This window comes from Hydrocarboniphaga sp. FW305-C-57, from assembly GCF_058783045.1.
The window spans coordinates 225,068-334,051 of sequence record NZ_JBYSYG010000001.1; the positions used below are offsets into that span (position 1 = coordinate 225,068).

Annotated in this window: 118 protein-coding genes and 4 pseudogenes (2 of these 122 only partly in view); 81 read left to right on the forward strand and 41 right to left on the reverse strand. The window is 65.8% G+C overall.

Annotation, left to right across the window (positions count from 1 at the left end; translation table 11 throughout):
* Both AC3WUM_RS01040 and AC3WUM_RS01045 read right to left on the reverse strand, forming a co-directional pair.
* On the reverse strand, positions 1 to 348 hold the start of the coding sequence (locus tag AC3WUM_RS01040) for an NAD(+) synthase (protein WP_492408233.1). 1,716 nt of this gene lie to the left of the window's left edge; the window shows 348 of its 2,064 coding nt (coding positions 1-348); its start codon is at positions 346 to 348; the stop codon falls past the left edge of the window.
* Positions 349 to 446: 98 nt separating this feature from the next.
* Positions 447 to 1,379 (reverse strand): outer membrane protein assembly factor BamD, encoded by a 933-nt coding sequence (locus AC3WUM_RS01045; RefSeq protein WP_492408234.1) that lies wholly within the window; start codon positions 1,377 to 1,379, stop codon positions 447 to 449.
* Between the two features lie 94 nt (positions 1,380 to 1,473).
* Between AC3WUM_RS01045 and rluD the strand changes: the two genes are divergently transcribed.
* Positions 1,474 to 2,499, forward strand: coding sequence for a 23S rRNA pseudouridine(1911/1915/1917) synthase RluD (gene rluD, locus AC3WUM_RS01050; RefSeq protein ID WP_492408236.1), 1,026 nt, complete (start codon positions 1,474 to 1,476; stop codon positions 2,497 to 2,499).
* Positions 2,500 to 2,508: 9 nt separating this feature from the next.
* On the opposite strand, the gene yrfG is transcribed toward rluD, so the two are convergent.
* Positions 2,509 to 3,189 (reverse strand): GMP/IMP nucleotidase, encoded by a 681-nt coding sequence (yrfG, locus tag AC3WUM_RS01055; RefSeq protein ID WP_492408238.1) that lies wholly within the window; start codon positions 3,187 to 3,189, stop codon positions 2,509 to 2,511.
* A gap of 17 nt (positions 3,190 to 3,206) precedes the next feature.
* Between yrfG and cysQ the strand changes: the two genes are divergently transcribed.
* Positions 3,207 to 4,013 carry a 3'(2'),5'-bisphosphate nucleotidase CysQ gene (gene cysQ, locus AC3WUM_RS01060; protein WP_492408239.1) on the forward strand — a complete coding sequence of 269 codons (807 nt, stop codon included), beginning with the start codon at positions 3,207 to 3,209 and terminating at the stop codon, positions 4,011 to 4,013.
* Positions 4,010 to 4,537, forward strand: a complete 528-nt coding sequence (locus AC3WUM_RS01065) for a M15 family metallopeptidase (protein ID WP_492408240.1) — start codon at positions 4,010 to 4,012, stop codon at positions 4,535 to 4,537. The genes cysQ and AC3WUM_RS01065 overlap by 4 nt, the downstream gene beginning before the upstream one ends.
* Positions 4,538 to 4,551: 14 nt before the next feature.
* Here AC3WUM_RS01065 and mtnC read toward each other — a convergent pair whose 3' ends face one another.
* The 9 genes from mtnC to radC form a co-directional block, all read right to left on the reverse strand.
* Positions 4,552 to 5,229: an acireductone synthase gene (mtnC, locus tag AC3WUM_RS01070; protein WP_492408242.1), complete on the reverse strand. Its 678-nt coding sequence runs from the start codon at positions 5,227 to 5,229 to the stop codon at positions 4,552 to 4,554.
* 139 nt (positions 5,230 to 5,368) lie between these two features.
* Positions 5,369 to 5,950: a 1,2-dihydroxy-3-keto-5-methylthiopentene dioxygenase gene (locus AC3WUM_RS01075; protein ID WP_492408244.1), complete on the reverse strand. Its 582-nt coding sequence runs from the start codon at positions 5,948 to 5,950 to the stop codon at positions 5,369 to 5,371.
* Complete coding sequence (locus AC3WUM_RS01080; protein ID WP_492408246.1) at positions 5,947 to 6,555, reverse strand: methylthioribulose 1-phosphate dehydratase; 609 nt, start codon at positions 6,553 to 6,555, stop codon at positions 5,947 to 5,949. The genes AC3WUM_RS01075 and AC3WUM_RS01080 overlap by 4 nt, the downstream gene beginning before the upstream one ends.
* A 156-nt stretch (positions 6,556 to 6,711) precedes the next feature.
* Positions 6,712 to 8,175: a magnesium transporter gene (gene mgtE, locus AC3WUM_RS01085; RefSeq protein ID WP_492408248.1), complete on the reverse strand. Its 1,464-nt coding sequence runs from the start codon at positions 8,173 to 8,175 to the stop codon at positions 6,712 to 6,714.
* A 150-nt stretch (positions 8,176 to 8,325) separates the two neighbouring features.
* Positions 8,326 to 8,496, reverse strand: coding sequence for a 50S ribosomal protein L33 (gene rpmG, locus AC3WUM_RS01090; RefSeq protein WP_007185385.1), 171 nt, complete (start codon positions 8,494 to 8,496; stop codon positions 8,326 to 8,328).
* Between the two features lie 4 nt (positions 8,497 to 8,500).
* Positions 8,501 to 8,737 (reverse strand): 50S ribosomal protein L28, encoded by a 237-nt coding sequence (rpmB, locus tag AC3WUM_RS01095; RefSeq protein ID WP_492408250.1) that lies wholly within the window; start codon positions 8,735 to 8,737, stop codon positions 8,501 to 8,503.
* Between the two features lie 124 nt (positions 8,738 to 8,861).
* Positions 8,862 to 9,560: a helix-turn-helix transcriptional regulator gene (locus AC3WUM_RS01100; protein WP_492408251.1), complete on the reverse strand. Its 699-nt coding sequence runs from the start codon at positions 9,558 to 9,560 to the stop codon at positions 8,862 to 8,864.
* A 30-nt stretch (positions 9,561 to 9,590) separates the two neighbouring features.
* Positions 9,591 to 9,956, reverse strand: coding sequence for a VOC family protein (locus AC3WUM_RS01105; protein WP_492408253.1), 366 nt, complete (start codon positions 9,954 to 9,956; stop codon positions 9,591 to 9,593).
* Positions 9,957 to 10,027: 71 nt separating this feature from the next.
* Positions 10,028 to 10,702, reverse strand: a complete 675-nt coding sequence (gene radC / locus AC3WUM_RS01110) for a RadC family protein (RefSeq protein WP_492408254.1) — start codon at positions 10,700 to 10,702, stop codon at positions 10,028 to 10,030.
* Between the two features lie 64 nt (positions 10,703 to 10,766).
* On the opposite strand from radC, the gene coaBC reads away from it, so the two are divergent.
* The 5 genes from coaBC to AC3WUM_RS01135 are packed head-to-tail and all read left to right on the forward strand — an operon-like array spanning position 10,767 to position 14,103.
* Positions 10,767 to 11,981, forward strand: a complete 1,215-nt coding sequence (gene coaBC, locus AC3WUM_RS01115; protein WP_492408255.1) for a bifunctional phosphopantothenoylcysteine decarboxylase/phosphopantothenate--cysteine ligase CoaBC — start codon at positions 10,767 to 10,769, stop codon at positions 11,979 to 11,981.
* Positions 11,982 to 12,017: 36 nt separating this feature from the next.
* Positions 12,018 to 12,476, forward strand: coding sequence for a dUTP diphosphatase (gene dut / locus AC3WUM_RS01120; protein WP_492408257.1), 459 nt, complete (start codon positions 12,018 to 12,020; stop codon positions 12,474 to 12,476).
* A 52-nt stretch (positions 12,477 to 12,528) separates the two neighbouring features.
* Positions 12,529 to 13,392 (forward strand): acetylglutamate kinase, encoded by an 864-nt coding sequence (argB, locus tag AC3WUM_RS01125; protein WP_492408258.1) that lies wholly within the window; start codon positions 12,529 to 12,531, stop codon positions 13,390 to 13,392.
* A gap of 58 nt (positions 13,393 to 13,450) precedes the next feature.
* A complete protein-coding gene (locus tag AC3WUM_RS01130) occupies positions 13,451 to 13,693 on the forward strand; it encodes a type II toxin-antitoxin system Phd/YefM family antitoxin (protein ID WP_492408260.1) in 243 nt (80 codons plus the stop codon).
* On the forward strand, positions 13,690 to 14,103 hold the full coding sequence (locus AC3WUM_RS01135) for a type II toxin-antitoxin system VapC family toxin (protein ID WP_492408261.1): 414 nt from the start codon (positions 13,690 to 13,692) through the stop codon (positions 14,101 to 14,103). The genes AC3WUM_RS01130 and AC3WUM_RS01135 overlap by 4 nt, the downstream gene beginning before the upstream one ends.
* A gap of 3 nt (positions 14,104 to 14,106) precedes the next feature.
* On the opposite strand, the gene pyrE is transcribed toward AC3WUM_RS01135, so the two are convergent.
* Entirely contained in the window at positions 14,107 to 14,751 is a 645-nt protein-coding gene (pyrE, locus tag AC3WUM_RS01140; RefSeq protein ID WP_492408262.1) for an orotate phosphoribosyltransferase, read from the reverse strand.
* 91 nt (positions 14,752 to 14,842) lie between these two features.
* On the opposite strand from pyrE, the gene AC3WUM_RS01145 reads away from it, so the two are divergent.
* Positions 14,843 to 15,622: an exodeoxyribonuclease III gene (locus AC3WUM_RS01145; protein ID WP_492408263.1), complete on the forward strand. Its 780-nt coding sequence runs from the start codon at positions 14,843 to 14,845 to the stop codon at positions 15,620 to 15,622.
* Between the two features lie 16 nt (positions 15,623 to 15,638).
* Here the strand turns inward: AC3WUM_RS01145 and AC3WUM_RS01150 are convergent, their stop codons facing one another.
* From AC3WUM_RS01150 to thiS, 7 genes are all read right to left on the reverse strand, one after another.
* Complete coding sequence (locus AC3WUM_RS01150; RefSeq protein WP_492408264.1) at positions 15,639 to 16,955, reverse strand: AmpG family muropeptide MFS transporter; 1,317 nt, start codon at positions 16,953 to 16,955, stop codon at positions 15,639 to 15,641.
* Between the two features lie 64 nt (positions 16,956 to 17,019).
* Positions 17,020 to 17,652 (reverse strand): GNAT family N-acetyltransferase, encoded by a 633-nt coding sequence (locus AC3WUM_RS01155; protein ID WP_492408265.1) that lies wholly within the window; start codon positions 17,650 to 17,652, stop codon positions 17,020 to 17,022.
* Positions 17,653 to 17,685: 33 nt separating this feature from the next.
* Positions 17,686 to 17,982 (reverse strand): DUF6763 family protein, encoded by a 297-nt coding sequence (locus AC3WUM_RS01160; protein WP_492408266.1) that lies wholly within the window; start codon positions 17,980 to 17,982, stop codon positions 17,686 to 17,688.
* Between the two features lie 69 nt (positions 17,983 to 18,051).
* Positions 18,052 to 18,966: a phosphoribulokinase gene (locus AC3WUM_RS01165; protein WP_492408267.1), complete on the reverse strand. Its 915-nt coding sequence runs from the start codon at positions 18,964 to 18,966 to the stop codon at positions 18,052 to 18,054.
* 152 nt (positions 18,967 to 19,118) lie between these two features.
* Positions 19,119 to 19,814, reverse strand: a complete 696-nt coding sequence (gene trmB / locus AC3WUM_RS01170) for a tRNA (guanosine(46)-N7)-methyltransferase TrmB (RefSeq protein ID WP_492408268.1) — start codon at positions 19,812 to 19,814, stop codon at positions 19,119 to 19,121.
* Positions 19,811 to 20,626 carry a thiazole synthase gene (locus AC3WUM_RS01175; protein WP_492408269.1) on the reverse strand — a complete coding sequence of 272 codons (816 nt, stop codon included), beginning with the start codon at positions 20,624 to 20,626 and terminating at the stop codon, positions 19,811 to 19,813. The genes trmB and AC3WUM_RS01175 overlap by 4 nt, the downstream gene beginning before the upstream one ends.
* A gap of 25 nt (positions 20,627 to 20,651) precedes the next feature.
* Positions 20,652 to 20,852, reverse strand: a complete 201-nt coding sequence (gene thiS, locus AC3WUM_RS01180; RefSeq protein WP_492408270.1) for a sulfur carrier protein ThiS — start codon at positions 20,850 to 20,852, stop codon at positions 20,652 to 20,654.
* A 781-nt stretch (positions 20,853 to 21,633) separates the two neighbouring features.
* On the opposite strand from thiS, the gene AC3WUM_RS01185 reads away from it, so the two are divergent.
* From AC3WUM_RS01185 to AC3WUM_RS01330, 30 genes and pseudogenes are all read left to right on the forward strand, one after another.
* Positions 21,634 to 22,362 (forward strand): hypothetical protein, encoded by a 729-nt coding sequence (locus AC3WUM_RS01185; protein WP_492408271.1) that lies wholly within the window; start codon positions 21,634 to 21,636, stop codon positions 22,360 to 22,362.
* A gap of 120 nt (positions 22,363 to 22,482) precedes the next feature.
* Entirely contained in the window at positions 22,483 to 22,701 is a 219-nt protein-coding gene (locus AC3WUM_RS01190; protein WP_014159689.1) for an AlpA family transcriptional regulator, read from the forward strand.
* Positions 22,702 to 22,736: 35 nt separating this feature from the next.
* Positions 22,737 to 23,600, forward strand: coding sequence for a ParA family protein (locus AC3WUM_RS01195; RefSeq protein ID WP_014159688.1), 864 nt, complete (start codon positions 22,737 to 22,739; stop codon positions 23,598 to 23,600).
* Positions 23,584 to 23,826: a type II toxin-antitoxin system HicA family toxin gene (locus AC3WUM_RS01200; RefSeq protein ID WP_377006076.1), complete on the forward strand. Its 243-nt coding sequence runs from the start codon at positions 23,584 to 23,586 to the stop codon at positions 23,824 to 23,826. Before AC3WUM_RS01195 ends, AC3WUM_RS01200 begins: the two co-directional genes overlap by 17 nt.
* Entirely contained in the window at positions 23,819 to 25,525 is a 1,707-nt protein-coding gene (locus AC3WUM_RS01205; protein ID WP_014159686.1) for a ParB family protein, read from the forward strand. Before AC3WUM_RS01200 ends, AC3WUM_RS01205 begins: the two co-directional genes overlap by 8 nt.
* Before the next feature lie 17 nt (positions 25,526 to 25,542).
* Positions 25,543 to 26,103, forward strand: coding sequence for a DUF2857 domain-containing protein (locus AC3WUM_RS01210; RefSeq protein ID WP_014159685.1), 561 nt, complete (start codon positions 25,543 to 25,545; stop codon positions 26,101 to 26,103).
* A 4-nt stretch (positions 26,104 to 26,107) separates the two neighbouring features.
* A complete protein-coding gene (locus tag AC3WUM_RS01215) occupies positions 26,108 to 27,289 on the forward strand; it encodes an STY4528 family pathogenicity island replication protein (protein ID WP_043290368.1) in 1,182 nt (393 codons plus the stop codon).
* A gap of 181 nt (positions 27,290 to 27,470) precedes the next feature.
* Positions 27,471 to 28,262 (forward strand): PFL_4669 family integrating conjugative element protein, encoded by a 792-nt coding sequence (locus AC3WUM_RS01220; protein WP_377006080.1) that lies wholly within the window; start codon positions 27,471 to 27,473, stop codon positions 28,260 to 28,262.
* Positions 28,259 to 28,807 (forward strand): DUF3158 family protein, encoded by a 549-nt coding sequence (locus AC3WUM_RS01225; protein ID WP_377006082.1) that lies wholly within the window; start codon positions 28,259 to 28,261, stop codon positions 28,805 to 28,807. The genes AC3WUM_RS01220 and AC3WUM_RS01225 overlap by 4 nt, the downstream gene beginning before the upstream one ends.
* 72 nt (positions 28,808 to 28,879) lie before the next feature.
* On the forward strand, positions 28,880 to 29,278 hold the full coding sequence (locus tag AC3WUM_RS01230; RefSeq protein ID WP_014159681.1) for a single-stranded DNA-binding protein: 399 nt from the start codon (positions 28,880 to 28,882) through the stop codon (positions 29,276 to 29,278).
* 295 nt (positions 29,279 to 29,573) lie between these two features.
* Positions 29,574 to 31,589: a DNA topoisomerase III gene (locus tag AC3WUM_RS01235; protein ID WP_377006084.1), complete on the forward strand. Its 2,016-nt coding sequence runs from the start codon at positions 29,574 to 29,576 to the stop codon at positions 31,587 to 31,589.
* 873 nt (positions 31,590 to 32,462) lie between these two features.
* Entirely contained in the window at positions 32,463 to 32,714 is a 252-nt protein-coding gene (locus tag AC3WUM_RS01240; protein ID WP_377006086.1) for a hypothetical protein, read from the forward strand.
* A 25-nt stretch (positions 32,715 to 32,739) separates the two neighbouring features.
* Complete coding sequence (locus AC3WUM_RS01245; RefSeq protein WP_014159678.1) at positions 32,740 to 33,132, forward strand: hypothetical protein; 393 nt, start codon at positions 32,740 to 32,742, stop codon at positions 33,130 to 33,132.
* A gap of 99 nt (positions 33,133 to 33,231) precedes the next feature.
* Positions 33,232 to 33,696 carry a hypothetical protein gene (locus tag AC3WUM_RS01250; protein ID WP_492408274.1) on the forward strand — a complete coding sequence of 155 codons (465 nt, stop codon included), beginning with the start codon at positions 33,232 to 33,234 and terminating at the stop codon, positions 33,694 to 33,696.
* Positions 33,697 to 33,804: 108 nt separating this feature from the next.
* Entirely contained in the window at positions 33,805 to 34,503 is a 699-nt protein-coding gene (locus AC3WUM_RS01255) for a hypothetical protein (RefSeq protein ID WP_377006091.1), read from the forward strand.
* An 83-nt stretch (positions 34,504 to 34,586) separates the two neighbouring features.
* Complete coding sequence (locus tag AC3WUM_RS01260; protein WP_043290366.1) at positions 34,587 to 35,306, forward strand: DUF5983 family protein; 720 nt, start codon at positions 34,587 to 34,589, stop codon at positions 35,304 to 35,306.
* 277 nt (positions 35,307 to 35,583) lie between these two features.
* Positions 35,584 to 36,381: a hypothetical protein gene (locus AC3WUM_RS01265; protein ID WP_014159674.1), complete on the forward strand. Its 798-nt coding sequence runs from the start codon at positions 35,584 to 35,586 to the stop codon at positions 36,379 to 36,381.
* A 65-nt stretch (positions 36,382 to 36,446) separates the two neighbouring features.
* Positions 36,447 to 36,812 carry a DUF3085 domain-containing protein gene (locus AC3WUM_RS01270; protein WP_492408276.1) on the forward strand — a complete coding sequence of 122 codons (366 nt, stop codon included), beginning with the start codon at positions 36,447 to 36,449 and terminating at the stop codon, positions 36,810 to 36,812.
* 366 nt (positions 36,813 to 37,178) lie between these two features.
* Positions 37,179 to 38,093: a DUF3577 domain-containing protein gene (locus AC3WUM_RS01275; protein WP_492408277.1), complete on the forward strand. Its 915-nt coding sequence runs from the start codon at positions 37,179 to 37,181 to the stop codon at positions 38,091 to 38,093.
* Between the two features lie 192 nt (positions 38,094 to 38,285).
* Positions 38,286 to 39,110: a DUF932 domain-containing protein gene (locus tag AC3WUM_RS01280; protein ID WP_492408279.1), complete on the forward strand. Its 825-nt coding sequence runs from the start codon at positions 38,286 to 38,288 to the stop codon at positions 39,108 to 39,110.
* Positions 39,111 to 39,503: 393 nt separating this feature from the next.
* Positions 39,504 to 40,151, forward strand: coding sequence for a DUF3275 family protein (locus AC3WUM_RS01285; RefSeq protein WP_492408281.1), 648 nt, complete (start codon positions 39,504 to 39,506; stop codon positions 40,149 to 40,151).
* 98 nt (positions 40,152 to 40,249) lie between these two features.
* Positions 40,250 to 40,573 carry a hypothetical protein gene (locus AC3WUM_RS01290; protein ID WP_014159669.1) on the forward strand — a complete coding sequence of 108 codons (324 nt, stop codon included), beginning with the start codon at positions 40,250 to 40,252 and terminating at the stop codon, positions 40,571 to 40,573.
* A gap of 16 nt (positions 40,574 to 40,589) precedes the next feature.
* Positions 40,590 to 40,850, forward strand: a complete 261-nt coding sequence (locus AC3WUM_RS01295; RefSeq protein WP_014159668.1) for a hypothetical protein — start codon at positions 40,590 to 40,592, stop codon at positions 40,848 to 40,850.
* Between the two features lie 77 nt (positions 40,851 to 40,927).
* Complete coding sequence (locus AC3WUM_RS01300) at positions 40,928 to 41,575, forward strand: hypothetical protein (protein WP_492408282.1); 648 nt, start codon at positions 40,928 to 40,930, stop codon at positions 41,573 to 41,575.
* 67 nt (positions 41,576 to 41,642) lie between these two features.
* Positions 41,643 to 42,752, forward strand: coding sequence for a DUF6094 domain-containing protein (locus AC3WUM_RS01305; protein ID WP_492408283.1), 1,110 nt, complete (start codon positions 41,643 to 41,645; stop codon positions 42,750 to 42,752).
* A 125-nt stretch (positions 42,753 to 42,877) separates the two neighbouring features.
* Positions 42,878 to 43,783, forward strand: a pseudogene (locus tag AC3WUM_RS01310) (DEAD/DEAH box helicase); the annotation flags it as partial.
* 620 nt (positions 43,784 to 44,403) lie between these two features.
* The gene (ltrA, locus tag AC3WUM_RS01315) at positions 44,404 to 46,101 is read left to right on the forward strand and encodes a group II intron reverse transcriptase/maturase (RefSeq protein ID WP_023980180.1); all 1,698 of its coding nucleotides are present in this window, start codon (positions 44,404 to 44,406) and stop codon (positions 46,099 to 46,101) included.
* A 79-nt stretch (positions 46,102 to 46,180) separates the two neighbouring features.
* A pseudogene (locus tag AC3WUM_RS01320) lies at positions 46,181 to 47,563 on the forward strand (helicase-related protein); the annotation flags it as partial.
* A gap of 88 nt (positions 47,564 to 47,651) precedes the next feature.
* On the forward strand, positions 47,652 to 48,083 hold the full coding sequence (locus AC3WUM_RS01325) for a hypothetical protein (protein WP_014159664.1): 432 nt from the start codon (positions 47,652 to 47,654) through the stop codon (positions 48,081 to 48,083).
* Between the two features lie 87 nt (positions 48,084 to 48,170).
* The gene (locus AC3WUM_RS01330) at positions 48,171 to 48,611 is read left to right on the forward strand and encodes a hypothetical protein (RefSeq protein ID WP_492408284.1); all 441 of its coding nucleotides are present in this window, start codon (positions 48,171 to 48,173) and stop codon (positions 48,609 to 48,611) included.
* Between the two features lie 274 nt (positions 48,612 to 48,885).
* Here the strand turns inward: AC3WUM_RS01330 and merR are convergent, their stop codons facing one another.
* Positions 48,886 to 49,293, reverse strand: a complete 408-nt coding sequence (merR, locus tag AC3WUM_RS01335; RefSeq protein WP_012480188.1) for a mercury resistance transcriptional regulator MerR — start codon at positions 49,291 to 49,293, stop codon at positions 48,886 to 48,888.
* A 74-nt stretch (positions 49,294 to 49,367) separates the two neighbouring features.
* On the opposite strand from merR, the gene merT reads away from it, so the two are divergent.
* The 3 genes from merT to merA are packed head-to-tail and all read left to right on the forward strand — an operon-like array spanning position 49,368 to position 51,714.
* Positions 49,368 to 49,718 carry a mercuric ion transporter MerT gene (merT, locus tag AC3WUM_RS01340; RefSeq protein ID WP_019183730.1) on the forward strand — a complete coding sequence of 117 codons (351 nt, stop codon included), beginning with the start codon at positions 49,368 to 49,370 and terminating at the stop codon, positions 49,716 to 49,718.
* 12 nt (positions 49,719 to 49,730) lie between these two features.
* Positions 49,731 to 50,009, forward strand: a complete 279-nt coding sequence (gene merP / locus AC3WUM_RS01345) for a mercury resistance system periplasmic binding protein MerP (RefSeq protein WP_012480190.1) — start codon at positions 49,731 to 49,733, stop codon at positions 50,007 to 50,009.
* 10 nt (positions 50,010 to 50,019) lie between these two features.
* The gene (merA, locus tag AC3WUM_RS01350; protein WP_012480191.1) at positions 50,020 to 51,714 is read left to right on the forward strand and encodes a mercury(II) reductase; all 1,695 of its coding nucleotides are present in this window, start codon (positions 50,020 to 50,022) and stop codon (positions 51,712 to 51,714) included.
* 82 nt (positions 51,715 to 51,796) lie between these two features.
* Here merA and AC3WUM_RS01355 read toward each other — a convergent pair whose 3' ends face one another.
* On the reverse strand, positions 51,797 to 53,137 hold the full coding sequence (locus AC3WUM_RS01355; protein WP_019183731.1) for an ISL3-like element ISStma11 family transposase: 1,341 nt from the start codon (positions 53,135 to 53,137) through the stop codon (positions 51,797 to 51,799).
* Positions 53,138 to 53,394: 257 nt separating this feature from the next.
* Here AC3WUM_RS01355 and pilL2 point away from each other — a divergent pair, with 257 nt between their 5' ends.
* The 17 genes from pilL2 (at position 53,395) to AC3WUM_RS01440 (ending at position 68,260) form a co-directional block, all read left to right on the forward strand.
* Complete coding sequence (pilL2, locus tag AC3WUM_RS01360; RefSeq protein WP_043290365.1) at positions 53,395 to 53,973, forward strand: PFGI-1 class ICE element type IV pilus protein PilL2; 579 nt, start codon at positions 53,395 to 53,397, stop codon at positions 53,971 to 53,973.
* A complete protein-coding gene (locus tag AC3WUM_RS01365; RefSeq protein WP_014159661.1) occupies positions 53,970 to 54,617 on the forward strand; it encodes a hypothetical protein in 648 nt (215 codons plus the stop codon). Before pilL2 ends, AC3WUM_RS01365 begins: the two co-directional genes overlap by 4 nt.
* Before the next feature lie 9 nt (positions 54,618 to 54,626).
* Positions 54,627 to 55,364 (forward strand): TIGR03759 family integrating conjugative element protein, encoded by a 738-nt coding sequence (locus AC3WUM_RS01370; protein WP_014159660.1) that lies wholly within the window; start codon positions 54,627 to 54,629, stop codon positions 55,362 to 55,364.
* Complete coding sequence (locus AC3WUM_RS01375; RefSeq protein ID WP_043290364.1) at positions 55,346 to 55,921, forward strand: lysozyme family protein; 576 nt, start codon at positions 55,346 to 55,348, stop codon at positions 55,919 to 55,921. The genes AC3WUM_RS01370 and AC3WUM_RS01375 overlap by 19 nt, the downstream gene beginning before the upstream one ends.
* Entirely contained in the window at positions 55,918 to 56,973 is a 1,056-nt protein-coding gene (locus tag AC3WUM_RS01380) for a phosphoadenosine phosphosulfate reductase domain-containing protein (RefSeq protein WP_014159658.1), read from the forward strand. The genes AC3WUM_RS01375 and AC3WUM_RS01380 overlap by 4 nt, the downstream gene beginning before the upstream one ends.
* The gene (locus tag AC3WUM_RS01385) at positions 56,970 to 57,515 is read left to right on the forward strand and encodes an integrating conjugative element protein (RefSeq protein ID WP_014159657.1); all 546 of its coding nucleotides are present in this window, start codon (positions 56,970 to 56,972) and stop codon (positions 57,513 to 57,515) included. Before AC3WUM_RS01380 ends, AC3WUM_RS01385 begins: the two co-directional genes overlap by 4 nt.
* Before the next feature lie 10 nt (positions 57,516 to 57,525).
* A complete protein-coding gene (gene traD, locus AC3WUM_RS01390) occupies positions 57,526 to 59,697 on the forward strand; it encodes a type IV conjugative transfer system coupling protein TraD (protein ID WP_014159656.1) in 2,172 nt (723 codons plus the stop codon).
* Positions 59,694 to 60,443, forward strand: coding sequence for a TIGR03747 family integrating conjugative element membrane protein (locus tag AC3WUM_RS01395; protein WP_014159655.1), 750 nt, complete (start codon positions 59,694 to 59,696; stop codon positions 60,441 to 60,443). The genes traD and AC3WUM_RS01395 overlap by 4 nt, the downstream gene beginning before the upstream one ends.
* Positions 60,444 to 60,563: 120 nt before the next feature.
* Positions 60,564 to 60,935, forward strand: a complete 372-nt coding sequence (locus AC3WUM_RS01400) for an integrative conjugative element protein, RAQPRD family (RefSeq protein ID WP_014159654.1) — start codon at positions 60,564 to 60,566, stop codon at positions 60,933 to 60,935.
* A complete protein-coding gene (locus AC3WUM_RS01405) occupies positions 60,932 to 61,165 on the forward strand; it encodes a TIGR03758 family integrating conjugative element protein (RefSeq protein ID WP_014159653.1) in 234 nt (77 codons plus the stop codon). The genes AC3WUM_RS01400 and AC3WUM_RS01405 overlap by 4 nt, the downstream gene beginning before the upstream one ends.
* Positions 61,166 to 61,177: 12 nt before the next feature.
* Positions 61,178 to 61,543, forward strand: coding sequence for a TIGR03745 family integrating conjugative element membrane protein (locus AC3WUM_RS01410; protein WP_014159652.1), 366 nt, complete (start codon positions 61,178 to 61,180; stop codon positions 61,541 to 61,543).
* Between the two features lie 10 nt (positions 61,544 to 61,553).
* Positions 61,554 to 61,952, forward strand: coding sequence for a TIGR03750 family conjugal transfer protein (locus AC3WUM_RS01415; protein ID WP_014159651.1), 399 nt, complete (start codon positions 61,554 to 61,556; stop codon positions 61,950 to 61,952).
* Entirely contained in the window at positions 61,949 to 62,629 is a 681-nt protein-coding gene (locus AC3WUM_RS01420; RefSeq protein ID WP_014159650.1) for a PFL_4703 family integrating conjugative element protein, read from the forward strand. Before AC3WUM_RS01415 ends, AC3WUM_RS01420 begins: the two co-directional genes overlap by 4 nt.
* Positions 62,626 to 63,522 (forward strand): TIGR03749 family integrating conjugative element protein, encoded by an 897-nt coding sequence (locus AC3WUM_RS01425; RefSeq protein ID WP_377005458.1) that lies wholly within the window; start codon positions 62,626 to 62,628, stop codon positions 63,520 to 63,522. The genes AC3WUM_RS01420 and AC3WUM_RS01425 overlap by 4 nt, the downstream gene beginning before the upstream one ends.
* Positions 63,512 to 64,954: a TIGR03752 family integrating conjugative element protein gene (locus AC3WUM_RS01430; protein WP_492408287.1), complete on the forward strand. Its 1,443-nt coding sequence runs from the start codon at positions 63,512 to 63,514 to the stop codon at positions 64,952 to 64,954. The genes AC3WUM_RS01425 and AC3WUM_RS01430 overlap by 11 nt, the downstream gene beginning before the upstream one ends.
* Positions 64,935 to 65,366, forward strand: coding sequence for a TIGR03751 family conjugal transfer lipoprotein (locus AC3WUM_RS01435; protein ID WP_014159647.1), 432 nt, complete (start codon positions 64,935 to 64,937; stop codon positions 65,364 to 65,366). Before AC3WUM_RS01430 ends, AC3WUM_RS01435 begins: the two co-directional genes overlap by 20 nt.
* Positions 65,367 to 65,368: 2 nt before the next feature.
* Entirely contained in the window at positions 65,369 to 68,260 is a 2,892-nt protein-coding gene (locus AC3WUM_RS01440) for a conjugative transfer ATPase (protein WP_492408288.1), read from the forward strand.
* Positions 68,261 to 68,282: 22 nt separating this feature from the next.
* Here AC3WUM_RS01440 and AC3WUM_RS01445 read toward each other — a convergent pair whose 3' ends face one another.
* On the reverse strand, positions 68,283 to 69,131 hold the full coding sequence (locus AC3WUM_RS01445) for a nucleotidyl transferase AbiEii/AbiGii toxin family protein (protein ID WP_492408289.1): 849 nt from the start codon (positions 69,129 to 69,131) through the stop codon (positions 68,283 to 68,285).
* Entirely contained in the window at positions 69,128 to 69,727 is a 600-nt protein-coding gene (locus AC3WUM_RS01450) for a type IV toxin-antitoxin system AbiEi family antitoxin domain-containing protein (RefSeq protein WP_014159644.1), read from the reverse strand. The genes AC3WUM_RS01445 and AC3WUM_RS01450 overlap by 4 nt, the downstream gene beginning before the upstream one ends.
* A gap of 256 nt (positions 69,728 to 69,983) precedes the next feature.
* Between AC3WUM_RS01450 and AC3WUM_RS01455 the strand changes: the two genes are divergently transcribed.
* The 6 genes from AC3WUM_RS01455 (at position 69,984) to AC3WUM_RS01480 (ending at position 75,557) form a co-directional block, all read left to right on the forward strand.
* A complete protein-coding gene (locus tag AC3WUM_RS01455) occupies positions 69,984 to 70,754 on the forward strand; it encodes a DsbA family protein (protein ID WP_014159643.1) in 771 nt (256 codons plus the stop codon).
* Between the two features lie 143 nt (positions 70,755 to 70,897).
* Positions 70,898 to 71,338 (forward strand): TIGR03757 family integrating conjugative element protein, encoded by a 441-nt coding sequence (locus AC3WUM_RS01460; protein WP_014159642.1) that lies wholly within the window; start codon positions 70,898 to 70,900, stop codon positions 71,336 to 71,338.
* A 14-nt stretch (positions 71,339 to 71,352) separates the two neighbouring features.
* Positions 71,353 to 72,270 (forward strand): TIGR03756 family integrating conjugative element protein, encoded by a 918-nt coding sequence (locus AC3WUM_RS01465; protein WP_377005459.1) that lies wholly within the window; start codon positions 71,353 to 71,355, stop codon positions 72,268 to 72,270.
* Between the two features lie 8 nt (positions 72,271 to 72,278).
* Positions 72,279 to 73,679, forward strand: coding sequence for an integrating conjugative element protein (locus AC3WUM_RS01470; RefSeq protein ID WP_014159640.1), 1,401 nt, complete (start codon positions 72,279 to 72,281; stop codon positions 73,677 to 73,679).
* Positions 73,676 to 74,017, forward strand: a complete 342-nt coding sequence (locus AC3WUM_RS01475; RefSeq protein ID WP_014159639.1) for a hypothetical protein — start codon at positions 73,676 to 73,678, stop codon at positions 74,015 to 74,017. Before AC3WUM_RS01470 ends, AC3WUM_RS01475 begins: the two co-directional genes overlap by 4 nt.
* A gap of 13 nt (positions 74,018 to 74,030) precedes the next feature.
* The gene (locus tag AC3WUM_RS01480) at positions 74,031 to 75,557 is read left to right on the forward strand and encodes a conjugal transfer protein TraG N-terminal domain-containing protein (RefSeq protein ID WP_014159638.1); all 1,527 of its coding nucleotides are present in this window, start codon (positions 74,031 to 74,033) and stop codon (positions 75,555 to 75,557) included.
* Positions 75,558 to 75,568: 11 nt separating this feature from the next.
* On the opposite strand, the gene AC3WUM_RS01485 is transcribed toward AC3WUM_RS01480, so the two are convergent.
* From AC3WUM_RS01485 to AC3WUM_RS01495, 3 genes and pseudogenes are all read right to left on the reverse strand, one after another.
* Positions 75,569 to 75,946, reverse strand: a complete 378-nt coding sequence (locus AC3WUM_RS01485; RefSeq protein ID WP_014159637.1) for a DUF3742 family protein — start codon at positions 75,944 to 75,946, stop codon at positions 75,569 to 75,571.
* 29 nt (positions 75,947 to 75,975) lie between these two features.
* Positions 75,976 to 76,435 (reverse strand): annotated as a pseudogene (locus AC3WUM_RS01490) (type II toxin-antitoxin system YhaV family toxin).
* Positions 76,435 to 76,755, reverse strand: coding sequence for a type II toxin-antitoxin system PrlF family antitoxin (locus tag AC3WUM_RS01495; protein WP_014159635.1), 321 nt, complete (start codon positions 76,753 to 76,755; stop codon positions 76,435 to 76,437). Before AC3WUM_RS01495 ends, AC3WUM_RS01490 begins: the two are co-directional and overlap by 1 nt.
* Before the next feature lie 254 nt (positions 76,756 to 77,009).
* On the opposite strand from AC3WUM_RS01495, the gene mobH reads away from it, so the two are divergent.
* From mobH to AC3WUM_RS01510, 3 genes are all read left to right on the forward strand, one after another.
* Positions 77,010 to 78,842, forward strand: a complete 1,833-nt coding sequence (gene mobH / locus AC3WUM_RS01500) for a MobH family relaxase (protein WP_492408290.1) — start codon at positions 77,010 to 77,012, stop codon at positions 78,840 to 78,842.
* 355 nt (positions 78,843 to 79,197) lie between these two features.
* Positions 79,198 to 80,223, forward strand: a complete 1,026-nt coding sequence (gene adhP, locus AC3WUM_RS01505; protein WP_377005453.1) for an alcohol dehydrogenase AdhP — start codon at positions 79,198 to 79,200, stop codon at positions 80,221 to 80,223.
* A gap of 128 nt (positions 80,224 to 80,351) precedes the next feature.
* Entirely contained in the window at positions 80,352 to 81,605 is a 1,254-nt protein-coding gene (locus AC3WUM_RS01510; protein WP_377005452.1) for an MFS transporter, read from the forward strand.
* A gap of 157 nt (positions 81,606 to 81,762) precedes the next feature.
* Here the strand turns inward: AC3WUM_RS01510 and AC3WUM_RS01515 are convergent, their stop codons facing one another.
* On the reverse strand, positions 81,763 to 83,175 hold the full coding sequence (locus tag AC3WUM_RS01515) for a Cu(+)/Ag(+) sensor histidine kinase (RefSeq protein WP_492408291.1): 1,413 nt from the start codon (positions 83,173 to 83,175) through the stop codon (positions 81,763 to 81,765).
* Positions 83,168 to 83,848, reverse strand: coding sequence for a heavy metal response regulator transcription factor (locus AC3WUM_RS01520; protein WP_014159598.1), 681 nt, complete (start codon positions 83,846 to 83,848; stop codon positions 83,168 to 83,170). The genes AC3WUM_RS01515 and AC3WUM_RS01520 overlap by 8 nt, the downstream gene beginning before the upstream one ends.
* A 220-nt stretch (positions 83,849 to 84,068) precedes the next feature.
* On the opposite strand from AC3WUM_RS01520, the gene AC3WUM_RS01525 reads away from it, so the two are divergent.
* From AC3WUM_RS01525 to AC3WUM_RS01550, 6 genes and pseudogenes are all read left to right on the forward strand, one after another.
* Entirely contained in the window at positions 84,069 to 84,314 is a 246-nt protein-coding gene (locus tag AC3WUM_RS01525) for a DUF2933 domain-containing protein (protein ID WP_492408935.1), read from the forward strand.
* Entirely contained in the window at positions 84,304 to 84,969 is a 666-nt protein-coding gene (locus tag AC3WUM_RS01530; RefSeq protein WP_492408936.1) for a methyltransferase family protein, read from the forward strand. Before AC3WUM_RS01525 ends, AC3WUM_RS01530 begins: the two co-directional genes overlap by 11 nt.
* Positions 84,966 to 87,065: a heavy metal translocating P-type ATPase gene (locus AC3WUM_RS01535; RefSeq protein ID WP_492408292.1), complete on the forward strand. Its 2,100-nt coding sequence runs from the start codon at positions 84,966 to 84,968 to the stop codon at positions 87,063 to 87,065. The genes AC3WUM_RS01530 and AC3WUM_RS01535 overlap by 4 nt, the downstream gene beginning before the upstream one ends.
* The gene (locus AC3WUM_RS01540; protein WP_492408293.1) at positions 87,062 to 88,081 is read left to right on the forward strand and encodes a ribose-phosphate pyrophosphokinase; all 1,020 of its coding nucleotides are present in this window, start codon (positions 87,062 to 87,064) and stop codon (positions 88,079 to 88,081) included. Before AC3WUM_RS01535 ends, AC3WUM_RS01540 begins: the two co-directional genes overlap by 4 nt.
* A gap of 58 nt (positions 88,082 to 88,139) precedes the next feature.
* Positions 88,140 to 89,498 (forward strand): MBL fold metallo-hydrolase RNA specificity domain-containing protein, encoded by a 1,359-nt coding sequence (locus AC3WUM_RS01545; RefSeq protein ID WP_492408937.1) that lies wholly within the window; start codon positions 88,140 to 88,142, stop codon positions 89,496 to 89,498.
* 89 nt (positions 89,499 to 89,587) lie between these two features.
* Positions 89,588 to 91,020 (forward strand): annotated as a pseudogene (locus AC3WUM_RS01550) (thymidine phosphorylase family protein).
* A gap of 492 nt (positions 91,021 to 91,512) precedes the next feature.
* Here AC3WUM_RS01550 and AC3WUM_RS01555 read toward each other — a convergent pair.
* The 4 genes from AC3WUM_RS01555 to AC3WUM_RS01570 all read right to left on the reverse strand — a co-directional run bounded on the left by AC3WUM_RS01555 (position 91,513) and on the right by AC3WUM_RS01570 (position 97,816).
* Positions 91,513 to 92,541, reverse strand: a complete 1,029-nt coding sequence (locus AC3WUM_RS01555) for a copper resistance protein B (protein ID WP_492408294.1) — start codon at positions 92,539 to 92,541, stop codon at positions 91,513 to 91,515.
* 17 nt (positions 92,542 to 92,558) lie between these two features.
* Entirely contained in the window at positions 92,559 to 94,436 is a 1,878-nt protein-coding gene (locus AC3WUM_RS01560; protein WP_492408295.1) for a copper resistance system multicopper oxidase, read from the reverse strand.
* Positions 94,437 to 94,778: 342 nt separating this feature from the next.
* Entirely contained in the window at positions 94,779 to 95,252 is a 474-nt protein-coding gene (gene cueR / locus AC3WUM_RS01565; protein WP_043290349.1) for a Cu(I)-responsive transcriptional regulator, read from the reverse strand.
* On the reverse strand, positions 95,249 to 97,816 hold the full coding sequence (locus AC3WUM_RS01570) for a heavy metal translocating P-type ATPase (protein WP_492408297.1): 2,568 nt from the start codon (positions 97,814 to 97,816) through the stop codon (positions 95,249 to 95,251). Before AC3WUM_RS01570 ends, cueR begins: the two co-directional genes overlap by 4 nt.
* Positions 97,817 to 97,968: 152 nt before the next feature.
* Between AC3WUM_RS01570 and AC3WUM_RS01575 the strand changes: the two genes are divergently transcribed.
* Positions 97,969 to 98,172, forward strand: coding sequence for a heavy-metal-associated domain-containing protein (locus AC3WUM_RS01575; RefSeq protein WP_014159574.1), 204 nt, complete (start codon positions 97,969 to 97,971; stop codon positions 98,170 to 98,172).
* A 114-nt stretch (positions 98,173 to 98,286) separates the two neighbouring features.
* Here AC3WUM_RS01575 and AC3WUM_RS01580 read toward each other — a convergent pair whose 3' ends face one another.
* Genes AC3WUM_RS01580 through AC3WUM_RS01600 form a run of 5 tightly spaced genes read right to left on the reverse strand, consistent with a single transcriptional unit; the run spans position 98,287 to position 102,883 of the window.
* Positions 98,287 to 98,670 (reverse strand): DUF1622 domain-containing protein, encoded by a 384-nt coding sequence (locus AC3WUM_RS01580; protein ID WP_043290894.1) that lies wholly within the window; start codon positions 98,668 to 98,670, stop codon positions 98,287 to 98,289.
* 12 nt (positions 98,671 to 98,682) lie between these two features.
* The gene (locus AC3WUM_RS01585) at positions 98,683 to 99,486 is read right to left on the reverse strand and encodes a multiheme c-type cytochrome (RefSeq protein WP_014159572.1); all 804 of its coding nucleotides are present in this window, start codon (positions 99,484 to 99,486) and stop codon (positions 98,683 to 98,685) included.
* Positions 99,483 to 100,172 carry a hypothetical protein gene (locus tag AC3WUM_RS01590; RefSeq protein ID WP_003292130.1) on the reverse strand — a complete coding sequence of 230 codons (690 nt, stop codon included), beginning with the start codon at positions 100,170 to 100,172 and terminating at the stop codon, positions 99,483 to 99,485. Before AC3WUM_RS01590 ends, AC3WUM_RS01585 begins: the two co-directional genes overlap by 4 nt.
* Complete coding sequence (locus AC3WUM_RS01595; protein WP_492408298.1) at positions 100,173 to 102,341, reverse strand: 2Fe-2S iron-sulfur cluster-binding protein; 2,169 nt, start codon at positions 102,339 to 102,341, stop codon at positions 100,173 to 100,175.
* A 14-nt stretch (positions 102,342 to 102,355) separates the two neighbouring features.
* Positions 102,356 to 102,883 carry a hypothetical protein gene (locus tag AC3WUM_RS01600; RefSeq protein WP_043290347.1) on the reverse strand — a complete coding sequence of 176 codons (528 nt, stop codon included), beginning with the start codon at positions 102,881 to 102,883 and terminating at the stop codon, positions 102,356 to 102,358.
* 347 nt (positions 102,884 to 103,230) lie between these two features.
* Here AC3WUM_RS01600 and AC3WUM_RS01605 point away from each other — a divergent pair, with 347 nt between their 5' ends.
* The gene (locus AC3WUM_RS01605) at positions 103,231 to 103,602 is read left to right on the forward strand and encodes a hypothetical protein (RefSeq protein WP_066922034.1); all 372 of its coding nucleotides are present in this window, start codon (positions 103,231 to 103,233) and stop codon (positions 103,600 to 103,602) included.
* 128 nt (positions 103,603 to 103,730) lie between these two features.
* Here the strand turns inward: AC3WUM_RS01605 and AC3WUM_RS01610 are convergent, their stop codons facing one another.
* Positions 103,731 to 104,222: a DUF305 domain-containing protein gene (locus tag AC3WUM_RS01610; protein WP_014159568.1), complete on the reverse strand. Its 492-nt coding sequence runs from the start codon at positions 104,220 to 104,222 to the stop codon at positions 103,731 to 103,733.
* 277 nt (positions 104,223 to 104,499) lie between these two features.
* On the opposite strand from AC3WUM_RS01610, the gene AC3WUM_RS01615 reads away from it, so the two are divergent.
* The 4 genes from AC3WUM_RS01615 to AC3WUM_RS01630 all read left to right on the forward strand — a co-directional run bounded on the left by AC3WUM_RS01615 (position 104,500) and on the right by AC3WUM_RS01630 (position 107,614).
* Positions 104,500 to 104,976: a DUF411 domain-containing protein gene (locus tag AC3WUM_RS01615; RefSeq protein ID WP_043290346.1), complete on the forward strand. Its 477-nt coding sequence runs from the start codon at positions 104,500 to 104,502 to the stop codon at positions 104,974 to 104,976.
* 173 nt (positions 104,977 to 105,149) lie between these two features.
* Positions 105,150 to 105,533: a copper homeostasis periplasmic binding protein CopC gene (gene copC / locus AC3WUM_RS01620; protein WP_014159566.1), complete on the forward strand. Its 384-nt coding sequence runs from the start codon at positions 105,150 to 105,152 to the stop codon at positions 105,531 to 105,533.
* A 21-nt stretch (positions 105,534 to 105,554) separates the two neighbouring features.
* Positions 105,555 to 106,490, forward strand: coding sequence for a copper homeostasis membrane protein CopD (copD, locus tag AC3WUM_RS01625; RefSeq protein ID WP_238527686.1), 936 nt, complete (start codon positions 105,555 to 105,557; stop codon positions 106,488 to 106,490).
* Positions 106,491 to 106,723: 233 nt separating this feature from the next.
* The gene (locus tag AC3WUM_RS01630; protein WP_014159564.1) at positions 106,724 to 107,614 is read left to right on the forward strand and encodes a LysR family transcriptional regulator; all 891 of its coding nucleotides are present in this window, start codon (positions 106,724 to 106,726) and stop codon (positions 107,612 to 107,614) included.
* Positions 107,615 to 107,633: 19 nt separating this feature from the next.
* On the opposite strand, the gene AC3WUM_RS01635 is transcribed toward AC3WUM_RS01630, so the two are convergent.
* A complete protein-coding gene (locus AC3WUM_RS01635; protein ID WP_066922036.1) occupies positions 107,634 to 107,933 on the reverse strand; it encodes a helix-turn-helix domain-containing protein in 300 nt (99 codons plus the stop codon).
* Between the two features lie 98 nt (positions 107,934 to 108,031).
* Between AC3WUM_RS01635 and AC3WUM_RS01640 the strand changes: the two genes are divergently transcribed.
* A complete protein-coding gene (locus AC3WUM_RS01640) occupies positions 108,032 to 108,628 on the forward strand; it encodes a LysR family substrate-binding domain-containing protein (RefSeq protein WP_066922038.1) in 597 nt (198 codons plus the stop codon).
* Here AC3WUM_RS01640 and AC3WUM_RS01645 read toward each other — a convergent pair.
* A protein-coding gene (locus tag AC3WUM_RS01645) for a tyrosine-type recombinase/integrase (protein WP_014159561.1) crosses the window boundary here: on the reverse strand, positions 108,603 to 108,984 show its end. It continues 1,499 nt past the right edge of the window; the window shows 382 of its 1,881 coding nt (coding positions 1,500-1,881); its start codon lies beyond the right edge, outside the window; its stop codon occupies positions 108,603 to 108,605. The genes AC3WUM_RS01640 and AC3WUM_RS01645 overlap by 26 nt on opposite strands.

Below are 108,984 nucleotides of genomic sequence, written 5' to 3' on the forward strand. Positions count from 1 at the left end.
GCGATGGATCGCGAGCGCCGCGTTGTAGAGCCGGCCGCGATGGCGTACCGGAGCGCCGACGAGCAGCAGCGGCAGCCAGTCAGCGGAATAGGCGACGAGGCGCTCGATCTGCGTTTCGACCGCGTCGAGCAGGGCGTCCTGCAGCAGCAGGTCGTCGATCGAATAGGCCGACAGCGCGAGCTCCGGAAATACCAGCAGCGCCGCGCCCTGTTCGCCGGCGTTCGCGGCGAGGCGCGCGATGGATGCGGCGTTGGCCTGCGGATCGGCCAGCGCGACTTCGAACGTGCAGGCTGCCACACGCGCGAAACCGCGCCGGTACAGGGACAGGAACTCTTCTGTGTCAGCCATGAGATCGCTCGTCGAAGCTTTGCGATTCTACGCTTTGCGTTCTACAGACTGACGCGGCGCGCTGAACCGGCGCCGAGCCGTGGCCGACCCGGCCGCGCTCAGGGCTGCGGAGCGGCGGGTTCGGTGGGGGGCGGCGCGGTTTCTTCCGTGGTCGGCGCCTCGGTCGAATCGGGCACGTCCGAATTGCTGCCGCCGCCGAGCATGCGCTTCCACCACGGCGCCTTCTCGGTGCCGCCGAGGTCGAGCACGGCGGCGCCCGGATTGGGCTGGCCGGCTAGCAGGCGGGCGGCGTCGTCGGCCTGATCGTTGAGGCCGGCGCGGCGATACGCCGTTTCCATGAGTTCGAGCGCCTCGAAAGTCGCCGGGGCACCCGGATACTGCGCGATCACCTGCTCGGCGCGCTTGGCCGCGGCGATGTAGGCCCCGCGCTTGACGTAGAAGCGCACCACGCCGACTTCGTGCAGGGCGATCTTGTTGCGCAGGTAGACCATGCGCTCGCGCGCATCGCTGCGGTAGCGGCTGTCCGGGAAGCGCTGGATCAGCATCGAGAAGTTGTCGAAGGCGCGGCGGTCGGCCGAGACGTCGCCGAGGTAGCTCTGCACGCCGAGCATGCTGCTGAACGAGGGATCGCGATAGAACTCGGTCAGGCCCTTGAGGTACAGCACGTAGTCGATGTGACCGTTGCGCGGGTGCTCGCGCATGAACTTGTCGGCCGCCGACAGCGCGCGGTCGCTATCGGAATTGCGGTACAGCGCGTAGATGCGCTCGATCTCGCCCTGGGTGGCGATCTCGGTGAACGGATAGCGCTTGGACAAGTCCTCGTAGTAGCCGATGGCGGACTGCCACTGGCTCGAGTCCAGGTCCTTGCGGGCCAGTCTGTACAATGCGGCCGCTTCGGCCTTGAGTTGAGCCTCGCTCTTCTCGCTCGTGTCGAAGGCCGGTCCCTTCTTCTTCTCGTTGCTGCAGGCCGTGACGCCCAATGCGAGAGCGACCACGAGGGCCGCCGCCAGGAAACGCGGGTAGTTCTTCATTCTCGGGATGACGAGGAAGGCAATCGTGCTGCGAGCACAGACGAGTGAGCGGCCGCTACGCGGTCTTGGAGACAGCAGTGGCGGAGTATAGCCCATGAGCACTGAGGCACCGGATGACTTGGATGACCTCGAAAACGGCGGTTCAGTTCCGCAGGACAGCGGGCGCCCGACCGCCGAGGTGACGCCCGAGCTCGACGGCCTGCGCCTCGACGCGGCCGCCGCCCGGCTGTTCGAAGGCCATTCCCGCTCGCGCATCCAGCAGTGGATGGAGGAGGGCAGCCTGCTCGTCAACGGCGCGCCCGTGAAGCGCCTGCGCGATCTCGCCCGCACCGGCGACAGGCTCGAGCTGCTGGCCGATGCGCCCGAAGCCAACTACGACGTGACGCCGCAGGATCTGCCGATCGACGTGGCCTATGCCGACGATGCGATCGCGATCATCCGCAAGCCGGCCGGGCTCACCGTGCATCCGGGCGCCGGCCAGCGCAACGGTACGCTGCAGAACGCGCTACTGCATCACTTCCCCCAGACCCTCAACGTGCCGCGCGCGGGCATCGTGCACCGGCTCGACAAGGACACCTCGGGCCTGCTCGTGGTGGCGCTGACGCCGATCGCGCATACGCGGCTCGTGGAGGCGCTGGCCGATCGCGACATCGGCCGCGAATACGATGCGCTGGTGACCGGCGCGATCGTCGCCGGCAGCACCATCGACGCCCATATCGGCCGGCATCCGCGCGATCGCCTGAAGATGGCGGTGACCACGGCGGGCCGCCGCGCGGTGACGCATTACCGCGTGCAGGAGCGATTCAAGCATCACACGCTGCTGCGCGTGAAGCTCGAAACCGGGCGCACGCACCAGATTCGCGTGCATCTGGCGCATCTGAAATGGCCGATCGTCGGCGATTCGCTCTACGGCGGACGCATCGCGCGCGGCGTCGGCATGAGCGAGAAGCTGCGTTCGGCCCTGCTCGCGTTTCCGCGTCAGGCGCTGCATGCGCGCGAATTGCATCTCGAGCATCCGATCAGCGGCGAGCTCATGCACTTTTCGGCCGAGCCGCCGGAAGATTTCCAGTCCATGCTCGAGCTGCTGCGCCGCGAAGAACGGCGCAACAACGCGGGCTAGGCCGGCGGGCTACAGCGGCAGCAGATCGCCGAGGCCGTCGCTCCAGGCGAACTCGCGGCCTTCGGCTTCGGTGAGCTGCCGCGGTGGCCGCGTCGAGTCGGGCCGCCGCATCGCGACGATCTGGCCGACGCCATAGGCCCTGGCCGCGCGCAGCACCGGCAGGCTGTCGTCGGCGAACAGCGAGCTTTGCCGCGGGAACGCGTGCCGGGCCTGCAGCGCTTCCCAGAACGCGGGGTGTTCCTTGGGCGCGCCGAACTGATGCGAGGAGGCGATCACGTCGAACATCGGGCGTAACCCCACCTGATCGAGCTTGATCTGCCAGGCGTCCGGATGCGCGTTGGTGACGAGCCAGAGCTGCCGGCCCGAGGCTTTGACCGCTTCGAGAAACGCCAGGCTGTTGCCGATGAAGGCGACGCGCTCGCGAATCTCGTGCTTGAGCTGCTTGAGGTTGAGGCCCGTGACTTCGCTCCAGTAATCGGTGCTGTACCAGGGCAGCGTGTGCTCGATCGCGCGGAACTTCGGCAGCAGTTCTTCGTGCGCCGCCTCCAGTGTGAGCCCGCGCGCCTGCGCATAGCGCTGCGGCACGAGGTCCATCCAGAAATAGTTGTCGAAGGCCAGGTCGAGAATCGTGCCGTCCATGTCGAGCAGCACGTGGTCGATGCGGCTCCAGTCGGGTTGCGCTTTCTTCATGGGCCTATGATAAGCGCATGACCCCCGCCGACCTGCTCGAGCCCGCGCTGCGCATCGCCACGCAAGCCGGCGAACGCATCATGGAGATCTGGCGCACGGGCGATTTCACCGTCACCCACAAGGGCGACGATTCGCCGCTCACGCAGGCCGATCTCGCGGCGCACCGGCACATCGCCGACGAGCTCGCCAGGCTCGCGCCGGCCATTCCGCTGCTGTCGGAAGAAGATGCGGACATTCCGTATTCCACGCGCCGCAGCTGGACGCGCTACTGGCTCGTCGATCCGCTCGACGGCACGCGCGAGTTCATCCGCCGCAATCGGGATTTCACCGTCAACATCGCGCTGATCGTCGACGGCTATCCGCAGCTCGGCGTGGTGGTCGCGCCGGCGCTCGGCATCAGCTGGATCGCGGCCGAGGGGGCGGGCTGCTGGCGCATCGAGAACGGCGAGCGGCGCCGGCTTTCGACCCGGCGCAAGCCCGAGCTGCCGGTCTTCGTCGTGAGCCAGTCGCACCGGAATCCGGCGCTCGCCCGCTTTCTCGCGAGCGCGCCGAAGCACGAGGCCGTGAGCCGCGGCTCTTCGCTCAAGTTCTGCCTGATCGCCGAAGGACTCGCCGATCTGTATCCGCGCACCGGGCCGATTTCGGAGTGGGATTCGGGCGCCGGCCAGTGCGTCGCCGAGCAGGCTGGCGCGCAGGTGCTGCGCCTGCCCGAGCGCACGCGCCTGGGCTACAACGAGAAGGCCTCGCTGATCAATCCGCTGTTCGCCGTGATCGGCGATCCGTCGGCCGACTGGGACGCGGTGCTCACGAGCATCGGCCCTTGAGTGCCAGCGTCGCCGAGCTGCTGCGCGAACTCGGCGTGACGCCGGCCGCGCTGCGTCGCCGCGGGCTCAAACGCTACGCGCAGGCGCGCACGCTGACGCCGGTCGGGCTCGGCACCGACGGTCGCGACAAGCTGCTGCGTCCGTTCGCGGCGCGCGCCTGGCATTCGATGCGCGAGGCCGCGGCGGGCGAGGGCATCGAGCTGCTGCTGATCTCCGCGTTTCGCAGCGTCGATTATCAGATGCAGTTGATCCGGGCCAAGCTCGCCCGCGGCATGACGATCGAGGACATCCTGCGCGTGAATGCGCCGCCTGGTTACAGCGAGCACCACACCGGTCTAGCGGTCGACATCGGCAGCGCGGAGGTCGGAGCGCTCGACGAGGCCTTCGAGAACACGCCCGCGTTCGCCTGGCTCACGGCCAACGCGGAGCGCTTCGGATTCGTGATGAGTTATCCGCGGAACAATGCGCAGGGCTATCTCTACGAGCCCTGGCATTGGTGCTGCCAGCCTCGGCCGCGCGGCTAGGCACAGCGGCACTTTTAGCTCAGCGACACCTGCGAAAAATCGCGTGCCTGCGGGTGCGCTTCGAACGGCTTGGCGCTGTCGTCCCGCAACAGCTGGACGGTCTGCAGGCCGGCTTCGCGGGCGGCGTCGAGCTCTTCGCCGACGTCGGACAGAAACAGCATCTCGCTGCCCGCGAGCCCGATCTGCTTGAGGATCTTTTTATACGAGGCTGCTTCGCGCTTGCCGCCGACGCGGGTATCGAAATAGCCCGAGAACAGCGGCGTCAGATCGCCGTATTCGGTGTGGCCGAAGATGAGCTTCTGCGCCTCCACCGAACCCGACGAATAGACGTATAGCGCGAGCCCCTGCGCATGCCAGCGGCGCAGGAACTCGGGCGTGTCGGCGTAGACGTGGCCTTTGAGCTCACCGGCCTCGTAGCCGGTCTTCCAGATCAGGCCCTGCAAGGTCTTCAGCGGCGTGACCTTGCGATCCTCGGCTATCCACTGTTCGAGCGTATCGGCCGCCTCGTCGATCGACAGATCCCAGCCGACCACGGCCTCGACGTCGTCGATGAGCGACTGGATCTGCGCTTCGCCCGCATGCTCGCGCAGGAAGCGCCGCAAGTGCGCCTTGGCGTACGGGAACAGCGTCTGGTGGACGAACTCGATCGAGGAGGTAGTCCCTTCGATGTCGGTCACGATGGCCTTCAGCATGGTGACTCCGAAGCCATCCAGGGCGCAGTGTTCCGGCCCGGCCATCCATGGCCGGGCGCTCGCCGGAGACAAGGTCCACCGGACCTTGTCTTTTTTCCGGCTCGCCCCTCGATATCGGTCAGGATCGCTTTGATGACCATCAAGCCGCCAGTGTCTTCGCCAGATCCGGATAGTGCGGCGCTTCGAGGCGCGGGAAGCGATCGGCGATCTTGTCGCCCGTGAAGGTCGCCACCCAGCCCTCGGGCGTGGTGAACAGGCGGATCGCCTTGAGCTGCGGCTCCGGGCCGAGGTCGAACCAGTGCGTGATGCCGGCCGGCACGTTGAGCAGGTCGCCCTGCTTGCAGCGGATCGCGTAGACCTTGCCGCCCGCGCGCAGGTTGAACAGGCCTTCGCCCTCGACGAAGAAGCGCACTTCGAAGTCGTCGTGGGTGTGCTCGTGCAGGAACTTGTCGCGCATCGCGGCGCGCTGCGGATGATCGGAATACAGGCTGATCACGTCGACGCTCTTGAAGCCGTAGGCCTTCATGAGGCGGTCGATCGGCTCGCGGTAGGCGGCAATGATCTCGTCCTGGGTCGCTTCGCGGTCGAGCTCGGCCGAGGCTTCCCAGCGCTCGAACGAAACGTCGATCTTCGCGAGCTGGTCGCGAATGTCTTCGAAGCTCTTGTGGACGGACAGCGCCTTGTTGGGATCGCCGTCGGAATAAATGCGCAGCTCGCTCATCGTTTGTTCTCCAATTCCCTCAACTCGCACTCGAACATGAACTCGAGGGCTTCCACGCGGTGGCGTGCTTGCGTCACCGTGCTGCCCCAAGCGTACAAACCATGCCCGGCGATCAGATATGCGGGCACGGCTACCTTCTTCATATGGTCATTCACGCGCGAGGCCAGCCGCTGAATGTCCTGATCGTTCTCGAAAACCGGAATTTCCACCGCAGCGTCATGAGTCGTGATGCCCGGCAGCAGCTTGAGCAGCTCGTAGCCAGCCAGGCGGATCGACTCGTAGCGCCGCGACAGCAGCGTGTTGGCGACCGAATGCGTATGCAGCACCGAACCCACGCTCTCGTCGAAGCGATAGACCTGGCAATGCAGCAGGGTCTCGTACGAGGCCTTGCGGCTGCGGTCTTCCGGAACGCCGTCGAGATCGGCGACCAGGAAGGCGCTGTCGTCGAGCTCGCCCTTGTGCCAGCCGGACGCCGTGATCAGCATGCGGTCTGACGACAGGCGGGCCGAAAAGTTTCCGCCGGTCGCCGGCACCCAGCCCCGCTGATGGAACAGCTGGCCCGCGGCGATCATGTCGCGGGCGGGGCGCGAAATCTCCAGGCTCACGGTCGGGGGCTCGAAAAAAGGGGGCGCACTGTACGGGATGGTTTGTGACAGCCGCAATCGCGTTCGGGGGCGACAGCGGCCTGGCGGGCTAGCGGCGAATTGTGCGCGGCGAACGTGAATTTGTCGCGTAAACCGCAAGAAGATCGGGTGATGTACTCAGACCAGGAACAGTGCGGCCAGGCCGAGGAAATAGAAGAAGCCCATGCTGTCGGTGGTCGCGGTCAGGATGATGCTCGAGCCCATGACCGGATCGCGGCCGAAGCGATGCAGCAGCACCGGCGCGCAGACCCCGATCAGGCTCGCGGTCAGCAGGTTCAGCACGAGCGCGACGGTGATGACCGCGGCCAGCGCGAGGTCGTGATACAGCACGATCGTCGTGATGCCGAGGATCAGGCCGCACAGCAGGCCGTTGAACGCGGCGATGCGCAGCTCCTTTTCGAGCATGCGCCAGAGCTGGTGCGAGCCGAGCTGGTTCAGCGCGAGCCCGCGGATCACCAGCGCGGCGCTCTGGTTGCCCGAGTTGCCGCCGATGCTCGCGACGATCGGCATCAGCGCGGCGAGCGCGACGAGCACTTCGATGATCGGCTCGAACGCGCCGATCACGCGCGAGGCCATGAACGCCGTGACCAGGTTGATGCCGAGCCAGGGCCAGCGCGCGCGGGCGCTCTTGAGCACCGGCGCAAACAGATCCTGCTCATCGGAGAGGCCGACCTGGCGCAGGCCTTCGCTGTTCGCGCGTTCGCGCATTTCGTCGACGACGTCGTCGACCGTAAGCCGGCCGACGACCTGATCGTGCAGGTTCACGACCGGCGCGGAGACGAGGTCGTAGCGCTCGAAGGCATCGACCGCGTCGCGCATGCGATCGTCGGTGAAGAAGAACACCACATCGCGCGTCATCTCGGCCGACACCGGCGCCTCGGGGTCGCCGAGCACGAGCCGCGACAGCGACAGCAGGCCCTGCAGGCGGTTGCTGCGATCGACGACGAAGATCTCGCTCGTGTGCGGCGGCAGCGTCTTGAGCCGGCGCAGCAGGCGCTGCACGGCTTCGAGCGAGGCGTCCTCGCGGACCGAGATGAACTCCATGTCCATCAGCGCGCCGACCGATCCTTCGGGGAAGGACAGCATCGACCGCACTTCGGCCTGGTCGGCATTGTCGAGCCTGGCGACGACCTGCTGGCCGACGTCCTCGGGCAGGCTGCTGACGAGGTCGGCGATGTCGTCGGAATCGAGCGGGGCGACGACGGCCGCGATGTCCTCGGGCGCCATGTTGGCGACCAGCGCCCGGCGCACGTTGTCCGAGGTTTCGAGCAGCACCGCACCGCGACGGTCCGCACGCACCAGCGACCAGGCCAGATCGCGCGCATCGGGCTCCAGCGACTCGAGCACGAAGGCGATGTCGGCCGGATGGAAGCTCGCGAGACGCGCTTCGAGCGCGGCCTGATGCTGGCGCTCGACGAGCTGCGAGACCACGTCCTGGCGCCGCGTGGTGTCCGTGCCCTGGCGCTGCAACAGCTCGCGCTCGACGGCCTGCCGCGACAGCAGCTCGATCACCTGCGCACGCGCCTGCTCCAGATGCCGGTAGTGCGGCCGCTGTGCGCTGGTGTCGGCTGGCTCGATCATGGGCGTGATCCTACGCAGCGAGGCGGAACAACAAATGACGAAGCCCGCGCGAGGCGGGCTTCAAGTCACCAGAAGCGAAAACGCCACCGCAAAAGGTGGCGCCTCGCATCGAACAAAACTTCGCTCCAGCTTATGGAGCGTGGGTTTCGCTCACTTGATCTTGGCTTCCTTGAAGACCACGTGCTTGCGGACGATCGGGTCGTACTTCTTGAACTCGAACTTGTCCGGCGTGTTCTTCTTGTTCTTCGTGGTGGTGTAGAAGAAGCCCGTGTCGGCGGTCGACACCAGCTTGATCTTTTCGCGTTCTTTCTTCTTTGCCATGGCCTTAGACCTTCACGCCGGACTTGCGGATTTCGGCGAGCACCACGTCGATGCCCTTCTTGTCGATGATGCGCAGGCCGTGGTTGGACACGCGCAGCGAGACGAATTGCTTTTCGGCCTCGACCCAGAAGCGGTGAGTGTGCAGATTCGGCTCGAAACGGCGACGACGCTTGTTGTTAGCGTGGGAAACCGTGTTGCCGACCATCGGCTTCTTGCCGGTGACCTGACAGACTTTGGACATGACGCAACCCCTGGGATGAATCTGGTAAAGGACGATTCCGGGCCCAAGAAGCCCGAAAGGGCGCGCAAGATACCAGCGAAGTTTGTCCTCGGCAACCACTTTCGAGCGGCTCGCGCCCGGGCTTTCAGCCGGAGTCGCTGCGCACCCAGCGCAGGAAGTCTTCGAGCCGGCGTCCGGCCTGGTCCGGGAAATCGCGGCCCAGGGCCTCGAGCGAATCGATGCGGTCGAGCCGGAACTGGCGGAACTGCTCGCGCAGCTCGCACCAGGTCGCGAGTGTCCAGGCCGCGCCCCAGAAGAACAAGCCCAGCGGCCAGATCGCGCGTTCGCTGGCCGCGCCATGTTCGTCGCGATAGCGCAGGCGCATGACCTCGCGTCGTGCGATGGCGCCGTGCAGCCGGTCGAACAGCGCTCCGCGCACCTCGCGACCGAAGCCCGGTGCGGGGAAATTGGGCGCAAACAGGCGCGTGCGTTCGAGATCGACGCGTCCGGCTTCGGGCAGGGCGGCGGCGATCTTGGCGAGCGCCGAACGGGCCGCGCCCGCGAGTTCGGGCCCTGCCCAGACTTCGACGATGCGCGCTCCGGCCGCGAGCGCCTCGATCTCGCGCCGCTCGAACATCAGCGGCGGCAAGTCGAAGCCCGGACGCAGCCGGTAGCCGACACCGGCCTCGCCCTCGATCGGCACGCCCGAGGCCGACAGGTCGCGTACGTCGCGATAGACCGTGCGCGGCGAAACCTGCAGCCAGTCCGCGAGCTGGGCCGCCGTCGTGAGCCGGCGGCCTCGCAGGTACTGGACGATGCGGAACAGGCGGTCGGCGCGGCGCATGCGCTCAGCATACGGGCCGTGGCGCCGTTTTCAGCGCACCTTGCCGAGATCGAAGGCCGGGTTCTCGATCACGCTGAGCCGGTTGCCGAACGGATCGAGCACCGAGCCCACGCGCACGCCGTCACCGACGTCGCGCACGGCGTCGAACGGCTGGGCGCCGAGCGAGAGCAGGCGTTCGTATTCGGCGTCGGCGTTCTCGACGCCCCAGTAGACCTCGCTGCCATCGACGCCGGGCTTGCGCTCGGAAATCAGCCCGAGCTCGAAGCCGCCGACTTCGAAGCCGACGTAGTAGGGCTGGTCGTAATAGGGCTGAACCCCGAGCACTTTTGCGTACCAGGCCTTGCCGGCGGCGATGTCGGGAGTCGGGTAAATGGCGGTGCGCAGGCCGATCAACATGGGGTTGCTCCTTGTTTCGATGAAGGGAGCGCCAGTCTGCGCGGGAGCTGCTGACAGCCTGTTGTCAGCAGCTAGAGCCAGCCACGTTCGGCGAACGACACCGGCCGGCCTTCGCCGACGACGAAATGATCGAGCACGCGCACGTCGACGAGCTGGAGCGCCTCGCGCAGGCGGTCGGTCAGGATGCGATCGGCGGCGGACGGCTCGGCGACGCCGCTCGGATGGTTGTGGGCGAAGATGATCGCCGCGGCACCGAGCCTCAGCGCCGCCTTGACGACTTCACGCGGGTAGATCGAAGCACCGTCGATGGTGCCGTGCGTGATCGCCTCGTAGGCGATCAGCCGGTGCTGGCTGTCGAGGAACAACGCCGCGAACACCTCGTGATCGAGCCCGCGCAGCCGGGCCTGCAGGTAGCGACGCACGGTGGGCGGGTCGCTCAGCGAATCGCGCTCGCGCAGATCTTCGTCGAGATGGCGGCGGCCCATTTCGAGCACCGCCTGCAATTGCGCGTACTTGGCCTGGCCGAGCCCGTCGGCGGCGCAGAACTCGCGCTGCGAGGCCGCGAGCAGGCCGCGCAGGCTGCCGAAGCGTGTCAGCAGTTCGCGCGCCAGATCGACCGCGCTGCGCCCGGGCAGGCCGGTGCGCAGGAAGATGGCGAGCAACTCGGCGTCGGTGAGGACGGCGGCGCCGCGCATCAGCAGCTTTTCGCGGGGTCGGTCGCTGGCGGGCCAGTCGCGAATACTCATGTCGGGGCTCTGTCGGGAACGGAGCGCTGAATTTATCGGCGCGCGTAACAGTAGAATCCGCGCCATGTCACAGAACCTCGCTCCTGCTTTGCACGGTCGCCGCATCCTGCTCGGCGTCACGGGCGGTATCGCCGCCTACAAGGCGGCCGACCTGACGCGCCGGCTCATGGAAGTCGGCGCCGAGGTGCAGGTGGTGATGACGGCCTCGGCGCAGCATTTCGTCGGCGCGACGACGTTCCAGGCGCTGTCGGGCAAGGCGGTGCGCAGCTCGCTCTGGGACGAGGCGGCCGAGGCGGCGATGGGGCACATCGAGCTCGCGCGCTGGCCCGACCTGATCCTGGTCGCGCCGGCGACCGCCAATTTCATTTCCAAGCTCGCGGTCGGTGCGGCTGACGATCTGCTGTCGACCCTGTGCCTGGCGACCGACAAGCCGATCGCGGTTGCACCGGCGATGAACCGGCTCATGTGGGCCAACCCGGCGACGCAGGACAACGTGCTGACGCTGCAGCGTCGCGGCGTCGCGATTCTCGGCCCGGGCGCGGGCTTCCAGGCCTGCGGCGAAACCGGCGAGGGCCGCATGCGCGAGCCGCTCGAGCTGCGCGCCGATGTCGCCCGCCTGCTGTCGTCCGGCCCGCTGTCCGGCGTGCGCGCCGTGGTCACCGCCGGGCCGACGCGCGAACCACTCGATCCGGTGCGCTTTTTGACCAATCGCAGCTCGGGCAAGCAGGGCTATGCGGTCGCCGCCGCTCTGCGCGACCTTGGCGCGAGCGTGACGCTGATCTCCGGGCCGACGAATCTGGCTGCGCCGGCCGGCGTGCGGCGCGTCGACATCGAAACCGCGCAGCAGATGCTCGAAGCCTCGCTCGCCGCGGCGGCGCAGGCCGAGGTGTTCGTCGCCGCCGCGGCGGTGGCTGACTACAAGGCCGCGCAGATCGCCGGGCAGAAGATCAAGAAGAACGATGCCGAGCTGAGCCTCGCGCTCGCCCGCACCGAAGACGTGCTCGCGCGCGTGCGCGCCGCGTTTCCGCAGCTGTTCCTGGTCGGCTTCGCGGCCGAGACCGAAAAGCTCGAGGAGCATGCGCGCGGCAAGCTCGCGCGCAAGGGGCTCGACCTGATCGCCGCGAACTGGGTCGGCGAGGGCAAGGCTTTCGATCAGGAAGACAACAGTCTGACGGTGTTCGGCAAGGACGGCAGCGCGCACACGATCGCTTCGGCGTCGAAGGCCGAGGTCGCGCGCGAGCTCGCGGGCCTGATCGCCGCGCGCCTGTCGCGTGCATGAGCTAATAAATTCAATAACGCTTCAAAAGAAGATCAAATGTCACAGAAGATTCAGCTCAAGCTGCTCGACGCGCGCCTGGGCCGCGATTACCCGATTCCCTCGTACGCCACCGAAGGCTCGGCCGGTCTCGATCTGCGCGCGATGCTCGACGAGCCGCTGACGCTGGCTCCGGGCGAGACCACGCTGATCAAGACCGGCATGGCGATCTACATCGGCGATCCGGGCCTGGCGGCGGTGATCCTGCCGCGCTCGGGGCTCGGCCATAAGCACGGCATCGTGCTCGGCAACCTCGTCGGGCTGATCGATTCCGACTACCAGGGCGAGCTCATGGTGAGCTGCTGGAATCGCGGCCAGACTGCATTCGAGATCGCCCCGGGCGAGCGCATCGCCCAGCTCGTGCTGGTGCCGGTGGTGCGTGCGGACTTCGAGCTCGTGAGCGATTTCATCGCCAGCGAGCGCGGGGCCGGCGGCTTCGGTCATACCGGCCGGCATTGATTTTCTGTTTTACAAAAGTAAGCAGTTCGATATTTAGTCACGAAAAAGCCGCATGCCCATCGACCTCTCCAGCGCCCAGACCACCGCCCGCGTCCTGACCGAAGCGCTGCCCTACATCCGCCGCTTCTCGGGCAAGACCTTCGTCGTGAAATACGGCGGCAACGCGATGAAGGACGACGACATGATCGCGAGCTTCGCGCGCGACATCGTGCTCATGAAGCGCGTCGGCATGCACCCGGTGGTCGTGCACGGCGGCGGCCCGCAGATCGGCTCGCACCTCGAGAAGCTCGGCAAGGAATCGAAGTTCATCGAGGGCATGCGCGTCACCGACGACGAGACCATGGACGTGGTCGAGATGATGCTCGGCGGCCTCGTCAACAAGGCCATCGTCTCGGCGATCCAGCAGCAGGGCGGCCAGGCCGTGGGCCTGACCGGCAAGGACGGCGGCCTGATCCGCGCGCGCCGGCTCACGATCAAGGGCCAGGACATCGGCCAGGTCGGCGAGGTCGAGGCGATCGATCCGCGCGTGGTCAAGCACCTCGAAGCCGGCGGCTTCATTCCGGTCATCGCGCCGGTCGGCGTCGGCGCCAAGGGTGAGGCCTTCAACATCAACGCCGACCTCGTCGCCGGCAAGATGGCCTCGGTGCTGCAGGCCGAGAAGCTCATGCTGCTGACCAATGCGCCGGGCCTGATGGACAAGGCCGGCAAGGTGCTGACCGGCCTGACCGTTCCGCAGGTCGAAGGCCTGATCGCCGACGGCACCATCTACGGCGGCATGCTGCCGAAGATCCAGTGCGCGCTCGACGCGGTCGCCAGCGGCGTGAAGACCGCGGTCATCATCGACGGCCGCCTCGACCACTCGGTGCTGCTCGAGCTGTTCACCGACGAGGGCATCGGCACGCTGATCAAGGCTTGAGCTTGATCGCCCGGCGAGCCTGGTCTAGTCTGGCCAGACCTTAACGCGGGAGGCCGTCATGGGCGACGCCATCAACATCCTCGAAGCCAAGACCTCGCTGTCGCGTCTCGTCGCGGCGATCGAGAGCGGGGAACAGTCCGAGATCGTGATCGCCCGCAACGGCAAGCCGGTCGCCCGCCTCGTGGCGATCGAAAAGCCGCAGCGCATCAAGTTCGGCACACTCGCGGGTAAATACCAGGCGCCGGACGATTTCGATGCCCTCAATGGCGAGGTCGCCAGGCTCTTCGGTGTCGAGGAGTGAGCGGCCGGCTCCTCGTCGATACCCACATCGCGGTCTGGGTGCTGACCGGTGATTCGCGGTTGAGCCCTAGGGCGAGGCAACTGCTCTCGGAGGCCGACCAGGTCTTCGTCAGCGCGGTCAGCATCTGGGAGATCGCGGTGAAGTTCGCGATCCAGCAAAAGCTCGGCCGCACCGGCGGAGCGGGCGACATCCCGTTCTCGGGCACCGAGGCCTTGCGTGCGCTGCTCGACGCGGATTTCCGCTTTCTGGACGTGCGCCCCGAACATGCGGCGGCGGTCGACCAGCTGGAGCTGCTGCATGGCGATCCGTTCGATCGCCTGCTGATCGCCCAGGCCCGCTTCGAGCCTCTGCACCTGCTCACGAGCGACGCCACGGTCGCCCGCTACGGGCATGGCGTCATCGCCGTCTGAAGTTCAGTCCTTCACGCCGTACTGCGCCTGATAAGCGCGGATCGCCTCGATCGTGCTCGCGTCGCCGCCGTTGCTCGTCAGATAGGCGAGCAAGTCGCGCACGGTGACGAGTGGCTTCACGGGCAGGCCCGATTCGGTCAGTTCCTGCACGGCCGAGCGGCCGTTGGGGCCGACTTCCTGGCGGTCGAGTGCGGTCATCGCGGCGACCGGCGTGGCGCCGGAATCCTTCAGCAGCGCGAACGACTGGCGCAGCGCGGTGCCGGCCGTGAGCACGTCGTCGACGATCACCACGCGTTTGCCCTTCACGTCGGCGCCGACCAGCACGCCGCCTTCGCCGTGATCCTTGGCTTCCTTGCGGTTGTAGGCGAACGGAACGTCGCGGCCACGTTCGGCGAGCGCGCAGGCGATCGCCGCGACCAGCGGAATGCCCTTGTAGGCCGGTCCGAACAGCAGGTCGAATTCCAGGCCCGAACCGAGCAGCGCATCGGCGTAGGCGTGCGCGAGCCGGCGCAGTCCGGCGCCGCCCGCGATTTTGCCGAGGTTGAAGAAGTACGGGCTCACGCGGCCGGACTTGAGCGTGAATGAGCCGAACTTGAGCACCTCATGTTCGAGGGCGAGTTCGAGGAAGGCGGTCTGGTGAGCGAGCATGGGCTGACTAAAGTTTCTTCGGACGAAACATTATCGCTCAGTCCTTGAGCGCCCTTCGCAGGCCCGAACGGTTTTGCGGCAAACTCGCTTGATGAAACGCATCATCTCGCTCAACTGCAACGGCATCCGCTCCGCCGCCAAGAAAGGCCTGTTCGACTGGCTCGAACAGCAGAACGCCGACGTGCTCTGCCTGCAGGAAACCAAGGCCCAGCCCGACGATCTCGCGGGCCTCGACACCTTCGCGCCCAAGGGCTGGCACGCGCATTTCAACAGCGCGCTGCGCAAGGGCTACAGCGGCACCGCGATCTATTCGCGCGAGAAGCCCAACGCCGTGCTCAATACGCTCGGCGCGCCGGAGTTCGACGACGAGGGCCGCTATCTCGAGACGCGCTTCGGCGATCTGTCGGTGGTGTCGCTATATCTGCCGTCGGGCTCGTCCGGGCCCGAGCGGCAGGCTTCGAAGGACCGCTTCCTCGAATTCTTCCTGCCGAAGATGCGCGAGTTCATGGGCGAAGGCCGCGACTACGTGATTTGCGGCGACTGGAACATCGCGCACACCAACAAGGACCTCAAGAACTGGCGCAGCAACCAGAAGAACTCGGGCTTTCTGCCGCACGAGCGCGCCTGGCTCGATGTGCTGTTCGGCCAGGTCGGCTGGGTCGATGGCTATCGCGTGCTGCATCCCGATACCGAAGGCGAGGCCTACACCTGGTGGTCGAATCGCGGCCAGGCCTGGGCCAACAACGTGGGGTGGCGCATCGATTACCAGATCGTCAGCCCGAGCCTGCGCGACAAGCTGCGGGCGGCGAGCGTCTACAAGACCACGCGTTTCTCCGATCACGCGCCGCTGATCATGGACTACGACGTCTGAGCCGACGTCGTCGGGCTCAGTCGGCGGCGGCGCTTTGCGGCGTCTGCGGGATCGACTGCGCCGCGAGTCCCGAGCGCCAGAGCCAGGCGTACAGCACGATGCCGGGCAACGCGGCCACGGTCGTCAGCAGGTAGAAGTTCACGTAGCCCATCGCCTCGATGAGCCGTCCGGCGGTCGAACCCGTGAGGAAGCGCCCGACCACCGAAGCGGCCGCCGACAGCAGCGCGAACTGCGTCGCCGTGAAGTTGAGGTTGCACAGCGCCGACAGGTAGGCCACCACCACCACGCCGCCGATGCCGCTGGCGATGTTCTCGAAACAGATCGCCCCGGCCAGCAGCGCATTGCTGTGCCCGGCCGTCGCGAGCAGCGCGAAGCTCAGGTTCGAGACCGCCATGAGCACGAGGCTCAGCATGACCGAGCGCTGCAGGCTCAGGCGCGCGTAGACGATGCCGCCGATGAAGATGCCCGCCAGATACGCGAAGAAGCCGAAACCGACGTCATACGTCGCGATCTCCTCGTTCGAAAAGCCGAGGTCGTTGAGCAGCAGGCGCAGCGTCAGGTTGGCGAGCGTGTCGCCGATCTTGTGCAGCAGCACGAACAGCAGCACCAGGAACGCGCCGCGACGGCGGAAGAATTCCACGAGCGGTCCGGCGACCGCGTCGTAGAGCTCGCCCCAGCCGCGACTCGGCGCGACCACCTGCCGCCGCACGGGCTCGCCCATCAGCAGGCCGGTGAGCGCCGCGGGCAGCGCGAAGATCGCGCAGCTCGCATAGGCCGCGCTCCAGCCCAGCCTGGCCGACACCAGCAAGGCGAGCGCGGCCGCGAGCACCGAGCCGATGCGCCAGCCGTACTGCGACATGCCCGAGCCGACGCCGAGCTGGTGCGGCTCGAGCAGCTCGATGCGATAGGCGTCGATGACGATATCGAAGGTCGCGCCTGCGACGCCCATCAGCACCGCCGCGAGCGCGACCACGCCGAGCCCGTGTTCGGGCCTGACCGAACCCAGAAAGCAGACCGCCGCGATCGCGAGCAGGCTCGCCAGCCACAGCCAGGACACGCGCTGGCCGAAGCGCGACAAGCCAGGCAGGCGCAGCCGGTCGATCGCGGGCGCCCACAGGAACTTGAAGTTGTAGACCAGGAACGCGAGCGAAAATGCGGTGACGCTGCGCTTGTCGATGCCGTCCTGCGCGAGCCGCGTGGTCAGCGTCGCCCCGATCATCGCGTACGGAAAGCCCGAGGAAACACCCAGCGCGAGCGCGGCGAGCGCGGCCGGCTCGGCATAGGGACGCACGACCGACGGCAGCCGGTCGCGCCAGGAGGCGGAAGTGGTCATGCGTGCATGGTAGGGAAGCTGTGCGCCACTTGCTTCGCATCCCTCTCCCGGCGGGAGAGGGAGTTCAGGCGGCCGGCGCGCGTCCGAGCTTGAGCAGGATCTCGGCGAAGCGCCGGCCGACGCTGGTCTGGTCCGGTACCAGGAACGGCCGGTTGTAGACCGGCAGCGACAGCCGGTCGACGTTCTCGGCGCGGCCTTCGAACTGCCCGCCGAGCGCCTTGATCTGCGCGATGAAGCGGGCGTTGTCGCTGGTCACGTCGTAATAGAAGCGGCGGATGCCGGCGCGGTGCGCGGTCAGGTGCAGGCAGGCGTGCAGCAGCATGCCGGCGCCGCGGCCCTGATAGGGCTCCAGCACGACGATCGCCGCGTCCGCGCTCCTGCGGTCGCCGTTGATGCGCTGGTAGCGCGCGAGCCCGACGCCGGGCTCCTGCGGGCGCTCGCGGTTCATGCAGCCCCAGCCGGCACGGTCCACCTGGTCGAGGTTCGTGAGCTTGTCGATCATCTCGTCGGTGAGCTGCGAGACGTCTTCGAGAAAGCGGCGCCGGCGCGCGAGCTGCGACATCTGTTCGAAGCCGGCCTTGAGCCGGGCTCCGTCTTCCGGGCGTAGCGGACGCACCTGCACGGGCGTGCCCTCGTCGAGCCGGAACTTGAACTCGCGCCGCAGCCGCGGCACGCGATACCTGTCGAACAGCGCCATCGGCGGTTTTCCTTTTCCGCCGCGTCCGGCGGGTCAAGCGTAGTGGTCGTGATCGTCGAGTCGTCGGAGCGCTTCGTCGCGAGAGGGAGGCACCGCATCGAGATCGAAGTCCTCGCGATCCAGATCGAGCGCGCCCGAATAGTCTTCCGGCGCGGCGCAAGGCTGCGCGGCCAGTTCCATCCAGGCTTCGAATTCGATCTCTTCGAGCGAGCCATCGAAATGCTGCACCAGCACGATTTCGGTCTCGGGGTCCACGCCCACGATCTCGAAGGAGCTACCGCCGGCTTCGAACCACTCGCCGACGGAAAGACCTTGTAGCCATTGCGCCATGATCGGCCTCCCGTGCGTCGCCGCGACGAGTCGGCGACACCGTACTTCTACGCCGCTTGGCGCACGGCTTCAAGCCGCTTCGGGAGGCTGCGACGGGTGCAGCGAGGCGAACGCGGCGTCGCGCCGCTGGATCAGCTTTTCGAGCGCCGGCAGCAGAATGGCTTCCATCGCGGTTTCCATCTGGTCGCCCGGCACCACGAGCGTGTTGGCGTTGGACTTGAAGGCGCCGAAGATCTGCTGCTCGTACTGGTCGAGGTCGGACGACAGCCGGCTGTGATCGTTGAAATGGATCACCACGAGGCTTTCCTCGTTGCCCGGAATTTCGCGCACGACGAAGGGATTGGACGTATCCACGAGCGGCACGCGCTGGAAGTTCACGTCGGTGCGCGAGAACTGCGGGGCGATGTGGTTCACGTAGTCCGGCATGCGGCGCAGGATGGTGCTCGTGACTTCCTCGGGCGCGCTGCCGCGCTCGTCGGTGTCGCGGCGCAGCTTCTGGATCCACTCGAGGTTGATGATCGGCACCACGCCAACGAGCAGGTCCATGTGCTGGACGATGTTGGCGTCCTCGCCCACATAACCGCCGTGCAGGCCCTCGTAGAACAGCACGTCGCTGTTCGCGGGTAGCGGCTCCCAGGGCGTGAAGGTTCCGGCCGCCTGGCCCGCTTCGGCGCCCTCGATCTCGGTGTGCAGGTAGCGCCGGCTGATGCCGGTGCCGCGTTCGCCGAAATCGCGCAGCAGCGTCTCGAGCCGGGACAGCAGATTCGCGGTCGGGCCGAGCAGCGAAAAGTGCTCGCCGCGAATGCGCGCCCGCGCAATCGCCTTGCGATTGCCGTCGCGGTCGTAGGCGTGGAAGGCGTCGCCCTCGACGATCGCGGGCTTCAGGCTCAGCCGCCGGCACATGCGTTCGAACGCCCGCAGCGCCGTGCTGGTGCCGGCACCGCTCGATCCGGTGACGCCTACGATCGGATGTCTGACGGACATGTGATGAAAAATAGAACTATTCGGCGGAGTTGGACGAATAAACTCGGAGTAGCGCTAAGGCTTTCCCTCGAGTGCCTTCCCAGAACAGTCAATTACCACGTCGAGCATGACGTGGTCGACCTCACCGCGTCTTAACCGAGCCCGCAGGCTCGTCAGCGCTTCTGCAGCAGCAGGTCGAAGACCTCGTGGCCGAGCCGTTCGCCGCGCGCCTCGAAGCGCGTCTTGGGCCGCGTTTCCGCGCGTTCGGCATACCCGCCGCCGGGCGCCAGATTGAGGAGTTCGGGCGTGGCGCGCACCGATTCGAGCATGTGCGCGGCGTACGGCGCCCAGTCGGTCGCCATGCGCAGCAGCCCGCCGGGCTTGAGCGCCTTGACGATCAGGGCGAGGAATTCGGGCTGCACGAGGCGGCGCTTGTTGTGGCGCTTCTTGTGCCAGGGATCGGGGAAATAGATGACGACCTCGGACAGCGAACCCGGAACCAGCCAGTCGCGCAGCACCTCGACGGCGTCGTGGCAGGCCACGCGCAAATTGGTCGAGCCCTGCTTCTCGGCCAGCATCATCACGCGGCCGCAGCCCGGGCGATGCACCTCGACGCCGATGAAATCGTGCTGCGGCTCACCCGCCGCCCGCGACAGCAGGTGATCGCCGTTGCCGAAGCCGATCTCGAACACCACCGGCGCCTCGCGACCGAACAGCACGGACGGCGCCAGCGGCTGCTCCGGCGCATCGAAGCCATAGGCCGGCCACAGCGATTCGAGCGCGACGCGCTGGCCGTCGGTCATGCGCCCTTCGCGGCGCACGAACGAGCGGATGCGCCGGTGCGGCGATTCGGGCGGCGTGGCGCTCAAGCGCCGCCGCCGATGACGCCGCTGATCGGCGACGAGGCGCTCGCGTAGCGGCGCATCGGCATGCGGCCCGCGCGGAAGGCTTCGCGGCCCGCGATGATGCCGTGCCGCATCGCGCTGGCCATCAAAACCGGGTCGCGCGCTTCGGCGATCGCGGTGTTCATGAGCACGCCGTCGCAGCCGAGCTCCATCGCGATCGCGGCGTCGCTCGCGGTGCCGACGCCAGCGTCGACGATGATCGGCACCTTGGCGTTCTCGACGATCGACAGGATGTTGTAGCGATTCTGGATGCCGAGGCCCGAGCCGATCGGTGCCGCCAGCGGCATCACCGCGACGCAGCCGATCTCTTCGAGCCGCTTGCAGATGATCGGGTCGTCGCTCGTGTAGACCATCACGTCGAAGCCGTCCTTGACCAGGGTCCTGGCCGCTTCGAGCGTGGCCGGAACGTCCGGGTAGAGCGTCTTGGCGTCGCCGAGCACTTCGAGCTTCACGAGCTTGTGGCCGTCGAGCAGCTCGCGCGCGAGCCGGCAGGTGCGCACCGCGTCCTCGGCCGTATAGCAGCCGGCCGTGTTCGGCAGCAGCGTGTACCTCGACGGTGGCAGCACGTCGAGCAGGTTCGGCTCGTTGGGGTTCTGGCCGATGTTGGTGCGACGCACGGCCACCGTGACGATCTGCGCACCGCTGGCCTCGCTGGCCAGGCGCGTCTGTTCGAGATCCTTGTACTTGCCGGTGCCGACGAGCAGGCGCGAGGCGTAGCTCATGCCGGCGATGATCAGCGGATCGCCCGCCGTGGTCGGAGAGACGGAATCAGCCATTGATGGACTCCTGATGCGGGGCGGCTCAGCCGCCGCCGATGGCCTGCACGATCTCGACGCGATCGCCTTCGTGCAGCCGGGTTTCGTGATGGATGGAGCGCGGCACGATGTCGCCGTTGATTTCGACGGCGTAGCGCTTGCCCGCGAGATGCAGCTGATCGGCCAGCGCCGCGACGCTGCATCCGTCTGCCGCCATGAATGACTGGCCGTTGAGCACGATGTTCATCTGGTCTCGTCGGCGCGGTTCCGAGCTGGATGCAGTGGAGCGGGTGACGGGAATCGAATTTGACCCCTAAGTGGTTGAGTTAAAACGATTCTCTTGAGTACCCGCGCTCGATATGGACTATCGACTGGACTAGTTTAAACCACCTGCCAAAAACCGGGCAACGCACTCGTCCGGCGAGAACTAGCCACGGCGACAGACAGCTATGTTCGACACAGGCTCGACGACACCTGCCGAGCGTCGCTGGCTTCATGCCGAAGCCCCTCTTAGAAGCTCTGCTACTGGCTGCAGAGTAAAGCGTTACTTGTTCCACGTCTGCCCTCAACACAATTCCCATTTGGTCTATCAGCAGACTGGGCAAGTCTGCTCATCCGAATTTGGCCCAGTTCCGAGCCTCCGCTCAAGACGAACGGGACTGTGTAACTGACCTGATAGACCGGCAAGAGAACAACGCATGCGTAACGGGTCTTGTCACGGCTCGCCGCCGACATGACCCTCGCGTACATGACAGTGGTGTGACTGGCCGCCTGTCGCTCCTGGGGCTCAGCGCCAGCATCCACCATAGCGGCCAGCCCCCGCCAGCCCTGGCAATGGCTCGGTCGTAGGCAATTCACATCCTACTGCCAGCGGGGTTGAGTGCAACCCCTTCGGCGCGGTTGATCGCGATCCGTCCGGCAGCGTGGCTCGACATCGAACCACGTCGAGTTGCGATCTTCTACGCACCGCCCGATGGCTGGGCACTGAGGAGTCTTCGATGAGGTAGCGGCGGCTGGGAGACAGCGACATGCAAAGTACTTCATTGTCGGCCGTGTACTACCGGCCCATCGACGCTGCTATCCGATGGGCCGGGCTGTTCCGGTTTAGGGACGAGATCCTGGCAACCGTACGATCACGGAGGTTGCCAGCGACTCTGGATTGCCCTCGTTGCAACGAGCTACGCCTGTGCACCGATCGCATCTACGATGCGATCATTCATGGCGAATTGCCCTACGGGCAAAACGGCATCACGATGCACGACGAGTCCTTATGGGATTCGCCCGACCTCACCATTCGCCATGTCGACCTCAAGCGCTGGATGGCTCACACCTATCCGGGCCAACGACCAGCATTTCTCTTCTCCCGTGCCGAGCGAGTTGTCCATCCGGTCATCACGGTCGAGGCCGGCCAGGCCCTCCTGGTGGAGCGCGAGGCTCTGAAGTCTCAACTGGATCTGTGCCGGCACCAAGTGCAGGCGCTGCAAGACCAACTGAAGAAGCAGGACGCGCCTACTGCCTCCTGCGCGCTTTGTCCGCTCAGCGATCGAGCCGAGGCGACCTATTTGAACATCGTCGGCGCATTGCTGGAAGTGATGCTCGGGCACACGCCGTCTGGAACTCCTTACTCCCGCTTCACCAGCCAGGAAGCGGTGATCAGCGCCCTGATCGCGCACCACGGGAATCTCATGGGCATCGCCGAGCGGACGCTGCAAGCCAAGTTTGCTCAGGCACGCCGGAAGCTGCGATCGGCCAACTGACAGCAATGCAAGCCCGTATCTGCGGTCGCGGAAACCGCATTTGCGGTGGTTATCCTCGTCTTGGTCTATTCAATTACGAGTCACCCTAACAAGCGCTCCTGAGCGCTAAGGAGTGACTCCATGTCGGAGGAAACACCCCTCCCGCTCCCCGCGGTCGAGCATCGCATCCTGCGTCGCGACGAAGTTGAAGCCAAGACTGGATTCAAGCGCGCGCACCTCTACAACCTGATGAGAGCCGGCAAGTTCCCGAAAGCCATTCGCCTCGGGATTCGTGCCGTCGGTTGGGATTCACTCGAAGTAGAGCAGTGGATCGCCGAGCGCCGAAAACAGCGCGTCTGAACTCGCCCTTCACCCATACGACGAGGAGCGAGACGATGTTAGTCATCTCCATCATTTCCACCAAGGGCGGCGTTGGCAAGACCACGACGACCGCGAATCTGGGCGGTTTCGCCGCGGACGCTGGCCTGCGCGTCCTGTTGCTCGACCTTGACGTGCAACCCACGCTATCGAGCTACTACCCGCTTATGCATCGGGCGCCCTGTGGGATCTACGAACTGCTCGCGTTCAACGAACAGAACCTGGAGCGGCTCGTCTCCCATACCTGCATCGACGGCCTCAGCTTGGTGCTCTCCAACGACGACAGGGGGCAGTTGAACACGCTGCTGCTGCACGCGCCCGATGGGCGCCTGCGCCTGCGGCATCTGCTGCCCGCATTCCAGGCGAGCTACGACCTGGTGCTGCTCGACACGCAGGGCGCGCGCAGTGCGCTGCTGGAGATGGCCGTGCTGGCCTCGGACGTGGCGCTGTCGCCAGTGACACCCGAGATTCTCGCGGCGCGCGAGCTGCGCCGGGGGACATTGCAACTGATCGAGGACATCGCCCCCTACCGGCACCTGGGCATCAAGCCGCCCCCGCTGAACCTGCTGATCAACCGCGTGCATCCGGTATCGGCCAACGCCCGCGTGATCCAGCAGGCATTGCGCCAGATATTCGAGGGACGCAGCGACGTGCGCGTGCTGGACACGGCCATTCCGGCGATCGAAGCCTATCCGCGCGCGGCGACGCAGGGCTTGCCCGTCCATCGCGTAGAGAACCGGCGCCCCACCGGACGCAGCGCGCCTTCCGCGCTGGAGACGATCCGGGCGGTTGCCTGCGAGCTGCTCCCCCAATGGCGGGAGGCTTTCAGCCAGGTCGACGGGAAAACGCCGAAGGAGACAGGCCGTGTCCAGCGCCCATGACCTGACGCGTGGGCACAAGCAGCTTCGCGGCCTGATCGACTTCGCGCTGCGCGAGGGCTGGGACGTCGTGCGGACGCCCGGCGGCCATCTGAAATTCACGAAGCCGGGCCTGCCGCCGATCTATACCGGCTCCACCGCAAGCGACCACCGCGCCGCGCGCAACGCGCGCGCCCAGCTCCGACGTGCCGATCGGCAGGCAAGCGCGCCAGGAGACGGCCATGGCTGACCTGACGCCAGCCGACATGGCCTCGAAGCTCCTGGCCGAGGGCTTCCAACGACAAAGCCCCGTCGCGCGGGCATTGAGCGATCCCATCGCGGACACGCCGATGGTCGTGACGCTCGACGAACTGCGCTCCTACGAGCTGGATCCACGCATCACCCGCAATCCGCTTTACGACGAAATCAAGGCGTCGATCCGTGAGCGCGGCCTGGACGCGCCGCCACCGATCACCCGGCGGCCCGACGCCGACCACTACATCATCCGCAATGGCGGCAACACGCGGCTGGCGATCCTGCGCGAGCTGTGGTCGGAGACGAAGGACGAGCGCTTCTTCCGCATCTCGTGCCTGTTCAGGCCCTGGCCTGAACGCGGCGAGATCATCGCGCTGACCGGCCACCTGGCCGAGAACGAACTGCATGGCGGCCTCACGTTCATCGAACGTGCCCTTGGCATCGAGAAGGCGCGCGAGCTGTACGAACAGGAAGTCGGCAAGCCGCTGTCGCAGTCCGAACTCGCCCGCCGTCTTGCCGCAGACGGCTATCCGATCCAGCAGTCGCACATCAGCCGGATGCAGGACACTGTGCGCTACCTGCTGCCCGCGATCCCCAATGTGCTCTACGGCGGACTTGGCCGGCATCAGGTCGAGCGGCTGGCGGTCCTGCGCAAGGCCGCCGAGTGGGCCTGGGAGACGCGCGTACACGGCAAGGTGCAGCCGACCGACTTCGACACGCTGTTCCACGAGGTCCTGGCGCAGTTCGACGCACAGCCCGACGATTTCACCGCACAGCGCGTTCAGGACGAATTGATCGGCCAGATGTCGGACCTGCTCGGCATCGATTACAACGCGCTGGAACTGGATATCGTCAACGTCGAAGGCCGACAGCGCGCGGTGAACAGCCCGCCGACGTTGCCGGCGGAAACACCGGCGCCACCGTCGTCATCGAATCCTGCATCTGCGTCTCAACTACCCGCGTCGGCACCACCACCCGGGACAGCGGCAGCGCCGCCAAGCCGGCAGACAGGCGAAGCCTCGAAGGAGAGCCAGCCGAGGCCAGCAGCCAAGCAGGCGCCGCCACCCGAAGCGCCGCCGATGCTTCCTCCGGCACAGGCAGCACCCGAGGACGAAGAGAACCAGCGGCTGCAAGACCACATCGTCTCGCCGGCGACCAGCACCGAACGGCTGCAGGCGATTCAACAGCTGGTCGCCGAGCACACCGGCGAAGACCGGCCGGACTTCCGCGATAACGTGCTGCGCGCCATTCCAGTCCAGGCCGGCGGTCTCTTTCCCATCACCGACGTTTGGTACATCGAGCCGGGACTGGACACGCCCGAAGGATTGCGCACGCACATCGCGCAGTTTGCCCGCGAGATCGCCGAGGAGGCGCAGCTGGCCGACTGCATCGGCGCGTCGGACGCCGGTCTCGGTTTCGTATGCCTCGCTCCCCGCACGGCCGCGCTGCCGCCGTTCGGCCGGGCGGTGCTGGCCCTGCTGCAGGCCATGGGCCATGGCGCTGAACCACCTGCCGGCGCGCGGCGCGACCCGTTCCCCCTGGAAACGGCGCTCGGCACGCTGCTGCTGGGAAGCGCGCCCGCCACCATGCCTCGCCTCAGCGATACCGGGCTGGTCAAGCTCTTTCGCCTGTTGCGGCTGGCGCGTCGCCTGTTGGACCTGGAAGCAGACGCCAGCGACGCATCCTCGGGCTGATCGGATCGGAGGCGATGATGACGGCACCCCATCCCTTGAACCAAGCTGTTGTCGCCCAGGCCCTGCACGACCTGCGCAACGGCCAACTGCGCCGCTGCCTGGCGATGGGGTTCGGAGAGCGCGAGCTGGACGTGCTCAAGCAGCCGGCGTTGGTCGCGCTGTTGGCCAACGCGCGCGTGCCCTGGTGCACGGTCAAGGTGAACCAAGACATGCTGTGGCGGCTGGTCAGCCAGATGCACGACATTGAGCACGAGATCAGCACGGTCGATCGCATGCTCAGACTCGGTGCCAGTACCGAGATGGTCAGCAAGTTCTATGGACTCACCCACCAGGAAGTCGCCTTGCGGCGCGAGATCCTGGGGCTACCGAAGCGCAAGGGTCGGCACCCGGTGCTGAACGAGGAGCAGGAGACTGCCCTGTGGCATCGCTGGAAGCCCGCCATCGCGGAGCGCGGCATCGCACTGGATGACGAAAGCGCGATGCTGACGTTGACGATGGACCTGGCCGAGTCGCTGTCCTTGCCCATGTCGGTGCTCTGGGCCGCGATACGGAGCTGGATCGATCAAGGGCTGGTGTAGGCCCATGACGACGCCACGCTCTGACGCGACTGGCCCCGTTTCGCTATCGACCATCCTCGACGGCGCCTTGCAGCGCCTGGAAGCTGCGCGCACCCGCGACAGCGGCCCCCAAGACGGCTTTCTGTTCAGTGGCAATCGCCACGAGGCGGTGCCGCGAGCCTTGTTCTTCGATCGACGGCTCACGCCATTGGAGCGCAACGCCTGGCAGGTGTGTCGCTTGATGCTCAACGACGACGGCCTGACTGCGTGGCCGACCTACGAGCAACTGCGCCCATGGCTGACCTCGATGCCCTGCGTGCCGAAAGCGTCCCACGAAACCGTCGCACGCGCCTTGACGGTGTTGCGGCTCACGCGCTGGTTCAGCCTGGTGCGCCGGCGGCGCGACGCCAGAAGCGGTCGCATCCTCGGCAACCTGTACGTGCTGCACGACGAACCGTTGAGCCCGTTCGAGGCCATGCAGCTCGACTCGGGCTACCTGGAGCTGATCAGCCAGGCCCTGACCCATGCGAGCAAGGCCGTTCAGCGCGTAGGACAGCAGGCGCTGCGCGAACTGACCGATGATCCCTTGCTCAACGGCCGCGTGCTGCCAACACGTCTCCAAGTGCTGGCACAGCGCATGGCCCGACAGCCCGCCGACGAGCAAGAGACTTATCCACAGGATCAAGCGGACCAGGAATCCGAAGAAGGCGCCGCACCCCCTCTTCGGAACCGATCGCAGCCGTCTTCCGATTCCGAAGCAGGCGGGAAACCCGGCGAATCCGCCTCTCTTCGGAATCCGAAGCAGGACCGTACTGAAGTACTGAGTAGTCGTATAAATGAAGTACGTACAGTACCGCGCGCGTTGCAGAACCTCCGCCTGCCCGAACGCTTCGGGCACCTGAAACACGAGCAGCAGGCCGGCGCGCTGGTGGCCCTGCAGCAGGTCGACGCCGACCTGCGCCAGTCCGTGCTCGACGAATGGAATGCGCGCTGCCGGGGCAGCACGGTGCGCAATCCTGCGGGCTACCTGTTCGGCATCATCCAGAAGGCGATCCGCGGGGAGTTCAAGGCGTGGGCAGGCCAATCAGACGCCGAATCCGGCGCCGCCAAGCACGCCGGCAATCCCGCACCCGCCGCCAAACCGGCGAGTCCCGAAGTCGTCCAGGCCCGCCTGTCGGAGCTGCGATCGTTGTTGAGCAAGTCGTGACGGCGTTTCGTCCGCGTGATCAGACCGCCTTGGCTCTCCCTGGAGCTATCCCCTGGGGATAGTTGGAACAGCTTGCCTTCCGCGACCGGAAACTGGCGGGGCGCTAGTGCGCTTTGTTGACTGACGGCCTTCCTGCTCGCCGGGATGCTCGCAACTCGTTCACCAACTGTGAGTCGTCTCCATGGCCAACGAACCCTTGCAACTCAATCTCGGGTCGCTGCGCAGTGCGATGTCACTGACGCTGCACACCCATCATGCCTCGCGCATCTGGCACGGCCGCGCTGCTGCAGAAGGCCGGCCCGGCATCGTCGGCCTCAACGGCTACATCGCCGTCATGAACAAAATGAAGCGCGGCGCCGAGCAGGACGATCCGTATAGCGACTGGTGGATGCTTCGGATCGAAGACAAGCTCGCGCAAACCAAAGCCAGCTTGCAGACGCTGCGCGAGCAGGTCGACCAAGCGCTCTCGGACGTGCCGCCAGCGCTGTCGCTGGGTGAGAACCTCAACGTACAGCCGGTCAAGCTGCCCTTGTTCGTCAACGCCCAGCTCGGCTTCATGGCCGTCTACCTGCTGGCGGACTACGACGACCTGGCGCGGAAGCTGATCCTGGCCCATCACACCGCGCTGATCGATCGCTCGACGCTGGAGCGCTGGCTCAATGAGGGCGCCCATGCGCTGCGCAGCCTGTTCTCGCTGGCGCAGCAGTACCGCTATTCCGGCTGCACGCGCGATGACTTCGCCGCCAAGAACGCCGCCGCGCGTGCCGCAGTCGAGAAGTATGGAGAGCTGCCACAGGACGTTCTCGAAGGCACGCGCCGTTCGCGCTACGCCCCTCCCATCGCGCGTCGCTCCCCACTGTCGTCGTCGCCATCGCGCCGCTCGGCGGCGGTGGACGAGCACGAATCGAACGAGGATGACCGCGCCGAACCGGGGGCAACGCCGTCAGAAGCCGATGGGGGTGAGCCAGCATGAAGCCCTCCCTCGACGCGAGCGCTCCCCGGCGCTTCTTCAATCTGGAACAGGCGGACTTCCAGCAACTGGAACACGCAGCCTCTCTAAAAGGCCTTTTAAGACCCTTTAAGGGTAAGAGGACCCTTCAGGACTGGGCCGGCCAGTGCCACGCGCTGCGGGACGGGCTGATCGAACTGGCGCAGCGGCGCGTGCTGGCGCAGGCCGGCACCTATCCCTTCCGCCTGCTGCCCATTCAACTGGCCCAGCAAACCACTGGCGCAGGCACCGTCTTCCTGCGCTGGCGCAGGCAGGACCGCTCCGCGATGGGCGTGGCCCTGTGGCAGGAGCTGATGGAGAGCCCCGCCACGCCGGACACCCTGATCGACGACCTGTTCGCGATGGAGGTCCAGCGCGTCGTGCTGAACATGCAGATCAGCCTGCTGCATACCCTGGGCCGGCAAGCCGTCGACTGCGCCAGCAAGCTCGACCAGGCGCATGCGGTCTACCAGCGCCGCAGCGGGACCGCTGCATCCCAGCCCGCGTCGAACGGCGCAGCGCACACCTGACCGACTTCGACCCCCAGCCACTGCGCCAACCACGGTAGCGCAGGTCATTCCCACCACCACAGGAGTCCACACATGAGCACGCATTTCGTCGGCGAAGGCAACATCGGTTCTGCGCCGGATTTCCGGGAGTTCCCCCACGGCAACGAGGAGCCGCGCAGGCTGCTGCGCCTGAACGTCTACTTCGACAACCCCGTCCCGACCAAGGACGGCTACGAGGACCGCGGCGGCTATTGGGCGCCGGTCGAACTGTGGCATCGCGATGCCGAGCATTGGCAGACCCTGTATCAGAAGGGGATGCGGGTGCTGGTCGAGGGCCGCACGGTCAAGGACGAGTGGGAAGATGCCGAGGAGAACGAGCGCACCACGTTCAAGATCGAAGCGCGCCGCGTCGGCATCCTGCCGTTCCGCGTGGAGTCCGTGAAGCTCAGCGCCAAGCCGGCCAGCACCGATCCGGACCCGGACGCCACGTGAAACCCGGTGGAGCAGCGCCGCGCTCGCGGAGAGCTGCTCCACTTCCTCGCAGCGCCCGGACGCGCCCTATCCCCAGGGGATAGTTCCACTGGCGTCCATGGAGCGCTGCGCCAGCGCCGAAGCAGACGCTTCCGGACCGTGCAGGCCCGTGCACTGCGGCCGCAGCCTGGATGACGGCGCGCTTGCGCCAGCAGAACCTGGGATCCCCCGCTGCCGTGTTGTTTGCTGCCACATTCGCGGCTGCCGGGGAATGCTGACGGTCATTCAATGACCCTCACGCACATCAGGAGGCTTCATGCGCGTGGTTCTGTGCGAGAAGCCTTCCCAGGGCAAGGACATCGCCCGCGTCCTGGGCGCCACGCAGCGAGGCAACGGCTGCTACACCGGCTCTGGCCTCGGCGTGACCTGGGGCATCGGCCATCTGATCGAGACCGCTCCCCCGGAAGCCTACGGTGAGCAGTACAAGCGATGGGCGCTGGAACCGCTGCCCATCATTCCCCAGCACTGGCAGGTCGTGGTCAAGGCCAAGACCGCCACGCAGTTCAAGGTCGTCAAGCAGCTGCTGGCACAGGCCACCGATCTGGTGATCGCGACCGACGCCGATCGCGAGGGCGAGATGATCGCCCGCGAGCTGATCGACTACTGCGGCTACCGCGGCCCGATCCAACGGCTGTGGTTGTCCGCGCTCAACGATGCGTCGATCCGCAAGGCACTCGGCGCGCTCAAGCCGTCCGGCGAGACGTTGCCGCTGTACTACTCGGCCCTGGCGCGCTCGCGCGCCGACTGGCTGATCGGCATGAACCTGAGCCGGCTATTCACTGTGCTCGGGCGCCAGGCCGGCTATTCCGGCGTGCTGTCGGTCGGTCGCGTGCAGACGCCGACGCTGAAGCTCGTCGTGGACCGCGACCGCGAGATCGCGCGCTTCGTCTCCGTGCCGTTCTGGACGATCGAGGTGTTGCTGGCTCATGCCGGCCAGTCCTTCGTGGCCAACTGGACGCCTCCGGCGGGTTGCACCGACGACGCCGGGCGCTGCCTGCAGCAGCCCGTCGCGCAGCAGGCGGACGAACGCATGCGCGCGGCCGTCAGCGCGCAAGTGGTGTCCGTCGAGACCGAGCGCATGCGCGAGGGACCGCCGCTGCCGTTCGACCTGGGAACGCTTCAGGAAGTGTGTTCCAAGCAGCTTGGGCTGGACGTGCAGGAGACGCTGGACATCGCGCAGTCCCTCTACGAGACGCACAAGGCCACGACCTATCCTCGCTCGGATTCGGGCTATCTGCCCGAGAACATGCTGGCCGAAGTGCCGACCGTACTCGACAGCCTGGTCAAGACCGATCCAAGCCTTCGCCCGCTGGTCGCCAAGCTCGATCCCCATCAGCGCTCGCGCGCATGGAACGACGCCAAGGTCACGGCGCACCACGGCATCATTCCAACGCTCGAACCGGCGAACCTATCGGCCCTGAACGACAAGGAGCTGGCCGTCTACCGACTGATCCGCGCCCACTACCTCGCACAGTTCCTGCCGCATCACGAGTTCGACCGCACCGTGGCGCAGTTCGCGTGCGCCGGCCAGTCGCTCACCGCGGTCGGCAAGCAGATTGTCGTGACCGGCTGGCGCCAGGTGCTGGCGGCGCCGGCACCGGACGAACCGGACGAGGACGCACAGCGCAGCCAGGTGCTGCCCGCGCTGCACGCCGGCTTGTCATGCCCCATCGGCGCCGTCGATCTGAAGGCATTGAAGACCCTGCCGCCCAAGCCGTACACGCAGGGCGAGCTGGTCAAGGCCATGAAGGGCGTCGCCAGGCTGGTCACCGACCCGCGGCTCAAGCAGAAGCTCAAGGACACCACCGGCATCGGCACCGAGGCCACGCGCGCCAACATCATCAACGGACTGCTGGGCCGCGGCTATCTGCTGAAGAAGGGCCGCGCGATCCGGGCTTCCGATGCGGCCTTCACCCTGATCGACGCGGTGCCGCCAGCGATCGCAGATCCGGGCACGACCGCCGTGTGGGAACAGGCGCTGGACATGATCGAAGCGCGGCAGATGACGCTGGACGCCTTCATCGCCAAGCAATCCGCCTGGGTCGCCCAGCTCGTGCAGCAATACCGCACCGCAACGCTCTCCATCCAACTGCCACCCGCGCCAGCCTGTCCGCAATGCGGCTCGCCGATGCGCCAGCGCACGGGCAAGAGCGGTGCCTTCTGGTCCTGTAGCCGCTATCCGGACTGCAAGGGCACGATGGCCATCGAATCCGCGACCGGCGGCAAGCGCAGCGCGCCGCGCAAGCGGCGCACCGCACCCAAGGCGTCCTGACGCTCCACGAACCCCGCGCCGCGCCAGCCGTTCCACCGGCGGCATGGCCCAACGCCCGCGCACCCCGCGGGACTCCCCAGCGCGCGTCACCTTCTGCAACGGTGTGCGCGTCCCGCCATGCCCCACGGCCCGCGGGACGAGAAGGCCCTTGCTCCTCGAATCGCATCTGCGCGGTTCCCATGATCGGCGTCGTTGCGTCCACCGCGAGGGGTCCCCCGAAGGCTTGCCGCTTCCAGCGTGATGCGAGTCGTCGGGAGACCCCTCGGGTCGACGGTAATCAGTGCCGGTGCCCGCCGGTGAAACAACGGGCTCCCTTTGTGCACGGATGTGTGCCGAAGAATTTCGACCCCAGCCACGACATGGGTCGGGTGCGACTGCTGATGCAGCGACAGGCTCCACCGACGGCCAAGTCCCTGCGACAGCCCACGGGTGGTTTCTTCCTCCGTCGCCGAAGGCGCAAGCCTTCGGCGCCTTTCTCCTGCCTTCCAGAAACGCGGGACCGACGAACCTGGCACGCCCCCTGTCGTCGAGCGGCCGACACCGAGTGCACCCCATCCCGACCGACCACTGGCGGGCGCGCGAACCGAATTCTTGCGAACCGGCAATCGGGAGGCAGCCAGTCCCGATTGCTGAATGACGCGCACGCGCGCACGCCCAATCCTGTGCCCATGCGTCGCTGACTCCTGTCAGCACCATGCCAGCAGCCTCGGTCTTCCAGGCTGCGATGCGGTTCCCCCGCATGACCGAACCAGTCCGCTTCGCATCGTATTGCGGACGAGCGTCCATCCCGACGCCGATGCCTTCTTGTCCACCTCCACGGAAGTTCCATGCCCGTCAGGACATGGCCTCCCGCTCCCTCAGCCAGGAGAAGCCATGCCCCTTGCCTCCACACCAGCGTCATTGAGCGCTGCACAAGCCCGTGCCGAATCCATCGGCTATCTCGCCTTGGCCTACACGGGCAAGCGCCTGCTGCTGCAGATACGTCACAGCGCCGCAGGCCACTACATCGGCACCGCCGACGACGACGGCCCCGTTTCCCGAGAGTCCGTCGAGTACTTCCGTTCCCATCAAGCGGCCAACCACGCCCTGACGACCGGGCGATGGCAACAGCGTCTCGAACCCTGAAATCCAACCACCCCGGAGCACTCTCATGAACCTGTCTCTTCCCATCGAAGTACTTGATCAGATCGCGCTGGAGGAACGGCACTTCGCCGAGGCGCCAAAGGCCTTCTTCGAGGCCTGGAAGCGCGGCGCGGAAATCGCCGGTGCCGAATGGTTCGGCGATGGCACGCGCGAAGGCCTGCAGCGGGCCAACAGCAAGTGGGATCTGCGTCCCAACATGCTGATGCTCAATGACGCCCTGGGCGTCCTCAGCAGCGGCCAGCGGATGTTCCTCTCCGCCATGGTGAGCTTCTACAACTCCCGCGAAGGCGGTGCGATGCTCAAGCGCTGCGGCTTCGAGGGTCTGTCCGATCTCGGCGGCCTCGATCTGGAGCGGCGCAAGGTCATCGCGGACCTGACGCTGCACTACACCGGCTGGTGAGCCGCCTCCGGCAATCCAGCACCTTTCCTTTTCCAACCCCACGAGGGACATGCGTCCCCGTTCGGGGCCATGTCCCTCCTTCTTTTCCCAGGAGCGATCATGTCCCGAATTCCCTCTATCGCCGTCGTCCTTGAAGGCGGCCTCGTCCAAGCCATCATCGTCCAGGATTGGTCCGGTGCGATCCCGCTTCCGCGGATCGCGATCGTCGACTACGACACCGAAGGTGCCGACGACGACGAGATCACCCGCTTCTCCATTGGCGACGACCCGGCCGAAGCGGTCTGCCGCATCGAGACACCAAGCGTGTACGAATCCCTCCGGGATGCGCTGTCACCCAGAGCCTTGCTTGCGGCGTTGGGCGAGACCGACGATGACGAGAAACCCTCATCGGCGCTGGTGCTCGCCCGAGAAGTACGCCAGAGCATCCTCGACCTGGACGGCCGGCTCGACCGCCTGGAACAGGCGCCGACCGGCGACGACTACAACGCGCTGTACCAGCTTGCCAACGGCGGCTTGATCGACCTGTTGAAGACCCTGGGCGATCCCACGGACTTCGGCGACTGATCCTCGCTGGCCTTTCACCGCTCGGAGCCTTGCGGCCTCGGGCTTTTCCCTGCGGATGCCATCGTCCGCAGGGGCGTGGCTCCGCGCTTTCATCCCAAAGGAGCCACCATGGCCAACAACTACTACGACGCCACCGGCGTCCTGATGCTTGAACGCGTCACACCCGTCATCACCGCGCTGTTCGGCGGTTTCGATCTGGACGAGTCCTACCCCGGCGACGGGCAGGCTTACATCGCTCGTCTCTCCGAATCCAGCGACCCGCAGTGGAGCGATGTGCTGGAGGCCCTGACCGATCTGGCCAGCCAGCTCGACCTGCCTGTACCGGACGACGACGACTCGGAAAATGATCCGATGGGAACGATCATCGAAGTGCTGGCCAAGCACTTCGGCACAGACCAGAACCCGGAGCTGCAGAACCTGGTGGAACACCATCAGTTCGAGGATTCGGCGGACCTGGAAGCGCTGATGCTGATCGCTTCGTGCTTCAACGACGGCTACAACCTGGCCGCCATCCAGTTCGAGGGCTGCTGGCACTGCAGCAAGCCTCGGCTATTCGAGTTCGGCGGCGAGGGCTGTTTCCTGAGCCGGGAGCTGAGCGTATTCAGCGGATCCAGACAAGCCCTGGACCTGGGACTGGACCTGCGCCAGGCGATTCTCGCCGACGACCTCGACCAGGCCGCCGCCAGGATCGCCAAGGAAACGCTGTCGCTACTTGCGGGCGTCAGCGAGGAATCGATTCGCGATCGCCTGCGTAGGCGTGTCATCGAGCAACTGCTCGGCACCGCGTCATCACCCGCGCCCGTCTGATCGGCCGCGACTTCATTCACCCGCTGGGGATTCAGTCCCCAGCAGGGGATTGACCCAGCCATACTTTTGCTGGAGCAAATCCCATGTCCAAAATCGACAACCCATTTTCCCGCGGTTATCAGAACCCGCGCGTTGTCCGAACGCTCCTCATCACGTATGAGGACGACTGCCCGCCGGTTTGGCGGCCGCTACACGCCAGCCAGGCGCATCTTCCCGACGGCCAAGTCGCGTTGTTTCCTTGCCTCATCGGCAAGGACTTCGCGCTGATCACCGAAGGGCAGGAGGTGCCCGAAGAGCTGGAGAACCAGTGCCAGACTGAAGGCATCGTACGCACCGTCGCCTATGCCATCGGGGCGGACGACTTCGACGGTCAGCCCGTGCACATAGGCGATACCTACTCAGAGGCAACCGCCCGCGAGGTGGTGCGACGCCTGAAGTTCGAGACCGGCTTCTACAGCCGGTGCTGGGAAATCAGTTCGGCGCACATCACCGAGGAGGCGGGTCGCTATCTTGCCGAGCTGGCCGATCTCGCGACGCCGAGCCGCTTCCTGTTCGTCGCCTTCCGCATTCCGTACAGCCCGGCGATCGGCGTAAAGCTGATTGCCACACCTTGGTCGGACGAGAACCTGCAGCACGTCGAAGGCATTTCCGCCGAACGACTGCGCCAGGAACATCGGAAGAAAGGCATGCCGGAATGTCTCGTCGAGGTGCTTCATCTTGCCGCATTGGCAGACGTTCGCGTGCTGGTGTTCGACGCCGATGCCCCGATACTGGAAGGCCTGAAGCTGTACGAAGAAGAGTAGACCCCTGAGCCCCCCACGCGGGGGCTCTTTCTTTTCCAGAACCCGGTGCCGGCGGAGTTCCGATTTCCCGCCGATCCCGACCACGCATTCCGTCAGGCTCCCTGCATGTTTGCTGGCGCTGCCGGCAGCATCCCAGGCAGTCGAGACCTTCAAGACTGCAACGCGGTTCGCCGCGTCGGTCGTTCCTCATCCCCGGGCGCATGTCGCGTCCATCACCCACAAGGGGCTTTCCTCCCTTGCGGGCGGGAGTCCCTTGGCTTTCCACAAGGAGTCTCCCATGGATACCCAAGCCATTCGTGCTCAGATGCCGACGCTGGTTCAGGGCCACGTGCCATCCAACGTCCGCAGCTTCAAGTTCAACATCTTCGATGGCCAGCCCAAGGTTTCGGCCCTGGGGTTCCCTTTCGATCCCAAGCCATTCGACGGCAAGGTCATCGCCAAGACCGCCGAGGCCGTCGTCGTCAAGACCGGACGCGCCGAGTTCGCGGTGCTCGACCGGACGCTCGTGACCGACGACCCCGACGAGGGAGCCAAGGTGCATGTCGAACCGTATGCCAGGCGTCGCTTCGACGGTCTGCGGGCGGACACGCCCGAAGAGCGGACCGAACGAACGGCCGAAGGCGTGCCTTACACGGTGCAGACCTACATCCTGGGCAGCGCGCCGGCCAAGCTGCCGATCCCGGAGCCGAACTGCCCCGAACTGCGTGACCTGATCGAGCAGTTGGAGAGGTTGCCGGCTCCCGACGGCTTTCGGCGTATCACTCACATGCTGGTCGATGCGGGCGCGAAGGACTTCACCTGGGTCGATCCGACGCCGGACAAGATCATCGAGACGCCCCCGGCGATCGGCTTCACCGTCGCTACTGGAAAGTTCGCGGGACAGGTCACCGTGCTGTACGACCGCGGCGCCGACGTCTACGTGATGGAGCTTCACCGCGGCGACGAGCTCGTGGATCGGATCGACGAGGTGTACTTCGACGATCTTGGCGAAACACTGGAGCGGCTGATCGACGACGGCTCCTGGCGGTTCATCCGCGTGCAATGCGTGTCAGGACGCAAAGCCGTCCGGCACTGATCACAGCCTCGCTTCCCGCCCCACGGCGGGAAGCCTCCCTCTTTTCCCATCTTCAGGAGATCACCATGTCTCTTCGATTCAAGAACGTGAATCTGCGGCCCGTGCTCGCTGAAGCCGCGGCCAACCGGTGCCACGTTGTCCTGGTGAAGGATCAGGGCGTCTACTTCCTAGCCGAGCGCGGAGAGCGGCGTCCCGACGGGCGGCAGAAGCTGGTCGCTTACGCTGTCGGCTGCAATCCAGACGTCGATCCCTTCAACGCCTGGTGGGAGCAGGCACGCGTCGAGTTGGGCGGAGATGACTTCGCCGAGTACTTCGATCCGCAGGATCGCCTGTTCGCTCGGATCCAGAGCAGCGAGGACGACCTCGAACTCTCGGCGACCCAAACGCACCTGTCACTACAGACCGTGGACCCCGCACCCGCCAATCACTGAGCGCCCGTCCCACTAGCCCCCGTCACCGGGGGCTTTTCTTTGCGCAGACTTGGCGGCTCGCTTCCCGCTGCCGAATGCGGTCGCCAGCCGGTGCCGATTCCTGCTCGTATCGGCAGCCCCCGCGCGTACGCTGCCAGATACGTTCCGCTGATGTTGTCAGCGTCAACCAGCAACTTTCGGTCTTCCAGGTTGCGCACGGCTTGCCCGTGTGACCGAACCAGTTCGCATCGCATCCTCGCGCGAACGACCACCGGCCTGCTGGTGGTGATGCACTCGATGTTCCTCAACCCACCGCGGGGTTACGCACCTCCCCGCCGTGGGACAGGTGTGTCTCCGCATTCTTGATCCCAAGTCTGGAGATTCACCATGACCACAGCATCCAACGCAAAGTCCTACTTCGACCTTCACACCTCGGGCATCGGCTACATCCAGCGCGCCCGCGAAGTGAAGACCACCGGCGGCCGCAAGGCGCAGCCGTTCCTGGCCTGCACCATCGCCGCGTTCGTGGGTTCCGCCAAGGACCCAGCCTTCCGCTACTTCGATGTGAAGGTGTCCGGCGCAGAGGCCAAGAAGCTGGTCCAGCGCTACATCGGCATCGACGATCCCAAGCGTCGTCCGCTCGTGCGCTTCCGTCTCGGCGACCTCTGGGTCGATCCGTTCATCCGTCCCAAGGGCGATCGCAAGGGCGACCCGGCGGCCAGCCTCAAGGCGCGGCTGCTCAAGGCCGAGCTGCTGGATCGTGCCGAACTGGCGACGATCGAACAGCACGAGCTGATCACCCGCGGCATCGGTTATCTCAACCGTCCCAAGATGGTGAAGCCGGCGGACAACGATCCGTTCCTGGCGTGCACTGTCGCGGCGCTGGCTGGCCTCGTCGATGACCCGGACTACCGGTACATCGACACCATAGTCGCCAACCGCGATGCCCAGCATCTCGTGCGGCGCTGCATGTCGGCCGTCGAGGCGGAGAAGAAGGTACTGATCGCTTTTCGTCTCAACGACATGAAGGCCGATCCGTACATCCGCACCAAGGGCGAGCAGGCCGGCGAAGCCGCGGCCAGCCTGGAATCGAAGCTGGTCCACATCGGCCTGATCAAGATCGATGGCCAACAGGTGTATCCACCGCGGTCCGAGACTGACGCGACCCAGGACGCTCCCGCGCCCGAAGCAAGCGGCCAGGCCGAGGACGTAGAAGGCACCGAGGTGTCCGCACAGCCCGCCCCGCGGGAAGCGGAAGTCGAAGTGCCCGAGGAGGAGCCCGCCCTCGCGGCGTCGTTCTGATCCGCAAGGCCCATCCGGGCTCTGTTCGTTCCTCCAAGCATCCATGCCGCCGGCACTTCGGTCGGCGGCATGCGGTTGCCTCGGTTCATCCCTCATCCCGCAGCCCGTCCGGGCTGTTCTTCATCCCTGCAAACCATCCTCGCCGGCCTCGGGCCTGCGCGGCGGCTTGCGCTTTTTCTCAAGGAGACTTCTATGCAACTCGCATCTCGCTTCGGATCGGGATCTCCCGTGCTGCGTTCGGATCGCCCGCTGTCGGACGATCAGATCCGCACCGTCGCCCCGTCCATCTTCGCCGAGGCCGCGCACGAGAGCCGGTCGGAGCGCTATAGCTACATCCCCACGGCCACCGTGCTGACGAAGCTGCGCGACGAAGGCTTCGAGCCGTTCTTCGTGTGCCAGACCCGCGTGCGGCAGGAGGATCGCCGCGAGTACACCAAGCACATGCTGCGGCTGCGGCACGCCAGTCAGATCAACGGCAGCGAGGCCAACGAAATCATCTTGCTCAACTCGCACGATGGCACCAGCAGCTACCAGATGCTGGCCGGCGTCCTCGTCTTTGCCTGCCACAACGGTCTGGTGTTCGGCGACATGACTGCCGACGTGCGCGTCCCCCACAAGGGAGACGTCGCGTCCCACGTCATCGAAGGCGCCTACGAAGTCCTAAGCGGCTTCGAGCGCGTCGATCAGTCCCGCGAGGCGATGCGCGCCATCTCGCTGGACAGCGGCGAGGCGGAAGTGTTCGCGCGCTCGGCGCTGGAACTGAAGTACGACGGTTCCAAGCCGGCGCCGATCACGGAGAGCCAGCTGCTGCGTCCACGGCGGTACGAAGACCGTGGTTCCGACCTGTGGTCCACGTTCAACCGCGTGCAGGAGAACCTGGTCAAGGGGGGCCTGGACGGTCGCACTGCCAACGGGCGCCGGCAACACACACGGCCGGTGCAAGGCATCGACCAGAACGTGCGCCTGAACCGCGCCCTTTGGCTGCTGGCCGAAGGCATGCAGAAACTGAAAGCGTAAGCGTCCAGCGGACCAGACCCTCGCGGGCTTGGTCCGCTTTTGCTTGCGCGACGCATCGCCGGGCCTGCAAGACGGGCCGCTGTGCCGGAAAACAGGGGGTCGGCCGGAATCGCATTGCTGCTCCCCCTGGTGCCAGAACAGGTCGCAACCTACCCCCCATGTCCGCCGGCCTCGCCGGCAACGTGCCCAGGCAGCCTCGACCTTCAAGGCTGCGGTGCATCTAACCGCACTGGTCTCGATCTTTCCGAGCGCGTTTCGCGTCCGTCTAGTCCCTCTCGCTAACCGTCCTGCGTCCCTCGCGGGCCGGCACCACGTTTCCGTTTCCCCACGAGGTCGCCCCCGTCCATCCGGCCGGTCGGGTCCCTTGCTTTCTGCCATCAAAGGAGTCGTCACATGACCGCTGCAAACCAAGCTCATCTGGAATCCATCATCGTCCCCGGCCAACTCAAGCTGCGCACCATCCGTGGCCGTCATGGGCCATTCAACGTCGGACTGCTCGCTTGCCCCCTGGGCGAGTTCGTCGTCAAAGACCCGGAGTTCGAGCAGTACAAGGAAGGCAAGTACGACGGCGAGTTCGCCATCGGACGCATCTTCGCCAAGTCCTTCGTGTCCCTGGGCGGCGTCAGGGTCGAGATCCGCGCCAGCCTCAACGGCATGACCCTCTCCGGCATCGACAAGCTGGGCAGGGAGGAAGCTCGCAACTTCAACGTCCAGGAAGTCGATCCGATCGACGAGGACCAGCCGGCGACCGCGGTGGCAACACCCACGGCCGCGTCGGCGCCAAGCTCGAACGATCCTCTGATCGACACGCGGCCCTTCGGTATGGACGCGCCCGCCACCGTCACGGCGGCGGACGGACCTGATGCCGAGGATGCTGCGCTGTTCGGCCTGCTGTGGCCGCTGGCCGAGACCTTCAAGCTGGACTCGACCATCGATCGCCGCACGTTGCGCCTGCAGTGTGCCCGCCTCAACAAGCTCGGCTACAGCTTCGATGCCACGTCTCAGCAGTGGCAACGCACGCCGGTGCTGGAGGCGGCCTGATCGCCAGACGCAGCCGCGGCTTCTTACCTACCACCCGCCGGGGTTCCTTCCCCACGCGGGGGAGGACTCCGGATTCTTTCTTTCTGGAGGTCTTCATCATGTCCACCGTCGCTTTCGATACCCCCCGTTCCGCGTTGGATGAACCCGCGTGGCGGGCTCTCTGCAAGACGGCTGCCGAACATGCGCAGCGCGGTTGCGGCCTTTCTTACGAGCACTACGTGACGCTTTTCAGTTCCGAGATCGACGCGCAAGTCGGTCGATTGCCCGAAGACCAGCGTGCACAGGCTCTGCAGATTGCACAGGAATGGGACTACGCAACACCTGCCGAAAGGCAGGAAACCCAGGACTGGCTCGCTGAAGACGGCTGCTGCACGCACGGCATCACACTGGGCTGCTGCCCGGCCGGTTGCGGTTCGTACTGAGCCAGGAGGAACCAACATGGACCCGATCCTGGCAGCGCTGCCGTCCGCGTTGTTGGCGTTTGTCGAAGGGCAGTTGTCCAACGATGAAGTGTCATCCGACGAGGAAATGCTGGAGCACTTCATCAGCAACGGCCTCACCGAGGAACAGGCGCGGCAAGCACTGACCTACCGCGACCAGTACCTCAACAACATCTACCTGACCGGCTTCACGCCGATCACCGCGGTAGACGAGTCGCTTCATTTCAACCCGCACACCCGGCAGTTCGAGCCGGACTGAGCATCTTCCTTCCACCCCAAGGGGCGGCATCCGCCCTCGGGCGGGTGCTGTCCTCCATCTTCTTCGAGGACATCACCATGCCCAACTTCAATACGCTGTACCGCATCGACGAATGCCCGGACCTCATGACCGACGGCTTCGTCGGCGACGAGCAAGGCAACCTGATCTTCCTGTCCGTCTGGGGACGCGATACCGCCACCCAGGAGTTCATTGCTCGCCTGACCCTCGGGCGCGACGAGCAAGGACTGGACCAGTTCCACATCCTCACCGAGCAAGGCGGCTCGATCCCGGTCTTCGTCGGCAACGTCGAGCAGCTGGACAAGTGCAGCAATCGTGCATACCGCCGCACGCTGTTCGGCTCTCTCGTCCACCTGTGGCTGTTCGACCGCCGCTGCGTGAAGCCCGATAAGGCCAACGCCAGCGCGCTGGCGCTGCTGCCACGAGGCTCGGATCACCGGGCCGACCGGCTGTGGGCGCTGGTGCGAGACACCTGCCCGCTGCCCTTGCTTGATCACTGGCGCGACACCGTGCTGGAGCTGTTGCAGACGCAATCGATGCTGAGCCGTCTTCCCGCTGCCCTCGGGCCGCTGGAAGGTCATCGACTCGCCATCGACGTGCCCGCGCTGACCAAGGCGCTGGGGACGCTGATCCGCAACGGCGTGCTCGGTCCGGACGCATCCGTGTCCCGCACTGCATCCGAACGACTGCTCGCAACAGCAGCGTAAGGACTTCACGAACGGACGTGCGCCAGCACGTCCGCTCACCTTCATCTTCGCTACCCAGGAGAATCCGATGGCACTTATGTTCCCGCGGCTCGCCCGCAATTTCGCAAAGAACGGGTACTTCCCTACCGACGAACACACGCTCGAAAGAGCACTCGCCGCACTGGCGCCCACCGACGGGCCGATGTGCATTCTCGATCCGTGCGCCGGCGAAGGCGTGGCCATCGCCGAAGCCGCTCATGCCCTCGGGCGCGAGCAGGTCAGCGCGTTCGCCGTCGAGTACGACGCCGAGCGTGCCCGCCACGCACGCACGATGGTCGATCACTGCATCCATGGTGATCTCATGGACACGCTGATCTCCAGGCAGTCGTTCGGCCTGCTCTGGCTTAACCCGCCTTACGGTGACCTGTCCAACGACGCGAACGGCAACATCGGCTACCAGGGCCAAGGCCGTGCACGACTGGAGAAGCTGTTCTACCAGCGCTCGCTGCCGCTGCTGCAATACGGCGGCGTGCTGGTGTTCATCGTGCCGAGCTACGTCCTCGACGCCGAGCTGGTCGGGTGGCTGACGCGCCACTTCGCCGGCCTGCGCATCTACCGTGCGGTGGAGACGCAGTTCAAGCAGGTGGTGATCTTCGGTCGGCGCGCGCGTCAGCGCGACCAGGCAACGGATTCGGTCAAAGCCACGCGTGGTCTGCTCCTGCAGATCGGGCAAGGCGATGCCGAGGCCGAGGAACTGCCGGCCGAATGGCCGTTCCTGCCGTATGTCGTTCCCGGCATCCACGCCGAGCCGGAGCACTTCTATCGCGTGACCATGGAGCCCGAGCAGTTCGCCGACGAAGTTGGCCGGCTGCAAGGACTCTGGCCTTCGCTGGATGTCCATCTCGGGCCGGCGCAGCAGTCGCTGCGACCGCCGGCCAGGGCCTTGTCTCAGTGGCATCTCGCCCTGGCGCTGGCCGCGGGCGCGATCTCCGGCGTGGTGAAGTCCAAGACCGGGCGCGTGCTCGCAGTCAAGGGCGATACGCACAAAGAGAAGACGCTCCAGACCGAGTACACCGAGCGTGACGACGGCTCCGTCGCCGAAACACGCATCCTGACCGACAAGTTCGTCCCGGTCATTCGTGCCTGGGACATGACACCTGACTCGCCCACGCGGGGCGAGGTTCTGACGATCCGCTGATCTCGGGCGGCGCAACGCCGCCTTCATCGAAACCTGACGGCGCAAGCCGTCGCCATTCATCCCACCCAGGGGCATGTCATCGCCCCGCGGGGGAGGTGCGTGCCCCATTCACTTGGAGCACCACCATGTCTCTCGATCTCGACACCGTTCCGTCCTCCGCGGAAGGCACGTCCTTGCAGGGCGAGCTGCTCGACGCGGAATCGTCCCCGCTCACGATGAGCTTGCAGGATTTCGTCGCCGAATGCGGCGACGACCTGCTGGATTCCCTCAATCGCGCCAATCCGCCCGTCTACACCGGGCGGCCCCAGGCGCACCGCCAGTTGATCCTGGCAAGTCTGAAGCGCCAGTTGTTCCCGGCCCAGGCCGATGTCGTGCATGCCGTCAGCGAGCTGTTGATCGATCGCGGCGAGCGTGCCGCGATCGTCAATGGCGAAATGGGCTGCGGCAAGACGACGGTGGGCATCGCCACGGCGGCGGTGCTCAACGCCGAAGGCTATCGGCGCACGCTGGTCCTGAGTCCTCCCCACCTGGTCTACAAGTGGCGGCGGGAAATTCAGGAGACCGTCGCCGGTGCGCGCGTCTGGGTGCTCAATGGCCCGGATACGCTCGTCAAACTCATGAAGCTGCGCGAGCAGCTGAATGTGCCGACGCAGGGCCAGGAGTTCTTCGTTCTCGGCCGCGTCCGGATGCGGATGGGATTCCACTGGAAGCCCGCCTTCACCCGGCATCGGACGCCCCACGGCGACGTGGGCGCGTGCCCCGACTGCGGCCAGGTCATCACCGACCTCGACGGCGAGCCGATCAACCCACTCGACCTCGAAGCCGAGGAGCAGCGCCGCAAGTGCGGTCAGTGCGGCTCCGCGCTGTGGAGCCTGATCCGTCCCAAGGGCCTATCCGCCAGCGACCAGTCCTCCGCGGTTCAAAAGGCGCTGACGCGCATTCCGACGATCGGGCAAGTCACCGCACAGAAGCTGATGAAGCGCTTCGGCGACGGCTTCCTGGCCTCGATGCTCGGCGACAACATCCACGAGGTGCGACCTGAAGTCGCGTAATTGATTGTCTCAACTACCGCAAGGTAGTCAGGAGACCTGATGTTCCGTCATCAGTAGCCTACCGGCACATGCAGGACTGGCAACAGTCTTGTGTGAAGCTGCCGGGACAATGTACCTGCCCGAAAGGGAAAGTCGGAACGCGAGAACCGACCACGCCTGCGAGCATCAATGCGGGTGCGGGGCTAGGCTGGGTGGTATGACCAACAAATGTGAACCGCTATCTAAACACCGTTATGTTGAACAAGCCAAAGATGCTGACAGGCTTGAGCCAAAAGGCACGCAACTGGACTGCTTCTTTTCGTGTGGAGCAGCACGGACATTCAAGTTGCCGGTGGAAAGGCGGGGGTCTAACCCACTCTTGTCAATTACTCGAAACAGGGTAAGCCCGTATCTCTGCCTCTCGGGGCAGGCGAACCGTAAGGAACGCTGTTAGGGATGCGGGTAAAGGAACGTGGAAAAAGCGAACGCCGGCCTGTAACGGGTCGGATAGGGATTGAGCCGTAAGGCGACATCATCCCGCGCGAAAGCGAGCAGACTTCCACATGGTCTTTCTCTACGAGATTGCTTGATCAACCTTATTTTCTAAGAGGGAATTGCAGATGACTACGCAAGAAATTTGCGCGGGTGCGCCCTCACATGAATCGGTCACATGGCACAGCATCGACTGGGCTCAATGTCATCGTGAAGTGCGAAGGCTCCAAGCGCGTATCGTAAAGGCAACACGGGAAGGTCGCTGGGGCAAGGTGAAAGCCTTGCAATGGCTGCTGACCCACTCGTTTAGCGGCAAAGCTATGGCCGTGAAGCGGGTGACCGAAAATCGTGGAAAGGCAACGCCGGGGGTGGACAAGGTGACTTGGTCAACCCCGGAGGCCAAAGGTAGGGCCGTCGAAACACTTGGCCGGCACGGCTACAAGCCGCAGCCGCTCAGGAGGTTGATGATCCCCAAGGCGAACGGGAAGATGCGCCCGTTGGGAATCCCGACTATGAGGGACCGTGCCATGCAGGCGTTATACCTGCTGGCATTGGAACCGATTAGCGAGACGACCGGCGACCGCAACTCCTATGGCTTTAGGCCTGGACGCGCTACGGCAGATGCCGTCGAGTACTGCTTCAAGGTACTCGCCCGAAAGGATTGCGCGGAATGGGTTCTGGACGCCGATATTTCCGGTTGCTTTGACAACATCGACCACTCTTGGCTCCTTGCATCCATCCCCATGGATCGCAAGGTTCTATCCAAGTGGTTGAAGTCTGGCTTCATCGAAAATGGCAGCTTCTTTCCGACAGAAGCTGGAACGCCGCAAGGCGGCATCATCTCCCCGGTGCTTGCGAACATGGCATTGGATGGTCTTCAACGCGAGTTGGAGAAGGCGTTTCCGCGCTCAACAGTGCAGGGGCGTCGAGCGAAGCTCAATCTGGTTCGATACGCGGACGACTTTGTGATTACCGGAGCCACGCAAGAGTTCTTGCGTGACGAAGTAATGCCGGTAGTCATCGAGTTTCTGGCTAAGCGGGGTCTCTCGCTCTCGCCGGAAAAGACGCGGATCGTCAATATCAGTGAAGGCTTTGACTTCCTCGGCCAAAACATTCGCAAGTACAGCGGAAAGCTGATCATCAAACCCTCAACCAAGAGCGTTGTCACGCTTTTGGCCAAGGTGAAAGAGGCAGTCACCGCTCATCGGGCATCAAAGCAGGCGGATCTGATACGGACACTCAATCCTGTCATCAAGGGTTGGGCGATGTACCACAGGCACGCATGTTCGAGCGAGGTGTTCCAGAAGGTGGACAACCAGATATGGCGTTATCTCTGGCATTGGGCCAAGCGCAGGCATCCGAAGCGGGGCGTAAGGTGGGTGAAGGAGAGATACTTTCACCAATTGAAGTTCCGTAGCTGGGTGTTTGCCGACAGGACGAATGTGCCGACATCAGGCGTAGTACCGACACTGGCATTAGCCAGCAAGGTAAAGATTGCTCGCCACAGCATGATCAAAGGCGATGCCAATCCTTTCGATCCCGAATGGGAAACCTATTTTGAGGCTCGTCTGGGCTTCAAGATGGTAGGTCAACTGAAGGGCCGTCAACGTCTGTTGAGACTATGGTTGGATCAGGAAGGGTTCTGCCCTATCTGTCAAACAAAGATCACGAGTGAGACGGGATGGCATGTCCATCACATCACGCGAAGGGTCGATGGGGGTTCTGACAACCCCTCCAATCTGGTCTTGGTACATCAGAACTGTCACAACCTGATCCATGTCCGCGGTATTGAGGTAGTGAAACCGGTTCCCGCAAGGGGACTTTGAAAGGCTTGAGCCGCATACCGGGAAACTGGTACGTGCGGTTCTTAGGGGGGGATGGGCCAGCAATGGCTTGTCCCTACCCGACTTCATCAACCTCATGGATGGCAACGGCGAGCTGGTCTTCTCGGACCGCCAGGCGCACCGGATGGAACGCGCGATGGCGAACATGGAGTTCGGCTTCGGCGAGGGCGGCTATCAGCCCAGCGAGTACATCAAGCGATACCTGCCGCAGGGTACGTTCGATCTTCTGATCGCCGACGAGGCGCACGAGTACAAGAACGGCGGAAGCGCCCAGGGCCAGGCGATGGGCGTGCTCGCAGCGAAGGCGCGCAAATGCGTGCTGCTGACCGGCACGCTCATGGGCGGCTACGGCGACGACCTGTTCCACCTGCTGTTCCGGGCGCTGCCCGGACGCATGATCGAAGATGGCTACCGGCCGACCAAGAGCGGAAGCATGACGTCGGCCGCGATGGCGTTCATGAGGGACCACGGGGTCCTGAAGGACATCTACTCCGAGAGCAAGAGCACCGCACACAAGACGGCCAAGGGCTCGAAGGTGTCGGTGCGCACCGTCAAGGCGCCGGGCTTCGGCCCCAAGGGCGTCCTGCGTTGCATCCTGCCGTTCACGGTCTTCCTCAAGTTGAAGGACATCGGCGGCAACGTGCTGCCACCCTACGACGAGGAGTTCCGCGAAGTCGCAATGGAGGCGGATCAAGCCACCGCCTACCGTGGTCTGTCCAGCCGTCTGACCCAGGAGCTGAAGCAGGCCCTGGCTAGGAGGGACACCACCTTGCTGGGTGTGGTCCTCAATGTCCTGCTGGCGTGGCCGGACTGCTGCTTCCGATCGGAAACGGTGGTGCATCCGCGCACGCGCAACACCTTGGCGTTCGTCCCGGCTCAGTTCAACGAGTTCGAGATCACGCCGAAAGAGCGCGAGCTGATCGACGTCTGCAAGCAGGAGAAGGCGGAAGGTCGCAAGACCCTGGTCTACTCGGTCTACACCGGCACGCGCGATACGACCTCGCGCCTGAAGGTGCTGCTGGAGCAAGAAGGTTTCAAGGTGGCCGTGCTGCGCGCGAGCGTAGATGCGTCCCGCCGGGAAGACTGGATCGCCGAGCAGTTGGATCGCGGGATCGATGTCCTGATCACGAACCCGGAGCTGGTCAAGACGGGCCTCGATCTGTTGGAGTTCCCGACGATCGTGTTCATGCAGAGCGGCTACAACGTCTACTCGTTGCAGCAGGCGGCACGGCGCTCGTGGCGCATCGGGCAGAAGCAGCCCGTGCGCGTGATCTATCTCGGCTACGCCAATTCCTCGCAGATGACCTGCCTGGGATTGATGGCCCGCAAGATCATGGTGTCGCAGAGCACGTCGGGAGACGTGCCCGAGTCGGGACTCGATGTCCTGAACCAAGACGGGGATTCCGTCGAAGTGGCGCTGGCCAGGCAACTGGTCGCCGCCTAGCTCCTCCATGCCGGCGGCCCCTTCAGGGGGCCGCCTTCTTTCTGACGCATCCCTATCTCATCACTCATCCTGCCAAGGAGAATCATCAATGCAAGACGACAAGCTGTTTCGTACAGAAGTGTCCTCCACCGACGAGTATGCCGATCTGCCGGCCGCCGTCGAATTCTCGATCGACCTCTCTACCGCGCGCGAGATTCTTCTTCTCTCAGCGGTCGTGAAGACACATGGTCTCTACAAAGTCGAGAAGTTCGACTACCGCGCCCAATACTTGTCGTGTAGCGACGAGGAGGCCTTGGATCGGACCGACTCGGTCGAAGACGACCGGTTCGTTCGCACGGAAGCAGATACGCTCAACGTCTCCGATACCCATTTCTGGTTTGCAGCGTATCTCAAGCACACCGACATCGAGATCAGTAGCGAGCAGTTGCCGATAGGCGATCTGGTCTCTCACTTCAACCTGGTGCCAGGCGCTGAGAACCCGGGCCTGGATGCCACGTCTTCGCCCCGCCACGGTGATTGACCAAGGCCAGCCTGGCCTATGGCCCATGCGAGCCGCTGACCTCTTTTCTTCCTTCAATAGCCTCGACAACGAGGTAAGGAGCATCCCATGAAACCCCTGCACATTGCGGTCGCGTGCCGCAGCGCTTCGGGCATGGCTGACATGCCCATCTTTACCGTTAGCGTGACGCAGGCCGAGTACCGCCTCGGCGCCCACTACGACAAGGCCGAGGTGCTGGCTGCAGAAGCCGGTTATAAACGGCCCTTCGTCTGCTTCGATGCCACCGAACAGGGCGCCATCCTGTCGGCGGCCCACACGCTGGACCTGGTTCCCCAGATCGTCGTGATAGACATGACCGACGGTTTCGTCCGTTCGGTGTGTTGCGACACCGGCAGCATCAAGGTGATCTGCTACGACGAGAGCAATACCGACGAGGACTGCGAAGCCATCGCCGAACACCCTGTCGGCGAGAACGGTCAGCTGGTCCGCTGTTGGGCACACGTCCAGATCGCGGATGCCGATCCGGGCTTGATTAAAGCCCGCGGCTGATCCTCGCATTTCCAGCATCACGACGGCCCTTCGGGGCCGTCTTTTTTTGGGTATCCGGATTTTAGTGTGGGAAGACCGCACTAGCCCTTCTTGTCTGACAGCTCTCGTTCGGTAGGTTTCTGGTATCGCAAGGCTTACGCGCTTTTAGCCTTCAGTGTGGGCTTTGTCTGGCGCATGTCGGTGCAAGGAAACAATCAGTGGCAGGTCACCTTGCCCCCGGCTCGAACTGGGGTTTGAGGCGCAGTGGAACGGAAAACCGGGTTAAGCCACGCGCCTAGCTCCCGTGCAGAGAATCGATCAGCGGGCACGACACAGTGCCTCGCTGCGCATGGCACTCGTTGACCAACCGTGACAGCACCGCTTCGATTCGCGTCAGGTCCGCCATCTTGGTGCGCACGTCGGTGAGCTGGAGCGCAGCCAGCTCGGCGGCTTCGCTGCAGTGAGTGCCGTCCTCAAGCTGTAGGAGTTGGCCGACTTCGTCCAGGTTGAACCCCAGCCGCTGGGCGGATTTCACGAAACGCACCCGCGCCACGTCCGCCGATCCGTAGCGGCGAATACTGCCGACGGGCCGACCTGGTTCTGGCAATAACCCCTTGCGCTGATAGAACCGGATGGTCTCCACGTTGACCCCAGCGGCCTTGGCGAAAGCCCCGATGGTCAGTGTTTGCGGATCGTTCACCATCGCGCTTGACTCCGTACTTGACTACGGAAGTAACCTTAGCGCATCACGCAACGTCTCGGAAGGAGATCCCTCACATGGCAGACCCCAGCAACGGCCGCGGTGCACTGGCCGCCGGTGGCCTCGCCGCCATCCTCGCCTCGACCTGCTGCCTCGGTCCGCTGGTGCTGATCACGCTGGGTTTCTCCGGCGCCTGGATCGGCAACTTGACCGCGCTGGAACCGTACCGGCCGATCTTCATTGGCGTGGCGCTCGTGGCGCTGTTCTTCGCGTGGCGTCGCATCTTCCGGCCGGCTCGCGCCTGCGCGCCGGACGACGCATGCGCCGTGCCCCAGGTGCGGACGGCCTACAAGGTGATCTTCTGGATCGTCACCGCCCTGGTGCTGATCGCGCTCGTGTTCCCCTACCTCATGCCCCTGTTCTACTGAAAGGAGATTGCCATGAAGAAACTCGTCGCATTGCTCGCTCTGACCGTTGCCCTCAGCGCTCCCGCCTGGGCCGCCACCAAAACCGTCACGCTGTCGGTGCCGAGCATGACCTGCGCCACCTGTCCGATCACGGTCAAGAAGGCGCTGACCAAGGTCGAAGGCGTCATCGAGGCCAAGGTGACCTGGGAGCCCAAGGAGGCGGTGGTAACCTACGACGATGCCAAGACCACTCCGGCCGCGTTGACCAAAGCCACCGAGAACGCCGGCTACCCGTCTACCGTCAAGAAGTGAGCACACGCTCATGACCGAGGCGATCACGCTGCACATCGATGGCATGACCTGCGGGTCGTGCGCCGAGCACGTCAAGCAGACCTTGGAAAAGGTGCCCGGCGTGCGTTCGGCCTCAGTGTCCTACCCACAGCGCCGGGCCGAGATTGAGGCCAGCGTAGGTACCGCCGCGGACGTGACCTCGCTGGTCGCGGCGGTATCCGCACTCGGTTACCGAGCGCAGCTTGCCGATGCGCCGGGGCAACCCAGCGACCTGCTGAACAATGCACAAGAGCGGCTGGGCGGCGAACCAAAGCGCGAGGACGATGAGGCTGCACTGCACGTGGCCGTGATCGGCAGCGGCGGCGCGGCGATGGCGGCGGCGTTGAAGGCCGTCGAGCAAGGGGCGCGTGTGACGCTGATCGAGCGCAGCACTCTCGGCGGCACCTGCGTCAACGTCGGATGTGTGCCGTCCAAGATCATGATCCGCGCTGCCCACATTGCGCATCTGCGTCGCGAGAGTCCGTTCGATGACGGCATTGCCGCCGCCTCGCCGAAGATTCTGCGTAAGCGCTTGCTGGCTCAGCAGCAGGGGCGCGTCGATGAACTGCGCCACGCCAAGTACGAAGGCATCCTGACGAGCACCCCGACCATCACCGTGCTGCGCGGCGATGCCCGATTCAAGGATGCGCACACGCTGACCGTGGCAACCGCTGACGACGGGATGCGCGAGGTGAGTTTCGACCGCTGCCTCATCGCCACCGGGGCCAGTCCGGCGATTCCACCGATCCCGGGCTTGAAAGACACGCCCTTCTGGACGTCGACCGAAGCGCTGGCCAGCGACACGATCCCCGATCGGCTGGCCGTGATCGGCTCGTCGGTGGTGGCCGTCGAACTCGCGCAGGCCTTTGCCCGGCTGGGCAGCAAGGTGACCATGCTGGCGCGCAGCACACTGTTCTTTCGCGAAGACCCCGCCATTGGCGAGGCCATCACGGCCGTGTTCCGCGCCGAAGGCATCGAAGTGCTGGACCACACCCAGGCCAGCCAGGTCGCCTATGAGGATGGGGAATTCGTGCTCACCACCGAACGCGGCGAACTGCATGCCGACCGGCTGTTGTTCGCCACCGGCCGCACCCCAAACACCCGCACGCTCAACCTCGACGCGGCCGGTGTGGTGGTCAATGCGCAAGGCGCCATCACCATCGACCACGCGATGCGCACTACCGTGCCGCACATCTATGCCGCCGGCGACTGCACTGACCAGCCGCAGTTCGTCTACGTCGCGGCGGCGGCCGGCACCCGCGCTGCAATCAACATGACGGGTGGCAACGCGACGCTGGATCTGACGGCGATGCCGGCGGTGGTGTTCACCGACCCGCAGGTCGCCACCGTGGGCTACAGCGAAGCCGAAGCGCACCACGACGGTATCGAGACCGACAGCCGCACGCTGACGCTCGACAACGTGCCCCGGGCGCTGGTCAACTTCGACACGCGCGGTTTCATCAAGCTGGTTTCGGAGGCCGGTTCGGGACGACTGATCGGCGTGCAAGCGGTAGCCCCGGAAGCAGGCGAGCTGATCCAAACCGCAGTACTGGCGATTCGCAACCGCATGACGGTGCGAGAGTTGGCCGACCAGTTATTCCCCTACCTGACGATGGTCGAGGGGCTGAAACTCGCGGCACAAACCTTCACCAAGGACGTAAAGCAACTGTCCTGTTGCGCGGGGTAGTGGCTGGGCCTCTTACCTATGCTTCATCGGCTGAATCACAAATTCAGGCTGAAGCGCCGCCTCTTGCACAATGGGCTGAGGACTATTCGAAATACCCCTCTTCGAGTAGCCGCGCCAGCGTCGGGAGATAGGGGCCGTACTCGACCACGCGCGTGATCTTCTTCTTGCGCGTTGCCGCCGTGGTCATCCGCTGGAACACGAAGTCCGTGGTCATTGGGTCGTCGTCATCGACCAACACGGTTTCGATAACCGAGCCATCCTTGCGCGCCTTCTTGTCGTAGAGCATGCGCGCCCGAAGCACCTCGAAGCTGTAACCCCTGCCCATGCGGTTCATGTCTTTGGCCACTCGGTTGACTGACTCAGTATAGGCATTGGTAATCGGCTGCTCGAAGTAGGCGAAGATTTCGTCGTGCCAGTTGTGCACGGCGGTGGTCAGGTCCTTGAACGTGGCCGCCAATTCGGTCGGAATATTGGCCTGCCACTTCGCGCAGGCGGCTTCTGCTGCTGGGCGGGTCTTCTGATCCCAGATCGACAGAAATCCTTCCTTGAGCGCGTGGGCTTCGCTTAGGAGCGGGAACTGTTGGAACCATTCCCGCATCCGGTCCATATCTCTCCCTGTCAGGTCGTGCTGCCGCTTGAGCAGCAGGAACCGCTCGTCCTTGAGTTTGAGGCGCTGCCGGGTGGACAAATCCTTGCGAATGCGCTTGCGCAGCTTCTCCAGCGCGTCGTTCGCCATGCGCTGGATATGGAATCGATCGACCACGATCCGGGCCTGTGGCAGCGTGGCGCGCACCACCTGCCGATAAACGTGGTACATGTCCATCGCCACCCACTCGACCGAGTCCTTGTCCCGCAGGTCGCGGAAATAGGGCATCAACTCGGCTTTGGCCCGGCTGGGGCGGATATCGAACACGGTCTTGCGCTCGACGTTGGTGATCATGGCCCGGTACTGGCCGATGATCTTGAGCTCGTCGATACCCAGCACCCGCGGCGTCCGGAACTGGGTCTTGGCCTCGACCTCCTCGATGAAATCGTCGAAGACGTGGCGGACCGTCTTTTCGTCCACGGCTACTTCCCGGGCAAGGGCCGCAAAGGTCTTGGAGAAGGACTGGTCGCGGATATAACGCACCAGACGCGCCGTGGCTTGGCGTTTTCCATCAAGGTCCGCCACAGGCTCAAACAAGGTCTTGGTGCAGCTTGTACAGCGATAGCGACGGCGCTGGATGAAGATCACGACGGGTTTGCCGTGCGTCGGTGTGTCCTGAAACGACTGTTCCTGTGAGCCGTGACCATGCAGGCGTCCGGTCTTGCACAGCGGGCAGGTCACCCACTGATTGACGCCTTCGGCCTTGACGACGTAACTGTCCTCGCTGGTCAGGATTTCAAGCGTCTTCAGGCTTCGCAGCTGGAGAAAGTCCGTCACTCAGCACCTTGGGCGAACCCACACTGAAATCCGACTTTTACTCTAGCACATCCGCTCAGCCGTCCAACACCAAAATCCATTCTTTGAAAGTGATAGCTACAAAGACCCAAGGAGCCAGAACCCACACCAGATTCCGGATACCCCTTTTTTTCACACCACCACGCCGGCAAATCGGACGCCAAAGGATTCGCTTTGTTTGCTGTCGGAAGATGCTGCCGCGGCGATGGTGATGGCTCGACGCTTCAGGACGCCATGCCATGTGCCCATCCCATCCCTGGTTTCACCATCCCGAACACCGCCTGCTGCCCGGCGTGCTCGCGCTGCTCTGGACCGCGTTGATCGGTGGATGCGCGACGACTCCCACGCCCTCGGCGCCACCCGACGCGCCGATTTCAGCCTCGCCGGAGCCGCCGCCTGAGTTCGTCCCGGTGGTCCGCTACGGCCGCTACACCCTGATCGAGTTGGCGCCGAGTGCCGCGCAGCAGGATCTGATGCTGCAGGTCGTGGAGGTGTCTGCCCCCGACACGCTGCATGCCACTGTCGCCGACGCCCTGCGCCATGTCTTGCGGCGCTCGGGCTATCAGCTCTGCACCGGCCAGGACACCGACTCCCTGGACCGGCTCCCGCTGCCAGCCGCCCACTACCAGCTCGGACCGCTGTTGCTGCGCGATGCCCTGCTGACCCTGACCGGTCCCGCCTGGGATCTGCACGTGGACGACGGCACGCGACTGGTGTGCTTCAGCCACGTCACCGCGGCACCAGCCCGACCCCTGCCGCCGATCGACCCGGACGCCGACGTTCAGACCTTCCCGCTCGCGACGGAGGTCCAGCCATGACGATGCCGGGCTCCGCGCAACCGCAGCGGGCGGCGATGCTGCGTGTCGCCGCCATCACCTGGGTGCTGCTGATCAGCATGGGGGTGGTGGTCAACCACGTCGCCCTGACCAAGCTCGCCGATCAGGCCGAGACCACCACCGTGAGAACGCAGGTCGCGGCGCTGGAACAGCACCTGGCCGAGCTTGCGCAGGACTCGGAACAGGCGCGCAAACAGCCGGCCGCCGTGCCGCAGGCGCGCTACGACACCGATCGCCAGGCATTCGACCGCAGGCTGGCGGCGCTCGAACAGTCTTTGGGAGAGCGCATGGCGGCCGACGCGCTGCAACCACTGCAAACGCGCATCGAACAGTTGGAGGCGCGGCTGACCACGCGGGCGGCACCGCGCGCCGCAGCGCCTCGCAGCACCGCGCCCGACGCCCCGCCGAAGCCGGTCGAGCCCGCGTTCCGCATCACCGGCGCCGAACTACGCGCCGGCGAGCGCTTCCTGTCGATTCTCTCGGCCGAAGGCGGTGGTTTGGCCCAGGTCCGTCTGCTGCGGCCGGGCGAGGAGGCGGACGGCTGGCGCCTGACCGCCATCGAGGGCGACGTCGCGGTGTTACGGCACGGCACCGAGACCCGGCGCCTGCCTGTGCCGGCGCGATAGGAGCCGGTAATGAGGCACACCGCGACCGCCTTGGGCCTGCTGGCCGCGCTCCTGTCCACCGCGCCGCAGACCGCCATAGCGCAGCAGTCGCAGGCTGCTGCAACGAACGTGGCTCCCAGCCGTGAACGACCCGCCCCCATCGCACGCAGCGATGAGGACGTGGCGCGCGACTGGGGGCTACGACCGGAGGAGTGGACCCGCTACCGCGAATTGATGCAGGGACCGCTGGGCCTGTCGTCGCCCAACCTCGACCCGCTGACCGCACTGGGCATCGAAGCCCGCAGCGACGAGGAGCGGCGCAGGTTCGCCGAGCTGCAAGTGCAGATCGAGGCCCGCCGCGTGGAGAAGCTGCTGGCCTACCAGCGCGCCTACGACGCGGCCTGGCAGCGACTCGCTCCGGGCATGCAGCGGGTCAACCTGCCCGGCGCAGGCGCGGCAGCGCCCGGCATGGCGCAGGCCGGCGCGCGCACGGCAGTGTTCGTCAAGGACGCCTGCACCAGCTGCGACGAGACGGTCCAGCGCCTGCAGGCCGAAGGCGCGAACTTCGACATTTACGTGGTCGGCAGCCGCGGCGACGACGCGCGCATCCGCGAATGGGCGCGCCGCACCCGCATCGACCCGGCGAAGGTGCGCAACGGCCACATCACCCTCAACCACGATGCCGGCCGGTGGCTCTCCCTGGGCGTACAGGGCGACTTGCCCGCCGTCGTGCGGCAGGTCGGCGGCCAATGGCAGCGTCAGCGGTAACCCGCTTCGCACTGGGCCTGCTGTGTGGGTTGGCAACGCTCGCCGCCGCAGCGCAGGAGGTTCCGCCGCCGGCCTACCAGCTCGCCGCGCAGCGCGCCGGCGTGCCGTCCACCGTGCTCTACGCGGTGGCGCTGCAAGAAAGCGGCGCCCGCCTCAACGGCCGACTGATCCCCTGGCCGTGGAGCCTGAACGTCGCAGGCGTCTCGAAGCGCTACAGCACCCGTGCCGAAGCCTGCACCGGCCTGCACCAGGCGCTGCGGCAGGTGCCCGCGACCCGCATCGACGCCGGCCTCGGACAGATCAACCTCGGCTACCAGCGGCATCGCTACCGGCAGCCCTGCGACCTGCTCGACCCCTACGTCAACCTCGCCATCGCGGCCGAGATCCTGCGCGAGCAGCACACGCCCGGCGAGGACTGGCTCGTCGCGATCGGCCGCTACCACCGTCCCGCCGGCGGCGCGCCCGCCGCGCGCTACCGCCGCAGCGTCGACCAACACCTCGCGCGCGTGCTCGGCCGCCACCGGCTGGACGCCGACACACGGAGGGTGCTGCCGTGACGGTCGCCCTGCGCGCCCAGCCGGCAGCGACGGGCATCGAGATCCAGCACCTAGTCAACGTCAGCGGCGGCAAGGACTCGACCGCCGTCTACCTGCTGGCGCTTGAATCCGGCCGCTCGTTCCGCGCCATCTTCGCCGACACCGGCAACGAGCACGAACTGACGCACGAGTACCTTGCCCGCCTGCACGAACGCACCGGCGGGCCGAGGGTCGAGACCGTCAGGGCCGACTTCTCCCGACAGCTCGCCGTCCACCGCGACTACGTGCTGCGCGAATGGCCGAAACAGGGCATCGCGGACGAGATCGTGCAGGAAGCCGCGCGACTCCACGAGCCGACCGGGAATCCCTTCCTTGACCTGTGCATCAGCAAAGGCCGGTTCCCGTCGCGGATGGCGCAGTTCTGCACCGGCGAACTCAAGGAAATCCCGATCACGACGCAGATCGTCGGGCCGATGCTGAAGCAAGGCCCGGTGCTGCAATGGCTGGGCGTGCGCGCGGCCGAGAGCGCACATCGCGCGCGACAGCCGCGGTTCAACCGCCACGAGTCCGGCTCGATGCTCTGGCGGCCGATCTTCCGCTGGAGCATCGAGGACGTCTGGGCGCAACACCGGCGCCACGGCATGCGCCCGAACCCGCTGTATGCCCTCGGCATGGGGCGCGTCGGCTGCATGCCCTGCATCAACTGCAGGAAGGACGAGCTCCGCCGCATCGCCGACCGCTTCTCCGCGCACATCGACCGCATCCGGCGATGGGAGGACGTGGTATCGGCCGCCAACAAGCGCCGCTCGGCCACCTTCTTTCCCGCCGTCACCGATCCGACCGACGCTGATCGTCCCGGCACCTATTCCCGCATCGACGCGCTGGTGGCATGGAGCCGCACGACGCGCGGCGGCAGGCAGTTCGCCCTGTTCTTCGACGAACAGCCCGGCAGCGGATGCACCTCCGACCTCGGCCTCTGCGAGGCGCCACCGCGCCGCACCAAAGCCACTGCTGCACGCACCTCCGCGCTGGCGGCAGGCACTTCCCCCAACTTTGAGGACACGCCGCCATGACGCTTCGCCACGTTCGCTCCTGTTTCTGGCTGTATGGCCTGGTATCGGCCCTGGCGATGCCGGCCGCGTTCGGGCAGTCGCCTCCGCTGGTCGTCGTCGAGGACCGGGGTAGCACCTCGGCGCTGCCGTACTACGAAGCGCTGAACCTCCAGCCGCGCACCGACCGGCCGACGCCGCGCATCGACGTTCCGCGGCCGCCGGCGACGCGCTTCAGCGAGGCCGACATGCTGCCCGTGCGCTCCGCACGGCTGTCACCCGGCGATGTGAGCCGCAGGGTGATCCAGGCACCGGGCCTGAAGCCGATTTTCTTGGTCGGCGATGACGACCGTTCGCGCGCCTGGCTGAGCAAGCGTGCCGACGCCTTGCGTGCGCTCGGCGCGATGGGCCTGGTCGTCAACGTCGAGACGGTCGAGGGCCTCCGCACGCTGCGCCAGCTGGTGCCGGGCGTGCCGATCGCGCCCGCGGCAGGCGATGACCTGGCCGCGCGCCTGGGGCTGCGCCACTACCCGGTGCTGGTGACGGCCACGGGCATCGAGCAGTGAAGCGCCCGCCATGGCCCAGCGCTACTCGATCGAGGTATTGCTGCGGCCAGCGGTGGAGCTTTACACCGTCGCGGTGTGTGCGGGCGCCGCGCTGGTGTGCCTGGCGGCACCGTGGTCGCTCGCGCTGAGTCCGCTGCTGGGCCTGGGCAGCGCCTTGGCCTTCCTCGGCTACGGCGCCATCCGCCTGCGCGACGCGCTCGTGATCCTGCGCTACCGGCGCAACATCCGCCGGCTGCCGCGCTACGTGATGACCAGCCGCGACGTCCCGGTCAGCCAGCAGCGGCTGTTCATCGGCAAGGGCTTCCGCTGGGAACAGCAGCACACGCACCGGCTGATGCAGACCTACCGGCCAGAGTTCCGGCGCTACGTCGAGCCGACGGCGACCTATCGCATCGCGCGCCAGCTCGAGGAGCGACTGGAGTTTGCGCCTTACCCGGTTTCCAGGCTCGCCAAGGTACTGGCCTGGGACAGCCCGCTCAATCCCGCGCGGCCGCTGCCGCCGGTCGGCGGCATGCCGCGGCTGCACGGCATCGAACCGAACGAAGTCGACGTGTCCCTGCCGCTGCCCGAGCGCGTAGGCCACACCCTGGTCCTGGGCACCACGCGCGTTGGGAAGACGCGGCTGGCCGAGCTGTTCATCACGCAGGACATCCGCCGGCGCAACGCTGCGGGCGAGCACGAAGTGGTCATCGTCTTCGATCCCAAGGGCGACGCGGACCTGCTCAAGCGCATGTACGTCGAGGCCAAGCGCGCCGGCCGCGAACGCGAGTTCTACATCCTCCATTTGGGCTGGCCTGAAATCAGCGCGCGCTACAACGCCGTGGGGCGCTTCAGCCGCATCAGCGAAGTCGCCACACGCATTGCAGGTCAGCTTTCTGGCGAAGGCAATTCGGCGGCTTTCCGGGAGTTCGCGTGGAGGTTCGTCAACATCATCGCGCGCGCGCTCGTGGAACTGGGGCAGCGCCCGGACTACATGCTGATCCAGCGACACGTCGTCAACATCGACGCGCTGTTCATCGAGTACGCCAGCCATTTCTTCGCGCGCACGGAGCCGAAGGCCTGGGAGGTGATCGTCCAACTCGAAGCGCGGCTCAACGATAAGAACATCCCGCGCAACATGATCGGCCGCGAGAAGCGCGTGGTCGCGCTCGAACAGTACCTCTCGCAGGTGCGCGTGTACGACCCGGTGCTGGACGGCCTGCGCAGCGCCGTGCGCTACGACCGTACCTACTTCGACAAGATCGTCGCCAGCCTGTTGCCGCTGCTGGAGAAGCTGACCACCGGCAAGATCGCGCAGCTGCTGGCGCCCGACTATTCGGACCTCAACGACCCGCGTCCGATCTTCGACTGGATGCAGATCGTGCGCAAGCGCGCCGTCGTCTACATCGGCCTGGACGCGCTATCGGATGCCGAAGTCGCCGCAGCGGTCGGCAACAGCATGTTCAGCGATCTCGTGTCGGTCGCCGGGCACATCTACAAGTTCGGCATCGACGACGGCCTGCCGGGCGCGGCAGCGGGCATGAGGGTGCCCATCAACGTTCACGCGGATGAATTCAACGAACTGATGGGCGACGAATTCATCCCGCTCGTCAACAAGGGCGGCGGCGCGGATCTGCAAATGACTGCCTACACGCAGACCCTCAGCGACATCGAGGCACGAATCGGCAGCAAGGCGAAGGCCGGTCAGGTGATTGGTAATTTCAACAACCTGATCATGTTGCGCGTGCGCGAGTCGGCGACCGCGGAGCTGCTGACCCGACAACTGCCCAAGGTCGAGGTCTACGCCACGACCTTGATGAGCGGCGCCACCGACAGCTCCGACATCCACGGCCCGACCGACTTCACCTCCAATACCCACGACCGCATCTCCAGCACGAGCGTCCCGATGATCGAACCGGCGCACGTCGTCGGGCTTCCCAAGGGCCAAGCCTTCGCGCTGATGCAGGGCGGCAACCTCTGGAAAGTGCGCATGCCGCTGCCGGCGCCCGACCCCGACGAAGTGATGCCGCAGGATCTGCAACAGCTCGCCGGCTACATGCGGCAGCACTACGCTGAGGCCGGCGACTGGTGGGAGGGCCGCGCCACGCCGGGCCTGCAGGACACGCCTTTGCCGGACGACCTGCTCGAAGGCTTCCGCCACATCGCCGGCACCGAAGGCGCGGCGGAGGAGGCGCGGCCGTGAAGGACCCGGCCGCCACCGCCCAGCGCCAGCAGGTCCGGCAGCAGGGACTGCTGGCCAGCATCGTGACGATGCCCCTGCGGTTCTTCGGCGTGCTGATCGGATCGCTGCTGCTCTGCATCCTGGTCGAGTGCATCGGCATGCACTTCTTCTGGCCCGAGCAGGGCTGGCGCCACGCCCAGGGCATGCTCGACTTCGAGCTGAACCAACTCTCGACGCACTTCACCCGCAGCGCCGTCGTGCAGGAGCCGGGCCGCACGGCGCACTGGCTGGTCGAGCGCTCGTACGAATGGATCTTCGTCAAGAGCGGCCTGCTCGACTGGATGAGCAACGCCGCCGCGCAGGCGCGCGCGCCCAGCCACGGCGGCACGAAGGACTTCCGCTACTACGTGAGCCAGGTCTACGTCTGGAGCGAGAGCTACCTGATCGCCGCGGCATACACCACGCTTACCTTCATCGTCCGGCTGCTGGTGCTGGTGCTGACGTTGCCGCTGTTCCTGATGGCGGCGTTCGTCGGCTTCGTCGATGGATTGGCGCGGCGCGACGTGCGCAAGTTCGGTGCCGGCCGCGAGTCCGGCTTCGTCTACCACCGCGCGAAAGCCTCGGTGATGCCGCTGATCGTGTTGCCGTGGGTCGTCTACCTGGCGTTGCCGATCAGCGTGCATCCGCTGCTGATCCTGCTGCCCAGCGCGATCCTCCTGGGTGTCGCCGTGTGCATCACCGCGAGCACCTTCAAGAAGTACCTCTAGCCGCCACGCATTTCCGTCCATCAATCGGGGCCTGCGCAGGTCCGGATTGTTTGCGGCGCGCATCGGCCTGCGTCGAGAGCATTTCGCCATTCCTCGTGATTCGCGGGCTGGCAAATGCGGATGACCGTTCCTCCTATCGCCGACTGGCGCTGCGTGCTGGGCCTGTTGCTGGCGCTGTGCATCGTGCTGGGTTTCCCGGTACGTGCCCAGGCCGACGACGCAAGCCCCGAGCACGCGCGCCTGGCCGCTGCGCTGCGCCAGCTCGACGCCATCGACCGGCTGATCGCGCAGGAAGCCACGCGCCCGCGCGATGAGCGCGCCCGCTACCACTTCGACTATGGCCGCCTGAGCGCCGACCTTGAGCGCGTCCGCGCCGGCATCCGCGACTACCTGACCCCATCGCGCGCGCAGCCGCGCGATCCGGCCGTGCTGCTCGGTGACTACCGCCAGTCCACCGCTGCCGCCTCCTGTGAACCGGAGGCCACCCCATGAATGCCGCCCAGACCGCCGCCTTTCAGGCCAACGGTGGCTTTCCCCCTTCCGCCGTTTCGGTCGTCGTCATCGGCGCCGTCTTCGCCGTACTCCTCGTGTGGGGCGTGTGGGCGATGCGGACCGCCTATGTCGGATGGGCCGAGCAGCGGATATCCCAGCGTCAGTTCCTTGGTGTCGTGGTGCGCTTCGTCGCGCTGTACCTGGTGCTGACCTTCTTCCTGCTCTCCTAAAGGTCACCCAACATGAATCCGCTCTCACGTCGCTTTCGCTTTCCGCGCCTCTCGCAACTGGCCGCATTGCCGGCCGCCTTCCTGCTCGCGCCGCTCGTTCAGGCCCAGGGCCTGCCGACGATCGAAGACCCCTCGCGCGGCCGGGGCAGCGGCATCATGGAAACGCTGCGCAACTACGGCTACGACATTGTGCTGTTGGTGGCCTTGCTGGTCGTCGCGGCGATGTTCGTGGGCGTGTGCTACCACGCCTACTCGCGCTACGCCGAGATCCACAACGGTCGCGCCACGTGGGGCCAATTCGGCCTGACGGTCGCCATCGGCGCGATCCTGCTGGTCGTGGGGATCTGGCTGCTGACCGAAGCCACCGGCATCCTCTGAGGCCGTCGGCATGGCTGACCAGGACATCCGGCCGGACGGCACGGTTGCGTTCCTGCCCCATCGGCTGAACCGTCATCCGGTCGTGGTACGCGGTTTGACCGCGGACGAACTGTGGGTGTGCGCGGGCTTGTCGGCGGCAATGGGATTCGGCGCCGGCGTGCCGCTGGCGCTGGCGTTCTCCAAGATCGCGCTGCTGCCCACCGCCATCGTGGTCGCGATCGCCATCGGCGTGTTCGGCGGCGGCAGCGCGCTGCGTCGCCTCAAGCGCGGACGCCCGGACACCTGGTTGTACCGCCAGCTGCAATGGCGGCTGACCTCGCGCCAGCCGCTGCTGGGCCGCTTCGTCGGCGGCCGGCAGTTGGTGACCCGTTCGGGCTACTGGACCACGCGCAGGAGCCGGACGCCATGAGCCGGTTCAAGAACGAGGTCCTGCGCCTGGAGGCGCACATCAAGACCTTGCGCATCGGGGCCGGCGTGGTCGTCGCGCTGGCGCTGGTGATGGGGCTCGGCTGGTGGAGCGCGCCGCGCGACCTGACGATCCACGTCCCGCCCGATCTGCGCTCGGGCAGCACCCGGAAATGGTGGGAGGTGCCGCCGGAGTCCGTCTACGCCTTCACCTTCTACGTCTGGCAGCAGTTGCAGCGCTGGCCGACCAACGGCGATGACGACTACCCGCGCAACCTGCATGCGCTGTCTGCGTACTTCACGCCGGCCTGCCAAGCCTTCCTGCGCCAGGACTACGAGTACCGCCGCAACGCAGGCGAGCTGCGTCAGCGCGTGCGCGGTATCTACGAGATTCCGGGACGCGGTTACGGGTCCAGCCCCGCCATGCGCGTTCGCACCGTCTCCGACCACGATTGGGTCGTGACGCTCGACGTCACCGCGGACGAGTACTACGGCGCCGAACAGGTCAAGCGCGCGTTCGTGCGCTACCCGCTGAAGGTCGTGCGCGCTGATGTCGATCCGCAGCGCAACCCCTTCGGCCTAGCGATCGACTGCTACGACGGCACCCCGCAGCGGATCGCCACGCCTGCCGACCCGGCACCCAGCGCCGCGCCGACCCCTCCCGCGGAAACCACGCCATGAACCGTCTTCTCGCCACGCTCGGCGCCGCGTTGCTGCTGGCGCTGTCCGTCCCCGTCCATGCCGTCGAGATCCTGCGCTGGGAGCGACTGCCCCTGGCGCTGCCGCTCGTCGTCGGCGAGGAGCGGGTCATCTTCATCGACCGCAACGTGCGCGTCGGCGTCCCCGCGTCGGTGGGCGCTCGACTGCGCGTGCAGAGCGCGGCCGGCGCCGTTTACCTGCGCGCCAGCGAGCCGATCGAACCGACGCGGCTGCAACTCCAGGATGCCGGCAGCGGCACGGTGATCCTGCTGGACATTGCCGCCGAAGCGCCGCAGGAAGGACAGCCGCCGCTGGAGCCGGTGCGCATCGTCATCGCGGCGCCGGCCGGCGGCCAGGGCGTCGCGGCCGAGGACGATCCACAGGCACGCGCCGCGCGCACCGACCGTCCGGCACCGCCGACGCCCGTGCCGGTGGTGCTGACGCGCTACGCCGCGCAAAGCCTCTACGCGCCGCTGCGCACGGTCGAGCCGGTGCCGGGCATTACCCGCGCCAACGTGCGCCGGGACCTGCCGCTGCACTCGCTGCTGCCGACGCTGCCCATCCAGGCGCAGGCACTGGCTGCCTGGCGCCTGGGCGACCTGTGGGTCAGCGCCGTGCGCCTGCGCAACACCGCGCCGCGCGGGTTCGATCTGGATCCGCGCGCGCTGCAAGGCGACTTCCTGACCGCGACGTTCCAGCACCCCGACCTCGGGCCGGCCGGCACGCCGGAAGACACAACCGTCGTCTACCTCGTCACCCGCGGCCGCGGCTTGCCGCAGTCGCTGCTGCCCGCGATCGCACCCGTCGACGCCTCCCTCAACCTGCCGGCGCCCGCCGCGCCGAGCGACCGCGACGGAGGCCGCGATGAAAAGTAACGGCCTGCTCAAGTGGCTGATGATCCCGATGGTGCTGCTGCTGGTGTTCGTCGGCTTCAAGCTGTTGTCCGGCGGCGACCGCGCACCCGCGCAGCAGGGGGCCGGTCAGCTCACCGCGGACGAAGCCAAGGCCCTGGGCATCGAAGGCGACACGCCGCGCGATACCGTCGCCACGCTGGTCGCGCAGGTCCGGCAACTGCGCACCGAGTTGCAGACGGCGTTGACGGACAACAGGACCCAGCGCCAGGAGAACGAACGGCTGCGGCAGCGCGAGAGCGCGGTCGACCGGCGCATCCAGAGCGCGATCGAGGGAGAGCGCAACCAGCTGCGGCAAGATCGTGAGCAGGCCGCCGCCGAGCGCCAGCAGACCCAGGGCCTGTTGCAGGAACTGCAGCAACGCCTTGAAGGCGTGAGCGGCCGCCGCGACGGCCACGCCGACCTGCCGGTGGGCCTGGGGCTGGAGCCGGGCGACAACGCCAGCACCGGCGGCAGCGGCGAGACCATGCGCTGGGTCGAGCCGGATGATGCCCGCCAGGAGGGCCGCGGACGTTCGCCCGCCAACAACGCAAGCGGCTTCAGCTTCCCCACGAGCTTCGGGGAAGCCGGTGAAAGCATCGGCGACGCCACCGGTGCGGCGGTGGACGCCGGTCGCCGCGCAGCCGGTGCGCCGGCTGCGAAGGCCGTCTACACCGTGCCGACGAACTCCACCTTGATGGGATCGGTCGCGATGACGGCGCTGATCGGCCGCGTGCCGATCGACGGGACGGTCAACGATCCGTATCCGTTCAAGGTCCTGATCGGACCCGACAACCTGACCGCGAACGGCATCGACATCCCCGACGTCGCCGGTGCGGTCGTCAGTGGCACCGCGTCGGGCGACTGGACGCTCTCGTGCGTGCGCGGCCAGGTTCGCTCCGTGACCTTCGTGTTCAACGACGGGACCATCCGCACCATCCCCGAGGATCGCGAGCGTGGCGGCAACCGCCAAGACAACGCCCAGGGCAACACCACCCAGGACGGCCTCGGCTGGATCAGCGACCCGCACGGCATTCCCTGCGTCACCGGCGACCGCCGTTCCAACGCGCAGCAGTACCTCGGCAGCAGGGCGCTGATCACCGCCGCCGGCGCCGGCGTCGCCTCGCTGATCGACTCGGACACCGGCCGCCTGTCCTACGTCGGCCCCGACGGCGCCATCGGCACCGTCGGCATCACCGGCAACGAAGCGATGGGCCAGATCCTCGCCGGTGGCGTCCGCGACATGGCCGACTGGGTGAACAAGCTCTACGGCCAGGCCTTCGCCGCGGTGTACGTGCAGCCCGGCGCCAAGGTCGCCGTGCATCTCGAAGAACCCCTGAGCATCGACTACGACCCGGCCGGCCGCCGCGTCGACCACCGCCTCGGAGACGCGACCCATGCGCAGGAACTGGACTGACGCCCTGGCGGCGCTGGGCGTTGCACTCGCGCTGGCCAGTTGTGCAACCACCAAGGAGGAGCTGCTGCCGCGCTCCGACCGGACCATGCTCGACATCTGGAACGTCGAGACCGGCGGCGGCGCGGCCGGCCCGAGCGAGCGCGGCCTGCTCGATGCCCGGCAGTCGCTGCGCCGTCCGCTCACGCCGGCCGACGTGCAGGCCGCGCCCGCCGAGCAGGCGCGCTACACGCGCACCGCGCAGAACGAGATCCACCGCCAGTTCCACCGCCTGCCCAACCCGGACCTGCTCATGTATGTGTTCCCGCACTTGGCCGGTTCGGACCCGGTGCCGGTGCCCGGCTACACGACGGTGTTCCCGCTCTACCAGCGCGTCCAGTACGCGCTGCCGGGCGAACGGACCGAGGACTACTGACGATGGCGTGGCCCTCGCTCAAGCGCCGGCCGCGCCCGGCGCCGGCTGCGGCGTCGCCGGCACCGGCCGATGCCTGGGAGCGCCACGTCGCCGAGCTGCGCACGCATGGCCTGCCCGAACCCGGTCGCCCCGGCCGGCGCTCGCGCCGTCCCGCCACCGTCGCCGACGAGCAGGCTCTGTACGACATCGCCCCGTCGTTCGCGGACATGCTGCCGTGGGCCGAGTACCTTTCCGAGTCGCAGTGCATGCTGCTGGAGGACGGCGCCTCGGTCGCCGCGTTCTTCGAGCTGCAGCCGGTCGGCACCGAAGGCCGCGAGCCGGGCTGGCTGGGCCAGGTCCGCGACACTCTCGAGAACGCGCTGCAGGACTCGTTCGACGAACTGGACGAGAACCCCTGGGTCGTCCAGCTCTACGCCCAGGACGAGACCAATTGGGACCGCTATCTGGAGGACCTGCGCGCCTACCTGCAGCCGCGCGCACACGGCAGCGCCTTTAGCGACTTCTACCTGCGCTTCTTCGGCCACCACCTGCACGCGATCGTCAAGACCGGCGGGCTGTTCGAGGACAGCACCGTCACGCGCTTGCCCTGGCGCGGCCAGTCGCGCCGCACGCGCATGGTGGTGTATCGCCGCGTCGGCCAGGCGCCGGCCCGCCGCGGCCAATCGCCCGAGCAGGCGCTGCACATCGTCTGCGACCGCCTGGTCGGCGGGCTGGCCAACGCCGGCGTGCGCGCCCGCCGCCTCGGCGCGACCGACATCCATGCCTGGCTACTGCGCTGGTTCAACCCGAACCCAACGCTGCTCGGCCCGAGCGAAGCCGACCGCGAGCGGTTCTACGCGCTGGCGCGCTATCCCGATGAAGCCGAGCCCGGCGAGATCGAGCTGGCCAGCGGCACGGACTTCGCGCAGCGGCTGTTCTTCGGCCAGCCGCGCTCCGACGTGGCCGAAGGCCTGTGGTACTTCGACGGCCTGCCGCACCGTGCGATCAGCGTCGACCGCCTGCGGATGCCGCCGGCCACCGGCCACATCACCGGCGAAACCCGCAAGGGCGGCGACGCGATCAACGCGCTGTTCGACCAGATGCCGGAAGACACGACCCTGTGCCTGACGCTCGTGGCGACGCCGCAGGACGTGCTCGAAGCGCACCTGAACCACCTGGCGCGCAAAGCCGTCGGCGAGACCCTGGCGTCCGAACAGGCCCGCCACGACGTGCAGCAGGCGCGCGGGCTGATCGGCAGCGCGCACAAGCTGTACCGCGGCGCGCTGACGTTCTACCTGCGCGGACGCGACCAGGCCGAACTCGATGCGCGCGGCCTGCAGTTGGGCAACGTCCTGCTCAACGCCGGCATGCAGCCCGTGCGCGAAGACGACGAGGTGGCCCCGCTCAACACCTACCTGCGCTGGCTGCCCTGCGTCTACGACCCGGACAAGGACAAGCGCCAGTGGTACACGCAGCTGATGTTCGTGCAGCACGGCGTCAACGTGGCGCCGCTGTGGGGGCGCAGCCAGGGCACCGGACATCCCGGCATCACGCTGTTCAACCGCGGCGGCGGCACGATTACGTTCGACCCGCTGAACCGGCTCGACCGGCAGATGAACGCCCACCTGTTCCTGTTCGGTCCCACCGGCTCGGGCAAGTCGGCCACCCTCAACAACATCCTCAACCAAGTCACCGCGATCTACCGGCCGCGGCTGTTCATCGTCGAAGCCGGCAACAGCTTCGGATTGTTCGGAGAGTTCGCCGCACGGCTCGGGCTCAGCGTCCACCGCGTCAAGCTCGCGCCCAGCTCCGGCGTGAGCCTGGCCCCGTTCGCCGACGCGCATCGCCTGGTCGAGACCCCCAGCCAGGTGCAGACGCTCGATGCCGATGCGCTCGACGAGGAGGGGGGCGAGGAGGACGTCGGCGACGAGCAGCGTGACGTGCTGGGCGAACTGGAGATCACCGCCCGGCTGATGATCACCGGCGGCGAGGACAAGGAAGAAGCGCGCATGACGCGCGCCGACCGCAGCCTGATCCGCCAGTGCATCCTCGTCGCTGCCCAGCGCTGCGTTGCCGAGCAGCGCACCGTACTCACGCGCGATGTGCGCGACGCGCTGCGCGAGCGCGGCCGCGATGCCACGCTCCCGGAAACCCGGCGTACGCGGCTGCTGGAAATGGCCGACGCCATGGACATGTTCTGCCAGGGCGCGGACGGCGAAATGTTCGACCGGCCGGGTACGCCATGGCCCGAAGCGGACATCACCATCGTCGACCTCGCGACCTACGCGAGGGAGGGCTACAACGCGCAGCTCTCGATCGCCTACACGTCGCTGATCAACACGGTCAACAACATCGCCGAACGCGACCAGTTCCTGGGCCGGCCGATCATCAACGTCACGGACGAGGGCCATATCATTACCAAGAACCCGCTGCTGGCGCCCTACGTGGTCAAGATCACGAAGATGTGGCGCAAGCTCGGCGCCTGGTTCTGGCTCGCCACGCAGAACCTCGACGACCTGCCGAAGGCGGCCGAGCCGATGCTGAACATGATCGAATGGTGGATTTGCCTCAGCATGCCGCCCGATGAAGTCGAGAAGATCGCCCGCTTCCGCGAACTCACGCCGGCGCAGAAGGCGCTGATGCTCTCGGCGCGCAAGGAAGCGGGCAAGTACACCGAGGGTGTCATCCTCTCCAGGAGCATGGAACTGCTGTTCCGCGCAGTGCCGCCGAGTCTTTATCTGGCGCTCGCGCAGACCGAGCCCGAGGAGAAGGCCGAACGCTACCGGCTGATGCAGGAATTCGGCATCGGCGAGCTGGACGCGGCATTCAAGGTCGCCGAGATGATCGACCGCGCACGCGGCATCGAACCGCTGGCGATGAACGCCAACGGCGACCTGCTCACCGTGTCGGGTTGAGGTTCCGCCGGAACCACTCGCGTCACGCCGACTGCAGCGCCAGGAAGACATCGCGCAGCCGTGCGACGACCTCGGCCAGTTCCCGCGGCGCCAGTCCGTTCTTCTTGAAGAACGCCGCCCACTGTCGCTGCTTGATCGGATCCTGCGCGAAAGCGTCGCTCAGGCCAATGGGAAGGTCGGCCGGCATCGCCAGCCGCCGCCGCGCGAAGGTCGCCTCGACCGCTCGACGCAGTTCGTCCGGCGCCAGGTCCTCCTCGGTCAGCAGCACCCACAGGTCGAAGTAGTCCTTCATGCGGCTGTTCGTCATGCCCAGCAGGCAGATGGCATGGAGCTTCTCCGCAACCACCGTGTACTTGGGATAGGCGCGCAGTCGTGGTGCGGGCAGATCGTCGAGCAGCACCGGATAGTGGATCGGCTCCGGCGCCGGCGTCACCACATCGCCGAAACCGATGTCCACCTGCAAGGCGATGCGCGCACCGTCCAGTGTCGCCCGCAGATCGACCCGCACGCCTCCGTAGCCGGCTTCCTTGCGAATCACCGACCCCGCGACCGAAGCGGGGTCGAACACGATGCCGTCGTCCACCGCGATCTGGCTGATCTCGCGGAACGTGGCCACGGCCGTCTCCACGTCGTCCGGCCCATAGCCGAGCAGGTCCACATCGCGCGTCGGCCGATGCGGCTGGTCGTACCACAGCGAAAACAGCAGCGCGCCCTTGAGCAGGTAGCGATCGGCATATTGGGAGATCGACAGCCGGTACAGCAGCCGTTCCAGGCCGTAATGGGTCAGCGTCAGGTTGAAGTCCTGGCGCGGCGCGTCCGCGCGCTGTTTCAGGCGGGCACGGATCGAAGCGGGTAGATTGGTTCGGCTCACGCGGTCACGCTTTCCAGATAGGGGCGCATCACCGTGGCCACGCGATCCACCGTCGCGTAGCGCCAGAGTGCATCCATCGACAGCTTGCCCTGCGACCACCCGTCGTGCAGCGCCTCCAGGGCCACGTCCAGCCCGATCTTGTTGCGGTATTTGAAGCAGTCGGCCACGGTCTTGTTCGGATCGAACACGGGCACCGATACGCCATCGATCGCCACCGGCGCGATGCCTTCGGTCAGCGCCGCGCCCGACATGCGCACCACGCGCAGCGCCGGCTGGTCCAGGCTCGGCGATGGCGAGTTGTGCGGGATCGCCATCCAGACCTCGTGCGGCGCCTGCGTGCCGATGCCATGCACGCGCAGCGCCGACAGCAGGCAGACCACGCCCTTGGGCACGCGCAGCGCCGCCTCGGCCAGTGAGCGGTGCTCGCTGAGGCCACGTCCCGGCAGGCTGTAGACGCCGCGTGCGACCCGTTCCAGCTTGCCGGCCGCCACCAGCCGGCCAAGGATCACCGTCGACAGGCCGCGCTGGGTCAGATCGCGCGCGCGCAGCAGCGGCTGGCGCCTGGCCAGCACGAGGGCGGCATCTTCGAGGCTCATGTCTGGTCGTTGAGGCATGCGGGGTAATGTAGCGATTACTAGGCATTTGTCAATAACTGACTAGGAATCGCTACAACCATCCGGCAATCGCCGATGTGACGTTTCCTCGGCCAAGCGCCTATTACCGCCGAGGTTTCGTCACAGGCTTCCCGACAACGGGACGCCGGCCATGCCGGATTGTTGAACCATGCGCGAACGCCCTCGTGCTCGACTCGGACCACGGCAACCCGCCCCGGACCCGACCACAGCGACAGCGATGCGACCGACCGTTCCTTCCTCCCGCGGCGCCCGGCGCCGCCTTGTCTGGCTCGCCGCCGCCGGGGCGCTGGTGCTCCTGTTGCTGCTGGCCTGGCGCCTGTCGGGGCCATCGGCGCCCGACGCCCCGACGCCAGCGCCCATCCTGTCGGATGGCGACCAGGCGCCGGCACCGGCCCGGCCGGCCGGGCCGCCCTGGCACCACGGCGCCGCCAACGCCCGCTTCACGCTGGTCCTGTACGCCGACCTGGAGTGCCCGCACTGCAAGACCTACTTCCCCGAGGTGCTGGCCTGGATCGAGCAGCACCCGGACACCCGCCTGCAATGGCACCACCTGCCGCTACCGGCGCATGAACCAGCGGCCTCCCGGCTCGCCAGCCTGGCCGAGTGCGCCGGCGAGACCGGCGGCCCGGCCGCCTTCTGGCAGGCCGTGACCTGGATCTACCAGCACACCCGCGGCGACGGCCAGGGCCTGCCCGAGCAGGCCCGCTTTCCTGGCCAGTCCGCCGCGCTGCAACGCTGCGTGGACAGCGAGCGCGCGCTGGCGCGCGTCCAGGTCCAGGCGCGCGAAAGCAGCCGCGACGGCATCGTCGCCACGCCGACCGTGCGCATGCGCGACGAGACCACCGGCCAGTCCCTGCTGCTGCCCGGCCCGGTCGAAGCCGACGCGCTGCTGTCCGCGCTGGACCTGCTCACGTCCAACGAATCGCCGGCCTCCCCGGCCGGGACGCCCGAACTGTCCACCATCCCCGATGGCGACATGCCCAGGTAGCCGAGGTCTTCGAGGCTACGGCGCCGCGTTGCCGCGCGCCGGCCTGCCCGGTAAATCGGGACACGGCGCTGCCAGTTTGTTTGTCGTGCCCGCCCGCCGGCTGGAGTGGACTATCGCCATCACCCATCCACGGCGGTTCCAACATGCCCACTTCGTCCCTTCATTCGCCGGCGTGGCGGCGCGGCCTGATGGCCGTCGCGCTGCTCGCCGCGCTGGCCGGCGCGGCGGCCCACGCGAACGACGATCTGATCGTCGTGACCGACAGCCGCCATCCCGTCCAGGCGCCGGCCGGCGCGCGCGTCATCCTGCTGGACCAAGCCGCGCGCATCGAGGCCGAGTTGGCCGCCGACCTGCCGAGCGATCCCGCCCGCGGCGCCGCGCTCGTCCGGCAGCGCCTCAAGGACGGCGGCGCCCCGCTGCAGACGCGCCTCGCCACCGCCTATCAGGGTGTGGTCGACGCCTGGAGCCTCGGCGTCACCACCATCCCCGCCGTGGTCGTGGACCAGCGCTACGTGGTCTACGGCGAACCCGACGTGGCCAAGGCCGTCGCCCGCATCGACGCCCACCGCAGGAGCCGGCCATGAAGCTCTCGCGCCGCATGCGCAACGGCGCGGCCGCCGTCATGCTCGCGGCCGCCGGCTCGTCCTACGCCATCAACACCGGCACGATCGTCGCCTCGACGCTCTCGCCGGACTGCCTCGAATACCGCGTCGTCGGCATCTGCTACTGGCTCTACTGCACCTGGACCGGCTGCACCGTGCGCACCTCGGTGAAGGTGCGCCACTACGTTCCCGACGCCGTGGTGTCGAGCTACAGCAACACCGGCGAGAACCCGTGGACCGAAGTGCGGTTCATGAGCCCGCCCAATCCGACGGCCGAGGACGGCGGCGACGGCACCACCAACCACGACAACGAGAACAACCTCGCCAAGTTCAAAAACGCCGACGTGATCGGCCACCCTGGGGGCCAGGTATTCAGCCAGTTCGCCAGCGCCTCCGGCTACGCCTGCGAGGGCGCGGGCACGGCCTTCATGCCGTACCTGCTGAGCACGCTCGACACGCTCGCCTGGCGCTACAACGTGCCCGAGATGGTGTACCCCGAATCGCTGATCCCGGGCCGGCGCGAGGTCGGCACTCGGACCGGCCTGAACCTGTGGGGCAACGTCTACCCGCGCGGCGGCTTCCTGCACCAGACCGACGACTACAAGTCCGGCGCCGTCGTCGCCCAGCGCGCCGGCGACATCGTGACCCGCCGCGGGCAGATCCACGTCTACCAGTCGCTGCTGGCCGAGGCGCGCGACGGCTACTGGCCGGCCGGCGAGCTGATGGAAAGCGACGCCAGCACCGGCAAGTGGCAGGAGCTGACGCCCACGCTCTCCAACAGCTGCGCCGTCTTCCCCCACACCAACACCCGCGTGCAGGCCCAGCAGGGCGACTACGCCTGGGCGCTCTGGCGGCCGTACAGCTGCTGCGAGCGGCGCGGCCAGGTCTTCCTGGGCAGCACCGACTTCGACTGAGGCACGCCATGACCGCCCACATTCCCTCCCGTCCCTCCCATCGCCTGCAGATGGCCGCGCTCGTCGTCGCGCTGCTGCTGACCGGCCTCGACGTGCGCGCGCAGACCAGCGTCAACGAATACGGCGTGCAGCACCAGGGCAGCGTGATCGGCGACGACGTGCTCTACAGCATCGGCGGCGGCCGCGCCGTCTCGATGAGCGGCGCGGCCAACATGCGTTCGATCGGCGTCGGCATCGGCTGGAACAGCAACCTGATCTGCGGGGACATGTCGCTCTCGACCACGATCCAGAACCAGCTCAACGGGCTCACCAACGGCTTCCAGACCATCATGTCGTCGGTGATCCAGAACGCCACCGCCGCGGTCGCCTCGCTGCCGGCGCTGATCATCCAGCGCGCCGACCCCGGCCTCTACAACCTGCTCACCAACGGCGTGCTGCAGGCGCGGTTGGATTTCGACCGCAGCAAGATGACCTGCCGCGCCATCGCCAACCGCATGGCGGACGCGGCCGGCGGCCAACTCGGCTGGGACCAGATCGCCGAGGGCATGGCGCTCACGCAGGCCGTCGCCAGCACCGATGCGGTGTCCGCCATCGACGAGGCCGAAGCCAACCGCGGCAACAACGGCGTGCCCTGGGTGGGCGGCAGCAACGCCGGCGGCCAGGGCCAGCGCCCGGTGCGCGTGGTCGGCGACGTGACCCGCGCCGGCTACAACCTGCTCAACGGCCGCGACGTCGCCGCCACCGGCAGCATCGACCCCGGCAGTTGCAACGGTAACCTGGCCTGCGAGACCTGGCGCTCGCCCGACGACGCGGCCGCCTGGGCCGTGCGCGTGCTGGGCGAGCAGGAGCAGCGCACCTGCGAGTCCTGCACCAAGACGACGACCACGCCGGGCGTCGGCCTGACGCCGCTGATCCAGGAGGAGTACGAAGCCAAGCTGCAAGCGCTACAGGAACTGGTGGCCGGCAGCCGGCCGACCAGCTTCGCCAATCTGCAGGACGCCAGCGCCGCGTCCCTGCCGATCACGCGCGGCGTGATCGAAGCGCTGCGCGACGAGCCCGACCAAGACATCCTGGCCAGGCGCCTCGCGTCGGAGGTGGCGCTGGCGAGCGTGCTGGAGAAGGCACTGCTACTGCAGCGCACGCTGTTGACCGGGCGCAAGGAGCCCAACGTCTCTGCCAACGAACTGGCGCAGAAGGCCGTCTCCCACGAGAGCGACATCCTTGACCGCGAGATCCTCAACCTGAAGACGGAGCTCGAACTGCGCCGCGAACTGGCGAGCAACTCGCCGACCGCCATCATCCAGCGGCACAGCACGCGCTCGACCGGCTCGCGCGGCATCTACGAGGGCGATCCGACCCGCAACCGGATCGACGAGTTGCAACGACCACCGAGCGGGAACAACCCGTGAGCTGGGTCGCCGTCCGCCGCTACAGTGCCCGCGCGCTGCTGGCGTTGCTGGTACTGGTCCTGGTGCTGATCGCCGCCGCCGTGGTCAACCTGGTCGGCATCCGCATGGCCGGCGGCATCGACGGCTGGCGACAGTGGATGGATGCGCACGCGGGCTGGTTCCTGGTCTGGCGGTTGCTGCTCTATGCCGTCACGGTCTACGGCTGGCTGTGGATGCGCCGGCGCCTGCACGCACGGGAGCCGGAAGGCGGCGCGCGCCAGCGCCTGCTGCGCGTGGAGGTGGCCGCGGTGCTCGCGGTCGTCGCGCTGGAAGTCAGCCAATTCATGCAGGCCGGATGAGCCGGAGTCCCCCATGACCCTCTACACGACCGACTACCTGGAGTACTACCTGACGCTGGTTTCGTGGATTGTCCACAACGGCGTCTGGAACGTGCTGGTCGCCAGCGGCGTGTTCGCGATTCCCTTCCTGGCGATCGTGATCCAGGAATGGCTCAAGGCACGAGCCGAAGGCGCGGACGAAGGTAACAAGGGCGTGCTGAGTTCGGCCCGTATCGAGAACCGCGTCTTCGTCGCGATCGTCGTCATCATGTTCGCGGGCATCCCGTTCATCGACGTCGATTTCACCACGCTGCAGTTCGATCGCTCACGCTCGGCGCAATGCCAGGTCAACGTGCCGGAGCCTTCGGAGACGGGCTGGTCGCAGTCGTTCAGCACGCTCAACAATCAGTCGGCGCGGGTGCCGGTGTGGTGGTTCTTCATGCACGCGATCTCGCGCGCGGTGACGGGCGCATCCGTCGCGGCCATTCCGTGTGGGACGGACCTGCGACAGATCCGCATGGACATCGACAACACGCGCATCGCCGACCCGGTGCTGGCCCAGGAGGTGGCCGACTTCACCCACAACTGCTACGGGCCTGCGCGTGCGCGGCTGTTCATGGACCGTCCCGATCTCACCGAGGAGCAGATGCACGACGTCACCTGGATCGGCTCGCGCTTCTTCGTGGACACGCCGGGCTTCTACGACACCTATCGTTCCAGGTCCCCCCGCGAGGGTTGGCCCTACGACAGCAATCGCGATGCCGGCCTGGCCGAGGTGCCCAGCGGCGCCGGCTATCCAACCTGCCGGCAGTGGTGGTCGGACGGCAATGGGCTGCGCTCGCGGCTACTGCAACAGGTGGACCCCAGCTTGCTGACGCGTGTTGCGGGGTGGGCCGGCTTCCTGAGTCGGGATCAGGTGGATGACTCTGTGATCCGCGCGATCGCGTCGCCGCGGCAGCAGAAGTTGAACCAGGGTGCGGTCTATTCCGACTACGGCGGGCAGATCGAGATGACGTTGCCGAACATCGTCACGCGCGCTGCGAGCGACGTCGGCATGACGGTCGGTGCGCTGGGCTTCTTTCCTGCGATGGACGTGATGCGGCAAGCACTGCCGATGGTGCTGGCGCTGCTGAAGATGGCGTTGGTGATCTGCATTCCGCTCGCGCTCCTGGTTGGCACCTATGACCTCAAGACCTTGGTGACCGTCAGCGTGGTGCAGTTCGCGCTCTTCTTCGTGGACTTCTGGTTCCAGTTGGCCAGGTGGATCGACTCGACCATTTTGGATGCGCTCTATGGCTGGGGATTCGGCTGGAATCGGCCGCACAGCAATTTCGATCCATTGATCGGGCTGAACAACGCATTCGGCGACATGTTGCTCAACTACGTGCTCGCAACGATGTTCCTGGTGCTCCCCGCGTTCTGGGTGACGGCACTGGCCTGGACGGGCATCCGGGCCGGCAACTTCTTGCAGGGACTGGCCGCGGGCACCAGGGATGCGGCGCAGGCGGGAGGCAGGGGCTCAGGCATCCTGATCAGTGCGGCGAGTCCCGGCAAGAAGTAGCGCGACCGGGATCAGTCGTCCTCGAATCGAGGATCGGGATCGTCGTTGTAGGATGCGGGGTGGTAGAAGAGGCCTTCGCGGTGATCGCGTTCCTCGGCCTGGCGATTCAGCAGGTCGGGTTCTTCCTGGTCCGCGGTGCCGTGCTGCATGGCCCAGGCGGCGGCGACCGCGAATACCAGCAGGAGCGCCAGCCAGAACGCGGCGTACAGCAGTACTCCCAGCACGGCCAGCTTCACGAGCCACAGCAGCGCCGTCGCCGCGCCTGGGGGCAGACCGCGCGCTACCAACCGGCCGGCGAGCCGGCGCTCGCGACGGACGCCGCCACGCCACATCCCGCCGGCCCAGCGGCCGAAGCGCTCTGCGTTGCTGATGCGGGTTTTCGTGCCCATCGTCGTCACCTGCTACATGCGTGGGATGGCTACTCCAGTTTGCTCCAATCCTGTCGGGCTACGGCCACCAATGCGTTCCAGTCGTCGGGCGGATTTCCGCGGCCCAGCATCTTTTTTGAAGACCGCATACGGATCGGACTTGCTGCCCGACGACCGCAGCGTCGTTTCGTCGTTGACCCAGGCGTAGACGATCACCTTCGCCTTGGAGTCGTACCGGAAGAACAGCCGGAACCGTCTTCCGATCTTGGCCCGCCGCCAGTGGCGGTGGGCTGGTCCCAGGGTGTTGCCCTGGCGATACTCGTCCCGAGCCGGATCAGTCGGCACGGTCTCCAGCATCAACTGGCTCAACCCCCGGAACAGCTTGACGTTGGCGTTCGACTCGAACCCCTCCGGTTCGTTCTGCTCGGCGCGCTGCGCGGCGGCGTGGAGCTTCTGCAACTGCTCGACCACGCACGCGTGGAACAGCAGCGTCCAGCCGTGCCGCTGCATCAGAGCGCCACTTCGCCTTCGATCTCCTCACCCAGGCCGTCGTCGCGACCGACTTGCGCCAGCATGGCCCGCGCCAGTTCGTCGGGCAGGCCGCGGATGTGTCGCCCGGCCTGGATGTCCTCGGCCAGCAGGCCCAGGAAGGCCCCAATGGCCGGATCCTCGTGCTCCGCCTCGGCGCGGCTGACCACGACCTGGCCGTCCTCGCGCAGCTCGAAGTCCACCTTGCCGCCAGCGTCGACACCCAGCGCCTGCCGGATCGGCTTGGGGAGGGTGATCTGCCCCTTGGAGGTGATGGTGGCCTGCTCGCGGACGGTCGGCATGGTCGGGTTCCTGTTTCAACGGTTGCATGGTAAGGAAATTTCCTTACCACGTCAATCGACCCTCGGCGTGACCGCCCAAGATGCCGGGCTGCCGGGTATCGCTTTGATCCAGGCATCCGAACCGTCGCTGCCCTATACGCAAAGGGTCAAGGCCAAAGGGCCGGCAAGGGGCGAAGGGAACGGGGTCAAGGGGAAAGGCCCTACCCAAAAAGGCGAAAAGGTTCTCCCTGTCGGCCCATCACTCGGGTTTCAGCATGCTCTCCTTGTTCCAGCGCAAACGGACTCACCCGACCACCGGCCCGTCGCCTACGCCCGTCAGCGAGCCTCCCAAAGGGCTAACGCGGCCGGCGTCGGCCGCGTCGCTGCTGGCGACCTCGCGCCGGCAGCGACTGCTGGAACACATCTGGCAGCGAACCTCGCTCTCGCGCAAGCAGTTCGCGTCGCTGTACCTGGCGCCACTGGAACGATACGCCGAGCTGGTGCAAGCCTTTCCCGCCTCCGAAAGCCATCACCACGCCTACCCGGGTGGCATGCTCGACCACGGGCTGGAAATCGTGGCCTATGCCTTGAAGCTGCGGCAGTCCCATCTGCTGCCCGCGGGCGCACCGCCCGAGATCCAGGCCGCGCAGGCCGAGGCGTGGACCGCCGGAGCCGCCTACGCCGCCTTGCTGCACGACATCGGCAAGGTGGCAGTCGACCTGTACGTCGAGTACGCAGACGGAACCGCCTGGCATCCGTGGCACGGGCCGCTGAAACGCCCATATCGCTTCCGGTATCGCAAGGAGCGCGAGTACCGGCTGCACAGCGCCGCCACCGGGCTGCTCTACACCCAGCTGCTCGACCGGTACATCCTCGACTGGCTCAGCGGGTATCCGGACCTGTGGGCCGCGCTGCTGTACGTGCTGGCCGGCCAGTACGAGCACGCCGGCACGCTGGGCGAGCTGGTGCGGCTGGCCGACCAGGCCTCGGTGGCGCAAGAGCTGGGCGGCGATCCCAGCAAGGCGCTGGCCGCGCCGCGCCACGCGCTCCAGCGCAAACTATTGGATGGCCTGCGCTACCTGCTCAAGGAGGAGTTCAAGCTCAACCAGCCCCAGGCCTCGGACGGGTGGTTGACGCAGGATGCTTTGTGGTTGGTCAGCAAGACGGTCAGCGACAAGCTGCGCGCCCATCTGCTGGCACAAGGCGTGGACGGCATCCCGGCCAACAACACGTCGGTGTTCAATGTGCTGCAGGATCACGGGATCGCGCAAGCGACGGCCGATGGCAAGGCCATCTGGAAGGCGACCGTCACCAGCGACACAGGCTGGTCGCACAGCTTCACCTTCCTCAAGCTGTCGCCCGCTCTGATCTGGGAATCGGCCGAACGGCCCGCACCCTACGACGGTACGGTCCAAGTGGAGCAGGACACCGCACCGGAACCGGCCAGCGCCACGGCCGACGCGCCGGGCGTGGCAGGCATGCGTATTGAGACCCCCGTGCATTTGTCGCCGCCTGCCACCAGTGGGTCAACGGCAAGGGATCCGCCTGCCGAGCCGACCGCCGCGGACGGAGTGGATGCGCTACTCGAACTGTTCGCCGCTTCTGAGCCTACCGCCACCGATGCCATGGCGTCGGCCTTCGCGAAGCCAGCCGGCCAGACCGCCGCCAAGACGCTGACTCCGACGCACGCCGCCCCCGAGGCGAGCGGTCACGCGCAAGAACCCTCGGGCGAGCACTTCATCGAATGGCTCATCCGGGCCATCCGATCGCGCAAGCTCATCATCAATGACGCGAAGGCGCTGGTACATACCGTTGCGGACACCGCATACCTGGTCAGCCCCGGGGTATTCCAGCGCTACGCGCAGGAGCATCCGCAGACGGCCCTTCTCGCCAAGCAGGAGGGCATGGCTGATTGGCGGTGGCTGCAGAAGCGGTTCGAGAAGCTGCAACTCCATCGCAAGCAGGACAGTGGCCTGAACATCTGGACATGCGAGGTCACGGGCCAACGCAAGTCGCGGCGACTGCATGGCTACCTGCTCGACAATCCACATGGATTTTTCGAGCAGCTTCCCCCGAACAATCCCTATCTCTCACTCCTTAAGAGCTAACGGATGTCTGCCACAGGAAGAACTCGCTCTTTCGCTTCACGGCACATTCGATATCAACGCTGCCTACATGACTTGGTGATTTCCATACCGTAATACTCGGGTCATGTCTCCGACAGATTTGCCCTCTTAACGTGAAACCGCTACCCCGAGCGGCCTTCACGCACTGCCCAAGACCGATGAATCACTCAGACTTCGCCCGCTTTGCGCGGAGATTGCTGAGGGGCGCTCGTGTGCGAATGCGGCTTGGACCTCACGAACCGCCATCCATATCGAACGAAGCTTGAGCACCCGGCGATTGAGAATCGCTTGATCGCCATTCTCTAGCCATGAATCCAACAACTTAGGCGAGGACGTCATGCAAAAAACCATGAAAGCTGCAGTGGTCCGCGCATTTGGGGAGCCCCTCGTCATCGAGGAAACCCCAGTGCCATCCGTCGGCCGCGGACAGATTCTCGTGAAGATCGCGGCGTCTGGTGTATGCCATACCGATCTCCATGCCGCCGAGGGTGACTGGCCCATCAAGCCGACACCGCCGTTCATTCCGGGACATGAGGGCGTGGGGGACGTGGTGGCGGTCGGCCCCGGAGTCGGCCACCTTCGGGAAGGCGATCGAGTGGGAGTGCCCTGGCTCTACAGTGCCTGTGGACACTGCGTGCACTGCCTCGGAGGCTGGGAAACGCTCTGCGAACAACAGATCAATACCGGCTATTCCATCAACGGCAGCTTCGCAGAGTATGTCCTTGCGGACGCCAACTATGTGGGCCTCTTGCCGGCGAACGTCGGCTTCGTCGAGATCGCCCCCGTGCTATGCGCCGGAGTGACGGTGTACAAGGCCCTCAAGGTGACCAAGACCAAGCCAGGCGACTGGGTCGCCATCTCCGGCATCGGTGGCTTGGGCCACATGGCGGTGCAGTTCGCTAAGGCGATGGGGCTGAATGTCGTCGCGGTCGATATCGACGACCGCAAGCTTGCGCTGGCCTCAAGACTGGGTGCGACGTTCACGGTCAATGCTCGCAACGAAGATCCCGGCGCTCGCATCCGCAAGGAGATCGGCGGCGCCCAAGGAGTTCTCGTCACGGCGGTCTCGACCAAGGCATTCCAACAGGCCCTGGGCATGGTCCGTCGTGGAGGCGTGGTGACGCTCAACGGACTCCCCCCTGGAGATTTCCCGATATCGATCTTCGATACCGTACTCAACGGGATCACCATCCGGGGATCAATCGTTGGAACCCGTCTCGATCTCCAAGAGGCTCTCGCCTTCGCTGGGGAAGGGAAGGTTCATGCCACCGTGCATACAGAGAAGCTTGAGAAGATCAACGACATTTTCGCACGCATGCACGAGGGCGATATCGAAGGAAGGATCGTGCTCGATCTCGGCTGATAACCGGGGAGCGGGCGGCCGTCCCGAACCATTTTCAGTCGCCTCGGCGCCTCTCAGGTCGTCGTCGGCGAGGGTGCGGCGACGTTGGACGCCTCGAACCCTTCTCGATCATCAAGCATCGTTTATGCATGGACACGAGTCATCGATACGCCTACGCACGACAAGGAGAGCGCTCAGGCAAGTCGCTGACCCGTTCGCGCCAAGGGGAATCGGGACCAAGCGATTTCGCGCTACTCCTCATCGCCGTGGCCGCCGCCGGGGCCAGTCAGACGGGCGTCCTTGCCTTTCTTCCTGATCTCGTCCGGGAGGGCCTCGGTGAATCAACTGTCGATTCACAAGGCTTCCACACTGCCGGACTGGCAGCCGCTCATCCCGTGGGTGCCTTGCTGCTGGCGCCATTGTGGGGCTGGCTTGCTGACCGCTACGACTATCGCATCCTGCTGCGCACCACGCTCGTCATCCTCGCGCTGGCGACAACCGCGACCGGAGCAACACCACTGGCATGGTTGTATGTGCTGCGCGCGCTGGCTGGCGCCTGCTCCGCTGCCATCATCCCTTTGGCGCTACTTGCAGCCAGTCTCGGTGCCGGCGATAGGGGCACTCAAGCGAGAAGATTCACCTGGCTGACAGCCTTCGTCTTTCTAGGCGACATGTTGGGTCCACTGTTCGGTGAGCTTTCGACGCGCTTCCTGCCAACCCTGCCTCTGGCGATGGTCGCTTTGATCATCGGACTCACCGCAGGGTTAATGCTTTTTGCTTGCCTGCCACCACGCTCGACGGGCTATCGCGCCGAGGCCTGCGGGAACCGGCCGACACCAGCCGGAGCGCTTGGACTGCTAACCCTCACGCTGCTGGGCACGAGCGGCCTCGCCGTTCTTCATATGGTATTGCTCGTGCCTGGCAGTCAACTCATTCTCTCGCGAGAGCACGTGGCAGGGATGCTTGCTCTTTGTGGTTTTGCGATGCTCGCCGCCCAACTCTTCCACGTCTACTTTCCCTGGTTGATTGCGAGCCCTAGAGCGCTGGCCTTCCTGATGCTGACGCTGTTCAGCACCTCCCTGCTCTTGTTTCCGATGGCAAGGAGCCCGGTCGCAATTGCGGTTCTTGTTGCAATGGCCGGCTGGGCCGGCGCCAGCCTGCGGCTGTTAACCAGCCTCTGGATCGGTGGCGAAGGAACACCTTCCGGAGCGAGGCTCGGTCTGCAGCAATCGGCTACCAGCCTGGGACCGGCACTGGCACCGCTCGCCGTCGCCGTCATCAGCGCGGACAGGCAGTTTGTCATCGTCTGGGCACTGGCCCTGTCTTCGCTCATGATGACACTCGGCCTTTCACGACTCTGGCCAGAACGAGGTGCCCGATTCTGCAGTTGTCCTCGCCATTGATCCTTGGCGAGTCAGTTGGGAACGCGCGGCATGGATTGGCTTCGGCAGGGCGCAGCGGCAGCCCTCGATATGGCGAAGTCTGAAGGAGGCGATGCGGCATCAAGCCTTCCCAATAATCAAGCAGGCCGCTTATACGTGCCGATGAAGGGCGTGCGTCTCAACCATCGGCCAGCGGCAAAAGGATGATGAACTTGGTCATCCTCTCGTCGGACAATACGCTGACCGACCCGCCATGCGCCTCGACGATGGACTTGACGATGGCCAACCCCAGGCCGGCGCCTTCACCCTTCCTGTGCGCGGCATGATCCACCCGATAGAAGCGATTGAATATTCGCGAGAGCTCCTCGGTCGGGATCTTCTCACCGGGGTTCTCCACGCTGATCACGACGTCCCGATCGTTCTGCATGAATCTCACCGTGATCGTTCGGCCGTTGGGTGTATATCGGATCGCATTGGAGATCAGGTTGCTGAGGGCCCGACGCAGCATCTCCCGGTCGCCACGAACCGGAACGCTCTGACCGCGAACCTCGAGTTTCACGCCCCGTTCCTCGACCAGGGCCTCGAAGTACTCGAACAACCCCTGGATGGCGTCCTTCAAGTTCACGCTCTCCAGATTCAGGTTTCCCGGATCGTTCTCGGTCTGCGCAAGGAAGAGCATGTCGTTGATCGTGCGGTTCAGCCGCCCGAACTCTTCCAGGTTGGAGTAGAGAATCTCCCGATACTCATCGGCCGATCGGGCCTGGCCGAGCACCACCTCCGTTTGCGTCATCAAGTTGGTGACGGGCGTGCGCAACTCGTGGGCGATGTCGGCGGAGAAATTCGCCAACTGTTCGAAACCGTCTTCGATGCGCCCCAACATGTCGTTGAACGAGGCGATGGTTTCCTCCAGCTCGATCGGGACGGACTTGGGATCCAACCGCAGATACAGTTTCGAGGAGGTGATGGCGCGAATCTTTTCATTGGCCCTGCGGATCGGAATGAGCCCCCATCGGACAGCGAACCAGGCCACCAGGATCGCGATGCACATGACCACGCAAATGGTCCACCATTGGATGCGCTGGAAGCTCTTGATGAAGTCGAGATGGCCGCCGATATCCATGGCCACCGCAATCGTGTAGACCTCGCCCAGGTCGGCGTCGCCGCCAGCAACAACAACGCCACCACGATAGGATTTGCCGTCCTCCTCCCAGATCGTCATGCTGTGCTTTCCCCTGAGAGGGACGGGAGGCACGCGCTGGGCGAAGCTCGCCATGTCCGGGCCATCCTTCGGGGCATAGAGCGTCTTTCCGGCGGCGTCGGCGACAAAGTAGTAAACGCCGTGATGCCCTCGAACGGCACGGCGCAGGGCCTGTTCATCGCTTCCGTCGCGCACCTCTCCCAATGCCCGGATGACCGAACTGGAGATCACGCCCAGTTCCTCCTCGTCCATCTCGGCGAAATGCCGCTCCAGCGATCGCACGCTGATCCAGTTGAAGATCAGGAACACCACCACCATCGCGATGCCGACCAGCCCGGTCACCCGCGACGAGAGCGACGCCGGGCGGCGAAGAAATGCGAGCCTGTCAGGCATCCGGGATGTCCAGCGTGTACCCCATGCCGCGCACGGTCTGGATGAGCTTGGGCTCGTAGCTGTCGTCTATCTTGGCGCGCAACCGCCGGATTGCGACGTCGATGACATTGGTGTCGCTGTCGAAATTCATGTCCCAGACTTGCGAGGCGATCAGCGAACGCGGCAGCACTTCACCTTGGCGTCGTGCCAGTAGTTCGAGCAAGGCGAATTCCTTGCTGGTCAGGGTGATACGGTGCCCGGCCCGGATGGCGCGCCGGCGCGCAAGGTCCAGCTCCAGATCGGCGATCTGAATGCGGTCGTGAGGCGCGGGCGAGCCTCCCCTGCGCAACAGGGTCCGCACGCGTGCAAGCAGCTCCGAGAACGCGAATGGTTTGATCAGGTAGTCATCGGCCCCCAGTTCCAGCCCTTGGACGCGATCGTCGACACTGCTGCGGGCGGTCAGGAAAAGCACCGGAACCTGGTTGCCGGTGGCGCGAATGGACTGCAGGACCTTCCGCCCATCAATGCCCGGGAGCATGACGTCGAGCACGATCAGGTCGTAGTGCTCGGTCGTGGCCAAGTGCAGGCCATCGGGCCCATCGCGCGCCAAGTCGACAACGAACCCGGCCTCGGTAAGCCCTTGGCGTACGTAGTCCGCAGTCTTGTGCTCGTCTTCGACAACCAGAAGTTTCATCGTAAGTCCACGCATGCGCCGGTTCGGCGCCTCTGGCCCGTCAGGACGCGGTTCCTGAGATTGCCCTTCACTGTAGCGAGGCAAAGCTGCCACGAAGGTGACTGAAAAATTACATGATTGTAATCGACGCGTAACTGGCCCGACAGCGCGCCATTCCTACGATCGGCATGTCGTCATGGCCGTCCCATCGACCGTCAAACACACCCTCTGGAGCGTCGAGATGAGCGGAATCCCTGGTCGGAAGCGAGGAGCGTGGCGCAGCCCGGCTGTCCTCACCCTGTGCGTCTTTCTCTTCATTGCGGGGCTCTTCCTGTGGCTGGAGCATCGGGCGCACCTGCTCGGGGCGCTCCCCCTTTTGCTGCCTCTGCTGATCTGCGTCGGCATGCATTTCTTCATGCACCGCGGTCATGGCGGTCATGGCGCGCACGATGACCATCGCAAGGAGGGCGATCGCGATGGTCGGTGACCCGCCTGCCTATGGGCTCTGGTTCCTGGCCCTGGTGAACGCCGGCATCTTCATCCTGTTTGCCCTGAGCTTCTTCAAGCCGGCGACGGCCCGCGACTGGCGCTCGCTTGGTGCCTTCTCGGCCTTCATCGTCGCGCTGTTCGTGGAGATGTACGGTTTCCCGCTGACGCTCTACCTGCTGGCGGGCTGGCTGGGCAATCGCTTTCCCGGGCTGGACCCCCTGTCCCACGACGCGGGCCATATCTGGCCCGCACTTTTCGGCTGGTCCGGAGATCCCCACCTCAATCCATTCCACCTGTTGAGCTATGTCCTGATCGGTGCCGGATTCTGGCTGATCGCCTCCGCCTGGCGAGTGCTGCACGAGGCTCAGCGCGCCGGCGCCCTTGCCACGACCGGGCCCTACGCCCACGTGCGACATCCGCAGTACGTGGGCTTCGTCCTTGTGCTGATCGGATTTTTCCTGCAGTGGCCCACCCTGGTGACGGGCGTGATGCTGCCGATCCTGCTCGTCATGTACTGGCGGCTCGCCAAGCAGGAGGAACGCGAGATCGAGACGGCGTTCGGGGATCAGTATCGACGCTACGCGAGCGATGTGCCGGCCTTCCTGCCGCGGCTCGGTCGCCTGTTCAAAACCAAAGAAGGCCAGATCGAATGAATCCCCATGATCCGCACGCGCAGCATCATCACGATCACGGCAATCACGCCCATTCTCCGTCGCCGCCGGCCAAAGCCGTGGTGAGCGCTGCGGGCTCCACTCACGCCGGACATTCCGGGCATGCCGGCCACGACCACGGTGCCATGGTCGCCGACTTCCGCAGGCGCTTCTGGGTCACGCTGCTGCTGACTCCGTTCGTCCTCGCGCTGTCGCCCATGATCCAGCACGCCCTGGGCCTGGGCGAGGTGCTGGCCTTCCGCGGCGATCGTTACGTCCTGTTCGCCTTGTCGACCGTGGCCTATCTCTATGGCGGCTGGCCGTTCCTGGTCGGCGTCGTCTCCGAACTGCGCAAGCGCCAGCCCGGCATGATGACGCTGATCGCGTTGGCCATCTCGGCGGCCTACGTCTTCTCGGTGGCCGTGACCTTCGGCTTTCCGGGCCAGGAGTTCTACTGGGAGCTGGTGACGCTGATCGCAATCATGCTGCTGGGCCACTGGGTCGAGATGCGCTCGGTCATGGGCGCGTCGCGCGCCCTGGAGGAGCTGGTCAAACTGCTGCCCGACAGCGCCACCCGCATCGACGCCGATGGCAGCCTGCGCGACGTGCCGATCAGTGCGCTGCAGCCGGGCGACCGCGTGATCGTTCGTCCCGGCGCCAAGGTGCCGGTGGACGGCGAGATCACCGAGGGTTCCTCGGGCTTCAACGAAGCCATGCTCACCGGCGAATCCCGCCCGGTCACCAAAAGCGTCGGTGCCACCGCGATCGGCGGGGCCATCAACGGCGCGAACGCCGTCACCATCCGCGTCACGGCCACGGGCGATGCGACGTATCTGTCGCAGGTGATCGAGCTGGTCAAGAAGGCGCAGCAGACCCGATCGCGCACGCAGGACATCGCCAACCGCGCCGCGGCCTGGCTGACCTACATCGCCCTGGCCGTGGGCGTCGGTACGCTGCTGGTCTGGTGGCTGGTGCTCGACGCGCCGCTCAATTTCGCCATCGAGCGCATGGTCACCGTCATGGTCGTCGCCTGCCCGCACGCGCTGGGACTGGCGGTGCCCCTGGTGGTCGCGGTCAGCACGTCGCTGAGCGCGAGCAACGGCCTGCTGATCCGTGACCGGGCGGCGTTCGAGCGCGCGCGCCGACTGGATGCCGTCGTGTTCGACAAGACGGGCACGCTGACCGAGGGGCGCTTCGGGGTCAGCGACATCGTGTTGCTGCAGGAGGGCGACGAGCGTCAGGAGCTGGCCTTCGCCGCGGCGGCGGAGAGCCAGTCGGAGCACCCCATCGCCCATGGCATCGTGGCCGAGGCCAAGCGCCGCGACATCGCCATCCCCAAGGCCAGTGAAGTGAGCAACATCACCGGCGAAGGCATCGTCGCCGTCGTCGGCGATGTGCGCGTGCGCATCGTCAGCCCGGGCCACCTGGCCCGCCAGGGCAACGCCATCACCCACGAGCGGCTTGGACAGCTCGAATCCGCGGGAAAGACCGTCGTCGTGCTCGAACGCGACGGCCAGGCGCGCGCGCTCTTCGCGCTCGCCGATATCGTACGGCCGGAGTCCAAGGAGGCCATCGCGGAATTGACCCGGTTGGGGATTCGCTCGGTGATGCTGACGGGCGATGCACGGGGCGTGGCCGAATCGGTGTCCAAGGAACTCGGGATCTCCGAGTACTTCGCCGAGGTGCTGCCCGACCAGAAATCCGAGAAGATCCGGGAGCTGCAGGCACGCGGCCTGTCGGTGGCCATGGTGGGCGACGGCGTGAACGATGCCCCGGCACTGGTCCAGGCCGACCTGGGCGTGGCCATCGGCGCGGGCACGGACGTGGCCGTGGAGTCGGCCGACGTCGTGCTCGTGCGCAGCGATCCGCGCGACGTGGGCGCGATCCTCGGCCTGTCGCGCGCCACCTACCGCAAGATGGTGCAGAACCTGATCTGGGCGACCGGCTACAACACCATCGCGGTGCCGATGGCCGCCGGCATCACCTTCGGGACGGGCTTCCTGATGACGCCCGCCATCGCTGCCGTCTTCATGTCGGCCAGCACGGTGATCGTCGCCATCAATGCCCAACTCCTTCGTTTCTACAGGCGGCACGCATGACCGCGATGGCGTCCTCCGATCGACTGATCTTGCCGCTTCCGGGCAACGACGCATTCGCCCGCCAACTGGCCGCCGCCGGAAAGTGGGAACTGGGGACGCTGGAAACCCGCCGGTTTCCCGACGGCGAAAGCTACGTGCGCATCGCCGCCGACGTGGCGGACAAGTCCGTGGTTCTCGTGCAGACACTGGCGCAGCCGGATCCCGGCTTCCTGTCGCTGGTGTTTGCGGCCGATGCCGCCCGTGACCTGGGTGCCCGCGAGGTGACCCTGGTGGCGCCTTACCTGGCCTACATGCGGCAAGATCGCCGGTTCCACCCGGGAGAAGCGATTACGTCCCGCAGCTTCGCCCGTCTCGTGTCGTCGAGCTTCGACCGCCTGGTCACGGTCGATCCCCATCTACATCGCTACCCGGCGCTGTCGGCACTCTACACCGTGCCAGCCGACACACTGCACGCCGCGCCGCTACTGGCCGACTGGATCGCCGCCGAGGTGGAGAGCCCTTTGGTGATCGGTCCGGACGAAGAAAGCGAGCAATGGGTGGCCGCCATTGCCCAGCGCATCGGCGCCCCCCACGCGGTCCTGCGCAAGATCCGCCACGGCGATCGCAACGTCGAGGTCGCGGTGTCCGACCTGTCCGCCTGGCATGGTCGTCAACCGGTGCTGGTCGATGACATTGCCTCCTCCGGCCGCACGCTGGTCGAAGCCGCCCGGCAGTTGCCTCAGCAGGGCTTTGTGGCGCCCATCGTTGCCGTGGTGCATGCCATCTTCGCCGAAGACGCCTACCAGCAGCTCACGCCGCTGTGCAGCCGTATCGTCTCCACCGATGCCGTGCGGCATGAGAGCAATGCGATCGCGCTGGCGCCACTGATCGCGCTTGCGCTGGCCGCGGACAAGGAGGGCGCGACGAACCTGGTGCGTCATCGTCGCTCGCCCGAGCCGCTCGACGAGGTGGACCGGGCGAGTATCGATTCTTTCCCGGCCAGCGATCCTCCCGCCTGGACGAGCGGCCACACTTGATGCGTCGCTTCGATGGCCCCCCGGCCGACATCGCTGCATTCACACCCTGAGGATTCCGATCTTGAAGCTCACCTCATTCGGCGGTGCCGGCACCGTCACCGGCTCCAAGCATCTGCTGAGCCACAATGGAAAGCACATCCTGGTCGACTGCGGCCTGTTCCAGGGCCTGAAGAACCTGCGCGAGCTGAACTGGGAGCCATTGCCGGTCGCGCCGAAGGCACTCGACGCGGTGGTATTGACGCACGCGCACCTGGACCACTCCGGCTACCTGCCCAAGCTCGTGCGTGATGGCTTTCGCGGACGCATCTACGCCACCGCCGCAACCCGCGACCTGGCCGAACTGATCCTCAAGGACAGCGGCCACCTGCAGGAAAAGGATGCCGAGTACGCCAATCGAAAGGGTTTCAGCAAGCACAAGCCCGCGCTGCCACTGTATACAGTGCAGGATGCCGAGCGCGCGCTCAAGCAGTTCTCCAACGTACCATTCGGCAAGCCGGTCTCGCTTGCCGACGGCGCGACACTGACTTTCCGCTATGCCGGACATATCCTGGGCGCCGCCACGGCGGAGATCGACTGGCGTGGCAAGCGCATCGTGTTCTCCGGCGACTTGGGTCGCTACGACGACCCGATGCTGTTCGATCCGCAGCCCGTGGCCGAAGCCGACTACGTGGTGATCGAGTCCACCTACGGCAACCGGACCCATGCGCCGAGCGACGCGGCCGAAGCCCTCGGGGCCGTCATCGAAAAGACGGTCGGCCGCGGCGGCACGGTGGTCATTCCCGCCTTCGCGGTGGGCCGCGCGCAACTCCTGCTCTACTACCTGTGGAAGCTGCGCCAGGCCGGACGCCTGGGTTCGGTGCCCATCTATCTGGACAGTCCGATGGCGATCAACGCCAGCGAACTGCTGTGCGACCATCTGGCCGACCACCGATTGCCTGCGGAGATCTGCCATGCCGCCTGCGGGATCGCCACCTACACCCGCGAGGTGGAGGAATCCAAGCGGATCACCGCCAGTCAATTCCCCAAGGTCGTCATCTCAGCCAGCGGCATGGCGACCGGCGGTCGCGTGCTTCACCACCTCGCCGCCTTCGCGCCGAAACGCGAGAACACCATCCTGTTCGCCGGCTATCAGGCTGCCGGGACTCGCGGCCAAGCCATGCTGCAGGGCGCGCGCGAGGTCAGGATCCACGGGCAATGGGTGCCGGTGAATGCGCAGGTCGTCAACCTGCCGGAACTGTCCGCACACGCCGACGCCAATGAACTGATGCGCTGGCTCTCCGGCTTCCGGCACGCGCCCTCGCGCGTCTTCGTCGTGCACGGGGAACCGGATGCCTCCGAGGCGCTGCGCGTGCGCATCGACAAGGAAACCGGCTGGCCCGTATCGGTCCCCCGGCTTGGTCAGGTGTTCGAGCTGTGACCGGGACTGCCGACCAGACCGCCAATGCGCCGCCGACCCTGCGCGCCCGGCGCCTGGGCCTGCATTCCCAGCACCAAGCGATCGCGGTCATGCGAACCGATTGCCATGTCTGCCGCGCCGAAGGTCTGAGCTCCCGCTCCCAGGTCCTGCTCTCGGCGGGGGGGCGACAGGTCCTGGCGATGCTTTATCAGGCCGATGGCGATCTGGTGGCGCCCGGCGAGGCGGCGCTGTCCGAGTCCGCGTGGGAACGCTTGGGCGTCGCGGAGGGCACGCCCATCAAGGTCTCCCATGCGCCGAGCCTGGACTCCCTGGCAAACGTGCGACGACGCATCTATGGCCACCGGCTCGATGCGGCCGCCCTGCAGGCGGTCGTCGAGGACGTCACCGCGGGACGCTACACGGACGTGCACCTGGCCGCATTCCTGACCGCCAGTGCGGCCCTGCCGCTGGATGAGCAGGAGACCGTCGACCTGACCGCAGCGATGGTCGACGTCGGGGACCGCCTGGCGTGGAACGTGCCGGTGGTCGTGGACAAGCACTGCATTGGTGGACTGCCGGGCAACCGGACCACGCCTATCGTGGTCGCGATCGTCGCAGCCAACGGTCTGGTGATGCCCAAGACGTCCTCGCGCGCCATCACCTCGCCGGCCGGCACCGCGGACACCATGGAGACACTGGCACCCGTCGATCTCGACCTGGCCACGATCCAGCGCGTGGTGGACCAGGAAGGCGGCTGCATCGTCTGGGGCGGCGCCGTGCATCTCAGTCCTGCCGACGACATCTTCGTGCGGGTGGAGCGGGAACTGGACGTGGACACCGAGGGGCAGCTGATCGCCTCCGTGCTGTCCAAGAAGATCGCGGCAGGGTCCAGCCACGTCGTGCTCGACATCCCGGTCGGACCGACCGCCAAAGTCCGCACCGAGGAAGCCGCACGCCGGCTGGGGGATCGGCTGGTCGCGGTCGCCGCGCACTTTGGCCTGGCCGCGACGTGCATCCGCACCGATGGCAGCCAACCGGTTGGCCGGGGCATCGGTCCTGCGCTCGAAGCGCACGACATTCTCGCCGTCCTGCAGAACCGGCCGATATGCCCGCCGATTTGCGGAACCGGGCCGCCGTGCTCGCCGGTGCCGCGCTCGAGATCGGCGGCGCGGCAGAGGCGGGAGCAGGCCATGCCCTGGCCTTGGCTACCTTGGCCGACGGGCGGGCGTGGACGAAATTCCAGCGCATCTGCCAGGCCCAGGGAGGCATGCGCGAGCCGCCCAGGGCCTTGCACGTGCGGCCTCTGACCGCCGGGCGTGCAGGGCGAATCGTCCAGATCAACAACCGCAAGATCTCCCAGCTCGCCAAGCTGGCCGGTGCGCCGGAGGCCAAGGCCGCCGGCGTGACCATGGACGTCATGCTCGGGGACGAAGTCGCCAGCGGACAGCCGCTGCTTCGGTTGCACGCCGACACCGTGGGTGAACTGGCCTATGCCATGGAGTACGCGTCCCGGAACCCGGACATCATCGAGATCGCGACTTGAGACGTTGCTGCAGTACTTCCATTGGAGGCGAAGATGCGCCCACGTGAAACCCGGACCCGTTCAACGAAGCGCGCTGCGGGCAGATCAAGGTGGAAGGCGAGCGCCTGCCGGAAGCAGCGCTCAAGATGACCGGCCTCTGATCTGAAGGGCCGGCGTCGCCGCCAGGCCGTCGCGGAGTGGCGGTGACGGCGTTTCGATGGCCGGCAGTGGGTGGCGGCAGACGATGCCGGGGCATCATCGCCGGGAAGAATACGGGCATGGCTTTCATCTCCAATGCCGAATCCGTGACCGTCCTGATCGTGGATGCCGACCGGCATCCACGACGGCATGGGTCGGAACCCGGCTCGGACATCGCCACCTATCTCGCACGCCACAACACGGACGTCGTGGTCGACCGGATCGCCTCGGACGGCTCGCCTGTCGCAGAAGCGATCCTAGAAGAAGGTAGCGCTTGGCCCCACCCCTGCCATCTTTCCAGCCCCGAGAGCTTCGTCAGAACCAGAAGCGCAGGCCGATCACCCACCGGTTGTCGGTTCTGGAATGACTGCTAAGCCCGCGCAGGTCCGACGTCTTGCCGAAACTCCATTCGCGCTCGAGTCCCACGTAGGGCGCGAACTGCCGCGTGATCTCGTAACGCAAGCGGACGCCTCCCTCCACGGTACTCAGGCCCGCACCGATGACTTCCTCCGGATCGGTCTGCCCGAACCAATTGGCTTCGAGCCCCCAATTGGCGATCAACCGGTTGGTGAACAACATCTCATACTCGACCTCGACGATGGCCGCCGTCTCGCCGCCCTCTCCGACGTAGCCCGTTGCCGAGACCTCGAACTTGTAGGGCGCCAGACCCTGGACGCCGAACGCGGCCCAGTTGCGCGGCGTTCCGCCTCCACCGAAGTCACCTAAATCCCGGCGCACGCCGACCACGGCATCCCACCAGGGACGGATCGCGCGGCCGTACAAGGCTTCAATCCGCCCGCGCTGCAGGCTTTCGTCCAGCGCGTGACCCTTGGTTCGCAACCAGAGGCGGTTGAGGTCGCTGCCGACCCAACCGATCCCCTCCCAGGCGATCTCCCTGCCTTCATCCGTGTTCGCCCCTTCCAACTGGTCCATGAGCCAGAACGAGTTCAGGCTGGTGCCGTGCTTGTGGTAATCCTTCAGCAACGGGAACGCCGCCGAGCGATCGGCATCGGTGAGAGGAGGGATGGGTTCGCGTGGCAGGGCGGGGTTCCCCATCTCGGAATGGTCCATCTCGGAATGGTCCATCTGGGAGTGGTCGACCTGCGGACGGTCCTGTTGTCCATGATCCATCTGCGCGTGGTCGTCACCACTGCCGGCGTGCTCGGAATGGGTCTCCTGCGAACGCTTCGAATGATCCATGCCGGCATGGGGAGGCTGCGTCGTCGCATCTTCTTCCTGCCGGTCCGTCGTCGCACTTGACGTCGCAGGCTGGCCATGTCCGGCGTGCTGCGCGTAGGCGCCGACAGGGAGCGACAGGACGACGGCCAGCCCAGCCCACAGCATCGTTTTCGTTGGGCTCCTCATTCTTCGACCCTCACTTCCCGGAACATGCCCGATTCCATGTGGAAGAAGAGATGGCAGTGGTAGGCCCAACGCCCGAGCGCATCGGCCCGGACTCGGTAGCTGCGCTTCGTGCCCGGAGGCATGTCCACGGTGTGCTTGCGCAGATGGAAGTTGCCCTGTTCGTCTTCCAGGTCGCTCCACAGGCCGTGCAGGTGAATCGGATGCGCCATCATGGTGTCGTTCACCAGCACGATGCGCATGCGCTCGCCGTAGTTGAGGCGCAGCGGCTCGGCATCGGCGAACTTGATCCCGTCGAACGACCAGGCGAAACGCTCCATGTGCCCGGTCAGGTGCAGTTCGACCGTGCGGCCAGGCTCGCGCCCGTCGGGATCCGGGAACAGGCTCTTCAGGTCGGCATACGTCGCCACCTTGCGGCCGTTCCCGCGCAGGCCGATGCCCGGATCGGACAGTCGCGGCGCCGGCGTCATGGTCTGCATGTCGACCAGGGGGTTGCCGGTCTCGCTGGCCGGGTGCGCCTGCATCTGCATGCCTCCGGCCGGCGCGCCCTGCATGGCCGTGGCCGAGGCGCCGTGGCCGGCATGTGGATCGACAGATGCTGCGGCACCATGGCCAGCGTGTGGATCCGAAGCCGGTGTGGCGCCATGCCCGGCATGCGGATCGGCGGCGGCCGGCGTCGCGCCGTGTCCCGAATGCGCGGCGTGGTCGCCGTGTCCCATGTCGGCCATGGTCAGCAGCGGACGCGGATCGACCGCCGGCACCGGTGCACGCAGCCCTTCACGCACCGCCAGCGTGCCGCTGACGTAGCCGGTACGGGCACTGTCCTGGGCAAAGAGGGTGAAGGCGTCCTGGCCGGTCGGTTCGACGATCACGTCGAAGGTCTCGGCGGTGGCGATGCGGATCTCGTCCACCGTCAGCGGATGGACGTACTGGCCGTCGACCTCGACCACCGTCATCTTCAGGCCCGGGATGCGCACATCGAAGTAGCTCATCGCCGAGCCGTTGATGAAGCGCAGCCGGATCTTCTCGCCGCTGCGGAACAGGCCGGTCCAGTTGCCCAGCGAAGTGGTGCCGTTCATCAGGTAGGTGTAGGTGTGCGCGTTGACGTCCGACAGGTCGGTGGGCGTCATCCGCATGCGGCCCCAGGCCGCGCGGTCGCTCAGGGTCGCACGCAGCCCGTCGTTGCTTACGTCGCGGAAGAAGTCCCCTACCGTCCGCTGGTAGTAGTTGTCGTACGCCGACAACTTCTTCAGGCGGGCGAACAGACGCGCAGGATCCATGTCGGTCCAGTCGGACAGGAACACCACGTAGTCGCGGTCGTAGGAGAACGGCTCGGGTGCGATGGGATCGATGATCAGCGGCCCGTACATGCCGCCCTGTTCCTGGAAGCCGGAGTGGCTGTGGTACCAGTAGGTGCCGCCCTGGCGAACATCGAACTCGTACAGGTAGCTCTCGCCGCGGCCGATGCCATCGAAGCTGAGACCGGGCACACCATCCATGTTCGCCGGCAGCAGGATGCCGTGCCAGTGGATCGACGTGGAGTCACCGTGGATCGAGCCTGGGGGCAGGTCGTTGCGGACCCGCAGCTGCACCCGCGTGCCTTCGCGCCAGCGCAGGATCGGTGCGGGCACCGAACCGTTGACGGTGATGGCGGGCCGCGTCTTGCCCGTGTAGTTGACCGCGGTCTCGCCCACGCTCAGGTCAAACTGCGTGCCGGCGAGAACTTCGAGCTGGCCCGGAGAGCGTAGTGCCCAGCTTTGCTTCGGCCACAGCCCCAGGCCCAGCACCGCACCCCCCGCCGCCAACCCTTGAACGAACTGCCTTCGGGAAAGCAGGCGTTGTTCTTCGACGTTCGCACCTGAAGGTCTGGATCGCATGCATGATCTCCTATGATCGGTAGGGGCTGGCCGCAAGGGCGCCCGGTTCATCGCCACGATCCAGGCGATGGGAACCCGCGACGCCGGAGACGCCATCGTGGGGACGGATGCCGTTCAGCGTGCGCAAGACGAGCGCCGCGGCAGTGGCCGGAATTCCCAATGGATAAGGGACTCAGGAATCATGCAACGGTCGGGATCGAGCACATGGCCATGAAACTCGCGTCATCACGGCCAGCTTAGGAGGAGGTCACTTTCGCCGGGATGACCCGTCCATTACATTCCCGTCATTGCAATGTCATTCCCGCTCGGCCAGCGGGTCGCAAGACCTATCGCGGGTCCGTTCTACCTGCGCGGGGTCTTGCGCTTCCGGACCCCAGGCTCATCGACCGCGCCACGTCGGCGTTTGGGTTCTCCCGCCGCCGCTGCCGATGGCTGTTCCAGATCGGCCAGGATCGGGCAATCGGGCCGATCGTCTCCCGAGCAGCCCATCACCAGTTGCTGGAGCGTGCCAGCCATCTCCTGCATGTCCGCGATCCGTTGCCGCAGATCTTCGATATGGCCCAGGGCGATGCGCTTGACGTCCGCACTGCGCCGGCGGCGGTTCCGCCAGAGCTGCAGCAGGCCATCGATCTCGGCGACGGAAAACCCCAGATCCCGCGCCCGCCGCACGAAGCGCAGTACGTGCACGTCGTTCTCTGTGTAGTTCCGGTAGCCTGCGTCCGTGCGGCTGGCCGCCGGGATCAAACCGGTCGCCTCGTAGTAGCGGATCATCTTGGCCGATACCCCTGAAGCGTTCGCTGCTTGACCGATGTTCACGTCATCCTCCTTTCGACCGACCCGGTCGCACCGTGGCCGGCGGACGCGACGGCCTCTCCCGAAACATCGGGCCGGCCAGTCACCGCGGACGCCACGGGCGGATGGAACCGCCGCAGCCTGAGGGCGTTGCCGAGGACGAAGACGCTCGACAACGCCATGGCGCCTGCCGCCAACACTGGCGAGAGCAGGACGCCGTAGGCCGGATAGAGCACGCCAGCGGCGACCGGGATCAGGGCGGCGTTGTAGCCGAACGCCCAGAACAGATTCTGCCGGATGTTGCGGATCGTCCCCTTCGACAGGGCGATGGCGTTGGGCACGCCCTTGAGGCTGCCCGACATCAGCACCACGTCGGCCGCCTCGATCGCGATGTCGGTGCCCGTGCCGATGGCGATTCCCACGTCGGCCTCGGCCAGGGCCGGCGCATCATTGATGCCGTCACCCACGAACACCAGATGGCCGTGAACGGCCCTGAGACGGCGCACCGTCTCGATCTTGCCTTTCGGAAGCACCTCGGCGACCACCTCGTAGATGCCGAGACGGCGGGCGATGGCCTCGGCTGTGCGCCGATTGTCGCCGGTGATCATGGCGACCTTGAGGCCCAGCGCGTGCAGCGCGGCGATGGCCTCGGGCGTGGTGTCCTTGATCGGATCGGCAACGGCGATGACGGCCGCGAGCTTTCCGTCGATCGCGGCGTAGAGCGGCGACTTGCCCTCGTCGCCCAGCCGCTCCGCGATACCGGAAAAGGTGGCCACATCCAGGCCCAGCCGGTGCATGTAACGGTCGGCGCCGATCTGGATACTCACTCCGTCCACCATCGCCTCGACGCCGAACCCGGTCTCGGACCTGAAGCCAGCGACCGCCGGCAAGGTCAGGCCTTGGGCTTGGGCGGCTTCTACGATGGCATGGCCGACGGGGTGTTCCGACTTCGCCTCGACGGCCGCGATCCGCGCCAGTACCTGCGCGCGATCGAAGCCTTCGGCCAGTTCCAGATCGGTGAGCACCGGCCGGCCTTCGGTCAGCGTGCCGGTCTTGTCCAGTGCGATGACCTTCGCATCCTTGAGCCACTGCAAGGCTTCGCCCTTGCGGAACAACACGCCCATTTCGGCGCCGCGCCCGGTGCCGACCATGATCGACGTGGGCGTGGCCAGCCCCATGGCGCAGGGACAAGCGATGATCAGCACGGCGACGGCATTGACCAGCGCGAACGTCAGCGCCGGTGCCGGGCCGAAGGCGAGCCAGACGAGGAACGTCAGCAGCGCCACACCGATCACGACCGGGACGAACCACAACGTCACCTTGTCGACCAGTGCCTGGATCGGCAGCTTGGAGCCCTGCGCTTCCTCCACCATGCGGATGATCCGGGAGAGTACCGTGGCCTCGCCTACCGCGGTTGCACGGAAAGCCAGCGCGCCGTTCTGGTTGACCGTACCGCCGACCACCGCGCTGCCGGCGGTCTTTGCCACCGGCACCGGCTCGCCGGTGATCATGGACTCATCGACGTAGCTGTCGCCATCGATCACCTCGCCGTCGACCGGAACACGTTCGCCCGGTCGCACTTCGACAATATCCCCCGGCACGACGTTGCCGAACGCGATCTCGGCCGTCTCCTCGTCACGGCGCACTCGCGCGATCCGCGCCTGCAACCCAATCAGCCGCTGGATCGCCTGGGAGGCGCGCCCCCTGGCCCGCGCTTCCAGAAAGCGGCCGATGAGAATCAAAGTGACGATGACGGCCGCCGCCTCGTAGTAGACGTTGACCGCTTCCGCGGGCAACAGCGCAGGCATGAAGGTCGCAACCAGCGAGTAGGCGTAAGCCGCCAGGGTACCGACCGCGACCAGCGAGTTCATGTCCGGCGCCAGGCGGAACAGCGCGGGAAAGCCATGCTGGTAGAAGCGCCGGCCCGGCCCGAGGATCACCAGTGTCGTCAGCGCGAACTGGATGACCCAGTTCCACTGCATGCCGAGGGTGCGGTTGATCAGGTGATGCACGCCGGGAACGAGGTGCGCACCCATCTCCAGCACAACCACCGGCAAGGTCAGCGCGATGGACACGGCCACGGCGCGTTTCAGGGCCGCCTGCTCGGCGTCCTTGCGGACCGCGTCATCGGCCTCGCGCGAGGACGCCCGGTCGATCGGCCGCGCCGCGTATCCCGCGTCGTCGATGGCCTGGATCAGCAACCTGGCGTCCACACCCCCTTCCACGACTGCGCGCTCTGTCGCCAGGTTGACGCGTGCCGCCGTCACGCCGGGGACGGTACGCAGTGCGCGCTCCACACGTCCGACGCAGGACGCGCAGGTCATGCCCTCGATGGCGAGTTCGGTCTTGATGATCGGAACCGCATAGCCCGCCCTCTCGATGGCCCGGGCCAGTGTCCGGTGGTCGGCCGGTGCCACGGTCTGCACGTCGGCCCATCCGGATGCGGGATCGACGCTCGCACCGTGAACGCCGGGGACGGCCCTCAGTGCCTGCTCGATCCGGCCGGCGCAGGAAGTGCCGCGCATTCCCGCGATGGGTAGGCGCACCGCCTCCAGTCGGAGGGAGGCGTCTTGTGAAGGGGAATCCATGTTCATCTCGCCGGTACGATGGGGTCGATGGCCGAGTCTGTGGCTTACCACGGTGGGAAGGTCAACGCTTGCGCGGCCGGCCTGTGAACCCTTGACCTTCCAACGATGGCAAGGTCCATGATAGCCGTACGCAAACCAACAGGAGTTGTCCCATGCAGACGTTCCACATCCAGAACATGACTTGCGGCGGCTGCGTCCGAGGCGTCACGCGCGCCATCCAGTCCGTCGACCCGGCTGCGCGGGTTCACGCCGATGTTCCTGCCCGACGGGTGCAGGTCGTCTCCGACCAGCCCCGTGAGATCGTCGAGGCCACACTGACCAAGTCCGGCTACCAGGCGGTTTGGATCGCTCCGTGAAGCACCGCCTGGCGGCCTCGTTCAGGCCTCGTTGATCGTCAGGGTCAAGCGACCAGGTTCTCGGCCAGTGCGGTCGTCGGACGAAGCCGTTCTTGAACTGACCGGCCCGACCACTCAGTTGCAGGTACTCGGGTGGTCGGGCGGGGAGGGTCGATTGCGCCGCCACGACCATCCTCTCTCGATCTCGATTTGAAGTGCGACGCTCAAAAAGGTTCGGATCAGCACGATCAGCGCAAGGATCGCGACGCCCTGCAGCGAGGGATCGATCGTAACGGTTCGGATGATGTCGGCGGCCACGAGAAATTCCAGGCCCAGTACGATCGCGCCGCCGAGCTCCTGCCGCAGGGAGTGATATCGCGCCGTCAGTTCGACCCCCTTGTGGATGAAGGCGAATCGGCCGCAAGCCAACACGCTGCCCAGGGTGATGACCCCGACGCCGAACAACTCGAATCCCGCGACCGCGATCCCGATCGCCGCATGTGGCAAATCAGCGCTCATCGGCATATCCGGTCAATGGTGATCGTAGATCCCTACACCCCGGATGTCGTTCCATGAAGTGGTCTGGTGGCAGAGATAGCACTGCTCAGGTTCCGCATTCCTGACACCCGCTATCGGCTTGGACATCATTCCGAAGTGCTCCTTGTAGTGGCTGAGCGGCGCGAGGTGGCACTGGCCGCACTCGGTGGAACTCGGCGGTGGATGCCGGTACTCGGCAATCGACCATGTGGTCGTGCCGTGGCATGTCGCGCAGTCGTTTCCGAAGACCTGGACGTGCGGGTCGGTGGTCTTGTGGCAGCTCGCACAGTCCAGCAGCGTCTCCTTGTAAGTCATGCCGTTGGCAAGCGAGAGGTTGCCCGGCAGCGCCTCGGGCCGGTGTGCCTTGAGGTGCGCGAGCAGCACCGCCCCCTCATGACCCTCCGGGGCCCGATCGAGCCATCGCACGATGATGTCGGTCAAAGCCGCATGGTCCATACCACGCAGGCTGCGGCCGGCGTCGTGTTCCTTGTGGCAGGCCACGCAGTTGTTCGAGCCGGCGATGTCGGCATGGAATGCCGTCGGTTGTCGCTGGACCAGGACGGTCTCGTTTGCATGGCAGGCCACGCAAGTCGCGTCCTCCACGCCCTTCACCGGCGTGTGGCACGCCGCACAGTCCTCTTTGAGAAACGCATGTGCGCTGGACAGGGGGCCCGGAGAGGCCATGTTCTGCCACGTCGCGGCGCGCTGCATTTGCGGAAGGTATGTCCACAGTGCGACTGCCGACACCGGCGCCAGGACCGCGAGCAGCGCGGCGAGGATCTTTCCCTTTCGACTCATCTGAACCAGCGCAACCCGAAGTAGATGCCAGCCCAGATATGCAACGCCAGCAGAAGATAGAAGATGATCGAGAACGCGATGTGTGCCGACAGCCAGGCGTTGAACAGCCTGCGCACCCGCTCCTGGAACTGGATCGAGTACTGCAGATCGGCGGCGGCGGATGCCAGTGGCAGCAGTTCGGCGCTGGCCTTGGGCGTACCGGCAACGCCCGCTGTTGGTCCTTGCGCGTAGGCCCAGTACTGCCCATCCAGAAGGCGCCACAGCCCGTCGATCTGCGCCTTCTTCTCGCGGATGTTCTCCGCGACGTAGCGCAGGTAATGCTGGCCGATGAACCCAGTGAGCACGCTCAGCAGCATCGATGCCGTCAGCGCGACGCCGAGCGCACTCTGGAACTTGTGCCCGCTATGGAGGATGGCCAACAGCGCGCCTACCAAGCCGAAATAGACGTGCGCCTGCAGCAATGCGCCGAAGCCATGCTTCCTGGTGAATGCGCGGCGCAGCGTAGCGCTGCGCTTGATTACGGTGTAGGTGAGCGGGACGAGCATGAACGCCGCGCCTACGACGCCGAACACGCCACCCAGGAGGCTTCCGGCGAAGAAGGAAGAGCGGTGCACCAGGAAACCCAGCCACAGGACCACCAGCATCGAGAAGATGATCGTCGCGATGATGCGATCCTGGTTGCGCATCTACGCATCCACCGAGATATCGGCCGACGCTTTCGCCTGGCAGGCCAGGATCACGCCCGAGGAACGATCGAGTGGCGTCAGGCTGTCGTCCACGTCCATGGTGACCTCGCCCGACAGCAGCTTGATCTTGCAGAGGCCGCAGTAACCCTGCCGGCAGGCATATTCGATCGGAACGCCGACCTCTTCGGCGGCCTCGAGAACGGTCTGGCCGGCCGCCAGCGGCGCCTTTTTTCCGGACCGCTCGAAGCTGCAGGTGACGGCCGTCGCCGTGTCGCCCGCCGACACCTCCGGGCCGGGAGGCACTGTCCTGGAGGGGCTCAGGAACAGCTCGGAATGAACCGACGCCAGGTCGATGCCCAGCTTGCCCAGTTCGTTGCGGACCGCGTCCATCATCACCGGCGGACCGCACAAGTGGATGCGGCGCGAACGGATCTGCGCAATCTGCCCCAGCAGTTCGGCGGTGATGAACCCACGCGGGCCGGTCCATGCCGCCGATGACTCGTCGCTCAGCACGATGGACACATGCAGGTTCGGATGCCGGCGGGCGAGTTGGTTCAGCTCGTCGCGGAAGATCACGCTTTCCAGGTCCTTGCAGGCGTAGACCAGGTCGATCCGGCCGTTCCAGCTCTGGTCGGTCAGGTAGCGGATGGAACTCATCAGCGGCGTGATGCCGACGCCGCCGCCCAGGAACACGACACTGTCGGACTCGACGCCGCGGAAGGTGAAGCGGCCGTAGGGGCCGGACGCATCGAGGAGATCGCCTTCCTTCACCTGCTCGTGGAGGTAACCCGAGACGATGCCGCCGCTTTCGTGCTTGACCGTCAGGTCGCACCAGCCGTGGCAGCATGGCGATGAAGCGATCGAATACGAGCGCTTGACCTGGTTCCCGCCTGAATGCACCGAAAGCGTGAGGAACTGGCCGGGCTCGAACTCGAACGGCAGCGCACCCACGCCCTCCACTGGCGCCAGCCGAAACGTCTTGACCTTGGGCGTCTCCTGGAAGACGCGTGCGACCCGCAGCTTGCCCACCCAGCCGCCCATGGTGGACACGGGTGCGCGTGCCTGCGGCTCGCCCTCGGCCGGCACGCCCGGAGACACGGGCGCCGCGGGGGCCGGCGCCACACCGGAACGAGGCGCAGCGGCGGGGGCCGGAGGCACCGGTGCCCCGGTGCGCAACGTGGCGAGGACCGCATTCGTGCGTCGGGTTCGCGCCACGTACATCCAGGCGGCCAGCAGCGCAAAGGCCAGCAGCAACGCCATCGTGAAGTAGTGGAAGCCCGACAGGCCGAAGACGCCGTGCGCCGGGGCCGTGGTCAGGGGATCGGTCAGGTTCATCTCGCGCCGGAACCACGCCAGCGCGATCCCCCGCGGCGCCTGTCCTTCGGCCAGTGCGCGGTAGGCCGACAAGCCGCTGTCGAATTCGCCCCAGGCCACGCGCATGCGGTCGGATGCTTCCTGCAGGCCGCCGTAGTCGTTGCGCTGGACCGCGTGCGACGCCTCCGACGACAGGGACGCCAATAGCTGGATCCCTTCGTGCATCCGGTGGTGGGCGAGCTGCTCAACGCTCGCGCGCCGCTCCGGCGGTAGATCCGGCAGCGCCATCAGCTGCGGATACAGCAGCTTGTTGAGGCGCCGATCCCGACCGCACTCGTCTCCGCGGCAGCCGCGCATCATGTCGTCCATCATGCCGCCCATGGAACCGGCCATCGATGCACCACTCGAAGCCGGCATGCTGGCAGTCGCGTCCGGGTGATGCGCGGCGTGATCGTCATCGCCCGCCGATGCGTCAGCCGGCGGTGTGGCGCTCATCGGCATGCCGTTCATCGGGCTGCTGCTTTGCGCCGGCATGCCATCGGCTGGCGCCGGCTGCGGTACCGCCATGCTTCCGGCCTTGTCCGGATGATGCGCGGCGTGATCGTCATCGCCCATCGGCGCGCCAGCCGGCGGCGTGGTGCCCATCGGCATACCAGCCATCGAGCCGCTGTCCCGGGCCGATGACGTGCCGGCAGCGTCCGGCTGCGCAGCCGTCATGCCGCCGGTCTTGTCTGGCGGATGGGCTGCGTGTGGATCAGCAGCCGACTGAGCGCCGGCCGCTCCATGAGCCAGCAGCATCGCCAGCGTGGCCAGGGCGGCGACTCGCTTCCACCCCACGAAGCCTTCCGTCAGCACCGCGGCGGCCTCCGCTACATATGGCCCATCTTCTTCTTGGCCATGCCCCCGCCCATGCTCGAATCCATCTTCTGCATGGTGGCGTCGACCTTCTGCATCTGCATCTCGCAGTGCTCCATGTCCTCCTTCATCTGCTGCATGTGCTGCATCGTGGCGGGCATGTCCATGTCCTTATGCGCGGAGGCATCGCCAGCCTTCATCGCCATGGCCTGCTGATGCATCTGCATGCTGCCTTCCTGCATCTGTCGGCCCATGGCCTCCATGGCTTGCCCCCGTTCGCGCATCATGGCTGCCATCTCCTCCATGTGCGTGGCCATGGCATCGGGCGTTGCGGGCGCATTCTGAGAAGCAGGGGACTTCGGATCGGTAGGGTGCGCCGCTGGAGCGTGAGGTGCCGCCGGGGTGCTGGCGGGCTGCTGCCCCATGGCGCCCGGCATGGCATCCTTCTTGTGCATGTCATCATCAGCCAGTGCCGCGCCAGCGAGCGCGACACCCAGGATGCAGACCATGACAAGTGACGGCCGACGATAGTGCTGCTTCATAACAACCTCCGATAAGTAGGCGGCGGTTCCCCTCGGGAACCGATGAGCGCAACGCGCTCACGAAGAAACCGACCCGCGTGCGTGGTCGGTTCGTTCGTCCACCGTACGTGCGGCAAGCTGTCGATGGCATGACCCCGACATTACGATGCCGCAATCTCCTCGTAATACGACGCCGGCACTGGAGGAAGGTCCTACCGGAAGAAAGTGCCACTTCGGATGCCACTCTGTTCGCGTTCAAGAAGTGACAAGGTGATTACGCAAATGTAATGACTGGGTCATTCAGCTGAAAGCAGGCCCTTCCTAGGCTGATATCGGGCGTTCCTCCCCTCAGCCACCAGGAGATTGTCATGAAATCCATCAAAGCGTCGTGGGTCATTTTGTTGTGTGCGATGTTCGCAGTAGCCGTTCCGGTCTACGCGCAGCAGCCCACCGAAGAACCGATCGTGAAGCTGCTCAACGATATGGCGGACAAGCCGGAGAATCATCTGGCCATCGCCGCGTACTACCGCACGCTGGCCGGCGACGCGCTGGCTGAAGCCGAGAAGCACAAGGCGATGCGCAACACCTATCGGCACGACCACCAGAAGTTCAAGTCTGGAGCTGCCACGGGGCAGTCGATGGCACGGCACTGTGACCGGCTGACCAAGCTCCAGGAAGAGACCGCCGCAGAGTACGAGGCGCTTGCAAAGCTCCATGAAGCTGAGGCGGCAGCGAAATAACAGCCAGACGGTTAGACGTCAAATACCCCGCTCCACCGATCGACGGGAGCGGGGTATTTTTGCTCCATAGACGCCAACCTTGGAAGGAGCATGGCTGGCGCCAAGGCGAAGATGAAGGCGAAGCAGCGTTAACGGGAACGCTCTGAGAGCAACTGCTTCATCTGAGCGATCTCCTGCGTTTGGGAGGCAATGATGTCCTGGCATAGCTTGGCCAGTTCGGGATCCTTGAGGCGGTTCTCCTCACACATCAGGATCGCTCCCGCGTGATGCGGAATCATGGAGCGTATGAACTGCCGGTCTGTGACGGCAGCCTGGCTGCGAATGCCCCACCAACAGAACAGCATGAATACCACCGCCGCGCCGGCAAGGATCAGGTTTCGCCGACGATCCGGGTACATTCCGGACATGAGCCACAACTCAATGAGCAGCATGGGAGAGGCCATCAGGCCTGCCATGTAGAACTGATTGATGTTGTTGTAGACATTGGCCCACTGATCGACCATGGAATACATCAAGGCGTACATGGCCAAGAAGGAGAGCGCCATCATCAACAGCAAACGGCCATAGTGGCCCTGATGTTGCGGCTGGGCGTTCTCGTGCTTTCCGTGCGAAGTGGACATCACGATCTCCGTGAGAACTCGGAGCGAGTCTATACCCGCCCCCTGATAACGGGAGGTGACCACCAGATCGAGCCCACTTCACGGCGCCAGCGACGCTCATCTGCACACGCTCAGACCGACCCAAAAAACGGCGTCATTTTCATGACGGGAATGTAATGAACGGGTCACCTGTCTGACAGTGGCGGCTCTGCATGCTCCGAGCAGGACCATGGCGATGATTCCGCATATCCAAAGCATGTGGTCACCGAATCCGAGATCCGTAGCAAAGTCGTCGAACATGAAAAGTTCAAGCACAAAGCACCGTCACTTGTCAGCAGTCGTGGTTCTGCTGGCCATGGCTGTCACAGGTATGGCGGCAGCCTCCGAGCTGGTCGCCGACGTCTGGAAAGATCCCAACTGCGGCTGCTGCAAGGTGTGGGTGGATCACCTGAAGGAAGCGGGCATCACTGTGCGCGTCTTCAACACAGGAAACACCGGCGCACGCGCGCGCCTCGGCATCCCAGCAAAGCTGGGCTCCTGTCATACGGCCAAGATCAATGGCTACGTGATCGAGGGTCATGTGCCGGCAGCCGACATCCAGCGTCTGCTCAGGGAGAAGCCGAAGGCGGTTGGCCTGGCCGTGCCCGGCATGCCTTTGGGATCGCCGGGTATGGACGGACCGGTCTACGGCAACCGCGTGATGGCCTACGACGTGCTGCTGGTACAGGCCGATGGAAGCACCAGCGTGTACCAGTCGTACCCCGGATCGCAGTAAGCAGCCCGCGGAGGCACGGCATAAGCGGCTCGGCTCTGCGAGCCAGTACAGCGGCAATTCGGCGTCGGTGCCGTCGGGCACCATGCTCGGCCGGTATCCGCTAAGCCTCCACAGTCGATGCGACGAGAAGTTTTCGCGTATTGATTCTAGGTAACCCATAACGGAGAACAACTATGAGCAACATCAGCACTCGCGCCATTCGCTCTTTTACACTCGGCATCGGCCTCGCGGTCAGCCTCCTGTCGGCCTCGTTCGCCTATGCGCACGCCACATTGGTTCAGTCCACGCCGGCGGCCAATGCGGTCGTGGCGTCTCCTCAGCAGATCGACCTCATGTTCAACGAGACGCTCGTGCCGCGTGCTTCACGCCTGGAGCTGGCAATGATCCACGGCAACTCGACCATGCCGATCGAGCATCTGGAGATCGAGGTCATCGGCAAGACGTTGCGCGCCAAGCTGCATCATCCGCTGGAAGCCGGTACTTATCGCGTACAGTACCGCGCCGTCGGGCCGGATAATCACCCGATGACGGGGGACTTCAGCTTTACCGTCGGCTGAGGCACCGCCGACTTGTCGAGCGTGCCCGCCTATGCCTTGCGGTTCGTCCAGTACCTGGACCTCATGCTGCTGTTCGGCCTTCCGCTGTTCTCGTGGTATGGCCTGCGCCGATCGGTGCCTGGCGGAGACCCGTGGTTGCCCCTGACTAGGTCCGCGCTCTCCGGGGCACTTCTGGTCAGCGCCGTGTTCGGTGTGGCGCTGACCGGTATCGACGTCGTCTTCAAGACGACGGAGATCATGGGGATGCCGGTCACCGAACTCGACCGCGCATCGCTTGGCTGGTACCTGTTCGAGACCGCCGCTGGCCGAGCCGCACTGGCACGGACCGCAGTGCTGGTCGTGCTGATAGCCTTTCTTGGTTGGCAGTCGCGTCGCGAAGAGCGCTCCTTCTTCTCGCCTCTGGTGGCCGCGCTTGCCGGATGTGCGCTACTCACACTGGCGTGGAACGGTCACGCGGCTGCGGGAGAAGGCGCGTCCGGCGTGCTGCGACTGGCCGCGGGCATCGCCCACCTGCTTGCGGCTGGCGGCTGGATCGGCGCCATCGCGGCCTTCCTGATTATCCTCTCGCGTCGCAGCGCATCCGCCAGGAGCGCCCCCCTGCAAGTGCTCCACCAGACGCTGCAGGACTTCTCAGGTCCCGGCACCGTCTTCGTCGGCATCCTTGTGGTCACCGGCGTCCTGCACTACGGCGACCTCACGGGTTGGTCCGTGGTGCCCTTGTTCCACAGCGTTCATGGCAAGCTGCTGCTGGTCAAGCTGGCGTTGTTCGCCGCCATGTTGGGACTGGCCGCACTTCATCGCTGGCGCGTGGTACCCAGATTGGAAGGTGAAGTTCTCGCTGGCGGTGGTTCGCGCTCGCTGCAGACACTTCGCCTCACCGTAACCATCGAGGCAACACTCGCTGTTCTGATCATTGCCGCTGTGTCCATCCTCGGCACCCTCAATCCACATGGGTGACCCGATGCCGACCTAAAGATTGGGCTTCCCCGATCTATGAAGATCCGCGCGTTCGAAAGCATCTCGGGAAGGTCCTCGCTTCGCATTGCCAAGAGTGCCATCGAAGATCAAGCCAACTGGATTTCTAGCCCGGCCATTGGCGTTGGCTCATTGACCTAAGGGGAGCAGGCCCCATGGGTTGCAGTCCCATCTTCGTTGGCGTCGAAGCACATGAATCACAAGGAGAGTGATCTATGGAGCTTCGACATCTGCGCTGCTTCATAGTCCTGGCTGAAGAACTGCATTTCACGCGCGCGGCCGACCGTCTGCACATCGAACAGTCACCGCTTTCTCGCATCATCAAAGAACTGGAAGACGAGCTCGGCGTCCTGCTGTTCACCCGTGACCGGCGAGGAACCCAACTAACCCAGGCGGGGGCCGTGTTCCTGCAGGACGTCCGCAGGGTATTCACGATGCTGGAGCAGGCATGCGAGAACGCCAAGGCTGTTTCGGCAGGCTTTCGAGGTAGTCTGCGTATTGCGGTCTCCGATGGTGCTGTGGACCCGCGACTGTCGGCGTTCCTGGCGCGTTGTCGCGAGGAGGAGCCAGAAATCGAGATACGGCTCTCCGAAGTGCCACTGGTGGAGCAACTGCGCGGACTGCGATCCGGTGACTTCAAGATCGGATTCGCACACACGGCGGAAGTCGGAGACGGCATCGTCGCCGAACCGATCTGGCGCGACCCGCTCGTGGTTGCCGTTCCCGCGCGCCATCCCCTCTTGGTCCACAAGGAAGTTCCGCTCGATGAGTTGGTCAGTTACCCGCTTATCCTATGCAACCAGCACATTTGCGAAGGCTACTGCAGGGCGTTGACCCAATTGCTCCGACCACTGAAGCGAGAGCCCAACGTCGTCGAGCGGGTGACTTCTCTGGAAATGATGCTCACCTTGGTCGGGGCCGGCTACGGCGTTGGCTTCACCACCGCGCCCAGAATCGGACTTTCCCGCCATCCCGACGTTGTGATGCGGCCGTTAGCGATGGATTCGGCGATGCTGACGACCTACCTACTCAGGCTGGACAGCGACGAGCCTACAGCTGCATTGGAACGGCTCATCGCCCGGCTGCCTGTCCAGCTGAACTACTGAGGAGGACACTGGTACGGCGCTACGTTCTCAGCTTCGAAGCCGCGCGCAGATTGCTTTCCGTAGCCACCATCAGGTCAGCGGCGCTGATCTTCAACGCTATGGCGATCTTAAGGATCAGGGCAAGCGTCGGCATGTGCTCACCCCGCTCGATCTTGCCCATGTGGGAACGCTCGATCTCAGCCAAGGACGCAAGCTCCTCCTGCGCTATCCCTTGCTCCAGTCGAGCAGCGCGCACTGCCTTTCCGAACGCCGATGCTGGTTCAGGCTCATAAGTGGTCGTGCCAGCCGGTCGGCCTCGTTGGACAGTACGCTTCTGCATCAGCAAAAGCGTCGAATATTGCTCTGACTTAAACCACGTTAAATTTAACTCTTGCTATGCTGCGAGCCTTGTTTCCCCGGCCATAACTGAGGACAGCCATGCGCGGCTCACCCCCATCCTCGGTGCTCAAGCTCGGCATATCGTCCGGCGTCCCCTCGTCCCGGTTAGCGGCACTGCTCGCGCTACATCGCGCGAAAGAGCCCGAGACGCCTGTCTCGATGGAGGAAGTCACGTCGTCGCCGGACCTCATTGAGGGCGTGAAGAACGGCCGCTACGACATCGGGTTGGTGGCGACGACGACACCCGCCGACGACGCGCCGCTTTGGCGTGAAGAGTTGGCGGTCGCGGTGCCCGATCGCTCCCCCTTGCTCCGCTATGCCGCGATCCCCCTTGGGGCACTCCTATCCTATCCCTTGTTTCAGTATTGCCCCCTGGCCTGCGAAGTGCTGTTCGGTCAAGAGTGGCCCGTTCTTTACGGGGTCACGTCGTATGAATTGATGACCGTGATGGTGTCGGCCGGCTACGGGGTGGGCATCGCCCCCCGTTCACGCATCGAACAGTCCCGGAGCTGGGGTGTTGTGATGCGACCGTTGGCGGACGGCTCCTACTGGATCGGAACGCACATGTTCCGATCCGAGCGGAACGACTCGCCCGCCATCGAGCGTTTCGTCAAGCGAGCGCAGACGATCGCGTAGTGCCACCCTCCCGACGAGGGAGGGGGCCGTCGATCTGCTGGATGAGCAGTGCGCGACGCACTACCTGTACGGCCATTTCCAACGTCTCCAGCGTCACCGCCTCGATCGGCGACTGGCCGCCGAATTCGTCGTAGGGCTGCGTTAGTGCGTGGTAGATCTCCCAGGGGTCCACGCCGCGAGCCGTCTGCTTGAGGATGGTCTGGACCAGGCGACGCTTGAGCGGGTCGAGCTGCCAGTCCGGCACACGCTGCCCCCGGTTGCCCAGGCTGATCGACAGCAAGTTGCCCGCCGTGACTTCGTAGGTGATCCAGCGCCGCGACTTGCCGGCGAGCTTGGCGTAGTCGGCGACGGACAGG

Coding starts and splice junctions, on each gene's coding strand:
- AC3WUM_RS01265 (WP_014159674.1), top strand. CDS start 35,584: ATGGATACCCAAGCCATTCGTGCTCAGATGCCGACGCTGGTTCAGGGC.
- AC3WUM_RS01420 (WP_014159650.1), top strand. CDS start 61,949: ATGAGCCGGTTCAAGAACGAGGTCCTGCGCCTGGAGGCGCACATCAAG.
- AC3WUM_RS01260 (WP_043290366.1), top strand. CDS start 34,587: ATGTCCAAAATCGACAACCCATTTTCCCGCGGTTATCAGAACCCGCGC.
- AC3WUM_RS01235 (WP_377006084.1), top strand. CDS start 29,574: ATGCGCGTGGTTCTGTGCGAGAAGCCTTCCCAGGGCAAGGACATCGCC.
- rpmG (WP_007185385.1), bottom strand. CDS start 8,496: ATGGCAAAGAAGAAAGAACGCGAAAAGATCAAGCTGGTGTCGACCGCC.
- AC3WUM_RS01525 (WP_492408935.1), top strand. CDS start 84,069: ATGAGCGGAATCCCTGGTCGGAAGCGAGGAGCGTGGCGCAGCCCGGCT.
- AC3WUM_RS01195 (WP_014159688.1), top strand. CDS start 22,737: ATGTTAGTCATCTCCATCATTTCCACCAAGGGCGGCGTTGGCAAGACC.
- AC3WUM_RS01045 (WP_492408234.1), bottom strand. CDS start 1,379: ATGAAGAACTACCCGCGTTTCCTGGCGGCGGCCCTCGTGGTCGCTCTC.
- AC3WUM_RS01150 (WP_492408264.1), bottom strand. CDS start 16,955: ATGACCACTTCCGCCTCCTGGCGCGACCGGCTGCCGTCGGTCGTGCGT.
- AC3WUM_RS01165 (WP_492408267.1), bottom strand. CDS start 18,966: ATGTCCGTCAGACATCCGATCGTAGGCGTCACCGGATCGAGCGGTGCC.
- AC3WUM_RS01215 (WP_043290368.1), top strand. CDS start 26,108: ATGACGACGCCACGCTCTGACGCGACTGGCCCCGTTTCGCTATCGACC.
- copC (WP_014159566.1), top strand. CDS start 105,150: ATGAGCAACATCAGCACTCGCGCCATTCGCTCTTTTACACTCGGCATC.
- AC3WUM_RS01555 (WP_492408294.1), bottom strand. CDS start 92,541: ATGCTGTGGGCTGGGCTGGCCGTCGTCCTGTCGCTCCCTGTCGGCGCC.
- AC3WUM_RS01275 (WP_492408277.1), top strand. CDS start 37,179: ATGACCACAGCATCCAACGCAAAGTCCTACTTCGACCTTCACACCTCG.
- yrfG (WP_492408238.1), bottom strand. CDS start 3,189: ATGAAGAAAGCGCAACCCGACTGGAGCCGCATCGACCACGTGCTGCTC.
- AC3WUM_RS01460 (WP_014159642.1), top strand. CDS start 70,898: ATGCCCACTTCGTCCCTTCATTCGCCGGCGTGGCGGCGCGGCCTGATG.
- AC3WUM_RS01540 (WP_492408293.1), top strand. CDS start 87,062: ATGACCGCGATGGCGTCCTCCGATCGACTGATCTTGCCGCTTCCGGGC.
- AC3WUM_RS01175 (WP_492408269.1), bottom strand. CDS start 20,626: ATGGCTGATTCCGTCTCTCCGACCACGGCGGGCGATCCGCTGATCATC.
- AC3WUM_RS01450 (WP_014159644.1), bottom strand. CDS start 69,727: ATGAGCCTCGAAGATGCCGCCCTCGTGCTGGCCAGGCGCCAGCCGCTG.
- AC3WUM_RS01560 (WP_492408295.1), bottom strand. CDS start 94,436: ATGCGATCCAGACCTTCAGGTGCGAACGTCGAAGAACAACGCCTGCTT.
- AC3WUM_RS01145 (WP_492408263.1), top strand. CDS start 14,843: ATGAAACGCATCATCTCGCTCAACTGCAACGGCATCCGCTCCGCCGCC.
- radC (WP_492408254.1), bottom strand. CDS start 10,702: ATGAGTATTCGCGACTGGCCCGCCAGCGACCGACCCCGCGAAAAGCTG.
- merA (WP_012480191.1), top strand. CDS start 50,020: ATGACCGAGGCGATCACGCTGCACATCGATGGCATGACCTGCGGGTCG.
- rluD (WP_492408236.1), top strand. CDS start 1,474: ATGAGCACTGAGGCACCGGATGACTTGGATGACCTCGAAAACGGCGGT.
- AC3WUM_RS01160 (WP_492408266.1), bottom strand. CDS start 17,982: ATGGCGCAATGGCTACAAGGTCTTTCCGTCGGCGAGTGGTTCGAAGCC.
- AC3WUM_RS01430 (WP_492408287.1), top strand. CDS start 63,512: ATGAAAAGTAACGGCCTGCTCAAGTGGCTGATGATCCCGATGGTGCTG.
- AC3WUM_RS01485 (WP_014159637.1), bottom strand. CDS start 75,946: ATGGGCACGAAAACCCGCATCAGCAACGCAGAGCGCTTCGGCCGCTGG.
- AC3WUM_RS01325 (WP_014159664.1), top strand. CDS start 47,652: ATGCAAGACGACAAGCTGTTTCGTACAGAAGTGTCCTCCACCGACGAG.
- coaBC (WP_492408255.1), top strand. CDS start 10,767: ATGTCACAGAACCTCGCTCCTGCTTTGCACGGTCGCCGCATCCTGCTC.
- AC3WUM_RS01570 (WP_492408297.1), bottom strand. CDS start 97,816: ATGGATTCCCCTTCACAAGACGCCTCCCTCCGACTGGAGGCGGTGCGC.
- AC3WUM_RS01250 (WP_492408274.1), top strand. CDS start 33,232: ATGTCCCGAATTCCCTCTATCGCCGTCGTCCTTGAAGGCGGCCTCGTC.
- AC3WUM_RS01245 (WP_014159678.1), top strand. CDS start 32,740: ATGAACCTGTCTCTTCCCATCGAAGTACTTGATCAGATCGCGCTGGAG.
- AC3WUM_RS01305 (WP_492408283.1), top strand. CDS start 41,643: ATGGCACTTATGTTCCCGCGGCTCGCCCGCAATTTCGCAAAGAACGGG.
- AC3WUM_RS01290 (WP_014159669.1), top strand. CDS start 40,250: ATGTCCACCGTCGCTTTCGATACCCCCCGTTCCGCGTTGGATGAACCC.
- AC3WUM_RS01425 (WP_377005458.1), top strand. CDS start 62,626: ATGAACCGTCTTCTCGCCACGCTCGGCGCCGCGTTGCTGCTGGCGCTG.
- AC3WUM_RS01205 (WP_014159686.1), top strand. CDS start 23,819: ATGGCTGACCTGACGCCAGCCGACATGGCCTCGAAGCTCCTGGCCGAG.
- merT (WP_019183730.1), top strand. CDS start 49,368: ATGGCAGACCCCAGCAACGGCCGCGGTGCACTGGCCGCCGGTGGCCTC.
- dut (WP_492408257.1), top strand. CDS start 12,018: ATGTCACAGAAGATTCAGCTCAAGCTGCTCGACGCGCGCCTGGGCCGC.
- AC3WUM_RS01330 (WP_492408284.1), top strand. CDS start 48,171: ATGAAACCCCTGCACATTGCGGTCGCGTGCCGCAGCGCTTCGGGCATG.
- adhP (WP_377005453.1), top strand. CDS start 79,198: ATGCAAAAAACCATGAAAGCTGCAGTGGTCCGCGCATTTGGGGAGCCC.
- AC3WUM_RS01440 (WP_492408288.1), top strand. CDS start 65,369: ATGGCGTGGCCCTCGCTCAAGCGCCGGCCGCGCCCGGCGCCGGCTGCG.
- AC3WUM_RS01230 (WP_014159681.1), top strand. CDS start 28,880: ATGAGCACGCATTTCGTCGGCGAAGGCAACATCGGTTCTGCGCCGGAT.
- AC3WUM_RS01190 (WP_014159689.1), top strand. CDS start 22,483: ATGTCGGAGGAAACACCCCTCCCGCTCCCCGCGGTCGAGCATCGCATC.
- merP (WP_012480190.1), top strand. CDS start 49,731: ATGAAGAAACTCGTCGCATTGCTCGCTCTGACCGTTGCCCTCAGCGCT.
- AC3WUM_RS01220 (WP_377006080.1), top strand. CDS start 27,471: ATGGCCAACGAACCCTTGCAACTCAATCTCGGGTCGCTGCGCAGTGCG.
- AC3WUM_RS01285 (WP_492408281.1), top strand. CDS start 39,504: ATGACCGCTGCAAACCAAGCTCATCTGGAATCCATCATCGTCCCCGGC.
- AC3WUM_RS01635 (WP_066922036.1), bottom strand. CDS start 107,933: ATGCAGAAGCGTACTGTCCAACGAGGCCGACCGGCTGGCACGACCACT.
- AC3WUM_RS01300 (WP_492408282.1), top strand. CDS start 40,928: ATGCCCAACTTCAATACGCTGTACCGCATCGACGAATGCCCGGACCTC.
- mtnC (WP_492408242.1), bottom strand. CDS start 5,229: ATGCTGAAGGCCATCGTGACCGACATCGAAGGGACTACCTCCTCGATC.
- AC3WUM_RS01495 (WP_014159635.1), bottom strand. CDS start 76,755: ATGCCGACCGTCCGCGAGCAGGCCACCATCACCTCCAAGGGGCAGATC.
- AC3WUM_RS01375 (WP_043290364.1), top strand. CDS start 55,346: ATGGCAGCGTCAGCGGTAACCCGCTTCGCACTGGGCCTGCTGTGTGGG.
- mobH (WP_492408290.1), top strand. CDS start 77,010: ATGCTCTCCTTGTTCCAGCGCAAACGGACTCACCCGACCACCGGCCCG.
- AC3WUM_RS01270 (WP_492408276.1), top strand. CDS start 36,447: ATGTCTCTTCGATTCAAGAACGTGAATCTGCGGCCCGTGCTCGCTGAA.
- AC3WUM_RS01610 (WP_014159568.1), bottom strand. CDS start 104,222: ATGTCCACTTCGCACGGAAAGCACGAGAACGCCCAGCCGCAACATCAG.
- AC3WUM_RS01640 (WP_066922038.1), top strand. CDS start 108,032: ATGCGCGGCTCACCCCCATCCTCGGTGCTCAAGCTCGGCATATCGTCC.
- pilL2 (WP_043290365.1), top strand. CDS start 53,395: ATGTGCCCATCCCATCCCTGGTTTCACCATCCCGAACACCGCCTGCTG.
- AC3WUM_RS01240 (WP_377006086.1), top strand. CDS start 32,463: ATGCCCCTTGCCTCCACACCAGCGTCATTGAGCGCTGCACAAGCCCGT.
- AC3WUM_RS01465 (WP_377005459.1), top strand. CDS start 71,353: ATGCGCAACGGCGCGGCCGCCGTCATGCTCGCGGCCGCCGGCTCGTCC.
- AC3WUM_RS01630 (WP_014159564.1), top strand. CDS start 106,724: ATGGAGCTTCGACATCTGCGCTGCTTCATAGTCCTGGCTGAAGAACTG.
- AC3WUM_RS01580 (WP_043290894.1), bottom strand. CDS start 98,670: ATGAGCGCTGATTTGCCACATGCGGCGATCGGGATCGCGGTCGCGGGA.
- AC3WUM_RS01600 (WP_043290347.1), bottom strand. CDS start 102,883: ATGAAGCAGCACTATCGTCGGCCGTCACTTGTCATGGTCTGCATCCTG.
- AC3WUM_RS01400 (WP_014159654.1), top strand. CDS start 60,564: ATGACCGTTCCTCCTATCGCCGACTGGCGCTGCGTGCTGGGCCTGTTG.
- AC3WUM_RS01585 (WP_014159572.1), bottom strand. CDS start 99,486: ATGAGTCGAAAGGGAAAGATCCTCGCCGCGCTGCTCGCGGTCCTGGCG.
- AC3WUM_RS01510 (WP_377005452.1), top strand. CDS start 80,352: ATGGACACGAGTCATCGATACGCCTACGCACGACAAGGAGAGCGCTCA.
- merR (WP_012480188.1), bottom strand. CDS start 49,293: ATGGTGAACGATCCGCAAACACTGACCATCGGGGCTTTCGCCAAGGCC.
- AC3WUM_RS01100 (WP_492408251.1), bottom strand. CDS start 9,560: ATGCGCCGCGCCGACCGCCTGTTCCGCATCGTCCAGTACCTGCGAGGC.
- AC3WUM_RS01455 (WP_014159643.1), top strand. CDS start 69,984: ATGCGACCGACCGTTCCTTCCTCCCGCGGCGCCCGGCGCCGCCTTGTC.
- AC3WUM_RS01470 (WP_014159640.1), top strand. CDS start 72,279: ATGACCGCCCACATTCCCTCCCGTCCCTCCCATCGCCTGCAGATGGCC.
- AC3WUM_RS01370 (WP_014159660.1), top strand. CDS start 54,627: ATGAGGCACACCGCGACCGCCTTGGGCCTGCTGGCCGCGCTCCTGTCC.
- AC3WUM_RS01415 (WP_014159651.1), top strand. CDS start 61,554: ATGGCTGACCAGGACATCCGGCCGGACGGCACGGTTGCGTTCCTGCCC.
- AC3WUM_RS01075 (WP_492408244.1), bottom strand. CDS start 5,950: ATGAGCGAGCTGCGCATTTATTCCGACGGCGATCCCAACAAGGCGCTG.
- AC3WUM_RS01515 (WP_492408291.1), bottom strand. CDS start 83,175: ATGCCTGACAGGCTCGCATTTCTTCGCCGCCCGGCGTCGCTCTCGTCG.
- AC3WUM_RS01615 (WP_043290346.1), top strand. CDS start 104,500: ATGAAAAGTTCAAGCACAAAGCACCGTCACTTGTCAGCAGTCGTGGTT.
- AC3WUM_RS01155 (WP_492408265.1), bottom strand. CDS start 17,652: ATGGCGCTGTTCGACAGGTATCGCGTGCCGCGGCTGCGGCGCGAGTTC.
- mgtE (WP_492408248.1), bottom strand. CDS start 8,175: ATGATCGAGCCAGCCGACACCAGCGCACAGCGGCCGCACTACCGGCAT.
- ltrA (WP_023980180.1), top strand. CDS start 44,404: ATGACTACGCAAGAAATTTGCGCGGGTGCGCCCTCACATGAATCGGTC.
- traD (WP_014159656.1), top strand. CDS start 57,526: ATGGCCCAGCGCTACTCGATCGAGGTATTGCTGCGGCCAGCGGTGGAG.
- AC3WUM_RS01590 (WP_003292130.1), bottom strand. CDS start 100,172: ATGCGCAACCAGGATCGCATCATCGCGACGATCATCTTCTCGATGCTG.
- AC3WUM_RS01295 (WP_014159668.1), top strand. CDS start 40,590: ATGGACCCGATCCTGGCAGCGCTGCCGTCCGCGTTGTTGGCGTTTGTC.
- AC3WUM_RS01535 (WP_492408292.1), top strand. CDS start 84,966: ATGAATCCCCATGATCCGCACGCGCAGCATCATCACGATCACGGCAAT.
- AC3WUM_RS01365 (WP_014159661.1), top strand. CDS start 53,970: ATGACGATGCCGGGCTCCGCGCAACCGCAGCGGGCGGCGATGCTGCGT.
- thiS (WP_492408270.1), bottom strand. CDS start 20,852: ATGAACATCGTGCTCAACGGCCAGTCATTCATGGCGGCAGACGGATGC.
- rpmB (WP_492408250.1), bottom strand. CDS start 8,737: ATGTCCAAAGTCTGTCAGGTCACCGGCAAGAAGCCGATGGTCGGCAAC.
- AC3WUM_RS01435 (WP_014159647.1), top strand. CDS start 64,935: ATGCGCAGGAACTGGACTGACGCCCTGGCGGCGCTGGGCGTTGCACTC.
- cysQ (WP_492408239.1), top strand. CDS start 3,207: ATGACCCCCGCCGACCTGCTCGAGCCCGCGCTGCGCATCGCCACGCAA.
- AC3WUM_RS01530 (WP_492408936.1), top strand. CDS start 84,304: ATGGTCGGTGACCCGCCTGCCTATGGGCTCTGGTTCCTGGCCCTGGTG.
- AC3WUM_RS01405 (WP_014159653.1), top strand. CDS start 60,932: ATGAATGCCGCCCAGACCGCCGCCTTTCAGGCCAACGGTGGCTTTCCC.
- pyrE (WP_492408262.1), bottom strand. CDS start 14,751: ATGCTCGCTCACCAGACCGCCTTCCTCGAACTCGCCCTCGAACATGAG.
- AC3WUM_RS01280 (WP_492408279.1), top strand. CDS start 38,286: ATGCAACTCGCATCTCGCTTCGGATCGGGATCTCCCGTGCTGCGTTCG.
- AC3WUM_RS01605 (WP_066922034.1), top strand. CDS start 103,231: ATGAAATCCATCAAAGCGTCGTGGGTCATTTTGTTGTGTGCGATGTTC.
- AC3WUM_RS01185 (WP_492408271.1), top strand. CDS start 21,634: ATGCAAAGTACTTCATTGTCGGCCGTGTACTACCGGCCCATCGACGCT.
- AC3WUM_RS01105 (WP_492408253.1), bottom strand. CDS start 9,956: ATGTTGATCGGCCTGCGCACCGCCATTTACCCGACTCCCGACATCGCC.
- AC3WUM_RS01575 (WP_014159574.1), top strand. CDS start 97,969: ATGCAGACGTTCCACATCCAGAACATGACTTGCGGCGGCTGCGTCCGA.
- argB (WP_492408258.1), top strand. CDS start 12,529: ATGCCCATCGACCTCTCCAGCGCCCAGACCACCGCCCGCGTCCTGACC.
- AC3WUM_RS01385 (WP_014159657.1), top strand. CDS start 56,970: ATGACGCTTCGCCACGTTCGCTCCTGTTTCTGGCTGTATGGCCTGGTA.
- AC3WUM_RS01255 (WP_377006091.1), top strand. CDS start 33,805: ATGGCCAACAACTACTACGACGCCACCGGCGTCCTGATGCTTGAACGC.
- AC3WUM_RS01520 (WP_014159598.1), bottom strand. CDS start 83,848: ATGAAACTTCTGGTTGTCGAAGACGAGCACAAGACTGCGGACTACGTA.
- AC3WUM_RS01130 (WP_492408260.1), top strand. CDS start 13,451: ATGGGCGACGCCATCAACATCCTCGAAGCCAAGACCTCGCTGTCGCGT.
- AC3WUM_RS01225 (WP_377006082.1), top strand. CDS start 28,259: ATGAAGCCCTCCCTCGACGCGAGCGCTCCCCGGCGCTTCTTCAATCTG.
- AC3WUM_RS01410 (WP_014159652.1), top strand. CDS start 61,178: ATGAATCCGCTCTCACGTCGCTTTCGCTTTCCGCGCCTCTCGCAACTG.
- AC3WUM_RS01480 (WP_014159638.1), top strand. CDS start 74,031: ATGACCCTCTACACGACCGACTACCTGGAGTACTACCTGACGCTGGTT.
- AC3WUM_RS01210 (WP_014159685.1), top strand. CDS start 25,543: ATGACGGCACCCCATCCCTTGAACCAAGCTGTTGTCGCCCAGGCCCTG.